The sequence below is a fragment of the Pseudomonas sp. TE24901 genome (assembly GCF_054058375.1).
In genome coordinates, this window is sequence record NZ_JBSSAF010000002.1 from 1 (window position 1) to 112,723 (window position 112,723).

General features: G+C 61.0%; 105 protein-coding genes, 2 tRNA genes, 1 rRNA gene and 2 pseudogenes. 55 read left to right on the plus strand and 55 right to left on the minus strand.

Features of this window, described 5'->3' with window-relative positions:
• The 4 genes from rrf to ACVWVP_RS03675 all read left to right on the plus strand — a co-directional run.
• Positions 1-86, plus strand: a 5S ribosomal RNA gene (gene rrf / locus ACVWVP_RS03660); the annotation flags it as partial.
• 157 nt (positions 87-243) lie between these two features.
• Positions 244-903 carry a paraquat-inducible protein A gene (locus ACVWVP_RS03665; protein ID WP_178919293.1) on the plus strand — a complete coding sequence of 220 codons (660 nt, stop codon included), beginning with the start codon at positions 244-246 and terminating at the stop codon, positions 901-903.
• Positions 890-1,513: a paraquat-inducible protein A gene (locus tag ACVWVP_RS03670; protein ID WP_178919291.1), complete on the plus strand. Its 624-nt coding sequence runs from the start codon at positions 890-892 to the stop codon at positions 1,511-1,513. The genes ACVWVP_RS03665 and ACVWVP_RS03670 overlap by 14 nt, the downstream gene beginning before the upstream one ends.
• Positions 1,506-3,809 carry a PqiB family protein gene (locus ACVWVP_RS03675; protein WP_178919289.1) on the plus strand — a complete coding sequence of 768 codons (2,304 nt, stop codon included), beginning with the start codon at positions 1,506-1,508 and terminating at the stop codon, positions 3,807-3,809. Before ACVWVP_RS03670 ends, ACVWVP_RS03675 begins: the two co-directional genes overlap by 8 nt.
• A gap of 152 nt (positions 3,810-3,961) precedes the next feature.
• Here ACVWVP_RS03675 and mksF read toward each other — a convergent pair whose 3' ends face one another.
• The 3 genes from mksF to mksB are packed head-to-tail and all read right to left on the minus strand — an operon-like array spanning position 3,962 to position 8,773.
• Positions 3,962-6,802, minus strand: a complete 2,841-nt coding sequence (gene mksF, locus ACVWVP_RS03680) for an Mks condensin complex protein MksF (RefSeq protein ID WP_457404492.1) — start codon at positions 6,800-6,802, stop codon at positions 3,962-3,964.
• Positions 6,799-7,506 carry an Mks condensin complex protein MksE gene (gene mksE / locus ACVWVP_RS03685; RefSeq protein ID WP_457404493.1) on the minus strand — a complete coding sequence of 236 codons (708 nt, stop codon included), beginning with the start codon at positions 7,504-7,506 and terminating at the stop codon, positions 6,799-6,801. The genes mksF and mksE overlap by 4 nt, the downstream gene beginning before the upstream one ends.
• On the minus strand, positions 7,496-8,773 hold the full coding sequence (gene mksB / locus ACVWVP_RS03690; protein ID WP_178919285.1) for an Mks condensin complex protein MksB: 1,278 nt from the start codon (positions 8,771-8,773) through the stop codon (positions 7,496-7,498). The genes mksE and mksB overlap by 11 nt, the downstream gene beginning before the upstream one ends.
• Positions 8,774-8,959: 186 nt before the next feature.
• Between mksB and ACVWVP_RS03695 the strand changes: the two genes are divergently transcribed.
• Together ACVWVP_RS03695 and rimI are read left to right on the plus strand one after the other, a co-directional pair.
• Complete coding sequence (locus tag ACVWVP_RS03695; RefSeq protein ID WP_457404763.1) at positions 8,960-9,703, plus strand: energy transducer TonB; 744 nt, start codon at positions 8,960-8,962, stop codon at positions 9,701-9,703.
• Positions 9,696-10,148, plus strand: coding sequence for a ribosomal protein S18-alanine N-acetyltransferase (gene rimI / locus ACVWVP_RS03700; protein ID WP_005784514.1), 453 nt, complete (start codon positions 9,696-9,698; stop codon positions 10,146-10,148). Before ACVWVP_RS03695 ends, rimI begins: the two co-directional genes overlap by 8 nt.
• A 144-nt stretch (positions 10,149-10,292) precedes the next feature.
• Here the strand turns inward: rimI and ACVWVP_RS03705 are convergent, their stop codons facing one another.
• The gene (locus ACVWVP_RS03705; protein ID WP_457404494.1) at positions 10,293-10,697 is read right to left on the minus strand and encodes a serine kinase/phosphatase; all 405 of its coding nucleotides are present in this window, start codon (positions 10,695-10,697) and stop codon (positions 10,293-10,295) included.
• Between the two features lie 154 nt (positions 10,698-10,851).
• Here ACVWVP_RS03705 and can point away from each other — a divergent pair, with 154 nt between their 5' ends.
• Positions 10,852-11,496, plus strand: a complete 645-nt coding sequence (gene can, locus ACVWVP_RS03710; protein ID WP_003188288.1) for a carbonate dehydratase — start codon at positions 10,852-10,854, stop codon at positions 11,494-11,496.
• On the opposite strand, the gene ACVWVP_RS03715 is transcribed toward can, so the two are convergent.
• The 4 genes from ACVWVP_RS03715 to ACVWVP_RS03730 all read right to left on the minus strand — a co-directional run bounded on the left by ACVWVP_RS03715 (position 11,493) and on the right by ACVWVP_RS03730 (position 16,757).
• A complete protein-coding gene (locus tag ACVWVP_RS03715; protein ID WP_457404495.1) occupies positions 11,493-12,002 on the minus strand; it encodes an SET domain-containing protein-lysine N-methyltransferase in 510 nt (169 codons plus the stop codon). The genes can and ACVWVP_RS03715 overlap by 4 nt on opposite strands.
• 147 nt (positions 12,003-12,149) lie before the next feature.
• Positions 12,150-13,319 (minus strand): hypothetical protein, encoded by a 1,170-nt coding sequence (locus ACVWVP_RS03720; RefSeq protein ID WP_259172019.1) that lies wholly within the window; start codon positions 13,317-13,319, stop codon positions 12,150-12,152.
• Between the two features lie 122 nt (positions 13,320-13,441).
• A complete protein-coding gene (gene acpA, locus ACVWVP_RS03725) occupies positions 13,442-15,142 on the minus strand; it encodes an acid phosphatase (RefSeq protein WP_457404496.1) in 1,701 nt (566 codons plus the stop codon).
• 196 nt (positions 15,143-15,338) lie between these two features.
• Positions 15,339-16,757, minus strand: coding sequence for a short-chain fatty acid transporter (locus tag ACVWVP_RS03730; protein WP_259172017.1), 1,419 nt, complete (start codon positions 16,755-16,757; stop codon positions 15,339-15,341).
• A 186-nt stretch (positions 16,758-16,943) separates the two neighbouring features.
• Here ACVWVP_RS03730 and ACVWVP_RS03735 point away from each other — a divergent pair, with 186 nt between their 5' ends.
• A complete protein-coding gene (locus ACVWVP_RS03735) occupies positions 16,944-18,233 on the plus strand; it encodes an MFS transporter (RefSeq protein WP_259172016.1) in 1,290 nt (429 codons plus the stop codon).
• A gap of 3 nt (positions 18,234-18,236) precedes the next feature.
• Here the strand turns inward: ACVWVP_RS03735 and ACVWVP_RS03740 are convergent, their stop codons facing one another.
• Positions 18,237-19,607 (minus strand): GntT/GntP/DsdX family permease, encoded by a 1,371-nt coding sequence (locus ACVWVP_RS03740; RefSeq protein ID WP_176995235.1) that lies wholly within the window; start codon positions 19,605-19,607, stop codon positions 18,237-18,239.
• A 293-nt stretch (positions 19,608-19,900) separates the two neighbouring features.
• Between ACVWVP_RS03740 and ACVWVP_RS03745 the strand changes: the two genes are divergently transcribed.
• From ACVWVP_RS03745 to ACVWVP_RS03760, 4 genes are all read left to right on the plus strand, one after another.
• Entirely contained in the window at positions 19,901-20,806 is a 906-nt protein-coding gene (locus ACVWVP_RS03745; protein WP_178919270.1) for a cation diffusion facilitator family transporter, read from the plus strand.
• 99 nt (positions 20,807-20,905) lie between these two features.
• Entirely contained in the window at positions 20,906-22,126 is a 1,221-nt protein-coding gene (locus ACVWVP_RS03750; protein WP_457404497.1) for a TolC family protein, read from the plus strand.
• A gap of 16 nt (positions 22,127-22,142) precedes the next feature.
• The gene (locus tag ACVWVP_RS03755) at positions 22,143-23,249 is read left to right on the plus strand and encodes an efflux RND transporter periplasmic adaptor subunit (RefSeq protein WP_457404498.1); all 1,107 of its coding nucleotides are present in this window, start codon (positions 22,143-22,145) and stop codon (positions 23,247-23,249) included.
• A gap of 18 nt (positions 23,250-23,267) precedes the next feature.
• Entirely contained in the window at positions 23,268-26,405 is a 3,138-nt protein-coding gene (locus ACVWVP_RS03760) for a CusA/CzcA family heavy metal efflux RND transporter (protein ID WP_457404499.1), read from the plus strand.
• 128 nt (positions 26,406-26,533) lie between these two features.
• On the opposite strand, the gene ACVWVP_RS03765 is transcribed toward ACVWVP_RS03760, so the two are convergent.
• From ACVWVP_RS03765 to ACVWVP_RS03775, 3 genes are all read right to left on the minus strand, one after another.
• The gene (locus tag ACVWVP_RS03765; protein ID WP_259172012.1) at positions 26,534-27,916 is read right to left on the minus strand and encodes a heavy metal sensor histidine kinase; all 1,383 of its coding nucleotides are present in this window, start codon (positions 27,914-27,916) and stop codon (positions 26,534-26,536) included.
• Positions 27,913-28,587 carry a heavy metal response regulator transcription factor gene (locus tag ACVWVP_RS03770; RefSeq protein ID WP_178919263.1) on the minus strand — a complete coding sequence of 225 codons (675 nt, stop codon included), beginning with the start codon at positions 28,585-28,587 and terminating at the stop codon, positions 27,913-27,915. The genes ACVWVP_RS03765 and ACVWVP_RS03770 overlap by 4 nt, the downstream gene beginning before the upstream one ends.
• A gap of 340 nt (positions 28,588-28,927) precedes the next feature.
• A complete protein-coding gene (locus ACVWVP_RS03775) occupies positions 28,928-30,247 on the minus strand; it encodes an OprD family porin (protein ID WP_457404500.1) in 1,320 nt (439 codons plus the stop codon).
• A gap of 225 nt (positions 30,248-30,472) precedes the next feature.
• Between ACVWVP_RS03775 and ACVWVP_RS03780 the strand changes: the two genes are divergently transcribed.
• From ACVWVP_RS03780 to ACVWVP_RS03795, 4 genes and pseudogenes are all read left to right on the plus strand, one after another.
• Positions 30,473-30,805 carry a DUF2790 domain-containing protein gene (locus ACVWVP_RS03780; RefSeq protein ID WP_457404501.1) on the plus strand — a complete coding sequence of 111 codons (333 nt, stop codon included), beginning with the start codon at positions 30,473-30,475 and terminating at the stop codon, positions 30,803-30,805.
• 195 nt (positions 30,806-31,000) lie between these two features.
• Positions 31,001-31,687: pseudogene (locus ACVWVP_RS03785) on the plus strand (PAS domain-containing protein); the annotation flags it as partial.
• 108 nt (positions 31,688-31,795) lie between these two features.
• Positions 31,796-32,227 (plus strand): annotated as a pseudogene (locus tag ACVWVP_RS03790) (methyl-accepting chemotaxis protein); the annotation flags it as partial.
• Positions 32,228-32,280: 53 nt separating this feature from the next.
• Positions 32,281-32,856, plus strand: a complete 576-nt coding sequence (locus tag ACVWVP_RS03795) for a flavin reductase family protein (protein WP_457404502.1) — start codon at positions 32,281-32,283, stop codon at positions 32,854-32,856.
• A gap of 172 nt (positions 32,857-33,028) precedes the next feature.
• Here ACVWVP_RS03795 and ACVWVP_RS03800 read toward each other — a convergent pair whose 3' ends face one another.
• A complete protein-coding gene (locus ACVWVP_RS03800; protein ID WP_259172008.1) occupies positions 33,029-33,838 on the minus strand; it encodes an AraC family transcriptional regulator in 810 nt (269 codons plus the stop codon).
• Between the two features lie 138 nt (positions 33,839-33,976).
• Here ACVWVP_RS03800 and ACVWVP_RS03805 point away from each other — a divergent pair, with 138 nt between their 5' ends.
• Together ACVWVP_RS03805 and ddlA are read left to right on the plus strand one after the other, a co-directional pair.
• The gene (locus ACVWVP_RS03805; protein ID WP_457404503.1) at positions 33,977-34,615 is read left to right on the plus strand and encodes a LysE family transporter; all 639 of its coding nucleotides are present in this window, start codon (positions 33,977-33,979) and stop codon (positions 34,613-34,615) included.
• Between the two features lie 44 nt (positions 34,616-34,659).
• On the plus strand, positions 34,660-35,754 hold the full coding sequence (gene ddlA, locus ACVWVP_RS03810; RefSeq protein WP_178919255.1) for a D-alanine--D-alanine ligase: 1,095 nt from the start codon (positions 34,660-34,662) through the stop codon (positions 35,752-35,754).
• Positions 35,755-35,841: 87 nt separating this feature from the next.
• Here ddlA and ggt read toward each other — a convergent pair whose 3' ends face one another.
• The 5 genes from ggt to ACVWVP_RS03835 form a co-directional block, all read right to left on the minus strand.
• Positions 35,842-37,671, minus strand: a complete 1,830-nt coding sequence (gene ggt, locus ACVWVP_RS03815; protein ID WP_457404504.1) for a gamma-glutamyltransferase — start codon at positions 37,669-37,671, stop codon at positions 35,842-35,844.
• 36 nt (positions 37,672-37,707) lie between these two features.
• The gene (locus ACVWVP_RS03820; RefSeq protein WP_259172006.1) at positions 37,708-38,487 is read right to left on the minus strand and encodes a PhzF family phenazine biosynthesis protein; all 780 of its coding nucleotides are present in this window, start codon (positions 38,485-38,487) and stop codon (positions 37,708-37,710) included.
• Positions 38,488-38,618: 131 nt separating this feature from the next.
• A complete protein-coding gene (locus tag ACVWVP_RS03825) occupies positions 38,619-39,452 on the minus strand; it encodes an EamA family transporter (RefSeq protein WP_178919252.1) in 834 nt (277 codons plus the stop codon).
• Between the two features lie 122 nt (positions 39,453-39,574).
• Positions 39,575-39,651: transfer RNA gene (locus ACVWVP_RS03830), tRNA-Met, on the minus strand.
• 241 nt (positions 39,652-39,892) lie between these two features.
• Positions 39,893-40,444: an RNA polymerase sigma factor gene (locus ACVWVP_RS03835; RefSeq protein ID WP_178919303.1), complete on the minus strand. Its 552-nt coding sequence runs from the start codon at positions 40,442-40,444 to the stop codon at positions 39,893-39,895.
• A gap of 262 nt (positions 40,445-40,706) precedes the next feature.
• Here ACVWVP_RS03835 and sctW point away from each other — a divergent pair, with 262 nt between their 5' ends.
• From sctW to sctU, 11 genes are read left to right on the plus strand one after another with little or no spacing between them, the layout of a single operon-like run.
• Positions 40,707-41,774 (plus strand): type III secretion system gatekeeper subunit SctW, encoded by a 1,068-nt coding sequence (gene sctW, locus ACVWVP_RS03840; RefSeq protein ID WP_178919251.1) that lies wholly within the window; start codon positions 40,707-40,709, stop codon positions 41,772-41,774.
• Entirely contained in the window at positions 41,771-43,864 is a 2,094-nt protein-coding gene (gene sctV, locus ACVWVP_RS03845; RefSeq protein WP_178919250.1) for a type III secretion system export apparatus subunit SctV, read from the plus strand. The genes sctW and sctV overlap by 4 nt, the downstream gene beginning before the upstream one ends.
• A gap of 37 nt (positions 43,865-43,901) precedes the next feature.
• On the plus strand, positions 43,902-44,801 hold the full coding sequence (locus ACVWVP_RS03850; protein ID WP_178919249.1) for an FHA domain-containing protein: 900 nt from the start codon (positions 43,902-43,904) through the stop codon (positions 44,799-44,801).
• The gene (locus ACVWVP_RS03855) at positions 44,798-46,156 is read left to right on the plus strand and encodes a FliI/YscN family ATPase (RefSeq protein ID WP_310522010.1); all 1,359 of its coding nucleotides are present in this window, start codon (positions 44,798-44,800) and stop codon (positions 46,154-46,156) included. The genes ACVWVP_RS03850 and ACVWVP_RS03855 overlap by 4 nt, the downstream gene beginning before the upstream one ends.
• Complete coding sequence (sctO, locus tag ACVWVP_RS03860) at positions 46,143-46,571, plus strand: type III secretion system stalk subunit SctO (RefSeq protein ID WP_178919248.1); 429 nt, start codon at positions 46,143-46,145, stop codon at positions 46,569-46,571. Before ACVWVP_RS03855 ends, sctO begins: the two co-directional genes overlap by 14 nt.
• A complete protein-coding gene (locus ACVWVP_RS03865) occupies positions 46,568-47,026 on the plus strand; it encodes a type III secretion system HrpP C-terminal domain-containing protein (RefSeq protein WP_178919246.1) in 459 nt (152 codons plus the stop codon). Before sctO ends, ACVWVP_RS03865 begins: the two co-directional genes overlap by 4 nt.
• The gene (locus ACVWVP_RS03870; RefSeq protein WP_457404766.1) at positions 47,023-48,036 is read left to right on the plus strand and encodes a FliM/FliN family flagellar motor switch protein; all 1,014 of its coding nucleotides are present in this window, start codon (positions 47,023-47,025) and stop codon (positions 48,034-48,036) included. Before ACVWVP_RS03865 ends, ACVWVP_RS03870 begins: the two co-directional genes overlap by 4 nt.
• Positions 48,033-48,686: a type III secretion system export apparatus subunit SctR gene (gene sctR / locus ACVWVP_RS03875; protein WP_178919242.1), complete on the plus strand. Its 654-nt coding sequence runs from the start codon at positions 48,033-48,035 to the stop codon at positions 48,684-48,686. Before ACVWVP_RS03870 ends, sctR begins: the two co-directional genes overlap by 4 nt.
• Positions 48,687-48,693: 7 nt before the next feature.
• Positions 48,694-48,957 (plus strand): type III secretion system export apparatus subunit SctS, encoded by a 264-nt coding sequence (sctS, locus tag ACVWVP_RS03880; RefSeq protein ID WP_178919240.1) that lies wholly within the window; start codon positions 48,694-48,696, stop codon positions 48,955-48,957.
• A 10-nt stretch (positions 48,958-48,967) separates the two neighbouring features.
• A complete protein-coding gene (gene sctT, locus ACVWVP_RS03885; protein ID WP_178919238.1) occupies positions 48,968-49,756 on the plus strand; it encodes a type III secretion system export apparatus subunit SctT in 789 nt (262 codons plus the stop codon).
• Positions 49,753-50,850 carry a type III secretion system export apparatus subunit SctU gene (sctU, locus tag ACVWVP_RS03890; protein ID WP_178919236.1) on the plus strand — a complete coding sequence of 366 codons (1,098 nt, stop codon included), beginning with the start codon at positions 49,753-49,755 and terminating at the stop codon, positions 50,848-50,850. Before sctT ends, sctU begins: the two co-directional genes overlap by 4 nt.
• A gap of 251 nt (positions 50,851-51,101) precedes the next feature.
• Here the strand turns inward: sctU and hrpT are convergent, their stop codons facing one another.
• The 16 genes from hrpT to ACVWVP_RS03970 form a co-directional block, all read right to left on the minus strand.
• Positions 51,102-51,305 (minus strand): HrpT family type III secretion system protein, encoded by a 204-nt coding sequence (gene hrpT, locus ACVWVP_RS03895; protein WP_178919234.1) that lies wholly within the window; start codon positions 51,303-51,305, stop codon positions 51,102-51,104.
• On the minus strand, positions 51,302-53,440 hold the full coding sequence (sctC, locus tag ACVWVP_RS03900; RefSeq protein ID WP_259172001.1) for a type III secretion system outer membrane ring subunit SctC: 2,139 nt from the start codon (positions 53,438-53,440) through the stop codon (positions 51,302-51,304). Before sctC ends, hrpT begins: the two co-directional genes overlap by 4 nt.
• A 195-nt stretch (positions 53,441-53,635) precedes the next feature.
• Complete coding sequence (locus ACVWVP_RS03905) at positions 53,636-53,851, minus strand: hypothetical protein (RefSeq protein WP_178919232.1); 216 nt, start codon at positions 53,849-53,851, stop codon at positions 53,636-53,638.
• Between the two features lie 55 nt (positions 53,852-53,906).
• Positions 53,907-54,527 carry a type III secretion system stator protein SctL gene (sctL, locus tag ACVWVP_RS03910; RefSeq protein ID WP_178919230.1) on the minus strand — a complete coding sequence of 207 codons (621 nt, stop codon included), beginning with the start codon at positions 54,525-54,527 and terminating at the stop codon, positions 53,907-53,909.
• A 572-nt stretch (positions 54,528-55,099) separates the two neighbouring features.
• The gene (gene sctJ, locus ACVWVP_RS03915; RefSeq protein ID WP_457404505.1) at positions 55,100-55,900 is read right to left on the minus strand and encodes a type III secretion system inner membrane ring lipoprotein SctJ; all 801 of its coding nucleotides are present in this window, start codon (positions 55,898-55,900) and stop codon (positions 55,100-55,102) included.
• Between the two features lie 5 nt (positions 55,901-55,905).
• The gene (locus ACVWVP_RS03920; protein WP_178919227.1) at positions 55,906-56,274 is read right to left on the minus strand and encodes an EscI/YscI/HrpB family type III secretion system inner rod protein; all 369 of its coding nucleotides are present in this window, start codon (positions 56,272-56,274) and stop codon (positions 55,906-55,908) included.
• A gap of 116 nt (positions 56,275-56,390) precedes the next feature.
• Positions 56,391-56,585, minus strand: a complete 195-nt coding sequence (locus ACVWVP_RS03925; RefSeq protein WP_457404506.1) for a hypothetical protein — start codon at positions 56,583-56,585, stop codon at positions 56,391-56,393.
• A gap of 172 nt (positions 56,586-56,757) precedes the next feature.
• Positions 56,758-57,681 carry a sigma 54-interacting transcriptional regulator gene (locus ACVWVP_RS03930; protein ID WP_178919222.1) on the minus strand — a complete coding sequence of 308 codons (924 nt, stop codon included), beginning with the start codon at positions 57,679-57,681 and terminating at the stop codon, positions 56,758-56,760.
• A 319-nt stretch (positions 57,682-58,000) separates the two neighbouring features.
• On the minus strand, positions 58,001-59,101 hold the full coding sequence (gene ychF, locus ACVWVP_RS03935; protein ID WP_178919220.1) for a redox-regulated ATPase YchF: 1,101 nt from the start codon (positions 59,099-59,101) through the stop codon (positions 58,001-58,003).
• 21 nt (positions 59,102-59,122) lie between these two features.
• Entirely contained in the window at positions 59,123-59,707 is a 585-nt protein-coding gene (gene pth, locus ACVWVP_RS03940) for an aminoacyl-tRNA hydrolase (protein WP_010213318.1), read from the minus strand.
• A gap of 167 nt (positions 59,708-59,874) precedes the next feature.
• Complete coding sequence (locus ACVWVP_RS03945) at positions 59,875-60,471, minus strand: 50S ribosomal protein L25/general stress protein Ctc (RefSeq protein ID WP_178919218.1); 597 nt, start codon at positions 60,469-60,471, stop codon at positions 59,875-59,877.
• A gap of 137 nt (positions 60,472-60,608) precedes the next feature.
• Positions 60,609-61,550 (minus strand): ribose-phosphate pyrophosphokinase, encoded by a 942-nt coding sequence (locus ACVWVP_RS03950; RefSeq protein ID WP_003171603.1) that lies wholly within the window; start codon positions 61,548-61,550, stop codon positions 60,609-60,611.
• 46 nt (positions 61,551-61,596) lie between these two features.
• Positions 61,597-61,671, minus strand: a tRNA-Gln gene (locus ACVWVP_RS03955).
• Between the two features lie 37 nt (positions 61,672-61,708).
• Positions 61,709-62,512 (minus strand): 4-(cytidine 5'-diphospho)-2-C-methyl-D-erythritol kinase, encoded by an 804-nt coding sequence (gene ispE, locus ACVWVP_RS03960; protein WP_457404769.1) that lies wholly within the window; start codon positions 62,510-62,512, stop codon positions 61,709-61,711.
• A 49-nt stretch (positions 62,513-62,561) separates the two neighbouring features.
• Complete coding sequence (gene lolB / locus ACVWVP_RS03965) at positions 62,562-63,179, minus strand: lipoprotein insertase outer membrane protein LolB (protein ID WP_178919214.1); 618 nt, start codon at positions 63,177-63,179, stop codon at positions 62,562-62,564.
• A gap of 4 nt (positions 63,180-63,183) precedes the next feature.
• The gene (locus ACVWVP_RS03970) at positions 63,184-64,908 is read right to left on the minus strand and encodes a tetratricopeptide repeat protein (protein WP_457404507.1); all 1,725 of its coding nucleotides are present in this window, start codon (positions 64,906-64,908) and stop codon (positions 63,184-63,186) included.
• A 183-nt stretch (positions 64,909-65,091) separates the two neighbouring features.
• On the opposite strand from ACVWVP_RS03970, the gene hemA reads away from it, so the two are divergent.
• From hemA to ACVWVP_RS04000, 6 genes are all read left to right on the plus strand, one after another.
• On the plus strand, positions 65,092-66,381 hold the full coding sequence (hemA, locus tag ACVWVP_RS03975) for a glutamyl-tRNA reductase (RefSeq protein ID WP_176995193.1): 1,290 nt from the start codon (positions 65,092-65,094) through the stop codon (positions 66,379-66,381).
• Entirely contained in the window at positions 66,378-67,460 is a 1,083-nt protein-coding gene (gene prfA / locus ACVWVP_RS03980; RefSeq protein ID WP_176995192.1) for a peptide chain release factor 1, read from the plus strand. The genes hemA and prfA overlap by 4 nt, the downstream gene beginning before the upstream one ends.
• Positions 67,461-68,291, plus strand: a complete 831-nt coding sequence (gene prmC, locus ACVWVP_RS03985) for a peptide chain release factor N(5)-glutamine methyltransferase (protein ID WP_457404508.1) — start codon at positions 67,461-67,463, stop codon at positions 68,289-68,291.
• Entirely contained in the window at positions 68,285-69,040 is a 756-nt protein-coding gene (locus ACVWVP_RS03990) for a molybdopterin-synthase adenylyltransferase MoeB (protein WP_259171997.1), read from the plus strand. Before prmC ends, ACVWVP_RS03990 begins: the two co-directional genes overlap by 7 nt.
• The gene (gene murI, locus ACVWVP_RS03995; RefSeq protein WP_178919206.1) at positions 69,033-69,827 is read left to right on the plus strand and encodes a glutamate racemase; all 795 of its coding nucleotides are present in this window, start codon (positions 69,033-69,035) and stop codon (positions 69,825-69,827) included. Before ACVWVP_RS03990 ends, murI begins: the two co-directional genes overlap by 8 nt.
• 112 nt (positions 69,828-69,939) lie before the next feature.
• Entirely contained in the window at positions 69,940-70,458 is a 519-nt protein-coding gene (locus ACVWVP_RS04000; RefSeq protein WP_176995188.1) for an acyloxyacyl hydrolase, read from the plus strand.
• Positions 70,459-70,590: 132 nt separating this feature from the next.
• Here ACVWVP_RS04000 and ACVWVP_RS04005 read toward each other — a convergent pair whose 3' ends face one another.
• From ACVWVP_RS04005 to ACVWVP_RS04060, 12 genes are all read right to left on the minus strand, one after another.
• Positions 70,591-70,896, minus strand: coding sequence for a YkgJ family cysteine cluster protein (locus ACVWVP_RS04005; RefSeq protein ID WP_457404509.1), 306 nt, complete (start codon positions 70,894-70,896; stop codon positions 70,591-70,593).
• Positions 70,897-70,950: 54 nt separating this feature from the next.
• Complete coding sequence (locus ACVWVP_RS04010) at positions 70,951-71,442, minus strand: DUF2878 domain-containing protein (RefSeq protein WP_178919202.1); 492 nt, start codon at positions 71,440-71,442, stop codon at positions 70,951-70,953.
• Positions 71,435-72,706, minus strand: coding sequence for an SAM-dependent methyltransferase (locus ACVWVP_RS04015; RefSeq protein ID WP_178919200.1), 1,272 nt, complete (start codon positions 72,704-72,706; stop codon positions 71,435-71,437). The genes ACVWVP_RS04010 and ACVWVP_RS04015 overlap by 8 nt, the downstream gene beginning before the upstream one ends.
• A complete protein-coding gene (locus ACVWVP_RS04020) occupies positions 72,693-73,502 on the minus strand; it encodes a DUF1365 domain-containing protein (RefSeq protein WP_457404510.1) in 810 nt (269 codons plus the stop codon). Before ACVWVP_RS04020 ends, ACVWVP_RS04015 begins: the two co-directional genes overlap by 14 nt.
• Positions 73,499-74,746 (minus strand): NAD(P)/FAD-dependent oxidoreductase, encoded by a 1,248-nt coding sequence (locus ACVWVP_RS04025; RefSeq protein WP_457404511.1) that lies wholly within the window; start codon positions 74,744-74,746, stop codon positions 73,499-73,501. Before ACVWVP_RS04025 ends, ACVWVP_RS04020 begins: the two co-directional genes overlap by 4 nt.
• Positions 74,743-75,525 (minus strand): SDR family NAD(P)-dependent oxidoreductase, encoded by a 783-nt coding sequence (locus ACVWVP_RS04030; protein WP_457404512.1) that lies wholly within the window; start codon positions 75,523-75,525, stop codon positions 74,743-74,745. Before ACVWVP_RS04030 ends, ACVWVP_RS04025 begins: the two co-directional genes overlap by 4 nt.
• Positions 75,522-75,944, minus strand: a complete 423-nt coding sequence (locus ACVWVP_RS04035) for a nuclear transport factor 2 family protein (RefSeq protein WP_178919193.1) — start codon at positions 75,942-75,944, stop codon at positions 75,522-75,524. The genes ACVWVP_RS04030 and ACVWVP_RS04035 overlap by 4 nt, the downstream gene beginning before the upstream one ends.
• Positions 75,937-77,382: a deoxyribodipyrimidine photo-lyase gene (gene phrB / locus ACVWVP_RS04040; protein WP_457404513.1), complete on the minus strand. Its 1,446-nt coding sequence runs from the start codon at positions 77,380-77,382 to the stop codon at positions 75,937-75,939. Before phrB ends, ACVWVP_RS04035 begins: the two co-directional genes overlap by 8 nt.
• Positions 77,383-78,312, minus strand: coding sequence for a MerR family transcriptional regulator (locus ACVWVP_RS04045; RefSeq protein ID WP_259171991.1), 930 nt, complete (start codon positions 78,310-78,312; stop codon positions 77,383-77,385). It abuts the gene before it with no gap.
• A gap of 3 nt (positions 78,313-78,315) precedes the next feature.
• Positions 78,316-79,275, minus strand: a complete 960-nt coding sequence (locus tag ACVWVP_RS04050) for a YbgA family protein (RefSeq protein WP_457404514.1) — start codon at positions 79,273-79,275, stop codon at positions 78,316-78,318.
• A gap of 111 nt (positions 79,276-79,386) precedes the next feature.
• Positions 79,387-79,602 (minus strand): TIGR02450 family Trp-rich protein, encoded by a 216-nt coding sequence (locus tag ACVWVP_RS04055; RefSeq protein WP_457404515.1) that lies wholly within the window; start codon positions 79,600-79,602, stop codon positions 79,387-79,389.
• Positions 79,599-80,585 carry an NAD(P)/FAD-dependent oxidoreductase gene (locus ACVWVP_RS04060; protein ID WP_178919188.1) on the minus strand — a complete coding sequence of 329 codons (987 nt, stop codon included), beginning with the start codon at positions 80,583-80,585 and terminating at the stop codon, positions 79,599-79,601. The genes ACVWVP_RS04055 and ACVWVP_RS04060 overlap by 4 nt, the downstream gene beginning before the upstream one ends.
• 210 nt (positions 80,586-80,795) lie before the next feature.
• Between ACVWVP_RS04060 and ACVWVP_RS04065 the strand changes: the two genes are divergently transcribed.
• Together ACVWVP_RS04065 and hemH are read left to right on the plus strand one after the other, a co-directional pair.
• Positions 80,796-81,695: a TIGR01777 family oxidoreductase gene (locus tag ACVWVP_RS04065; RefSeq protein ID WP_178919187.1), complete on the plus strand. Its 900-nt coding sequence runs from the start codon at positions 80,796-80,798 to the stop codon at positions 81,693-81,695.
• 14 nt (positions 81,696-81,709) lie between these two features.
• Positions 81,710-82,732, plus strand: a complete 1,023-nt coding sequence (gene hemH, locus ACVWVP_RS04070; RefSeq protein WP_457404516.1) for a ferrochelatase — start codon at positions 81,710-81,712, stop codon at positions 82,730-82,732.
• Between the two features lie 140 nt (positions 82,733-82,872).
• Here the strand turns inward: hemH and ACVWVP_RS04075 are convergent, their stop codons facing one another.
• Both ACVWVP_RS04075 and algW read right to left on the minus strand, forming a co-directional pair.
• Positions 82,873-84,966, minus strand: a complete 2,094-nt coding sequence (locus ACVWVP_RS04075) for a TonB-dependent siderophore receptor (protein ID WP_457404517.1) — start codon at positions 84,964-84,966, stop codon at positions 82,873-82,875.
• A 111-nt stretch (positions 84,967-85,077) separates the two neighbouring features.
• On the minus strand, positions 85,078-86,232 hold the full coding sequence (gene algW, locus ACVWVP_RS04080; protein ID WP_178919184.1) for a Do family serine endopeptidase AlgW: 1,155 nt from the start codon (positions 86,230-86,232) through the stop codon (positions 85,078-85,080).
• Positions 86,233-86,334: 102 nt separating this feature from the next.
• Between algW and ACVWVP_RS04085 the strand changes: the two genes are divergently transcribed.
• The 3 genes from ACVWVP_RS04085 to cysN all read left to right on the plus strand — a co-directional run bounded on the left by ACVWVP_RS04085 (position 86,335) and on the right by cysN (position 90,153).
• Positions 86,335-87,093, plus strand: a complete 759-nt coding sequence (locus ACVWVP_RS04085; protein WP_178919182.1) for a Nif3-like dinuclear metal center hexameric protein — start codon at positions 86,335-86,337, stop codon at positions 87,091-87,093.
• A 234-nt stretch (positions 87,094-87,327) separates the two neighbouring features.
• Complete coding sequence (gene cysD, locus ACVWVP_RS04090; protein ID WP_005784641.1) at positions 87,328-88,245, plus strand: sulfate adenylyltransferase subunit CysD; 918 nt, start codon at positions 87,328-87,330, stop codon at positions 88,243-88,245.
• Positions 88,246-88,254: 9 nt separating this feature from the next.
• Entirely contained in the window at positions 88,255-90,153 is a 1,899-nt protein-coding gene (gene cysN / locus ACVWVP_RS04095) for a sulfate adenylyltransferase subunit CysN (protein ID WP_178919180.1), read from the plus strand.
• Between the two features lie 173 nt (positions 90,154-90,326).
• Here the strand turns inward: cysN and ACVWVP_RS04100 are convergent, their stop codons facing one another.
• The 3 genes from ACVWVP_RS04100 to ACVWVP_RS04110 form a co-directional block, all read right to left on the minus strand.
• Positions 90,327-91,226: an acyltransferase gene (locus ACVWVP_RS04100; RefSeq protein ID WP_457404518.1), complete on the minus strand. Its 900-nt coding sequence runs from the start codon at positions 91,224-91,226 to the stop codon at positions 90,327-90,329.
• Positions 91,227-93,326 carry a phosphate acetyltransferase gene (pta, locus tag ACVWVP_RS04105; protein ID WP_176995168.1) on the minus strand — a complete coding sequence of 700 codons (2,100 nt, stop codon included), beginning with the start codon at positions 93,324-93,326 and terminating at the stop codon, positions 91,227-91,229.
• A gap of 79 nt (positions 93,327-93,405) precedes the next feature.
• Positions 93,406-93,696, minus strand: coding sequence for a DUF3565 domain-containing protein (locus ACVWVP_RS04110; RefSeq protein WP_176995259.1), 291 nt, complete (start codon positions 93,694-93,696; stop codon positions 93,406-93,408).
• Here ACVWVP_RS04110 and ACVWVP_RS04115 point away from each other — a divergent pair.
• On the plus strand, positions 93,695-94,180 hold the full coding sequence (locus ACVWVP_RS04115) for an FKBP-type peptidyl-prolyl cis-trans isomerase (RefSeq protein ID WP_003188398.1): 486 nt from the start codon (positions 93,695-93,697) through the stop codon (positions 94,178-94,180). The two genes, ACVWVP_RS04110 and ACVWVP_RS04115, sit on opposite strands and share 2 nt — an antisense overlap.
• Positions 94,181-94,477: 297 nt before the next feature.
• Here the strand turns inward: ACVWVP_RS04115 and rpsT are convergent, their stop codons facing one another.
• On the minus strand, positions 94,478-94,756 hold the full coding sequence (gene rpsT, locus ACVWVP_RS04120; RefSeq protein ID WP_003171647.1) for a 30S ribosomal protein S20: 279 nt from the start codon (positions 94,754-94,756) through the stop codon (positions 94,478-94,480).
• Between the two features lie 254 nt (positions 94,757-95,010).
• On the opposite strand from rpsT, the gene murJ reads away from it, so the two are divergent.
• From murJ to ispH, 6 genes are all read left to right on the plus strand, one after another.
• Positions 95,011-96,549 (plus strand): murein biosynthesis integral membrane protein MurJ, encoded by a 1,539-nt coding sequence (murJ, locus tag ACVWVP_RS04125; protein ID WP_457404519.1) that lies wholly within the window; start codon positions 95,011-95,013, stop codon positions 96,547-96,549.
• Positions 96,550-96,668: 119 nt separating this feature from the next.
• A complete protein-coding gene (ribF, locus tag ACVWVP_RS04130; RefSeq protein WP_178919174.1) occupies positions 96,669-97,607 on the plus strand; it encodes a bifunctional riboflavin kinase/FAD synthetase in 939 nt (312 codons plus the stop codon).
• A 14-nt stretch (positions 97,608-97,621) separates the two neighbouring features.
• Positions 97,622-100,453 carry an isoleucine--tRNA ligase gene (gene ileS, locus ACVWVP_RS04135; protein WP_457404520.1) on the plus strand — a complete coding sequence of 944 codons (2,832 nt, stop codon included), beginning with the start codon at positions 97,622-97,624 and terminating at the stop codon, positions 100,451-100,453.
• Positions 100,446-100,955, plus strand: coding sequence for a signal peptidase II (lspA, locus tag ACVWVP_RS04140; RefSeq protein WP_178919171.1), 510 nt, complete (start codon positions 100,446-100,448; stop codon positions 100,953-100,955). The genes ileS and lspA overlap by 8 nt, the downstream gene beginning before the upstream one ends.
• Before the next feature lie 7 nt (positions 100,956-100,962).
• Positions 100,963-101,400, plus strand: a complete 438-nt coding sequence (gene fkpB / locus ACVWVP_RS04145; RefSeq protein WP_457404772.1) for an FKBP-type peptidyl-prolyl cis-trans isomerase — start codon at positions 100,963-100,965, stop codon at positions 101,398-101,400.
• Positions 101,401-101,585: 185 nt separating this feature from the next.
• A complete protein-coding gene (ispH, locus tag ACVWVP_RS04150) occupies positions 101,586-102,533 on the plus strand; it encodes a 4-hydroxy-3-methylbut-2-enyl diphosphate reductase (protein WP_178919169.1) in 948 nt (315 codons plus the stop codon).
• Here the strand turns inward: ispH and ACVWVP_RS04155 are convergent.
• On the minus strand, positions 102,487-103,068 hold the full coding sequence (locus ACVWVP_RS04155; protein WP_457404521.1) for a GspH/FimT family pseudopilin: 582 nt from the start codon (positions 103,066-103,068) through the stop codon (positions 102,487-102,489). The genes ispH and ACVWVP_RS04155 overlap by 47 nt on opposite strands.
• Before the next feature lie 204 nt (positions 103,069-103,272).
• Between ACVWVP_RS04155 and pilV the strand changes: the two genes are divergently transcribed.
• From pilV to thiO, 5 genes are all read left to right on the plus strand, one after another.
• The gene (gene pilV / locus ACVWVP_RS04160) at positions 103,273-103,758 is read left to right on the plus strand and encodes a type IV pilus modification protein PilV (RefSeq protein WP_457404522.1); all 486 of its coding nucleotides are present in this window, start codon (positions 103,273-103,275) and stop codon (positions 103,756-103,758) included.
• Complete coding sequence (locus ACVWVP_RS04165; protein ID WP_457404523.1) at positions 103,755-104,462, plus strand: PilW family protein; 708 nt, start codon at positions 103,755-103,757, stop codon at positions 104,460-104,462. Before pilV ends, ACVWVP_RS04165 begins: the two co-directional genes overlap by 4 nt.
• A gap of 7 nt (positions 104,463-104,469) precedes the next feature.
• Entirely contained in the window at positions 104,470-105,000 is a 531-nt protein-coding gene (locus ACVWVP_RS04170) for a pilus assembly PilX family protein (RefSeq protein ID WP_259171982.1), read from the plus strand.
• An 11-nt stretch (positions 105,001-105,011) separates the two neighbouring features.
• Positions 105,012-105,413: a type IV pilin protein gene (locus ACVWVP_RS04175; RefSeq protein WP_457404524.1), complete on the plus strand. Its 402-nt coding sequence runs from the start codon at positions 105,012-105,014 to the stop codon at positions 105,411-105,413.
• A gap of 62 nt (positions 105,414-105,475) precedes the next feature.
• The gene (thiO, locus tag ACVWVP_RS04180; RefSeq protein WP_457404525.1) at positions 105,476-106,585 is read left to right on the plus strand and encodes a glycine oxidase ThiO; all 1,110 of its coding nucleotides are present in this window, start codon (positions 105,476-105,478) and stop codon (positions 106,583-106,585) included.
• Here the strand turns inward: thiO and ACVWVP_RS04185 are convergent.
• Positions 106,572-106,805: a PP0621 family protein gene (locus ACVWVP_RS04185; protein WP_457404526.1), complete on the minus strand. Its 234-nt coding sequence runs from the start codon at positions 106,803-106,805 to the stop codon at positions 106,572-106,574. The two genes, thiO and ACVWVP_RS04185, sit on opposite strands and share 14 nt — an antisense overlap.
• A gap of 125 nt (positions 106,806-106,930) precedes the next feature.
• A complete protein-coding gene (locus tag ACVWVP_RS04190; RefSeq protein ID WP_178919153.1) occupies positions 106,931-107,956 on the minus strand; it encodes an outer membrane protein assembly factor BamD in 1,026 nt (341 codons plus the stop codon).
• A gap of 149 nt (positions 107,957-108,105) precedes the next feature.
• Here ACVWVP_RS04190 and rluD point away from each other — a divergent pair, with 149 nt between their 5' ends.
• From rluD to clpB, 3 genes are all read left to right on the plus strand, one after another.
• Positions 108,106-109,068 carry a 23S rRNA pseudouridine(1911/1915/1917) synthase RluD gene (gene rluD / locus ACVWVP_RS04195; RefSeq protein ID WP_105697438.1) on the plus strand — a complete coding sequence of 321 codons (963 nt, stop codon included), beginning with the start codon at positions 108,106-108,108 and terminating at the stop codon, positions 109,066-109,068.
• Entirely contained in the window at positions 109,065-109,790 is a 726-nt protein-coding gene (gene pgeF / locus ACVWVP_RS04200; protein WP_457404527.1) for a peptidoglycan editing factor PgeF, read from the plus strand. The genes rluD and pgeF overlap by 4 nt, the downstream gene beginning before the upstream one ends.
• 130 nt (positions 109,791-109,920) lie before the next feature.
• On the plus strand, positions 109,921-112,485 hold the full coding sequence (gene clpB / locus ACVWVP_RS04205; RefSeq protein WP_178919150.1) for an ATP-dependent chaperone ClpB: 2,565 nt from the start codon (positions 109,921-109,923) through the stop codon (positions 112,483-112,485).
• Positions 112,486-112,723 lie beyond the last annotated feature (238 nt).

Sequence of the window (112,723 nt, forward strand, 5' to 3'; positions counted from 1 at the left end):
GATCCCATCCCGAACTCAGTAGTGAAACGATGCATCGCCGATGGTAGTGTGGGGTTTCCCCATGTGAGAGTAGGTCATCGTCAAGATTAAATTCCGAAACCCCATTTGCGAAAGCAGATGGGGTTTTGTTTTGGGCGGTCGAAAACCGGATCACTCCACATCCCCCGACAAATTTGCACAGTTATTTCTGAACCAGACCACTAGAATAGCCACCTAACCTTTTTTAGAGTCTGAGCCCTACTTATGCCCGATCCGGTTGATGCCCTCGAGGTGTCGGATTTACCACTGGACGACCTGGTGGCATGCCATGAGTGCGATCTGCTGATGCGCAAACCAGCGCTCGCCCTCGGCGAAAAGGCCCAATGCCCGCGATGCGGTTACGAGCTCTACGCCCACCGTCACAACGTCGTTGAGCGCAGCCTCGCGCTGGTGATCGCCGCGTTGCTGTTGTTCATTCCTGCGAACTTTTTACCCATCATGCAGCTCAACTTACTTGGGCAGACGTCCGAGGACACGGTATGGAGCGGCGTCGTCGGTCTGTTCGACACAGGCATGCAAGGTGTCTCCGTCGTGGTATTCCTGTGCAGCATGGGGATCCCCTTGCTCAAGCTGTTGTGCCAATTAGCCGTGTTGCTCAGCATTCGCTGGAACATCGGCCGCAGCTATGGGCTGCTGCTGTACCGCATCTACCACCACATGAAGGATTGGGGGATGTTGGAGGTCTACTTGATGGGCGTGCTGGTGGCGATCGTAAAACTCGCCGACATGGCCGCCATCACGATTGGCCTCGGGCTGGCCTGCTTTGTCAGCCTATTGATGGTTCAGGTGTTGCTTGAGGTGGTGATGTCGCCCCACCAGATCTGGGAAGCCCTGTCAGGAGAGGACGAACATGCGGGCGATTGATGCAGGCATTCTGATTTGTACCGAATGCCACGAGTTGAACAAACAGGACCCCGACAGCGATGAGCAGATCTGCACCCGCTGCGGTGCGTTGATCCATGCCCGCCGTCCCAACAGCCTCACTCGTACCTGGGCGCTGCTGATCACCGCGGCCATCTTGTACATTCCTGCCAACCTGTTACCGATCATGACCATCAACTCGCTCGGTCAGGGTGACCCCAGTACGATCATGGCCGGGGTGATCCAGTTGATGCAGCATGGCATGTTCCCCATCGCTGCCGTGGTGTTCATCGCCAGCATCCTGGTGCCGACCTTCAAGCTGGTGGGCATCGGTCTGCTACTGTTCTCGGTGCAGCGCCATCAACCGCTGTCTGCGCAACAACGTATTGTGATGTACCGTTTTATCGAGTTCATAGGCCGCTGGTCCATGCTGGATATCTTCGTGATCGCCATCCTGGTGGCGGTTGTAAACTTTGGGCGACTTGCCAGTGTCGAGGCCAACCTCGGCGCTGCCGCGTTCGCCAGTGTGGTGATCTTGACGATGCTTGCCGCAGTAACTTTTGATCCCCGACTGATTTGGGATAACACGGAGTCGGACGACGACCATGAGTGATTTGCCAAAAGCTAAAACCCGCCCGGCCTCCAACTGGTCGGCCATTTGGGTCCTGCCCCTGATTGCGTTGATTATCGGCGGCTGGCTGGGATGGCGTGCCTATACCCAGCAGGGCATCGAAATCCAGGTTCGCTTTGAAAGCGGCGAAGGCATCCAGGTCAACAAGACCGAAGTGGTCTACAAAGGCATGCCGGTGGGCAAGGTCAAGGCCTTGGCCCTGGACGACGAGGGCAACAATCGCGGGGTGATTGCCACCATCGAGATGAACAAGGACGTCGAACAATACCTCAAGACCAACACTCGCTTCTGGCTGGTCAAACCGAGCGTCAGCCTCGCCGGTATCACCGGCTTGGAAACCCTGGTCTCAGGTAACTACATCGCCGCCAGCCCTGGCGATGGTGAGCCCACACGCAAATTCAAGGCGCTCTCCGAAGAGCCGCCGTTGTCCGATGCCAAGCCCGGCCTGCACCTGACGATCAAGGCCGACCGCCTCGGCTCCCTGAACCGCGGCAGCCCGGTGTTCTACAAGCAGATCCAGGTTGGCCAGGTCAAAAGCTACCTGCTGTCCGAAGACCAGAGCACCGTCGAGATCAAGGTCTACATCGAGCCGACCTACGCCAGCCTGGTGCGCAAACACACCCGTTTCTGGAACGCCAGCGGCATCAGCATCGACGCCAACCTCTCCGGCGTAAAAGTGCGCAGCGAATCCCTGTCCAGCATTGTCGCCGGCGGCATCGCCTTCGCCACACCGGAAAACCGCAAGGACAGCCCGCCCACCGACCCAAGCCTGCCGTTCCGCCTGTATGAAGACTTCGACGCCGCCGCAGCGGGCATCAAGGTCAAGGTCAAGCTCACCGATTTCGAAGGCCTGCAAGCCGGGCGCACACCGGTGATGTACAAAGGCATCCAGGTCGGTAGCCTGAAAACCCTGAAGATCGACCCGGACCTGTCCAGCGCCAACGCCGAGCTGACGCTCGACCCATTGGCAGAAGACTACCTGGTACAAGACACCCAGTTCTGGGTGGTCAAACCGTCGATCTCCCTGGCCGGCATCACCGGCCTGGAAGCCTTGGTCAAAGGTAACTACATCGCTATCCGCCCCGGCGACAAAGGCAGCGCGCCCCAGCGCGAATTCGTCGCTCGCGCCAAAGCGCCACCGTTGGACCTGCGCTCCCCAGGCCTGCACATGGTGCTGTTCACCGACAATCTCGGCTCCTTGGATGTGGGCAGCCCGATCCTCTACAAACAGGTCAAGGTCGGTTCGGTGCAGAGCTACCAGTTCTCGCGCAAGAACAAGCAACTGGTGATCGGCGTCCACATCGAGAAGGAATACGAAAACCTGGTCAACGGCTCGACGCGTTTCTGGAACGCCAGCGGCGTCACCCTGACCGGTGGCCTCACCGGCGGCATTCAGGTGAAAAGTGAATCCCTGGCCAGCCTGATGGCCGGTGGTATCGCCTTTGAAACCCCAGAGCCGAACGTGCCGTTGAAAAAGCGCATTCCGCGTTTCCGTCTGTTTGCCGACCGCGAAGCGGCCAATCAACATGGCACCCTGGTCACCATCAAGGTCGATCGCGCCGACGGCCTGCGCCCAGGCACACCGATCCGCTTCAAAGGGCTGGATGTGGGCAAGATCGAGAATGTCGACCTGAGTGCCGACATGCAATCGGTCCTGCTCAGCGCGCGCATTACCCAAGTGGCTGATCGCATTGCACGCACGGGCAGCCAGTTCTGGGTGGTCAAGCCTGAGTTGGGCCTGATGAAAACCTCGAACCTGGAAACGTTGGTCACCGGCCAATACATCGAAGTGCAGCCCGCCGTCAAAAACGCCGGGCCGCAAAAAAGCTTCGTGGCGCTGGCCCAACCACCGGAAGCCGTGCACCAGGAAGAAGGCCTGAGCCTGACGCTCAGCGCGGCACGTCGTGGTTCGTTGAAGGAAGGCGTTCCCGTCACCTACCGTGAAGTGACCGTCGGCAAAGTCACCGGTTACGAGTTGGGCCAGACGGCCGACCGCGTGCTGATCCACATCCTGATCGAACCCAAATACGCACCGCTGGTACGCAGTGGCAGCCGTTTCTGGAACACCAGCGGTTTCGGCCTCGACTTCGGCCTGTTCAAAGGCGCAACGGTGCGCACCGAGTCCCTCGAAACCCTGGTGGCCGGTGGCATTGCCTTTGCGACACCAGACGGCGAGCGCATGGGCAACGCTGCACGGCCGCAGCAAACTTTCCCGCTGTTCGATAAGTTCGAGGATGAGTGGCTGACCTGGGCGCCCAAGATCCCACTCGGCAAATAAACCGCGTCGCCTTCATCGCGGGCAAGCCCGGCTCCCACAGTTGGAATGCGTACCTCTGTGGGAGCGGGCTTGCCCGCGAAGAGGCCAGAACAGGCAATAAAAAAGGCCCCTGGATTCTCATCCAGGGGCCTTTCGCATTTCAGCTGAAAAAATCAGACCTCATCCAACTCCGGCTCATCCGCCTGCACATTCACCGTCGCCTTCACCACATCATGACGACGGATGTACTTCCAATCCGCCTCATCGATATAGATCCCGTTCGGCCCGCTACCGCCCTCCAAGTCGATCGCCACCTGCGCCGACACCTGCGGCTTCACACTCGCCAGGATCGGCACAAAGCCCAACTGCAGGCTGGTTTCCAGCAACGCCGCCTGGTTCTTCTCGTCGATGTCCGCCGCTTCATCGAGGTAGTACGGCAGGCGCACGCGCCCCGCCTGGTCGCGGTCCATCAAGTGCAGCAACAAGTACATGTTGGTCAGCGCCTTGATGGTCATGGTGGTGCCGTTGGACGCCGCACCGTCGATGTCGGTATGAATCACCGGCTGGCCGTGCACCTTGGTGATCTCGAACGCCAGTTCGAACAAGTCCTTGAGGCCCAGCTGGTTATGGTTGGCGGCCACCAGGCGAGCCAGGTATTCCTTGGCCTCTTCGTTCTTGTTGTCCTGCTCGGCGCTCTGGCTGAGGTCGAACACCGACAGCGTTTCGCCTTCCTCATACTGGCCGGCACTGTGGATGATCTGGTCGATGTGCTTGAGGGCTTCCTTGTTCGGCGCCAGCACGATGCGGAAGCTCTGCAGGTTGGACACCTGACGCTTGTTGATCTCGCGGTTGAACAACGCCAGTTGGTGCTCAAGGCTGTCGTAGTCGCTGCGGATATTGCGCAGGGTCCGCGCGATATCGGTGACCGCCGCCCGGCGTGCCTTGCCCAGGGTCAGGGCTTCGTCGGTACGGTGCGCATAGGCGTTGATCAGCAGTTGCAGGCGACGCTCAACGTCGTCCTCACTGTCGAACTTGGCCACGCCCTTGAGGCGTACTTGCGCATACAGCGCTTCGATCTGGCCATCAGCGCGCAGCAAGCCTTGCCAACTGTCCTGATAGTCATTGAGCAGCGGCAGCAGGTTGTCCATGGAGTCGTCGACCGGGTCCATGAACGGTGTACCAAACGGCAAGTCAGCCGGTAGCAGCTGACGACGACGCAAGGCGTCATCCAGGGTGCGCTGCTTGGCTTCCATATCGCCAATCTGGCGGCCCACCAGTTGCAGCTTGGCCGACAGTTGCTGGACGCGCTCGGTAAACGCATCACTGGAGCGTTTCAACTCATCCTGGGCCGCTTCCATCTGCGCCAGGTTTTCGAGTTTCTCGCCTTCCTCTGCGCTCAGGGTTTGTGCGCGGCGGAAGTCTTCCAACGCTTTCTGCGCATCCAGCACCTGCTGGTACAGCGCTTCGGTCTGGGTCTTGCTCGCTGCGCGGTCAGCGGCTACCGCCTGCTGGGTCTTGAGCTGCTTGAGTTCTTTTTCCAGGCGCTCCTTCTGGTCACGCAACGCTGCGCGGTCCGCCAGGGCCTGCAATGCCGGTGGCTCGATGTGCGAGATGTCGATGGACAGCCCCGGCACTTCAAAACGTTCACCCTTGAAGCCATCGAGGATCTGCTCCAGGGATTTGACCCAAAGGCCGTCCTCGTCCAGCGTGATGCCATGCTCGCCCAACGGCAGGCTGAACAACGAACTGTTGAACAGGCGCATCAGACGCTCGACGTCCTGCTGTGAGAATTCTTCGCGCAGCTTGGCGTAGCTGTTGTTGTCCGCGTGATCGAGCTGCTGCTTGACCGACTTCAGGCGCTTCTCCAGATCGCGCAAGCGTTCGTCCAAGTCCTCGGCGCTGAACTGCCGCGACTGCGCCAACGCGCCCGCCAGTTCATCGTGAGCATCCTTGGCCGCCAGCAACTGCTGCTCCAGCACCTTCACGTCATCGACCAGTGCAAAGCGATGCTTGAGCACCGACAGCTCGCCCAGCCAACGCTGGATGCCACTGATCTCCCGCTCCAGGCGCATCAGCTCCTGGGTGCCGCCGCGCTGGTCATTCTGCAGCGTGTCCTGCTCGTTACGGTAGTGCTCGGCCTGGATGGTCAGCTCTTCCTTGCGCGCACTGGCGTAGTCCGACCAAGTGCCCAGCAACGAATCCAGCAACGGCGACAGGCGATGCAGTTTGCCGCGCAGGACATCGCGCTGTTTCACCCCATTGGACAGCGCTTCCACCAGCGGCCCGGCGGCCACCAGCGAGTTGTAGTCCTGCTCCATGCGTCGCACATCACGGAAGGCTTCTTCGCACGCGGCGATGTAGTCCACGCTGCCGGAACGCAGGCTGTGTTCGAACGCATCGAGGAACAACTGCTTGAGCTTGGCCGCGGTGATTTCGCGCATGTGCAGCAGGTTGATAAACAGTGCGCGGAAGGTCTTCAGGCTCTGCTCGCTGGTGGAGCGCAGCGGAATCAACGTCAGGTCCAGTGGGATCGACGTGTGGCCACCCACCAGCAACCGGCGCAGTTCATCGGGCTTGAGTTCGTAGGCTTTCAGACCTTCGCGCTCAAGGTTGGTGAACAGCTCCTTCTGGCGCAGGCAGGTGTCGTTCTTCTGGTAGTGCGCCAAATCCAACTTGCCGGCATAGGCAAAGAACTGGTGACCGAAACCGCCGCCCGGACCGCGACCGACCACACCGATCACGTGCGGGCCGTGGGGCAGGGACACTTCCACAAGGATGTAGCTGGTGTCGCTGGCAAAGTAGAACCGGCGCGATTGTTCCAGGGTGTACTTGCCGAAACTCATGTCCGACATGCGTGCCAAAATCGGGAACTGCAAGGCGTTGATCGACGCGGATTTACCCAGGTTGTTCGCGCCATACACCGACAACGGTTCTTCCAGCGGGAACAGGCCCAGGCTGTAACCGGCGGTGTTCAATAGGGCGAAGCGGCGGATGCCGTAGCGTTCCTTACTCATGCGTCGGTCTCCTGTTCTTCGGCAATGGCACGGGCCAGGGCGTCTTCTTCGCTCTCGTCTGCAAAGTCGCTCAGGTCCAGCGGGTCATCGGTTTTCAGCAGTTTTTCATCGCTGTCTTCATCGATGATCACCGGTGCCGGCAACGGCAACACGCTGTGGACGCTGGCCGCGAGGTCGCGGTCCTGCTGCACCGACAGGCACACGTCGAGGAAGCGGTGCATCGGCGGCAGGAAGCGGTACACGCCGTTGTCTTCTCTGGCAAAGCCCAATTGGGTCATCCGGCGCATGATCTTTTCTTCGAGTTCTTCCTGGGTCTGCACTTCGGCCTGGATAAACAGGTCGCGGTACTTCTCCAGCAACGACGGCAACTCATCGCGGCCCAGACTGCCACCGTCGAGCACGGCAATCGGGTCGCGGCCCTGGTCGGCCAGGTGCTCGACGATGATGAAGGTGAACAGCGCCAGGCGTTGCGCGGTCTTGTTCACCTGTGCGGCGGCCACGGCAGTGTCCGGCACGAAATAGTAGAAACCACGGGTGTCGCACACCAGCTCAAAGCCCAGGGCCTTGAACAGCGTGCGGTACTGGTCTTGGAAGTTCGACAGTTGCGCGTACAGCTCTGGGTCGCGGCGGCTGACGTGGTAACCCTTGAACAGCTCGCGAAAGATCGGCGCCAGCTGGGACAGTTCGGAAAGATCAAGATGCATGAGGTGTGCTCGCGGAATTCTCGGTCGCTTCAACAGCGGCCGGGAGCAGGGCGAAGGAGCGCAGGCTGACCTGGTGCTCGTGTGTGTGGTAATCGCGGCGTTCCAGGCGTTCGCGCTTGAAGCGTTTTTCGCGGGACAGGCGCGAGAACCAGTACAGCAATTCGTCAGTGGCGCCGTTCGGTTCCTGCTCCAGCAGCCAGGTCATCAGGTCCGGCATCGGCAGTGCCTCTTCGCAGCGCTCGAGCATTTCCTTGACCGTGCGCGGTGCGCGCTGGGCGTCGCCTTTGTAGGACTTGTGCGCTTTTGGAAACTTTGCCGGTTTCGGTTCGAAGTTCGCCAGCGCGTACACATAAGCCTCCACCTGGCTCGCGCTGCCCAGAAAGGTGCTTTGCGGGCGGGTGAACATCGGCATGGCCGCCTGAGGCACCGCGTCCAGGCCTTTGCGGCGGATGGCCGACAGGGCCAGCGCCGCGCCACGGGTCACGGCGTTGTGGCGGCGTGCCTCTTCACGCAGGGGCAGCAGCAGTTCCCGCGCATGGCGCAAGGTCAGCTGGGCGCTGGTCTGCATTTCGAGAATGCGCGCGTGGGTGCGCAGCAGCATGTCGTCGTCCACCAGATGGCCGAGGCGCTGTTGCTCAGTCAGCAGGCGCAGCAACACGTTCTCCACCTTGCGCACGCCCTGCTCGAAGGCACCGTCGGCGTTCACCAGTTGGATCATCGGTTCGACGTATTCGTCCCAGGTCGCCAGGACCTCGGCGTAACGCTGGCGCAACGGGATCTGCCGGTCGCTGGTCTTGGCCCGGTCGGCCACGGCGGCGAGGGCCTGTTCGTCGTTGGCGAGTTTTTTCAGCACGTCCCGCACGCGCATGTCGAGCAAGCGCAGCTGGCGGGCCAGGTCGTGGCCATCACGGATGTCGAAGGCGTCCTGGATATAACCGGCCAGGCGCTCAAGGTGGCGCAGGTAGGCTTCGATTTCCAGGCACAGGCCAAGCCGGTGCTCCTTGCGAAGATAGGCCAGGAAGTCGTGGATCTGCGCATTGAGCTCGAAACGGTTCGGGCTCTTGGCGACAGGCACCAAGATATCCAGGCGAATCCACACGTCCAGCAGGCTGGTTATGTCCTGTGGCGTGCTATCCAGTTGTTGGGCGGCCAATTGTGCGCGCAGTTCGCCCAGGCTCAAGGTGCCTTGGTCGAAGTGTTCGCACAGTGGCTCAAGTAAGGCCCAGTGTTCGGCGAGGGCGCGCAGGACGCGCTTGGGTTCGATCATGGGAAAGGCCGCTGGTTGGCGATGAAAAGTCGCGATTGTACTGCATCGGGCGGGGGATTTATCCACAGCCGGTCAGTGCGCAGTGGGCGATTGTTGCCGAACAGCGGTAGAATCCCCGCTCTTTAGTTATCCACAAGTGGCCGAGCTGTGCTTATCGAGTCCCGACGTCGCGCTTACTTGACCGCCATGCAGGTGGTCAACTGGCTGCCCCGCACCGAATTGCCGTTTGCCGCGCCGTCGCGGCCCGAGCTGCTGGAAGCGCTTGAGCCCTATGAGGCGCTCGAGGCGTCGGGAGAGGAGGCGGCGCCGGTCGCGGTGGCCAAGCCGCCTGCGCCCGTACGTCCGGTGGCGGAACGCGCCAAGATCGAAGTGCCACGCCCTTCGACGGCGGCCAAGGCGACCGTGGTGGCCGAGGAGGCGGTCCCGGTGGTCAAGGCCCCTGTCGTGCCGCCGCCGCGTTTTGCCCTGCAATTGCTGCGCGCCGGGCGCTGCCTGCTGCTGGTGGAACTGCCCACCGGCGAACGCTTCCAGACCCGCGACCCGGCCTACATGCTGCTCAAGGACATGCTGCGCGCCGCCGGCCTGCCCGACAGCCCGCAAATCGTCGGCGACCCGGTGCGCTGGCCGCTTCTGGTACGCGGCAACATGGACCAGGGCCCCGAGGCAGCACGGGATTTTGTGCAAGGTTTTGTGTCGGCACGCCTGGAGGACGAACCCTGCGTGTGCCTGTGGCTGATCGGCCTGCCTGCCGTGCGCTTTGCCGGCGAGGCCAACGCCGAGTCCTGGTATCGCGAGTTGCAGGTCGAAGGCCTGGGCTCGGTATGGGCCCTGCCGGGCCTGGAACTATTAATGGAAGAGCCACAGCGTAAGGCTGATGTCTGGCAAGCCATGCGCCGGCTGATGGCGCGCTGGAAAACAACCGATGAGTGAGGCTTTATCCTTTCGCCCGATGACCGAGGCTGACCTCGACGCGGTGCTGAAAATCGAATACGCGGCCTTCAGTCACCCCTGGACCCGTGGGATCTTTCTCGATGGGCTGGGCAAATACCAGATCTGGCTGATGTTCGAAGGCGAGCAGCAGGTGGGCCACGGCGTGGTGCAGATCATCCTCGACGAAGCACATTTGCTGAACATCACCGTCAAACCGGAAAACCAGGGCCGTGGCCTTGGCCTGGCGTTGCTGGAACACCTGATGTCGCGTGCCTATGCCGCCAGTGCCCGGGAGTGCTTCCTGGAAGTGCGCGACAGCAATACTGGCGCTTTCCGCCTGTACGAGCGCTACGGTTTCAACGAAATCGGCCGCCGCCGGGATTACTACCCCGCCGTGGGGGGCCGTGAAGACGCGGTCGTCATGGCCTGCACCCTGGTCGATTAACCACACATTTCCAATGTGGACACGGCCTCTGTGGGAGCCGGGCTTGCCCGCGATGACGGTGTTTCATTCACCGCCGCCTTCGCAGCGATGCGGCGATCCGACAAGCCAGCTCCCACAGGGTTCGCTCGACGATAAATCTATGTATCAAGGTTTACCGTCTATCGGGTCGACATCTGCCAATTCCGCCTCATCCAACCCATTCCCGCCGCCAATCTCATCTTCACCGACGATGCTCAAATCCCAGTCTGCCTGGTCACCCTCGCCAGACTCGCGGGCATCCCGTGCACCGTCTTCATGGATCAGCGTTTCCGGGCTCAAATCATCGTCCGTCGGCTCGTGATCATCGGTGGATGCGCCGGTAAGCCCGGCCTCACGCACCCGTTCGTCGGGCAGCCGGTGTTCACGTTCACGCCGAGGGATCTCATCGCCGATTTCTGCTGTGGGTTCTTCTTCATCAAAATCCAGCTCGCGCATCGAACCCATGCGGTCTTCATTGTCATCGATGGGTTCCGGCTGTGTGGCACCGTAGGGACGTCGTGATTCAGTCATGGCCAATCCTCATACTGTGGGGCTTATAGTGTGTGGACAGGCTGCACGGCCCAAAGATTCAAGCGGATTCACGCTTGTTATTCACCGGCAGGGCGTGACCTGGACGTGGGGTTGTCAGTCACAAAACTGCGCATCATTCCTGAGGCTTTCCCTGATGAACGAACTACAAGACCTGCTTGATAACAACGAACGCTGGGCGGACGCGATCAAACAGGAAGATCCCGAATTCTTCGCCAAGCTCGCCCGCCAGCAAACCCCGGAATACCTGTGGATCGGCTGCTCCGACGCCCGCGTACCGGCCAACGAGATCGTCGGCATGCTGCCGGGTGATCTGTTCGTGCACCGCAACGTGGCCAACGTGGTGCTGCACACCGACCTTAACTGCCTGTCGGTGATCCAGTACGCGGTGGACGTGCTCAAGGTCAAACACATTCTCGTCACCGGCCACTACGGCTGCGGCGGCGTACGCGCCTCGATGCAGGACCGCCAGTTCGGCCTGATCGACGGTTGGCTGCGCACCATTCGAGACCTCTACTACGAAAACCGCGATGTGTTGGCCCAGTTGCCGACCGAAGAAGAACGCGTCGACCGCATGTGCGAGCTGAATGTGATTCAGCAAGTGGCCAACGTCGGCCACACCAGCATTGTGCAAAACGCCTGGCACCGTGGGCAGAGCCTGTCGATCCATGGCTGCATCTATGGCATCAAGGACGGTCGCTGGAAGAGCCTGAACACCACCATCAGTGGTTTCGAGCAGTTGCCGCCGCAATATCGCCTGCGCCCGCTGGGCGAAGCTTAAGGCCGGTTCCGTTCGCACCATTGCCTGCCTTCGGCGTTCGGGGCTTCCTCGCTTCCGGTGATCCAGCCCCGGCAGTTCTGCTCGCCGCACTGGCAGGCGAATTGCCGGAACAGCACGTCCTCGGTGGTGGCGTAATCCATGGTCAGTTGTTCGCCGGCCTCGATGTTACGCACGGTCCAGGCTTCCAGGTAATGCAAGTCGAGGAACACGTTCGGATTGCAGGAATGCATGACCAGGCCAGTGAACCAACAGTCGTACAGGTGGATGCGAGGGGATAACCGCAACGTGTGCACGCGTCGCTCGCTCAGTGCATAACCTGAGATCTTGGCGATGCACACGCGACTGTCAACGGCGACACGTGTCCGGATGCCGGTTTGCATGCCATTGGCCATTTGCATCACTTCAAAGTGCTCAGTCGAGGGGTAGCCCTCCCCCAGTAGCAACTTGAAGGGATAAAGGTAAGTGCTCGTGGCTTTTTTAGCCTTGTCCTTGGCTTTAGTGTTCATGACTCTCCTTGTATAGGCTGCATCGACCTGCGGAGAGTGTCTGACTGCCAGTCTTACAGCGAATGGGCGCACTTCAAGACTTGCTCAAGTTACAACCAATTTCTACTGTCAAATCTGGCAGTAGAAATTGGTTTTTTTCTGTGTGTCTTACAGCGCCGGGGCCGTGACGGAAGGGGCTGGCGCGGCGCTTTTCAACTGTTTGAGCTGTGCCTTGACGGTGGGCGTGGCGCATTGGGCATTGGCTCGCTCCGGCGACAGGTTGCGTACCGAGGTGTAGAACAGTTCGCAGGTCTGCTCTTTGCGGGTGACCTGCCAGGTGTTCATGCAGGCCTTGAGCAACACGTTCGGATCGCTCGCCGGTTTCTGCCCCATCCCGGCTTGCCAGCAAGCAGCGCTCAGGTCCTGGCCCATCACCTTCAAGCCGGCCTCATCGGCCTTTTGCTCGTTACCGTCATAGGTGTCCGGGTCGGCCGCGTACCAGATGTAACTGGGGTGGTTGGCGCCCAGCACCGACACGGTTTTGCCCGCTGCCGGGCTGATCTGCGCCAGGCCCAGCACGCCCACGGTCTGGCCATATTGCTGTTTGATCCAGCTGCGCACCGGCGCGCCGAACGCCACCATCGGCAATGAGCCGCCGGGTTGCAGGCTCAACTCCTTGACCATGCGAGTCTGGTAGTCGGTGAAGTAGCTGTAGACGGTTTCCAGGTCCTTGCCGGCGTTGGACGGCGCAGCAATCGGGGCAATGTCGATGATGGTCTGGTACGCCGGCGTTTCGGTGGCCGGGATGCCGTTGTCGGTGAGCAGGGTGGCCCAGCGGTCGGTGGTCGCCGATTCCAGGTAATCCTGGGCCTGGGTCAGCGAATAATCCGGCGGGAAGTGCAGCAGTTCGATGCTTTTGCGGTTTTCCAGGGCCATGCCCAGCGGCAGGAACAGGTACCAGTTATAGGCCCATTTGCCGTCTGTGTTGAGCTTGCTGGCGCCCTGGTAGGCCAGGTCGGCCGTGTTGAGCAGCGTGGTCAGCGGTTGGCCGTAGTTGTCGGGCACGCCGCTGAAGGTGGCCGACACCTGCCCGTCATGGGTCTTCACACTGACTTTGGCCCGGCTGTAGCCGTCCCGTTGGAGGCTCTGGTTCAAATAATGCTCGGCGGTTTGCTCCAGCGTCCACGGGCGGTAGCAGATCACGTTGCAGTTGTTGGGAAAAGCGAACAGCTGGGTCACACGTTGCGTGCTGCCCAGCGGCACTTCGATGTCGGCCTGTACGACCGCACTGGCCATCAGTGCGGCCAGGGTGAAGGACAACCTGGTCGGTTTAAACATTGTCGGTTCCTTGTCAGCGAAAGCCCGTCTGCGCGGGGTGAAAGCCCACGTGCACACAGTAGCGGTTGACCAGGAAAATCGCGTGCTAAATCGCCAGGTGTGTCGCTATTGGATAAGAAAACCTACAGGGTGAACTGCAACGCGTTGGTCAGATCGCCCATCGGTTTCTGGCCACGGGCGGTCATGGCGTCGTCACGCTGCTTGAGGCCGTCCAACGTCTCCAGTTGGAACACACGGGTGATCAGGCGCAGGATCGACGCCGTGTCGTAAACCGTGTGGTCCACCGTACCCTTGCGTGCAAATGGCGACACCACCAGTGCCGGAATCCGCGTACCCGGGCCCCATCGGTCGCCTTTTGGCGGTGCCACATGGTCCCACCAGCCGCCGTTTTCATCGACGGTCACTACCACCACCATGTTTTTCCACTGCGGGCTTTCCTGCAGCACCTTCAAGGCACGGGCGATATGGCGGTCGCCCGAGGCTACGTCGGCATAGCCTGCGTGCATGTTCAGGTTGCCTTGGGGCTTGTAGAACGTGACGGCGGGCAGCTTGCCGGCCTGGGCATCGGCGAAGAACGTGTTGGTGCTCGACTCATCGCCCAAACCACCGTCGCGCAGGCGTTTGTCTCGCTCGGCGCGATTTTCCGGCCCTTGTTTCTTGAAGTAGTTGAACGGCTGGTGGTGGTACTGGAAGTTCGGGATCTTGGGGATACCGCCCGAGTCCTTGAACTGGTCCAGCGTGGCCTGCCAGGCTCCTGCATACCACGCCCAGTCGACGTTCTTTTTCGACAGCTTGTCGCCGATGTGCTCGTGGGTTTGCGGCACCAGCACGTTGGGCAGATCGGGTTTGGAATAATCCGGGTTTTCCGGGTCGCGGATCCAGGTCGGCCAGTAGGGCGGGGCCAGGGTGTTCACGCCGTAGCCGTCCGGGGTCAGCGCGCTGGGGCCGAACTGCGGCGGGCCGGTCATAGCGCTGGCCGGGGATTTGTCCAGAGGCTTGAGACGCGGATCGGTGGGGTCATCACTTTGCAGCGTGGCGATCTGGGCCTTGGCCACCGATTGCGCGGCATTCGGGTAAAACGGTGCCGTGGCGCTGATCAGATACTGGTGGTTGAGGAACGAGCCACCAAACGCGCCCTGGAAGAAGTTATCGCAGAGCACAAATTCCTTGGCCACATCCCACAGGCGCAGGGAATAACGACTCTGGGCGTAATACCCCATCACCAGGCCACCGGAGTCGGCCCAGGCGACAAAGTTGTCGTTCTTGCCGCCGTTGATCTGCATCTGGTTCTGATAGAACACGTGCCACAGGTCGCGGGTCACCAGGCTCAAAGGCAGGTCTTCGGCGTTCGGGCCCTTGAGGGCGAAGGGCGCGTTGGGCAGGTTTTCCTGGAATTGCACTTCGCTGGGGTAGGTCACCCCGTCCACGCTTTGCGGGCCGACTTGCAGCACACCGCCCCAGGCCGGAGGCAGGGTGGTCAGCAGGCTGCCGTCGCGGTCGCGTTGTTGCACGTCGGCCGCAGAAAGGGCGGACAGAGGCTTCTCGACACCGGGGAAGTCAGCAAACAGGTTGTTGAAACTGCGGTTCTCGGCGTAGATCACCACTACGGTTTTCACCTGGTCGTGCAGGGCCTTGTCCAGCTCTTGCGGGGTGAGCGGTCGCGCCACCGGCTTGCCCGGTGCTTCGCTGGTGTTGCCGCACGCACTCAAGGTGGCGCCGACCCCCAGCACTGCCGCGCCTCCCAGGAAACGCCGGCGGCTGGTGTCAACCGGCGCCGGGTCTGCGGAATCGGGGGAAGGGCGGTCTTCGTGCTCATCACTCATTGCTGGGAGTCCTTGCTGGCGAGATGTTGCAAGATATTTCGCAGGACGGTAACAACGCAATGTGACGGAAAGAAGACAACGATTCGAACACCCGCCCTTTGTAGTGAGCGGGCTCGCCCCGCGCGGCGGTGTATCAGATAAGCACAATGCGCCTGACACGCCGTCGCGCGGGGCAAGCCCGCTCACTACAAGGGAGTTATGGCATGACGGGCGGCAAATACTTCAAGGTGGTGCCGAGTGCCCACAAGAGGAACAGCACCAACGGCGTGTGCACCAGCAACTGCACAAACGAGAACCCGATCAGGTCTCGCGCCTTCAACCCCAGCACGCCCAGCAGCGGCAACATATAGAACGGGTTGATCAGGTTCGGCAGCGCCTCGGCAGCGTTGTAGATCTGCACCGCCCAGCCCAAGTGGTATTGCAGGTCATTGGCCACCTGCATCACGTAAGGCGCTTCGATGATCCACTTGCCGCCACCCGACGGGATAAAGAAGCCGAGCACTGCCGAGTACACGCCCATCAACAAGGCATAGGTGTCGTGGGAGGCGATGGACGTGAAGAACAGCGAGATATGGTGCGCCAGGGTCTGGCCGTCGCCGCCCTTGACCACGGTCATCAGCGCCGCAATCGAGCCATACAGCGGGAACTGGATCAGCACGCCCGTGGTGGTCGGCACCGCACGCGCCACGGCATCAAGGAAGCTGCGCGGGCGCCAGTGCAGCAGCGCACCGACCATGATGAACAGGAAGTTGTAGGTGTTGAGCCCCGAGATGGCGCTGATCGCCGGCTTGGTCGAAAACTCGTGGAACAACCAACCTGCCGCCAGCAACGCCAGCAGGATGGTCAGCAACGGGCTGTGTTCCAGCCATTCGCCAGGGCGGGTAGGCGCTTGTACCTTGGGCAGATTGAACGCCGGGTCGACGCCGCAGGCCTTGGCATCACGGGCGCTGTTCGGCCCCGGTGCGGTGGCGTAGGCGATGATCAGCGAGACCACGATGAGTGCCAACAGCAGCACGCCCGATTGCCACAGGAAGATGGTGTCGGTGAACGGGATCACCCCGGTAATCGATAAAATCGACGGTGGCAGGCTGGCCGGGTTGGCCTGCAGTTGCGCGGCTGACGACGACAGTCCCAAGGCCCAAACCGCACCAAGACCCAAGTAGGCAGCGGCACCCGCTGCACGGTAATCCATGCGCAAATCGGTGCGACGGGCCAGCGCACGCACCAGCAAACCACCAAACACCAGGGACAGGCCCCAGTTCAGCAGGGACGCAACCATGGAGATCAACGCCACCCACGCCACGGCCGAGCGGCCGTTCTTGGGGATGCGCGCCAGGCGGTCGATCAGCTTCACCGCAGGCGGGGAGCTGGCGACCACGTAACCGCCGATCACCACAAAGGCCATCTGCATGGTGAACGGGATCAGGCTCCAGAACCCGTCGCCAAATGCCTTGGCGGCTTCGGCCGGCGCAGCGCCCATGCCCAGGGTCGCCACGGCGACAATAATCACGGCGAGGGCGGCGAACACCCAGGAATCTGGAAACCAGCGCTCGGCAAAGTTGGAGCAACGCAGGGCAAATCGGGCATAGCGGCTTTCTTCGATAGCATCGGCCACGAGTCATTCCTCTTGTATTTATTATGGGTGTTGGCAGTTTTACGGCATGTTCCGCTACGGCCATTGATATGGGAATGCAGTTATCTTCATCGATCAATGAGGAAAACAAATATATCTGTCGTGATTGCCATCACTCGGCCCAGCTCATAACCTGCACGCCATTTTGTTTGTCTGCCGAGCCTTGTCATGACTGCCACCTCTTTCCCACGGGCGCAGCGTTTTTCCCGCTCCGACTACAAAACCCTGGGCCTGGCCGCCCTGGGCGGGGCCCTGGAAATCTACGACTTCATCATCTTCGTGTTCTTCGCGCTGACCCTCAGCCAACTGTTCTTCCCGCCGGAAATGCCCGAGTGGCTGCGCCTGCTGCAAAGCTTCGGCATCTTCGTCACCGGCTATCTGGCGCGGCCGCTGGGCGGCATCCTGATGGCGCATTTCGCCGATCACCTGGGGCGCAAACGGGTGTTCAGCCTGAGTATCCTGATGATGGCGCTGCCCTGCCTGCTGATTGGCGTCATGCCAACCTACGCGCAAATCGGCTATTTCGCCCCATTGATCCTGCTGGCGTTGCGTGTGCTGCAAGGGGCCGCCGTGGGCGGTGAAGTGCCGAGCGCCTGGACCTTCGTCGCCGAACACGCGCCGAGAAACCATCGCGGCTACGCCCTGGGCTTCCTGCAAGCCGGCCTGACCTTTGGCTACCTGCTCGGCGCACTGACCGCCACGCTGCTGGCGCAAGTTTTCACCCCGGCCGAAATCCTCGACTATGCCTGGCGCTTCCCCTTCCTGCTCGGCGGCGTGTTCGGCGTGATCGGCGTGTGGCTGCGCCGCTGGCTCAGCGAAACCCCGGTGTTCCTCGACATGCAGGCCCGCCGCCAGGCCGCCGCCGAACTGCCGTTGCGCACCGTATTGCGCGACCACCGCGCCGTGCTGCTGCCGGCAATGATCCTCACCTGTGTGCTCACCTCCGCCGTGGTGGTGCTGGTGGTCATCACCCCGACCATGATGCAGAAAACCTTCGGCATGAGCCCCAGCCACACCTTCGCCTTGAGCGCCTTGGGCATCGTGTTCCTGAACATCGGCTGCGTGCTCGCCGGCCTGCTGGTGGACCGCATCGGCGCCTGGCGCGCGGTGCTGGTCTACAGCCTGCTGCTACCGGTGGGGATTGCCGTGTTGTACGCCAGCCTCATCGCCGGTGGCGTCTGGCTGGGCGCGGCGTATGCCGTGGCGGGCTTGAGTTGCGGGGTGGTGGGCGCGGTGCCGTCGGTGATGGTCGGCCTGTTCCCGGCGCAGGTGCGGGTGTCGGGCATTTCCTTCACCTACAACATTGCCTACGCGCTGTGGGCGAGCACCACGCCGCTGCTGCTGATCGCGCTGATGCCAACCAGCCCGTGGATCTGCGTGGGCTATTGCGTGGTGATGGGGGCGGTGGGCGTGGTGAGTGTGGCGCTGTTTGGCAAGCGCCACACCTTGGCCGCCTAGGACTCAGGTCAAGAAATGCCAGAGCAACAACGTACCGATCAAGCCGACGACTGAAACGATGGTCTGCAACACCGACCACACCCAGATCGTCTGCTTTAACTGCAGGCCGAAATACTCGCGCACCATCCAGAACCCGGCGTCGTTGACGTGGCAGAAGAACACCGAGCCGGCGCCAATCGCCAGGGCCACCAGTGAGCTTTGCGTCGCCGCCAGCCCCGCCATCATCGGCGCGAGGATGCCCGCCGTCGTGGTGGTGGCGACGGTGGCCGAGCCGGTGGCCTGGCGCAAGGCCACGGCGATCAGCCAGGCCAGCAGCAGGTACGGCATGTGCGCGCCTTCGGCGACTTTACTGATGGTCTGGCTGACGCCCGCGTCCAGCAAGGTTTGCTTGAGGCCGCCACCGGCGCCGATGGTCAGCAGCAGCACGGCGATTGGCGCGAGGGCCTTGCGCAGGGTGTTGCCGACTTCGGCACGCGGCATGCCGGCAGCCCAGCCCAGGCAGATCACGGCGGCGATTACGGCCAGGCCGAGGGCGATCAGCGGTTCACCGAGGAACTTCAAGGTCAGCGCCACCGGGCTTTCCGGTGACATGGCGACCTTGGCCAGGGTGCTGCCGAGCATCAGGATCACCGGCAACAAAATAATCAGCAACGACACGCCGAAGCTTGGCTGGCGCGGCGCTTTAGGCGGTGCGCTGAACAGTGCGCCGATGTCGGCGGGTTCATCCACATGCAGGCGCTTGGACAACCAGTTGCCGTAGATCGGGCCGGCCAGGATCACCGCCGGCACCGCCAGGCAGAAACCCAGCAGCATGGTCAGGCCCAAATCGGCATGTAGCGCACCCACCGCAATCAGCGGGCCCGGGTGCGGCGGCATCAGGGCGTGCAGGGTGGTCATGCCGGCCAGCGCCGGGATGGCGATTTTCAGCAGCGGCAGGTTCGATCGCTTAGCCATCACGAAGATGATCGGCACCATCATCACCAGGCCGACTTCGAAGAACAGCGGCAAGCCGATCACCATGGCCACTAGCGCCATGACCCAGGGCAATGACTTGCCCTTGCCCAGGCCGAGCAGGGTGGTGGCGATGCGGTCGGCGGCGCCGGACTCTGCCATCAGGGCGCCGAGCATCGAGCCCAGGGCAATGATGATGCCGGCTTCACCCAGGATCGCGCCGGCACCCTTGCTGAACGCCTTGGCGACTTCTTCCGGTGGCAGCCCGGCGCCGACACCGGCGATGAAGGTGCCAATCAGGATCGACAGGAACGGCGGCAACTTGGTCGCGCTGATCAGTACGATGATGCTGGCAATGGCCAGCAGTACACAAAACATGAGGCGGGTGTCGTGAACCATCCACGCGGCAGTCGATAACTCCAAAACGGGACTCCTTATCGAACAGGTTGGCTAATTTGTTTCTTTTTGTTTCCTGCACGAAAAGCATACCTGATAGAACCGTGGCAGAGCGCCCGTGTGCGATTTTGGTGCGGCAAAAATAACGCCGAGCTGGCGCGTCGATGACAAATCCGCAAGGCATGCCACTTTTTGGCGTCAGGACTCTATCTTTGTAGGAGCCGGCTTGCCGGCGATGCCGCCCGCAAGGTCGACGCAATCCCCAAAACCGTTATCGCCGGCAAGCCGGCGCCTACATAACGAATCAGGAGTACCGCTTCATGAGCGCAGGACACAACCACGCCCAGGTACGCGCCGGCCACGAGCGCAAGTTATGGATGGCCCTGTGCCTGACGGGCAGCTTCATGATCGCTGAAGTGATCGGTGCCTTCGTCACCGGCAGCCTGGCGCTGTTGTCCGACGCGGCGCACATGATGACCGACGCCCTGGCCCTGGCGATTTCCCTGGTGGCCATCCAGGTCGCCAAGCGCCCGGCCGACCGCAAGCGCACCTTCGGCTATGCGCGCTTCGAGATCCTGGCGGCGGCGTTCAATGCGTTGCTGCTGTTCGCCGTGGCGTTCTACATCCTGTATGAGGCCTACCAGCGGCTGCAGGCGCCGGCTGAGATCCAGTCCACCGGCATGCTGGTGATTGCGGTGCTGGGGCTGATCGTCAACCTGATCTCCATGCGCCTGCTCAGCGCTGCCAGTGGCGAGAGCCTCAACGTCAAGGGCGCCTACCTGGAGGTGTGGAGCGACATGCTCGGCTCCATCGGCGTGATCATCGCGGCGGTGGTGATCATGCTCACCGGTTGGGGCTGGGTCGATTCTCTGGTGGCGGCGGCCATTGGTTTCTGGGTGCTGCCACGCACCTGGACGTTGCTCAAGGAAAGCATGAACGTGCTGCTGCAAGGTGTGCCCGATGGCGTGGATATCGATCAGGTCGAGCAGCGCATTCGCAGTGTGCCGGGGGTCAAGGACGTGCACGACTTGCACATCTGGGCCCTGACCAGCGGCAAGAATGTGCTGAGCACGCACCTGGTCGCCGATGCGTCCCAAGGCTCCGAGCAACAGATCCTCAGTCGAGTGACGGAGTTGCTGCACGAACAATTCGATATTTCCCACGCCACCATTCAGGTCGAGGGCGAAGGGTTCCAGCACGATGAGCATGACGAGGTGCATGCCTGACGGATTTGTAATCTTTCCTCCACCGCCGCGATAAGTGCCGAACGCTACAGTGCCCCCGCTGGGAAACCTCAGCAATTTCATGGGCGTGGAACTCTCGTTATGGCACTTTTGCTTAGAACACTGTTGGGGGCGGCGGCCTTGTGGGCAGCCGCCAGTGCCGTCCAGGCACAAACCCTCACCCTCGACTCGGCCCTGCAAACCGCCTTCGCCAACAACCCGGACCTGGCGGCTGCGCAATGGGAAATCGACATCGCCAGGGGCGGTCGCCAGCAAGCGGGGTTGATCCCCAACCCGGTGGTTTCGCTGGATGCCGAAGACACCCGCCGCGACACCCGCACCACCACCCTCAAGCTCAGCCAGACCCTGGAACTGGGCGGCAAGCGTGGCGCGCGTATCGACGTGGCGACCCGGGCCCAGGACGCGGCGGCGCTGACCCTGGAGCAGCGGCGCAACGGCTTGCGCGCCGAGGTGATCGACAGCTATTACAGCGCCCTGCGCGCCCAGGAGCGCCTTGATCTGGCGCAGCGCTCGCTGGCCCTGGCCGAGCGCGGCCTGGTGGTCGCCAATGGGCGTGTGACAGCGGGCAAATCGTCGCCGGTGGAAGCCACCCGCGCTCAGGTGCAACTGTCGGAAATACGCCTGGAGCTGAACCGCGCCGAGGTCGGTCTCTCCGACGCCTATCGTCGCCTGGCCGCCAGCACCGGCAGCGCCGCCATCGACTTCCAGGCTGTTGCGGCGCCCACCCAAGTGGCACCGCAGTTGCCCGCCTCGGCCCAGTTGCTGGCACGCCTGGAACACACCACCGAACTGCGCCTGGCCGAACTGCAGATCCTGCAAAGCGAAGCCAGCGTCGGCCTGGAAAAAGCCCAGCGCATTCCTGACCTCGACCTGTCCATCGGTAGCCAATACGACGCCAGTGTGCGCGAGCGGGTGAACCTGATCGGCGTGTCGATGCCCATTCCGTTGTTCAACCGCAACCAGGGCAGCGTACTCGCGGCGAGCCGTCGTGCCGACCAGGCCCGCGACCTGCGCAACGCCACCGAGCTTCGCCTGCGCACCGAAACCCGCCAGGCCCTGGACCTGTGGCAAACCGCGAACACTGAAGTGCGTGCGTTCAACCAGCAGATCCTGCCCGCCGCGCAACGTGCGGTGGACAGTGCCACCCGTGGCTTCGAGATGGGCAAGTTCAACTTCCTCGACGTGCTCGACGCCCAGCGCACCTTGATCGCAGCCCGCACCCAATACCTCGCGGCCACCGCCCAGGCCACCGACGCCTGGGTGCGCATCGAACGAATCTACGGCGACCTCGCCCGGTTTTGATTTTCTGGAGTCCTCTATGAACCCTAAACATGGCGTGGCGCTTGCCGTCGCCCTCGGCCTGATGCTGTCCGGTTTTGCCAAGGCCGACGAAGAAGAAGGCGCACTTGAACTCACCGAACAGCAGATCCAGGCGGCCGGCATTCAGCTTGCTCAGGCGCAGCCCCGTGCGATCAGCACGATGCTCACGCTGCCCGGCGAAGTGCGTTTCGACGAAGACCGTACCTCGCACATCGTGCCCCGTGCGGCAGGCGTGGTGGAGTCGGTGAAGGTCAATCTTGGCCAGTCGGTAAAGAAGGGCGAGGTGCTGGCAGTGATCGCCAGCCAGCAGATTTCCGACCAACGCAGCGAGTTGGCGGCCAGCGAACGTCGGGTCGAACTGGCCCGCACCACCTTCCAGCGTGAGCGTCAGTTGTGGCAGGACAAAATCTCCGCCGAGCAGGATTACCTGCTGGCGCGCCAGGCCCAGCAGGAAGCCGAAATCGCCCTGAACAATGCGCGCCAGAAGATGAACGCCCTCAGCGGCAGCGCGGTGTTGGTGGGCGGCAATCGCTATGAATTGCGTGCGCCGTTCGCCGGCACCGTGGTGGAAAAACACCTGGGCGTGGGCGAGGTGGTCAGTGAAACCAGCAACGCCTTTACCCTCTCGGACCTGTCTCAGGTGTGGGTCACCTTCGGCGTGTTTCCCAAGGACTTGAACAAGGTGCGTGTCGGCAAACCGGTGACCGTCAGCTCCACGGAAATGGGCACCGAGGTGCAAGGCACCGTGGCCTATGTCGGCAACCTGCTCGGTGAGCAAACCCGCACCGCCACCGTGCGCGTGACCGTGCCCAACCCCGATGACGCCTGGCGCCCCGGCCTGTTTGTGTCGGTACAAGTGGCCACCGACACCTACCAGGCCAAGGTCGCCGTGCCGCAGGCCGCGATCCAGACCGTCGAGGACAAACCCTCGGTGTTCGTGCGCACCCCGGACGGTTTTATCACCCGCCATCTGGAGCTGGGCGTCAGCGAAAACGGCTACGTCGAAGTGCGCCAGGGCCTCGACGCCGGGGCACAGGTGGCCACGGTCGGCAGCTTCATCCTCAAGTCCGAACTGGGCAAAGGCTCGGCCGAACACGCCCATTGATCCTGCGAGTGATTCCCCATGTTTGAACGCCTTATCCAATTTGCCATCGAGCAGCGCATCATCGTGCTGCTGGCGGTGCTATTGATGGCCGGTGTCGGCATCGCCAGCTATCAGAAGTTGCCCATCGACGCGGTGCCCGACATCACCAACGTGCAGGTGCAGATCAACTCCGCAGCGGCCGGTTACTCGCCGCTGGAAACCGAACAGCGCATCACCTTTCCCATCGAAACCGCCATGGCCGGGCTGCCGGGCTTGCAGCAGACCCGTTCGCTGTCGCGCTCCGGGCTGTCCCAGGTTACGGTGATTTTCAAAGACGGCACCGACCTGTTCTTCGCCCGCCAGTTGGTCAACGAGCGCCTGCAAGTGGCCCGCGAGCAGTTGCCCGACGGTATCGAAACCGCCATGGGGCCGGTTTCTACAGGCCTCGGTGAAATTTTCCTGTGGACGGTGGAGGCCAAGGAGGGCGCGCTCAAGGACGACGGCACGCCCTACACCCCGACTGACCTGCGGGTGATCCAGGACTGGATCATCAAGCCGCAACTGCGCAACGTGCCGGGCGTGGCCGAGATCAATACCATCGGCGGTTTCGCCAAGGAGTATCAGATCGCCCCCGACCCCAAGCGCCTGGCGGCCTACAACCTGACCTTGGGCGATCTGGTCACGGCGCTGGAGCGTAACAACGCCAACGTCGGCGCCGGGTATATCGAGCGCAGCGGCGAACAGTTGTTGATTCGGGCACCGGGCCAGGTGGCGTCCGTCGACGACATTGCCAATATCGTGATCACCACCTCGGACGGCACGCCGATTCGTGTGCGTAATGTGGCACAGGTCGACATCGGCCGTGAGTTGCGCACAGGGGCGGCCACCGAAAACGGCCGGGAAGTGGTGCTGGGCACGGTGTTCATGCTGATCGGCGAAAACAGCCGCACGGTGTCCCAGGCGGTGGCGAAAAAACTTGAGGAGGTCAACCGTTCGCTGCCTGAAGGCGTGGTGACGGTCACCGTGTACGACCGCACCCATCTGGTGGAAAAAGCCATCGCCACCGTGAAGAAAAACCTCTTCGAAGGCGCGCTGCTGGTGGTGGCGGTGCTGTTCCTGTTCCTGGGCAACATTCGTGCGGCACTGATCACCGCGATGGTGATTCCGCTGGCGATGTTGTTCACCTTTACCGGGATGTTCACCAACAAAGTCAGCGCCAACCTGATGAGCCTGGGCGCGCTGGACTTCGGCATCATCGTCGACGGCGCGGTGGTGATTGTCGAAAACGCCATTCGCCGCCTGGCCCATGCGCAACAACGTCACGGGCGCTTGCTGACGCGCAGCGAACGCCTGCACGAAGTGTTCGCGGCCGCCAAGGAAGCGCGGCGTGCGCTGATCTTCGGGCAACTGATCATCATGGTGGTGTACCTGCCGATCTTCGCCCTCACCGGCGTGGCCGGGAAGATGTTTCACCCGATGGCGTTCACCGTGGTGATCGCCTTGTTCGGCGCGATGATCTTGTCGGTGACCTTCGTGCCGGCGGCCATTGCGCTGTTCGTCACCGGTAAGGTCAAGGAAGAAGACAACGGGGTGATGCGCACCGCACGTCGCACCTATGCGCCGGTGCTCGACTGGGTGATGGCGCGCCGTCCGCTGGTGTTCGGGTTGGCGGTGTTGACCATCGTGGGTTCGGGCTGGGTCGCCAGTCGCATGGGCAGCGAGTTTATCCCCAGCCTCAGCGAAGGCGACTTCGCCCAGCAAGCCCTGCGCGTACCCGGCACCAGCCTCACGCAATCGGTGCAGATGCAGCAGCAACTGGAAAAAACCTTGATGGCCCAGGTGCCGGAAATCGAGCGGGTGTTTGCGCGCACCGGCACGGCGGAAATCGCCTCGGACCCCATGCCGCCGAACATTTCCGACAGCTACGTGATGCTCAAGCCGAAGGACCAATGGCCGGACCCGAAAAAGTCCCGCGAAGCCCTGATCGCCGATATCCAACGGGCCAGTGCGATTGTGCCAGGCAGTGCGTATGAACTGTCGCAGCCGATCCAGTTGCGCTTCAACGAGCTGATTTCCGGGGTGCGCAGCGATGTGGCGGTGAAGGTATTTGGTGATGACATGGCGGTGCTGAACAAGACGGCTGCCGAGATCGCCGAGACCTTGCAAACCCTCAATGGCGCCTCGGAAGTGAAGGTGGAGCAGACGTCCGGCTTGCCGGTGCTGACCATCAATATCGACCGCGACAAGGCCGCGCGTTTTGGCCTGAACGTGGGCGATGTGCAGGACACCATTGCCGTCGCCGTCGGCGGGCGCCAGGCCGGCACGCTGTACGAAGGCGATCGCCGATTCGACATGGTCGTGCGTTTGTCCGACGCGTTGCGCACCGACATCGATGGTTTGTCGCGGTTGTTGATCCCGGTACCGGCGTTGGCCGGCAATGCCTCGGGGCAATTGGGGTTTATTGCGTTGTCCCAGGTGGCCAGCCTGGACCTGGTGCTCGGCCCCAACCAGATCAGCCGCGAGAACGGCAAGCGCCTGGTGATCGTCAGCGCCAACGTGCGTGGGCGTGACATCGGCTCGTTTGTCGAGGAGGCCGAGGCGGCCATTACCGCGCAAGTTAACGTGCCGGCCGGTTACTGGACCAGCTGGGGCGGCCAGTTCAAACAGTTGAAAGAAGCGTCCGAGCGTTTGCGCATTGTGGTGCCGGTGGCCTTGCTGCTGGTGTTCGGGTTGCTGTTCATGATGTTCAACAACCTCAAGGATGGGTTGCTGGTGTTCACCGGCATTCCGTTCGCGTTAACCGGTGGGGTCATGGCGCTGTGGCTGCGGGACATTCCGCTGTCGATCTCGGCGGGGGTGGGGTTTATCGCGTTGTCCGGCGTGGCGGTGCTCAACGGGCTGGTGATGATTGCGTTTATCCGCAACCTGCGCGAGGAAGGGCGTTCATTGTCGGCGGCGATCCATGAAGGGGCGTTGACACGCTTGCGCCCGGTGCTGATGACGGCACTGGTGGCGTCCCTCGGGTTCATCCCCATGGCGCTGGCCACTGGCACCGGCGCCGAAGTGCAGCGCCCGCTGGCGACGGTGGTGATCGGCGGCATCATCTCTTCCACCTTGCTGACCTTGCTGGTGCTGCCGGCCCTCTACCAATGGGCACATCGCAAAGAGGAGTCATGAAAACACTGTGGACAAAATGTGGGAGCTGGCTTGCCTGCGATGCAGGCACCTCGGTGTCTCCGTTGCAGTGCGGTGATGCTATCGCAGGCAAGCCAGCTCCCACCCGAAGCACAACAGAAGATGCTGATTTACAGGGGGAAGACCAGCCGGAACAACGTGAAGCCTCCAGGCAGGCTGCGCACATCAGCCTGGCCCTGATGCAGGCTCATGATCGACCGCACGATGGCCAGTCCCAGACCGGTGCCGCCTTCGGTGCGTGCACGGCTGCTGTCGACACGGTAGAAGCGCTCGAACAGGTGAGGCAAATGTTGCGCTTCAATCCCCGGGCCCGGGTTGCTCACGGACACTGAAGCGTGGTTGCCATAGGCCTCCACCAACAGCGAAATGTTTGAGCCTTGCGGCGTGTGGCGAATGGCATTGGACAGCAAGTTGGAAAGCGCGCGCTGGATCATCAGGCGGTCGCCCTGCACCTGGGCATCGCCGCTCAAGGTCAGGGTCAACTGCTTGTCCTCGGCGCTCAGGGCGAACAATGCCATCACCCGGTGGGCTTCGTCGGCCAGTGACACGGCGGTGAACGAAGCCCGTGCGGCGGGGTGGCTGACCTGGGCCAGGAACAGCATGTCGGAGACGATGCGCGCCAGGCGCTCCAGCTCTTCGGTGTTGGATTCAAGCACCGCCTTGTATTCCTCAGGCGGTCGCTGGCGCGACAGCGTCACCTGGGCCTTGCCCATCAGGTTGGTCAGGGGCGCACGCAGTTCGTGGGCGAGGTCATCGGAGAATTGCGAGAGCTGCTGCACCCCGGCGTCCAGGCGCTTGAGCATCACGTTGAAACCCTGCGCCAGCTCACCCAGCTCCTGCGGCAAGTTGTCGACGGACAGGCGATGGGTCAGGTCCTGGGTGGTGACCTTGGCCGCGACCTGGCTGAATTGCTTCAACGGCGCCAACCCACGTTGCACCAGCCACCAGGCGCCCATGCCGATCAGGATCAGCAGCATCGGCAAGGCGATCACCGTGGCGCGCAGGTAGGCACTGAGCAAGGCCTGGTCGTCCATGCGGTCCAGGGACAACACCACGCGCACCCGTTCGCCACTGGCCAGGCGCATCAGGCTTGAGGCACTCAGGACTTGGTTGCCGTAGCTGTCTTCCCAATTGAGATAACCGAGGGTGTCGCGATGGGCATAGTCAGTCAGCAACGGCTGCTGAGGCTTGGCTCCGACACTCAGCAACACGCGGTCATCCGGCGCGGTAGCGACGATGGTCAGGTAGAAATTGTCATGACCGATTACCAGGTCCATCAGCGAGTGCGGGCGGCCGCGAATGGCGTCGGTGTCCAGGCCTTGGGCGAGGCTGTGCTGGATCTGCTCCATCTTGCTCTCCAGGCCCTTGCGCGCGAGTTTTTCCAGCTCGTGGCTGAGCGCCACGTAGGCCAGGGTCGCCAACAGCAACACCAGGCCTGCGCCCATCAGGCTCACGGTCAGCCCCAGGCGCATCGACAGGCTGCCGGTCCTCATGGGCGCGCCTCCAACACGTAGCCCACGCCACGGATGGTGTGGATCAGCTTGACCTCGCTCTGGTCGTCCACCTTGGCCCGCAGGCGGCTGATGGAGACCTCCACCACGTTGGTGTCGCAGTCGAAATTCATGTCCCACACCAGCGAGATGATCTGTGTGCGGGTCAGCACTTCACCGGCCTGGCGCATCAACACCTGGAGCAGGGCGAACTCCTTGGTGGTCAGGTCGATGCGCCGGGTACCGCGATAGGCGCGGTGGCGGCGCGGGTCCAGTTCCAGGTCCGACACGCAGAACACTTCGGGCTGCGGGATGTGTTCGCTGCGTCGCAATAAAGTGCGCACCCGCGCGAGCAATTCGGGAAATTCGAAGGGCTTGACCAGGTAGTCGTCGGCGCCCATGTCCAGGCCTTTGATCTTGTCGTCCAGGCGGCCACGGGCGGTGAGCATCATCACGCGCTGGGTGCCGTTGCGGCGCAATTGTTCCAGCACTTGCCAGCCATCCTTGCCGGGCAGGTTGACGTCTAGGATCACCAGTTCGTAAGCGTGCTGCCCGGCCAGGTGCAGGCCGTCGATGCCATTGGTGGCGCAGTCGACCACATAGCCGCTTTCGCTGAGGCCTTGTTGCAGGTAAGCGGCGGTTTTTTGCTCGTCCTCAACCACAAGGATACGCATGGGGATTGACCTTTTTCGCAATGAGAAGGGGGATCCATTTCCTTATGGAGGGTGTTGCCGGGGAGTCGCAGACTCTGAACCGTGAAGTAACTTCAGGGTCAACTGCGACCATCGGTCGCAACTAAAGTGAACAGCCAAAAAAAACGCCCCAGTGGGGCGCTAAAAATCCATCTCTTTCCAAAGGAGCTACACAAAAGCTTCAGAGATGAATGTGCTCGGTGTTGCCAGTTGAGGCCAGTCTACGAAGTTCAACTTAACAAGAAGGTGAGGCCAATATTACAGTTTTGATAACTGGCAATTTGTGAACAGATGTTAGTCAAGCGCGAACGAATGTAATGAATCAGAGAAGGGTCATGGGGTATTCGGCAATCACGCGCACTTCTTCCAAGTCTGACTCGAATGCACTGGAACGCACCGTGGCCTGGCGCAAACGCAGCGACAAGTCTTTCAAGTTGCCACTTTGCACCACGTACTTGGCTTCGATATCACGTTCCCAACGACGTTGATCGGTCAGCGGGTTGCCCGCCCCGTCGCGGCGCATGTACACCGCGTTGGCGTTGCTGTAGTCGGCGCCGGTGCCCTTGCCGTAGCGGGTCATGAACGACAGGCCGGGAATGCCGAACGCCTGCATGTCCAGGTCGTAGCGCACCATCCACGAACGCTCCTTGGGTGAGTTGAAGTCGCTGTACTGGATCGAGTTGTTGAGGAAGATCGAGTCTGACTGGCGCAGGTAATCAAAGTCGTCGTCACCGTTGTTGCGCTGGTGCGACACGGCCACGCTGTGGGCGCCGACCTTCACCCCGACCCTGGCACTCCAGATGCTGTTGTCGAATTCACCCAGCCGCTTCTTTCCCTCATCCACGGCCTTGTAATAGTTGACGTCGCCGAACAGCGAGACGTCTTCGTTCAGCGGGTAGCTGGCGGCGCTCCCCAGGTAATACTGATCCCAGGCGTCCTTGAGGCGGCTGCTGTACAGGCTCAGGCTGAGGTGCTTGTTCACCGTGTAATCGCCGCCGAAATAGCCGATCCAGGGCGAGTCGACCTTGCCTGCATAGAACGTTGCAAAGCCGTTGTTCATGCCACTTTCATTGGGCTGGCTCATGCCGCTCAAACGGCCACCTTGCAGGCTCAGGCCTTCGACGCTGGTGTTTTGCGCGGTCACGCCACGAAAGCTTTCGGGCAATAGGCGCGAGTCGCCGTAGGCCACCACCGGCGTGACTGGGAACACGTCGCCGGCCTTGATCACGGTGTCGAGTACACGCAGTTTTGCGGCGCCGCCGACTTTGCTGTAGCCGGTTTCCGGATGGTCTTCGCTGTCCACCGGCAACACGCCGAACGAACCCTTGCCGCCGCTGCGACCGGTGCCCGAATCGAGCTTGAGGCCGTACAGGGCAAAAGCGTCCAGGCCAAACCCCACCGTGCCTTGGGTAAAGCCCGATTCGAACTTGCCGATCAACCCCTGCGCCCAGGCTTCGGAATAGCCATTGCCGGTAGGGCTGGACTGGCCCTTGCGGTCATCGCGGTTGAAGTGAAAATTGCGCGCCAGCACATTCAGGCTGCTGCCTTCGATAAAGCCTTCGGGCTTGTCTTCCATGGCCACGGCGGCCAGGGGCAATGCGGCAATCAATGAAAAGGGAAGGGTGTAATACACAGTGCTCATGTTGCGCTCCTCGGTAGTGGCAGTGTTCAGCTTCTTATGGAGGTGGGCGTTCTTATTGATCTGGCCCGGGCTGATAGTTGCAAACCGCAGATAACGGCGAAGTGGCACAAACATTACAATTCTGGAAACTAACTTCCATCTAACAAATAAGTAATGTTCTGGTGAACATGTCGTCAGGGTTCGCTGTTTATTCTCGGTACTGAACTTTAAGTCGAGGAACACGTGATGAACTTTTATAAACTTGGCCTGGGTGTACTGGCTGTGGTGTTGTCATTCGGTGCAGTAGCCGAGGGCGGTGGTGATCGCACCTTTGCCTTGATGATGGAGCGCAATGAAAAAGCGATGGCCGACTATGCCAACCGGGTCGGCAAGCCGGTGCCTGAAGTGCAGGCGTACCGCTACGGCATGAAGCTGGACATTGCCAAGGTGGTCAACGTCACGCCGCCGATCCGTTCGTGCAATCCAGTGCCGTCGCGCATGACCTATGAAGACTCCAGCGGCAAGCTCAATACCCTTGAATATCAGGTGATGGGCGTATGCCGAAATAACGGTGGTTAATGGATCCAAAAAATCAGTGGGGTACTGCAAAAAAAGCGCTTCAGAAAATGCCGGCAGCGCCGATGCAGGTCAGATCCTCCTCCCTATTTGACCCATCGGTGCCCCATGTTCAACACCCGTTTGAAGCAGGAGCTGTCGGCTCTTCGCGAAGAATTGTCCAGCTTGCAGCAGGTCAAGGAGAGCCTGGAAAGCGAAATGCTGTGCCTGACGCTGGATGCTGACGGCCGTGTTGAGTGGGCCAATGCCAATTTCCTGCAGGAACTGGCTTACCAATCCGGCAGCATCGTGGGGCGCCCCATCGAAGACCTCGTGCCGGCGCATGTGCGTCAGGACGAATTTCAAAAGCGCTTCAAGAATGCCCTGGTGCGCGGTGAACACTTCGCCGGCACCGTGCGCCTGATGCGTGGCAATGGCCAGGAAGCCTGGCTGCGTTCGATCGTGCAGCCGGTGCGCAGCTCGGATGGGCGCATCAAGCATTTCTCGATCTACTCCAGTGACCTCACCCGCACCATCGAGGCATCGCGCGAGCATGAAAACCTGATCACTGCGCTGGTGCGCTCCACCGCTGTCATCGAGTTCGACCTCGGCGGCCACGTGCTCACCGCCAACGACCGTTTCCTGGGCGGCATGGGTTACAGCCTGGCGCAGATCCAGGGCAAACATCACCGCATGTTCTGCGAACCGGAGGAGTACAACAGCGCCGAGTACCAGCACTTCTGGAAGCGCCTGAATGCCGGAGAGTTCGTGGCGGCGCGCTTCAAGCGTGTGGACAGCCGTGGTAACACCGTGTGGTTGGAAGCCACCTACAACCCGGTCATGGATGCCACCGACCGGTTGTACAAAGTGGTCAAGTTCGCCACCGTGATCACCGACCAGGTCAACCGGGAACAAGCGGTTGCCGAGGCCGCCAATATCGCCTACAGCACGTCGCTGCAAACCGACAACAGCGCCCAGCGCGGCACCACCGTGGTGACCCAGGCGGTGGATGTGATGCGTGACCTGGCCAAGCACATGCAACAGGCGGGCGAAGGGATCGAGGCGCTCAACGACCAATCCCAGGTGATCGGCACCATCGTCAAGACCATCAGCGGCATTGCCGAACAAACCAACCTGCTGGCGCTCAACGCGGCCATCGAAGCGGCCCGCGCCGGCGAGCAGGGGCGCGGTTTTGCGGTGGTGGCCGATGAGGTTCGCCAGTTGGCCTCGCGTACCAGCAAGGCCACCGAGGAGATTGTCGGCGTGGTGCGCCAGAACCAGGACATGGCCCGCGATGCCGTGGCCCTGATGACCGACGGCCGCCTGCAGGCCGAGCAAGGCCTGGCCCTGGCGGCCGAGGCGGGCACCGTGATCGTGGAGATTCAGGACGGTGCGCAGAAGGTGGTCAGCGCCGTGGGGCAATTCGCCAATCAGCTGTCGAGCTGAACGTAGGGCTCAGGTATCGTAGGCTTCTTTCCTGCTTGATGAGCCGACCGTCCATGAGCCCTACCCACCGTCGCCCCGTTCCGCTGTCCAAGGCCTACCGCTTGCTCAACCACGGGCCGACCGTGCTGGTGAGCGCTGCGCACGAGGGCCGGCGCAATATCATGGCCGCTGCCTGGGCCATGCCGCTGGATTTCGAGCCGCCCAAAGTCGCGGTGGTGCTGGATAAGTCCACCTGGACCCGCCAATTGCTCGAAGGCGCCGGTACCTTTGTGCTGCAAGTCCCGTGCGTGGCCCAGGCCGACCTGGTGCAGACGGTCGGCAACACCAACGGCGCCGAGCTCGACAAGTTCGCCGCCTACGGCCTGCAGACCTTCCAGGGTGAACACACCGAAGCACCGCTGCTGGAAGGCTGCGTGGCCTGGCTGGAATGCCGCCTGCTGCCCGAGCCCCACATCCAGCAGACCTATGACTTGTTTCTGGGCGAAGTGGTCGCGGCCTATGCCGACGAGCGCGTGTTCAGCGAGGGGCATTGGCATTTCGAAGGGCAGGACCCGTTGCGTACCTTGCACCACATTGCGGGCGGAAATTTCCTGACCATCGGTGAGCCGATTACCGGCCGCCAGTTGTAGGCCTTACCCCTCGGTGTAAAGCCGGGCCAAAACCAAATGTGGGAGCGGGCTTGCTTGCGCTGGGGTGCGAAGCGCCCCCAAAAAGCCGGCTCCAGCTGCGCTGTCGAGCGGGAGCAAGCTCCCTCGCCACAGCAAGCCCCACGTGTTTTGACCGCGTTTTCAACAGCGGCCCTCAGCGTCCGAGCATTTTTACCCAGCGCGACGGCGGCATGCCGTAGGTGCTGCGAAATTGCCGGGTCATGTGGCTCTGGTCGGTAAAGCCGGCCGTCATCGCCGCATCCACCAACGATTGGCCTTGGGCCAGCAGGCTGCGCACCAGGTCCAGGCGGCGCATGGTCAGGTAGCGGTAGGGACTGGTGCCGAACAGCAGGCGGAAATCCCGCGACAACGCCCAACGGTCGCGGCCGGCGTGGTCGGCCATTTCTTCCAGGGTGATGCTGCGGCCCAGGGCGCTGTGGATAAATTCCCGGGCGCGTTCGGCGGCCACGTAATCGAAGCTCTTGCGACTGACGATCCCCCCCGAGACATTGCTCAGTGCGTGAGCCAGGTCGAACAGGGCGTCCTGTTCCTGCAGCGGGTCGATGGGGTTGTCCAGGTTCTGCAGCAGCACTTCGCTGGCGCGAAACAGCCTGGGGTCGGTGGACAGGCCATTGGGGATGAACGGCAACGGCTTGCCGCCGAGGATCTGCTGGATCAGCGAGGGCTCGACGTAAATCATCCGGTACTTGAAGCCTTCCTCGCTGCCGGCGTGACCGTCGTGGGTTTCATCCGGGTGGAGCACCATGGTCGTGCCGGGCACGCTGTGGACCATGTCGCCGCGATAGTGAAAGCTCTGCACGCCGGACAAGGTCCGCCCGATGGCGTAGGTGTCGTGGCGGTGCGGGTCGAAGGCGAAGCCGGCAAAGTATGCCTCGATGCGGTCCAGGCCACTGGCGTGTGGCGCGCGGTGCAGCCAGTCGAGGGAGCGTGTGGGGTGGCCCATGGTGGCTTGTCACAAAAAAGAGGTGGAAACACGTTAACCCAGTCTGCATTCCTTGTCTGCCGGGGTCTTGTACGATTGTGCAGGGGTGGGGCGGGGCCTATGATCGCGGCACATGTGTTGTGTTGATGGAGCTGCCCCATGGATTTTTTCAAGCTTGCTTACCTGGCCCCACTGGTTTCATTGGGCTTGCTCTGGATCGTTGCCGTCGTCACCCCAGGGCCGAACTTCTTCAATATCGCCCAACTGGCCGCCAACGGCTCGCGCCGCCATGGTGTGGCGGCTTCGGCAGGTGTGGCTTCTGGAACGATCTTGTGGGGGCTGGCAGGGGGCTTGGGGATCAAGTCGCTGTTCACCGCCGCGCCCATGCTGTACCTGGGCTTCAAGATTGTCGGCGGCTGCTACCTGATCTACTTGGGGCTCAAGCTGTTCAAGCGTTCGGCGCCGGCCGCCGGCTCGGATCTGTTGCCGAATGAGCCTCGGCGCTCGATGTTTTCAGCCTGGCGCCTGGGGCTGCTTGGCAACATCTCCAACCCCAAGTCGGCGTTGTTTGTCGCGACGATCTTTGCGTCGACCATGCCGCCCTCACCGTCGCCGATGTTGTTGACCCTGGCGGTGACCGTCATGGCCACCTTGTCGTTCAGTTGGTACTGCGCCGTGGCGTTGGTGTTTTCCAGTGAGCGCATGGCCAACCTCTACAGCCGTTCGCGCAAGTGGCTCGACCGCTTTGCCGGTGGCTGCTACGTGTTGTTCGGCGCACACCTGGTAGCGAGCCGCTGACCTGCCATGGTAAGAAGCCTTACTTTCAACAGTGAGGCAGGGTCATGAGCAAGGTGCGGGTAGGTATTATTTTTGGTGGCCGTTCGGCTGAGCACGAAGTCTCGCTGCAGTCGGCGCGCAACATTGTCGACGCCCTCGACCGCACACGTTTCGAGCCGGTGCTGATCGGTATCGACAAGGCCGGCCACTGGCACCTCAACGACACCTCGAACTTCCTGATCAATCAGGAAAACCCGGCCTTGATCGCCCTCAACCAGTCCAACCGTGAATTGGCGGTGGTGCCCGGCAAGGCCAGCCAGCAGGTGGTGGAAACCACCGGTAACGGCTTGCTCGAACATATCGACGTGATCTTCCCGATCGTCCACGGCACCCTGGGCGAAGACGGTTGCCTGCAAGGCCTGCTGCGCATGGCCGACCTGCCTTTTGTCGGCTCTGATGTGCTGGGCTCGGCGGTGTGCATGGACAAGGACATCAGCAAGCGCCTGCTGCGTGATGCGGGCATTGCCGTCACGCCGTTCATCACCCTGACCCGTGGCAACGCGGCGCGCACGTCCTTTGACAGGGCGGTGGATAAGCTCGGTTTGCCAATGTTCGTCAAACCCGCCAACCAGGGTTCATCGGTAGGCGTGAGCAAAGTCGGCAACGAAACCGAATACCTGGTTGCCGTTGAACTGGCGTTGGGCTTTGATGAAAAAGTGCTGGTGGAGTCGGCCGTGCAGGGCCGTGAAATCGAATGCGCCGTGCTGGGCAACGATAACCCCATCGCCAGTGGCTGCGGCGAGATTGTGGTGAACAGTGGTTTCTATTCCTACGACAGTAAATACATCGACGCCCAGGCCGCCCAGGTGGTGGTGCCGGCGGACATCAGCCAGGAAGCCAGCGAGCGAATCCGCCGCCTGGCCATCGAGGCCTTTGAAGTGCTGGGTTGCTCCGGCCTGGCGCGGGTCGACGTGTTCCTCACCGAAGACGGTGAAGTGCTGATCAACGAAATCAACTCGCTGCCCGGCTTCACCCGCATCAGCATGTACCCCAAGCTGTGGCAGGCAGCGGGGATGAGCTACAGCGAACTGGTCAGCCGGTTGATCGAGCTGGCGCTGGAGCGACATGCGGGGCGCAAGGGCCTGAAGATCAGCCGCTGACCTGATAAAAAACAATCTGCGCGGATGAAACCCAGGCCGCCTTCATCGCTACACGGTTTGATCGACGGTTCCCTGTTGATTAACCCGTCAGTCGCCGACCGCTTCGCCTTCGCGCCGAGGGTCGGCTCCGCCGCTCAGCATTGCCTTGCCCTGGGTATCGCGGGTGCGAACGATGGCCTGTATGCCACTGGTCATGTCGATTTCGCTCAACGCGTGTCCCTTGTCCTTGAGCGCTTGTTTCAACGCTGGGCTGAACAGGCCTTGTTCCAGCTCGGTCGCCCCATTGCGGCTGCCGAAATTGGGCAGGCTGATGGCGGCTTGCGGGTCGAGCTTCCAGTCGAGCATTGCCACCAATGATTTGCTGACGTACTCGATGATCTGCGAACCACCGGGCGAACCTACCGTGGCCAGCAACTCGCCACTCTTGCGGTCGAACACCAGCGTCGGCGCCATGGCCGAACGCGGGCGCTTGCCGGGTTCGACACGGTTGGCCACCGGTTGCCCGTTTTCTTGCGGGATGAAGGAAAAGTCGGTCATCTGGTTGTTGAGCAAAAAGCCCTGGACCATCACATGGGCGCCGAACGCCGCTTCCACCGTGGTGGTCATCGACACGGCCCCGCCCTGGTCATCCACGGCCACCACTTGCGAGGTGGAGATGCGCAGCGGCGAGCGGTCCGGTGCATAGGCCACCTGGACGCCAGCAGGTGTGCCCGGCTTGGCGATGCCCATGCTGCGTTCGCCGATCAGGCTGGCGCGCTGGGCCAGGTAGCTCGGTGCGACGAGACCGGCGACCGGTACGGGCACGAAGTCAGCATCGGCCACGTACAAACCACGGTCGGCGAACGCCAGTCGACCGGCCTCTGCCAGCAGATGAACAGCCTCAGGCGTCGGTTCAAGGCCGGCAGGTGATGGGCTCTTGACTGGCGTCATCGGCGCGATGGCCAAGCGCGGGTCGCGGGCTTCCAGTGCCTGCAAGGTGCCCAGGATTTGCGCGACTGCGATCCCGCCGGAGGACGGCGGCGGCATGCCGCACACCTTCCACTGTTTGTAGTCCGTACATAGTGGTGCGCGTTCCTTGGCGGTGTAGCCCTTGAGGTCCGCCTGGGACAGGCTGCCCGCGTTGCGATGGCCCTGGACCTTGCGCGCGATCTCATCGGCAATCGGCCCGTGGTACAGCGCGTCCGGCCCCTCTTTGGCAATGCGCTTGAACACGGCGGCCAGCGCCGGGTTTTTCAGCAGCGTACCGGTGGCCTTGGGGGTGCCATCGGCGTTCAGGAAATACGCCGCCATGTCGGGCGACTGGGGAATGTAGCGGTCAGCGGCGATCAGCGCGTGCAGGCGCGGGGAAATCGCAAAGCCCTGTTCCGACAAGCGAATCGCCGGCTCAAACAGTTTGGCCCATTGCAGGTGCCCGGTTTTCCTGTGCGCCATTTCCAGCGCGCGCAGTACGCCAGGAGTGCCCACCGAGCGCCCGCCGATCTGTGCCTCGGGGAACGCCATGGGCGTGCCGTCGGCCTTCAGGAACAAGCGCTCTGTCGCCCCGGCTGGCGCGGTTTCGCGACCGTCGTAGGCGTGCACGTTTTTCCCGTCCCACAGCATGATGAACGCGCCACCGCCGATACCGGACGACTGCGGCTCCACCAGGGTCAACACCGCCTGCATCGCGATGGCGGCGTCAATCGCCGAGCCGCCCTGGCGCAACATCTCGCGCCCGGCTTCAGCCGCCAGCGGGTTGGCGGCGGCGGCCATGTGGCGCTCGGCATGGCGGGTGGTGAGGTCGGTGCGATAGCCCGAACCCAGTTCCGGTGCCGGTGGCTGTTCGTTGACTGGGGTATGGCAGGCCACCAGGGTGAGGGCTGCTGCAATGACCGACAACTGCCGGCGGGAAATCGATAACACGCGCTGAACTCCGTTCATTTTGAGAATGATCTGTTGTCCTTGGGGTACTGCTTTTTACAGGTAAATCGTGCCTTGCAGGTAGAGCACGGCATGGCCCGAGATGATCACGCGGTCACCCTGGAGCGCGCAACGCAGTTGACCACGGCGCAGTCCGCCTTGTTCTGCCGTGAGTTGCTGCTTGCCCAGGCGTTCGGCCCAGAAAGGGGCGAGGGAGGTGTGGGCGGAGCCCGTCACCGGGTCTTCATTGACGCCTACGTTCGGACCGAACCAGCGGGAAATGAAATCGAACCGCGCGCTTTTGGCGGTCACGGCGACCCCGCGTTTGGGCAAACCCTTGAGGCGGGCAAAATCCGGCGTCAACGCGGCGACCTGCGCTTCATCGTCAAGCAGCACGATGTAGTCATCGGTGGCGAAGACGTCGGCGTTCTCAATCCCCAGTGCGCTCAACAGGCCGGCCGGTGGTTCACACGGTTGGGGCTGCTTGGCCGGGAAATCCATTGCCAGTTCGTCGCCATTGCGCGTGACCCGAAGCTCGCCGCTGCGGGTGGCAAAGCGCAACACCTCGGGTGCATCCGCCAGTTTGTGGATCAGTACCCAGGCGGCGGCAAGCGTGGCGTGGCCGCACAGGTCCACTTCGACTTCGGGGGTGAACCAGCGCAATTCGTAGACCTCGCCACGGGGCACAAAGAAGGCGGTTTCCGAAAGATTGTTTTCGGCGGCGATGTTCTGCAGCTGTTCGCTAGGCAGCCACTCGGTGAGCGGGCAGACGGCTGCCGGGTTGCCACCAAAGGCGTGGCGGCTGAAGGCGTCGACTTGGTAGATGTCCAGTTGCATCGGGGGCACTCCGTGTGGGGGAGGTGGGACACTAACAGCGGTGGCCTGGAGCGTCGCCGTACAGATGGCGTGTTTTTTTGTGCGCATGAGGTTGCTTCAGGGCCGCTTGTCGAGGCGCGCCCAGCGTGGGCTCAGCCCAGCCGCAATACCATCGCCCCGGCGGCGATGATGCAGGCTGCAATCACGCGCACCCGGGTCAGGTGCTCCTTGAGCACCAGGGCCGAGATCACCACGCCGAACAGGATCGACGTTTCCCGCAAGGCCGAAACGGTGGCGATGGGGGCGGCCGTCATCGCCCAGAGTGCCAGGCCGTAGGACGCCACGGTGCCCAGGCCACCGATCACGCCCTGGCGCCAGTAGCGCACACAGTACTGGCCGAACACCGTGCGCTTTGCAGCCAGTGCCCAGGCCGCGAGGGGGATGCCGGTGAGCAGGAAAATCCACAGCGTGTACGCCGCAGGCGCCCCCGACTTGCGTACGCCCAGGCCGTCGACAAGGGTGTAGCCGGCGATCACGCCGGCGTTGACCAGCGCTAACACCAGCCCTTTGCGCTGGCCGCCCGAGGGCGCGACGGCCATGCTCAAGATGCCGCTGGAGATGATGGCAATGCCAGCCCATGCCGCCACCGACAAGGGCTCCGCCAGCAGCAATACACTCACCGCGGCCACCAGCAACGGCGCGGTGCCCCGCATGATCGGGTAGGTCTGGCTCATGTCGGCAATGCGATAGGTCGAGGCGACCAGGACGAAGTAGAGCACCTGCAAGATCACCGACGCCCCAATGAACGGCCAACTTTCTCGCGCTGGCAAGGGGAGAAAGGGAATCACCGCCAAGGCCATCAGCGACGCGACGGACGTGATCATGCAAGTGGTCAGCAGCTTGTCCCCGCCACCCTTGACCACGGCATTCCAGGTGGCATGCAGCACAGCGCCCAGCATGATGACGGCGAACACATCAAGGCTCATGAATCGGGTTTCCTGTCGGGCTCAAGCCAGCAGCGTGGGGATGGACCGCTGCGAGTATGCCCCAGTACTTTTCTCGAGGCATAAAAAAACGGCCTACCTTTCGGTAAGCCGTTTTTAGTACTTGGTGGCTACACAGGGACTTGAACCCCGGACCCCAGCATTATGAATGCTATGCTCTAACCAACTGAGCTATGTAGCCAAGTGGCGCGCATTATTCGCGTAGAACGACAATGCGTCAAGCGTTTATTTTGAATTTTTATCTACGCTTTCAACTGTTTAACCGAAATCATCATTTGAAGCGACGAGCGGCGGGGGCTGACGGTCTCAACCGTCGAGATGTTCGTGCGTGCTTGGACGCCAGGTGATGCGGGAGCGATCGAGGGGGAGGGCTTCCATTGAGCGGGCATCCTTGCCGCCCAATAGTGGCTGATCAGCCAGGTTTACGGAGACAGCGGGTTGTGGGTGACGCGCTTGAGCTGTTCACGCGCTCGTGACAGACGTGAGCGAACGGTACCAATAGGAATGTCCAACACATCAGCGGTGTCCTGGTAGCTGCCGTCGGTTTCCAGCGAGGCATACAGCGTTTTGCGCATCTCCAGGGGCAGGTGATCAATCGCAATCAGGGTTTTCTCCAGTCGACGATTGATTTCAAACTCCCAGTCCAGGTTTCTATTTTCCTCCTGCCCATGCCAAAGCGCTTCGTCGAACTCACAATGCACGGGTTTGGCATACAGGCGCCGGAAGTGGTTGCGGATCAAATTTTGCGCAATTCCGCACATCCAGGTGCTGAGGGTGGCGTTACCGCTGAAACGCTCGCGGTTACGCCAGGCTTCCAGGTAAGTCAGCTGCAGAAGGTCGTCTGCATCCTCAGGATTGAGCACGCGTTTCTGGATGAAGCGCCGAAGCTTTTTTTGCTGGTCGTCTGTCAGTTGAAGCATGAATTGAGGCGAGCTACCGACGAGGTGCGCTAAAGCTTCAATCGGAATATTCATGATTTTTTCCTCAGGGTAGACACAGTCGAAAGGATGTCGACCGAACCCCTTTTGCATCGCCTGTGCCAAGCGGAAGAAATCACTAACTACTTGATTTTTATATGTAAATATCTTGAATTTAGATGGTTTTGCGCAACGGCTTGCACGAAGCGATCGAGGCTCGTGCAGGTTTTTTCAACCGGGGCGTAATGGTGAATGACGATGGAACCGTTTGGGGGGTGGCTGCCACGAAGGGGGACACTCTTTCAGTACTGGCCTGTCCATGAAAGTCGAATCCAGCAACGACGTCCGAACGATCCAGCATTTGGATCTACCTGTTGTCAGCCCTCCTGCCACGGCGCGTACGCCCGTGAAGGGGGTTGACGAGACGACCCAACTATTCAATCCGGAAGTGGAAGCCCATAGCCGAACGCTGAACCAGCGCGCGTTGGGCGTGCGTGTGCCCCCTGCCGAGAAGCTTGCGCAGTTGTACGAACAATTGGGGCACCCAGCCCAGGCGACCCTGGCGGCCACTTCACGGCGAATCAGGCTGCAATTGCTGCAGCAACCCGGTGTCGACAGGTTGCTCGAAATGACGGGGGGCGATCCGGCACGGGCATTCGTTGTACTCAAGCACGTGGCAGCCCGGGCGGACGCTGAGGTACGTAAGTCTGAAGCCGCCTTGGCGCGTGCCGCCATTACCAAGCTGGAGGTCCGCTTCAAGGGCGAGATCCAGGCCGGCTTGAATATTGCGGCGGCCTTGCAGGCTGTCGGCGTCGACCCAAAGGAGCGCCAGGCACTTCGTACGCTCTATTACGCGAGTGTCGTTACGCGTCAATCGTTAGCCACGATGATGCAGGCACTGTTGGGCATGTATGGGGGGGCGCGTTTCGGCGTTGGGCTCAAGTTGATGCGCAAAGCCCTGGCGGACGATATCGCGGCCATGGTTTCGTCCATGCCAACGCCTATGTTGCGTACGTTGCTGCAGGGGCTACAAAGCTGCGGGCAACTGAGCGGGGTGCTGGCGGGTTGCCAGGCGTTGACTCAGCGACTTTGCATTGAGCATGACGCGGTAGCCCTGCTGCAAGGCCTGCTGGGTTATGCCGGTAGCGGCATTGAGGCGGGTGAAGTCCTGCGGTTGGGGGATGAGTTGGGGGGTGGGCCGTTGGACCGGCAACTGGTGTCCCTCAATGCTCTTTATCCGTTGTTCCAGCAACTGCCCTTGGCCTTGTGGACCGACAGCCGAACCCGTCAAGAGACCCTGCAGGGCTTTCTGGTGGTGATGGATGAGCTGGATCGCATCCACCGTGGCCCCACGCGCTTTGCCGGTGAGCCGAGGCCACTGGCGTGACCGTGTTATCGGTCATTAACACCCTGTTGCTCAAAGTGGCGCAGCGCGCCGAAGTGTTGGGCGCGGTGGTGGTCTTGGCCATCGTTTTTATCTTTATTGTGCCGCTGCCCACATGGCTGGTGGATATTCTGATCGCCCTCAATATCTGCATTTCATGCCTGTTGATTGTATTGGCGCTTTACTTGCCCGGCCCCCTGGCGTTCTCGTCGTTCCCCTCGATCCTGTTGCTGACCACGATGTTTCGACTGGCGCTGTCGATCGCGACCACGCGCCTTATCCTGCTGGAACAGGACGCCGGCGATATCGTTGAAGCCTTTGGCAATTTTGTGGTGGGGGGCAACCTGGCGGTAGGGATGGTGATCTTCCTGATCCTGACGCTGGTCAACTTTCTGGTGATCACCAAAGGCTCGGAGCGGGTCGCTGAAGTGGCGGCGCGTTTCAGCCTGGACGCGATGCCTGGCAAGCAGATGTCCATCGACAGTGACTTGCGCGCAGGCCTGATCGACGGCGCCCAAGCACGAGACAAGCGCGAGCAGCTGTCCCGCGAGAGCCAGTTGTTCGGCGCCATGGACGGCGCCATGAAGTTCGTCAAGGGTGACGCTATTGCTGGTTTGATCATTGTCGTGGTCAACCTGTTGGGCGGTTTTTCTACGGGCATGTTCCAGCACGGCTTGAGCGCTGCAGACTCGATGGCGCTGTATTCGGTACTGACCATCGGTGACGGTTTGATCGCGCAGATTCCGGCGCTGCTGATCTCCTTGACTGCCGGCATGATCATCACCCGTGTGGCGCCGGATGGGCGTAAGGGCGTCAGTAACATGGGCGCTGAAATTGCTCGGCAAATGACCAGCGAACCCAAGAGTTGGGTGATCGCTTCTGTGGGAATGCTCGTCTTCGCCGCAGTGCCCGGCATGCCAACGGGGGTCTTCATGTTCATCTCGGCGATCACCGGTAGCCTCGGTTATTACCTGGTGCGCCAGCGTCAACGGGAAGCCCAGCCTGCCGCTGAAGCGGGCGAAGCGGTGCGTCCTGAGCAGAATGGCAGCGAGGATCTACGCGGGTTCGACCCGTCGCGGCCTTACCTGTTGCAGTTCTCCCCGGCCCTGCGTGGCACGCCTGAAGTGACGGACCTTATCCACGGGATTCGCCAGGCCCGAAATGCGCTGGTGGCCAATATCGGCCTGACACTGCCGCCATTCGAGGTGGAACTCGATGACTCGCTGGCCACCGATGAAATGCGTTTTTGTGTGCATGAAGTCCCGATGGTCAAGGCCTCGGTGGTCAACTATCTGGCTGTTGAGCGCAAGGCACTGAAGGATGAGCCCGCCCACGGCATACCTGGGTTGGCTGAGCGTGACGAACAGGACTGGATCTGGCTGGCGCCTGATGACCCGCTGCTCGAAGACCCGCAAGTGGAGCGCTTCAGCGCGGCGAGCCTGATCATTGAACGCATGAAGCAGGCGATGATGCTCAGTGGGCCACATTTCCTGGGCATCCAGGAGAGCAAAGCGATCCTCAGTTGGCTGGAGCACAACCAGCCGGAATTGGTGCAGGAGCTACAGCGGATCATGCCACTGTCACGTTTTTCGGCGGTGTTGCAGCGCTTGGCCAGTGAAGGCGTGCCCTTGCGCGCGGTACGGCTGATTGTCGAATCGCTGATCGAGTACGGCCAGCATGAGCGCGAACCTGAGGCACTGGCTGATTACGCTCGTATCGCCCTCAAAGCGCAGATCATGCATCAGTACAGTGAAGCTGATGGCCTGCATGCCTGGTTGCTCTCGCCTCAAACTGAAAGCACGTTGCGGGACGCGCTGCGCCAGACCCAGACCGGTGTCTTCTTTGCGCTCGACGATGAGCACAGCGCAGCCATGATCAACCTGCTCAACCAGGCTTTTACCGTTCGGCCCAAATTCAAGAGTGTGATGCTGGTCGCCCAGGACTTGCGCAGCCCGCTGCGGACATTGCTGCTCGAAGAATTCAACTACGTGCCGGTGCTGTCGTTCGCGGAGCTGGGAAGCAGCTCCAAGGTAAAAGTGCTGGGGCGTTTTGACCTTGCTCAGGTTGATTTGGTGCGCGGGGTACAGGCATGAGCCCGTGGGTATTTACTAATCGATCGAGGCACTGGTGATGTTTGAGCTGCGTGTTTTGGACGGTCTGCATCAAGGGGCTGCACTGCCGCTGTTCGGTGAGCAGTGGAGCATCGGTGCCCATGCCGATGCCGACCTGATGCTCAATGATCCTGGTGTTGCACAGCAGCATGCTCGGCTGCTGCTGGTCGGCTCGAACTGGTCGGTACAGGCTGAAGCGGGGCTGTTGCAAGGCGCCGATGGGCAGGTTTTGGCGCAGATTGCGAGCCTGGCACCGAACGCTGTGTTTTGCGTCGGGTGTGTACGGCTCTGTGTCACCCTGGCTGATGAGCCTTGGCCGCAGGCGCCGACCCAGGCTCCGCTGGTGTCAGCTCCTGCCACGGAGCCGACGCCAACCCTCAATTTATCGTCCATTTCCCATCCACAACAAAAGCGCCTGATTACTGTGGTGCTGGTGATAACGGTCATCTTCATTCTGGTGGGCATGGCCTCTACAGGAGAGCCCGAGGCCCAGGCCTCCCTGATGCCGCAGGCCGTCCAGAAACGTGAACTGGCCTCGCCGTTTGAAGTGCGCGAGCAGTTGTTGAAGATGCTGGGCGAGCGTGAGCTGGGCGAGCGCGTTTCCCTCCAAGTCATCAATGGCCAGGTCACGCTCAGTGGGGATGTCTCCCAAGACGATGTGGACCTGGTGGCACGGATGCTCAGCCGTTTTGGAGAGCAGTTCGACAGCGCTGTACCGGTACTCAGTCGTGTACGTGTGCGCGACAGCGCGCTGCCCTTCAAGATCGTTCAGATCGTCGGCGGGCCGAATGGCCATGTGGTTCTGGAAGAGGGTACCCGGTTGTTTGTGGGGGATGAGGTGGAAGGACTGCGCCTGGTGTCGATCGATAACAGCAAAGTGGTATTTGACGGTGCGCAGCGGTATGAGGTGCGCTGGTGAGCCTGGAACTGCAAGCGCGTCTGGAGGCCTGGCAGCAACGCCAATCTCAGTCACTGGCGGCTTTTGCGCCGGTGACGATGCGCGGTCGTATCCAGCGCGTCAACGGCATGCTGCTGCAGTGCCGGCTGCCCCTGGCGCGTATCGGAGACTTGTGCCAGGTCGAGAAAGCCCCGGGTGATTGCATGCTCGCCGAGATCATTGGCTTCGATCAGCAGGATGCGGTGCTCAGCGCCCTGGGCAACCTGGAGGGCGTGCGGGTGGGGGCCAGCGTTGAACGCCTGGGTGTGGCGCATCGGGTACAGGTCAGCGATGCGTTGCTGGGCCAGGTGTTGGACGGTTTCGGCAGGCCCATCACGGGGGAGGGTGCCAGTGCTTTTGTGGAGGCGGACTTGCCTGATACGAGTGCAGTGCTGTGTGAAGCGCCGTTGCCCACTGAGCGTCCGAGGATCCACCGCGCACTGGCTACCGGAGTCCGTTCGATCGATGGTTTGTTGACGTTGGGTGAAGGCCAGCGTGTTGGGCTGTTTGCCGGGGCGGGTTGCGGGAAGACCACCTTACTGGCTGAAATCGCCCGTAACGTTGAGTGCGATGTGATCGTGTTCGGCTTGATCGGCGAGCGGGGCCGCGAGTTGCGTGAGTTTCTAGACCATGAGTTGGATGAGCAACTGCGTGCCAAAGCGGTATTGGTGTGCGCGACCTCCGATCGCTCAAGCATGGAGCGCGCGCGTGCTGCATTTACCGCTACGGCCCTGGCCGAAGGTTTCCGGCGCAAGGGGCAGCGGGTGTTGCTGCTGATCGACTCACTGACCCGTTTTGCCAGGGCCCAGCGTGAAATCGGCCTGGCGGCGGGTGAGCCGTTGGGTCGCGGTGGTCTTCCGCCGTCGGTCTACAGCCTGTTACCCCGTTTGGTGGAGCGCGCCGGGTTGACCCGTGAGGGGGTTATCACGGCGATCTACACGGTACTGATCGAACAGGACTCCATGAACGATCCGGTCGCCGATGAGGTTCGCTCACTGCTGGATGGTCATATCGTGTTGTCTCGCAAGTTGGCCGAGCGTGGGCACTACCCGGCAGTGGACGTGCTGGCGAGCCTGTCGCGAATCTTGAGCAACGTTGTCTCTCCGGCAGATATTCGCGCCGGCACCGCATTGCGCCGCTTGTTGTCGGCTTACCAGCAGATCGAGTTGATGCTCAAGCTGGGGGAGTACCAGCCTGGCACGGATGCCCTGACTGACCTGGCGGTGGACAGCCGCCAGGCGGTCGATGCTTTTCTGCGCCAGGACTTGCGTGAGCCCACGCCCATGGCGAGGACGCTGGAGCACATTCAGGAGCTGACCGCACATGTCCCATTCTGACGTGCTGCTTGGTGATGTGGAGACACTGCGACGCCTGCGCAGGCACCGGGCAGACCGGGCCGAACGCAGCCTGCGTGAGGCGAAGCGAGCCCAGCAAACGCTGCTTGCCCATATAGAACAGGCCAGCGACACGCTTGAAGAAAGCCGGCAGGACGAGGCGCGGGAAAGTGCTCAATTGCTCAGCCACTACCAGGGCCAGGTGATGACGTTGCAGGCCCTGAAGACCTGGGGTGCGCAGGAGCGTGTTTTATCGGCCAATACCCGTCGAGACAAAGCCCGGCTGGAAGCATTGCAAAGCCAGCAGGAAGAAAAGGCCATCCGCGTTGGCAGCGCCCAGAAGCAGGTCACCGAGTGCCTGCGACAGGTTGAAAAACTCCAGGAGCTGTCCCTTTTACTGGCGCAGGAGCCGACGTGAAACAGGTTTCCAATAAACCCACTGAGTACCCACGCCTACGTGGAATACGCGAAGACCGTGAGCCCATCGGCGCCGCTGTCGTGCCCTGGGAGCAAGGGCGATTATTCGCCCGACTGTTCGCGGATATGGACGAGGGTGCAGGGAGGGAGCCGTCGCTATCGAAGGCGAAGTCGAATGCCTCTGCCGCCTTGATTGGCGCCCTCGCAGACCAATTACTCCCTCGTATGCAGATGGGGTCGCAGTGGCCGCTTCAGGCGGTGCTGTACCTGCCCAGGCTTGGGCGGATCAACGCCAGCGTGCGTCGTGAACAAGGCGCTTGGGCCATTGAGCTGGAGCCTGAGCAAGACGCAACGGCACGCTGGCTCAGTGGTGTACGGCAACAATGTGAAAGCCGCTTGGCGGCGGCGTTGGGGCTGCCGGTCAGCCTGCATTTACCTTGCATCAGGTCGACATGATAGTGCCGTCACTGGTGTTGCCTTTGATTAGGAGCGACATCGTTGCTGCTCGCCGTCGATTGGGACGTGGCTTGTGCCTGCCCTTTCAAGTGGCGGGGCAGGGCGGTGAGTTGCGTCTGGAACCCGGGCGCCCGCCCACCGGAGGCGACGTCGTTTGCCTTGAAACCCGGTGTGGTGTGCTCGCGCTTGCGGAGGCCGGGCCGCTGCTCAGCTTGCTGGGCGAATGCCCGGTCACGTTGGCCCAGGCGGGTAACGATTCAAACGACTGGTTTTGGGCGTTATTCCAGCACCACCTCAGCCCGCAGGTACGAACGCTGCTGGGCACCGTGCGACTGCTGGAGGTTGATCGTCCGGTCGGGTTCGGCTGCCAGCTGAGTGTGACCCTGGGAGCATCTCGCGTCGTGGGCTACCTGTGGCTTGCCGCCGAAAGCTTCCTGACGTTATACGCGTCCGGCCCGTGGCGCCCGACTGCAGAGCCGATGACGGCGTCGTTTCAGTTGGCGATTGCCGTAACGCTCGGGCGTTTGCACTTGCCGGTAAGGCAGGCACAAGCGCTGCGCATCGGGGACGTGTTGTTGCTTGAGCAGCATTTTTTTCAGGCCTGCGGGACGGGCTATGTACGCACCGGCAGACGGTGCTTGCGAGGGTGTATTGACGATGCCAAAGGCGCTTTGTGCATGACCCTTACTGCTATCGAGGAGACGTCCGTGGACGACAATTTTACTGCGCCCCACTACTCGGAGCATGAGAAGGATGAGCCGGTGGTAGATGTATTCGGCCATGAGCCTTTCGATGAGTTGAGCATGGCGCTGACGGTACGCTGCGGAGCGCTCAACCTCACCTTGGGTGAGCTGCGTAACCTTGCGCCCGGCGCGGTGCTGGGTATTGCCGGCTACGCCCCGGGCATGGCAGGCCTCTATTATGGCGACCGCCCGATTGCTCAGGGGCAGTTGGTGGAAGTTGATGGGCGCCTGGGGTTGCAGCTGTCCCGCGTGATGTTCGGTCGATGAATATCCAGGGGCTGGACCCCCTCATTCTTGCGGTGTTTCTGGGGGCGCTTACGTTGATGCCCATGCTGCTGATCATCTGCACATCGTTTTTGAAAATTGTCATTGTGCTGATGATTACCCGCAATGCCCTCGGCGTGCAGCAGGTCCCACCGAGCATGGCGATCAATGGCATCGCGCTTGCGGCCACCCTGTTCATCATGGCTCCGGTGGGGTACGAGATTGCTGAAAGCATCAAGGTCTCGCCGCTGGACCTGAGCAATGTGCAAACGTTTTTGCAGACGGGAAGCGAGGCCATCAAACCGCTGCGCGCCTTCATGTTGCGCAATGTGGACCCGGACACGCTGACGCACTTGCTGGAAAACACCGCGCGCCTTTGGCCTGCGCAAATGGCGCAGGACGTGCGGCGCGAGGACTTGATCCTGCTGGTGCCGGCGTTTGTGCTGTCACAACTGCAGGCGGGATTTGAGATCGGTTTCCTGATCTACATCCCCTTCATCGTCATTGATCTGATTGTCTCCAATCTGCTGCTGGCGCTGGGGATGCAAATGGTCTCGCCGATGACCATCTCACTGCCGCTCAAGTTGCTGTTGTTCGTGCTGGTCTCGGGGTGGTCGCGCTTGCTCGACAGCCTGTTCCTTTCCTACCTCTGAGTACCCTATGGAACCGATCGTGCTGTTCAAGCAGGGCATGCTGTTGGTGGTCGTACTGTCGGCGCCGCCGCTGATTGTGGCGGTGGTGGTGGGTGTGCTGACGTCCCTGGTACAGGCGTTGATGCAAATACAGGATCAGACGCTGCCCTTTGGCATCAAGTTGGTTGCCGTGGGTATCACGCTGATCCTGACCGGCCGCTGGATTGGGGTTGAGCTGATCCAGTTGATCAACCTGGCCTTCGACATGATTGGCCGCTCGGCCCTGAACTGAGGCGCTGCCTGTGCTGCTTTATCTTGAGTACCTGCCCAGCCTGATGATCGGTATGTCGCGCATCTACCCTTGTGCCATCTTGGTGGCTGCGTTCTGCTTTCAACATATCCGCGGCATGCTACGGCACACCATTGTGATGGTCATGGCGTTGATGCCAGCGCCGGGTATCCATGCCGTATTGGCGGTCGAGGAATACTCCGCGTTGATGCTCGGTGCGCTGGTGCTGAAAGAGGTGGCTCTGGGCCTTCTCTTGGGAGTGCTGCTGTCGATGCCGTTCTGGATGTTCGAATCGGTGGGAGCGCTGCTCGATAACCAACGTGGAGCCTTGGCGGGGGGGCAGCTCAATCCTTCACTGGGCCCGGATGCGACGCCGATCGGGCACTTGTTCAAGCAGTTGGCGATTTATCTTCTGATCGTCACGCTCGGACTGGGTACGTTGACTCAGGTGATCTGGGACAGCTACCTGATCTGGCCGCCCACCGTGTGGTTTCCGCTGCCGGCACCGAATGGCATGGGTGTATTCGTCGGGTTGCTGGGCGACACCTTCACCCACATGATGCTCTACGCCGCGCCTTTTATCGCGGTGTTGCTGTTGCTGGAATTCGGTATCGCGCTGCTGGGGGTTTACAGCCAGCAGCTACAGGTGAGCACGCTGGCGCCCCCTGTCAAATGCCTGGCGGGTATCGGCATTTTATTGGTGTACTTTGCGTTGTTGCAGGACCTTATCGTCGGGCGCATGAGCCAACTGGGTGACCTCAGGCATTCGCTGGGGTTGCTCTTCAAGGCGTCACTGCCGTGAGTGATTCAGGGGAAAAGAAGCACCCGGCGTCAGCCAAGAAGCTGCGTGATCAACGCAAGAAAGGCCAAGTCGCCCAAAGCCAGGACGTCGGTAAATTGCTGGTGCTGACGTCGATCAGTGAAATCGCGCTGTTCACGGCCGAGAGCAGCCTGCAACGGTTCCAGCAGTTGATGATCTTGCCGATCTCAGACCTGAATCAGCCCTTTGCACGGGCTCTGGAGGAGGTGCTGGTTGAAAGCCTGATTGTGTTTTTCTCGTTCTCTGTATTGATGGCAGGGGTGGCGATTGCTGTGAAGCTCATCAGCAGTTGGATGCAGTTCGGACTGTTGTTTGCGCCAGAGAGCCTCAAGCCCGACTTCAATCGCCTGAACCCGGTCAGCCAGATCAAGCAGATGTTTTCTGCTCAATCGCTGATGAACCTGTTGATGAGTATCGCCAAGGCGTTCCTGATAGGGCTGATTGTGTATGTGGTGGTCTGGCCCTCTTTGGGGGCGTTGATCAACTTGGCCAACAGTGACCTGCAAAGTTACATCCTGGCGTTGATCGTGCTGTTTCGGCACTTGCTGCATGCCTGCCTCGGCTTGTTGTTGATACTGGCGCTTATCGACCTGATGATGGTGAGGTATTTTTTTGCCAAACGCATGCGCATGACCCAGGTCGAGGTCGTCAAAGAGTACAAGGACATGGAGGGCGACCCGCATGTGAAAGGCCAGCGTCGCGCATTGGCCCAGCAATTGGCCCAGGAAGAGCCGAAGGTGAAGCTGCCCAAGCTGGAGGAGGCGGACATGCTGGTGGTCAACCCGACGCACTATGCGGTCGCCCTGTATTACCGCCCTGGTAAAACACCGCTTCCGTTGCTGGTGAGCAAGGGCACGGACGCTGAGGCCCGCAGGCTGATCGATCGTGCCAAGGCCGCTGAGGTGCCGGTGATCCAGTGCATATGGCTAGCGCGCACGATCTATACAAAAGAGTTGGGTGCGAGCATTCCCCGCGAAACCTTGCAGGCGGTGGCGCTGATCTATCGCACCTTGCGTGAGCTGGACGATGAGGCCAAGCGTGAAACGCTGGAAATCCCCGAGCTTGATCAGCGCTGACCTGGGCGCCATTGACATCCTGATAGGTCAAATAGCCATTGAATAAAGGGGCGTTCGAAACGCTGCTCCAATACCCGTTGTAATTGCCCGGTTCGCAAGGCTTCGCGAGAGACGTGCAAGGCCAACCCCGGTCGTTGGCCGGCGTGAGGTGAACACACCGTGATACCGGGCGCGAGTGGCAGGTGAGCGGCCGCGCCGCTCACCCGTTTTTCCAACTTACCTGGCGTTGATGATCGGGCATTGGCGAGCACTCAGCGCTCCAGCGAGATGGTCTGGTAGTCCGCCCGCCCACCACTGGGGCCGGGTTCGACGCGCATCTGTGGCGGCCACCAGATTACCATTTGGTCATGGGTCGATTGTGGACGTGAGCAGGAGTCGCCCTTGCACGTGGGGGTACAGCCGGTGACGAACAACGCTGCGCTGATCAGTGTGATGCACAACAAGCGGCGATTCATGGCTTGGCCTTCTGAGCTGGGGTGATCAAGGAGGGGCGGGGTACGCTGAGGTGTTCGTCCTTCACCACCGGGCGCATCGCGATAAATACTTCGGCTTCCTCACCGGGCTTGAGCCAGGCACGCGGCCAGGCGCTGACTGCCAGGGTCTGCGAGTTGCTGCATTCTTTTTCGTCTATGCGCACATTGCGGTTGAACTGGTTGCGCAGCACCACGACTGCCACGTTGTACTCGGGGCCGGCATACCATTGGCTGCGATTTTCGTTCAGCGCCAGCAATTCGCGTGTGTTGCATAATGTCCGCAGCCCGAGTGGCATTGGCGCCGCTTTGAAGGTCTGGGGGACTTGCCCGCTGACCAGGTGCGCCAGGGTGCTGATGATGTCGTTGCGATTGATCACCGGCTGGTGAGGGCTGTTGCGCCTGGCGAGCGGTGTGAGCGCCGCTTGCAGATCGACTTGGTCGGCCTGGGGCAAATAGCGCGAGGGGTCGGACTGGTCGCCGATGACGCGCGGGGTGATGATAAACAGGCGCTCACGTCGATTGTTCTGTCGTTCGGTCGAGGAAAACAGCGCCTTGCCCAGCAGCGGAATGTCGCCCAGCAGAGGCACCTTGTTCTGCTTGTCGGTGCTTTCGGTGACATGGAATCCACCCACCACCAGCGAGCGTTTTTCAGCCATTACTGCCTGGGTACTGACCTTGCCTCGGCGCACATCCAGTTGGCCTGGCATGGGGTTGGTCTCGTCGAAATTCCCGTCTTCAATATCCACCGCCAAGTGGACCTGGTGACCACCGCGACTGGTGATGACTCGCGGTACGACCTGGAAGCTGGTCCCCACGGTGACCGGCAGAATGGTTGCGTTTTCTCTGCCGGGCGTCAGGTACTGAGTGCGGTTGAAGTCGATGACCGCTGGCTGGTTTTCCAGGGTGAGGACCGAAGGGTTGGAGACCATGGTTGCCAGCCCCTTGGCTTCAAGTGCGCGTATATCCGCGTAGAAGCGATCACGATTTTCAATCGATAACTGCGAGGTGGTGCCAGGAGCCTGGTTGGTGCCGAGGCCACGGAAACGACTGTTCTGGAAGCCCCAGTTCACGCCGAACTCGCGTAATTGCGTGCGCTCGATGTCGAGGATAATGGCATCGATCTCTATCAGCTTGCTTGCGACATCGAGCTGAGCGATCAACTCGCGGTACAGGGCCTGGCGCTCCGGCAAATCGTAGATCAGTACCGCGTTGTTACGCACATCAGCTTCGACGCGAATCCGGCTGGAGGGTGTTGGTGCGCGTGGGGTGAGCGTGCCGCCGGTCTCGAACTGCGCAGGGTTGCTGTTTACGCCAACCATCTGCCCGATCAGTGGGTTGTTCAGCCGGGGAATGTTTGGCGCAAGGGGGGAGGGTTGTGAAGGGGGGCGTTGGCCAAGCCCCGAAAGAGAGGAGGTGGCGCGGGGCTCCAACAACCCGCGTAAAATGCTCGCAACGCCGGGAATGGCATGTTTTTCACCGCGATATTCCACTTGGCGATCCGTCGCGTTGGCGAACTTCAGCGGGTAGCTGAGCACGCTTTGTTTTTCTTCCGGTGAGCGGCGTTGGCTGCTGAAATGCTTGATCTGTTCTATATAGCGCCGCGGGCCGGAGACCAAGACGACGCCGTCTTCGGGGAGTTCGCCCCAGCCGAAGCGGCTGTCGAGCAGGCCAATATCCGTGAGTGCTTTTTTGAGGTCCGCGATGGTTTCGGAAGAGACCTCCAAACGTGCAGATTCCTGTTGATCCAGAGAGCTGATATAGAGCGTGTTGTTGTACAAATACCACTGGAAGCGATGTTCGACCCCCAGTCGATCAAGCAATGATTGCGGGGTGTTGGCGCGAATCTTTCCGTTGACGTTGCCCTCCAGTAGCCCCTCCACTTGCAGTTGCGTACCAAAGGTCTGCGCGAAGTCTTCGAGCACTTCTCGCAGCGGTTTTTGTTGGGCCTCGTAGGCGTAAGCGGTATTTTTCCATTCGGCAGGAATGGCTGCGTAGGTACTGACGACGGGCATCAGCAAGCATGGCAGTGCGACCAGGCACCGCCATCCCGCTCGTTTTGACGATGAGCGCGGTGAATCAAAGCGCAAGCCGGTGTGCTTGGAGGGGGGGTTAAACATGAGGTGTTCTCTTGTTAGTAAGACGGCGAGCGTAGCGAGGTGGGTTTGAGGTTCAGAGCCGGCCGAACAGGGCGCGCGGCAGCGGAGCGCCAGGTATCGCGTTGGTTAAACAGTGTCTGGAGGCAACCGAAGAGCGTGGCCTCATCGCACGCTCCGCGCGGTCTCTGAGCCACTCACCGACCAGCGCTTTCATAGTTACTGGAAACTCTCAAAGGCACTTTTGAGCAGCAAGTGATTCACCCGGTTGTGCTCCAGGTAGGCCATCTGCGTCGTGGCTTTTTTCATGGCCAGTTCGAAGAACTCGGCGTCTGAACCATTGGCTGAGACTTCAGCGATATTCGCTTTGTAGGCCTTGTGGGCGACGTCGCTGTTTCTTAATAGCTGGCGAGATAGATCATTAAAAAAATCCATGGTTTTTCCTTCATGTCGGTGGGTTTGAATGCGCGATAGACCTGTTTGCAAGACGTTATGAAAACGCTGGCTCGCGTACTTTCAGGTCGTAATCCAAGTACTCTTGACTGCTGTTGAAGAACGCTTCGAGCAGGGAGTTCCAACTGATTCGGAAGTCGCCCTCGTCGGTTTGCAGAACGAGTGTCTGAGGCCGGATTGCTTCGTCGGTGTGAAGCTTCCAATACGTGGCATTGCGAAGGCTGAGGCACTGTTCGATCTCTTCAACGTCATGGGGATGACACAGCAGCGTCGCATTGACCTCCTGGACTTGGCTGGCCAGTAGTTGCTTGAGCAAGGCTGCCAGCCTTTGGGGAGGCGCGATGTCGTCAAGCAGGCGACGCATCGCCTGCTGGGTGATGCGGGTCGCATAGTGTTCGAGGCTGTCACACATCGCCTGACGGTCGAGGTCCCACTGCTTGAGTTGGGTATCTGCGCGCTGCCAGACCTGCAGTGAGGCTTCTTGCTGCAGCACTTCACATTTCCTTTCTGCCTGGCTTATCAGTTCGTCGGCCTGGGCACTGGCGTGGCGTAAAATCTGGTTGGCCTGGTCCCAGTCCTTAAGCTCTTCACGGAGGATCAGATTACGTGGCAAACCAGAGGCACCGCTGGGCAACTCAAGAGAGTGTCGGCATAGCATCGGCGTTCTCCTTACACGTTCGAGTCGGGGGGGATGGTGTCGGTTGCCGTTGTCGTCACCCGCCAGACGACGGCTTGCCAGAGTGTGTTCAGTTGGCTGGTTGCTCCCTCGACGGAGAGTTTTTTTTTTCCACTTCTTGCACGTGTCCACGGGGAAAGCGCAATCGCAGGCGCTGCCAGGTGGAGGGCGCTACCCAGCTACAGAGCAATTGCAACGGATCGGCATCGCGCAGTGGCCGCGCAGGAGGCAGGGCCTTGGAAAGTCGTGTGCACCACAACTGATGACTGTCGCTCAAGCCTGACGAGGCTTGCGGATTGAAGATGTCGTGAACCAGTGTCAGCGCCAAATTGAGTTGCTCCGTGGAGGCAAGGGCCAGGCGGAGCACGGTGGTATGAGGCTCCGGAGGCAGGCAGGCGACAACACCCGGGAGCGTGCAGGGGGCCCATCCACCGCTACGATGGAGCGCGTCCATCGCACTATGAACGTCATCTCGCCAGTCTTCGTGGGCGTACTTCCAAGGGAACGCCCACCATTGTGCCCAGGCCAATTGCTCGCTCGCCGACTGATCGATGCTAGGCGTCATGGGCGGCGCCGATTGATTCGCCTGCTACAGGCCTCCCTTGCCGCGCGCGCTGGCGTCGTGCAAACAGGAATGATGCGGCGAGGGTGATGGCCACTAGGCTGAGCAGAAAAAGGGTTACGCTGGTTCGCCAGAACGGGAGGTCATCGTTGGGCACCAGGAAAGGGCCGAAGTAAGCCAGGCGTTGCTGTTCCTGATAGGCAGTGGCTGGCACGAAGATCACGCTTAGTTTTTGCGGGTTGTCCACCGCAGCGGTCATGCCCGGGATGCTGCTCGCGACCATCCTGCGTACGCGGGCGCGGATGTTATCGGGGTCCAGGCGCGGGTCATGTTTGATGAATACCGACGCGGACGCGGGTTGGACCGGCTCACCCGGTGCTACGCGTTCCGGCAGCACCACGTGCACACGCGCAACGATCACACCGTCAATATTGGACAGGGTGGCCTCAAGCTCTTGGGACAGGGCATAGATGTAGCGCGCGCGCTCTTCCAGCGGCGTGGAAATGACCCCTTCCTTGCGAAACGTGTCACCCAGCGTAGTGCGTGCCGCTCGAGGCAACCCGGCGGCTTCCAGCGTGCGTACGGCGCGCCCGATGTCGACGGCATTGACGGCCACGGTGACGCCATCTTTGGCCGGGACTTTCTGCGCGCGAATGTGTTTGTCGGCCAACTCTGCGATGACCTCATTGGCCTCTTGCTCGGAGAGTTGGCGATGAAGTTCGACACGATCGCTGCAGCCACCCAACATCAGTGCAGCCGCCAGGAGTAACGCGACAGGCAGGAAACTGTTCATGGCCATTATTGCAAGTTGCAGATTTTGTCGAGGCACTGAGTGGCCTTGCCCAGGCTTTTTACCAGCAGTTGGGAGGTCAGTACGACGTTGGATAGCTCACGTGGGTATTGCTTGAAATCGTCCGGGTCGGAGCCTTTGTTGGTTGATTTGAGTGCATGCGCAAGACGGCTTTCCAAGGCCTTGACGTGCTGTCCGGCCTCTGCCAGCAGCGAAGGTCCCGCAGGATTGTCTACCCGGGTGGTAGTCGCTCCTGGGCGGTTCAGCGATGAGGTGAAAAAGTCTACGTCTGTATGAGAGGCAGGATGACTTCGTGTGTTAAAGGCTTCTTCGAGGGCGTTGCGTTGCACTGAAAAGTCAAGTTCTTCTATCTTCATGTAAAGCCTGCTATGTCGATACTTGAGGCAGCCTACCTGGAACGGCTGATATCAAAAGTTGCTATTTCAGCGAACAAGAAAGCCTCCCCGATGGACAACACGGGGAGGCGGTTGTGTTATCGAACTTCTTTAGCTGCCGCATATTTGTTGGTGATTTGCTTGGCTTTCAGGCTCAACTCGAAACCCTCTCGAGCAATGGCCTCTGCCTTGTCTAACAGATCATCACTGCTGTTGCCTGTGCCGGGTTTTGTTCCTGGGGCGGACAGGAAATTATTGTTGGTGCTGGGGGGCGTACTGCTTGAAATAGACATAATAAACTCCAACTGCAATGTTTGAAGGGGATACACGTTCGCCGTTAGCCAAGCCCTATTTATGCCTTAGCATGTCAATAACGCCTTGAGCGTGGCCCTAGTTGTGTGGTGTTTAGCAACAAGGCGTTCCAAATGTTTCAGAGGTAGATGTTTCTAAATATTTGTAAGCGCGTTAAGCCAGGGATATATTCAACTGCTTCATTCTGTAGTAAAGCGTGCGCTTGGCCACGCTTAGCTCCACTGCGGCGCTATCCACACAGTAATCGTGGCGTAGCAGCGACTCTTCGATCAGTGCCTTTTCCAGCTGCTGCAGGCGTGCTTTCAGACCCATCACGGATTCCTGCCTGATGTTCAAGGACGTGGAGAGAAGCGGTAAGCCCAGGACGAAGCGTTTGGCCGTCGAACGCAGTTCACGAACGTTGCCCTGCCAGGGATGGCTTAGCAATTGCTGCAGCAGCCCGCTAGGCGGCGGCGGGGCCGAACAGCCGAAGTGGGCAGCTTCTTGCTGGATCATTTCCAGGAACAACGGAATGATGCGCTCACGCCGGTCGCGCAAGGCCGGGAGTTGGATGTTGACGACATTCAGGCGAAAGTACAGGTCGCGCCTGAAGGTGCCTTGTTCGACCATTGTGTGCAACGAGTGTTGGGCCGACGCAATGACACGCATATCGACGGGGATGAAGCGGGTCGAGCCTAGGCGCTCCACGCCGCGGGATTCCAGCACCCGCAATAGCTTGGCTTGCAGAGTCAGCGGCATGCTGTCGATTTCATCAAGGTACAGAGTCCCCAGATGAGCAGCCTCCACAAAACCGGCCCGTGATTGCATCGCACCGGTAAAGGCCCCGCTGTTGACGCCGAACAGCTGGCTTTCCGCAAGGCTTTCGGGGATGGCTGCACAGTTCACAGCAATGAAGCTACCGCGCCGCCCCGACAAATGATGAACCCGTTGTGCCAAGGTGTCCTTGCCGGTACCCGTTTCGCCCATCAAGAGGATGTCAATATTGAGGGTGGCAGTAGTATTGATGGTTTCTTCAATATCAGATCCTTCAATAAAGAGTGGATCTACTGGCGTATCTATTTGAAACGAGGCCGACATCGTGCGGGTGCTCCACTGTCGCTGTCACTTCATTGTTGGCCTGATGCTCTATCAATATCAGCCGATAACGGTAACTTACCAAGTTTCTCGTTGAGGCTGTAAGAGAGGAACGAGAAAGATCCTGTAAGAAAAGTAAGAGTTGTTCCGGGAGAGGCGAGTTGTATATGTAAGGGGGTGCATAAAGGCGCGGAAGAAAACAGGATTAATCTGAAGTGTGAGTCGTAATGGCTGCGATGAAGGTTATTGTCAGGGCGAGCGCCCACAAAAAAGCCGATGCAATGCATCGGCTTTTGTTTGCGGAAAAAACCGCAGAGAGCACTTATACGTTGAAGCGGAAGTGCATGACATCGCCATCTTTAACGACGTATTCCTTGCCTTCCAAACGCCACTTACCGGCTTCCTTGGCGCCGGCTTCACCCTTGTACTGAATGAAGTCGTTGTATGCGATCACTTCGGCACGGATAAAGCCTTTTTCGAAGTCGGTGTGAATCACGCCGGCAGCTTGTGGGGCGGTGGCGCCAACCTTGACGGTCCATGCACGGACTTCTTCCACACCGGCGGTGAAGTAGGTCTGCAGGTTGAGCATTTCGTAACCGGCGCGGATCACACGGTTCAGGCCAGGCTCTTCCAAGCCCAGGGCTTCGAGGAACATATCCTTTTCTTCACCGTCTTCGAGCTCGGCGATTTCCGCTTCGATCTTGTTGCACACCGGCACGACGATCGCGCCTTCTTCGTCGGCGATGGCCTTGACCACATCGAGCAACGGGTTGTTCTCGAAGCCGTCTTCGGCGACGTTGGCGATGTACATCACAGGCTTGGTGGTCAGCAGGTGGAAGCCCTTGATCACGGCCTTCTCATCGGCGCCCATGTTCTTCATCAGGCTGCGTGCAGGCTTGCCTTCAGTGAAGTGCGCGATCAACTGCTCCAGCAGGCCCTTCTGGACCACTGCGTCCTTGTCGCCACCCTTGGCGTTACGCGCGACTTTTTGCAGCTGTTTTTCGCAGCTGTCGAGGTCGGCGAAGATCAGTTCCAGGTCGATGATCTCGATGTCGCGTTTCGGATCGACGCTGTTGGAAACGTGAATCACGTTCTCGTCTTCAAAGCAGCGGACCACGTGAGCGATGGCATCGGTTTCACGGATGTTGGCCAGGAACTTGTTGCCCAGGCCTTCACCTTTCGAGGCGCCGGCGACCAGGCCTGCGATGTCGACGAACTCCATGGTGGTCGGCAGGATGCGCTTTGGATTAACGATAGCCGCCAGGGCGTCCAGGCGTGGATCCGGCATCGGTACGATACCGCTGTTGGGCTCGATGGTGCAGAAGGGGAAGTTCTCCGCCGCAATACCGGACTTGGTCAGGGCGTTGAACAGGGTGGATTTGCCGACGTTGGGCAGGCCGACGATGCCGCAATTGAATCCCATGGTGTTTCCCCTCGGTAAGAGTCAGGCCTTCTGGCTGTGCAGGTTTTTCATCGCGCGGTTCCATTCACCGGCGAAGATATCCGGCAGCACGCCGAGGGCAAAGTCGATGCTGGCATCGAGTTTTTCCTGTTCGGCGCGTGGCGCACGACCCAGGACGAAATTTGAAACCATACTGGCAACGCCTGGGTGGCCAATGCCGAGCCGCAGACGGTAGAAATTATTCTGATTGCCCAACTGCGCGATGATGTCGCGCAGGCCGTTGTGCCCACCGTGCCCGCCGCCGAGCTTGAGCTTGGCAACGCCGGGTGGCAGGTCCAGTTCGTCATGGGCCACCAGGATTTCTTCAGGCTTTATCCGGAAGAATCCCGCAAGCGCCGCTACGGCTTGGCCGCTGCGGTTCATGTAGGTGGTGGGAATCAACAGACGAACATCCTGACCCTGATGCGAGAAGCGTCCGGTCAGGCCAAAATATTTGCGATCAGCTACAAGGTTCACACCTTGCGCGTGGGCAATACGCTCAACAAAAAGGGCCCCCGCGTTATGCCGGGTCTGTTCGTATTCGGCGCCTGGATTTCCCAGGCCAACGATCAGTTTAATGGCAGTCACGACAGGGGCCCTTCCTTTGGAGTTGTGGATAACATCGCCTGACCTTGGTGCGGCGAAAGTGGACAACAGTAGCTCATTTACTCAAGAGTAAACGTCGCGTTATCGCCCGCTTTCTCGCTACGTTCCGGTCCGCGATGTTTCCTCAAGCTCCGGCAATACAGAGTGAATTACTCTGCAGCGCCTTCTTCAGCTTCTGGTGCAACGCGTGGAGCGTGTACGTTGGCAACAGCTTTGTCATCACCGTGAGCCAGTGCAACGAACTCAACGCCTTTAGGTGCTTTGAGGTCGGACAGGTGGATGATGGCGCCAACTTCAGCGGCCGACAGGTCGACTTCGATGAACTCAGGCAGGTCTTTCGGCAGGCAGGTCACTTCGATTTCGTTCACAACGTGAGAAATCTCGCCGCCTTTCTTGACCGGTGCTTCTTCACCGATGAAGTGCACAGGCACGATAGCGGTCAGTTTCTGGCCGGCTACAACGCGAACGAAGTCAGCGTGCATGATGAACTGCTTGGACGGGTGACGCTGCATCGCTTTAACGATGACGTTTTGCTTGGTGCCGTCGACGTTCAGCTCGATAACGTGGCTGTAGGCAGCTTCGTTTTCGAACAGCTTGGCGATTTCCTTGGCCAGGATGGTCACGGACTCAGCAGGCTTGTTGCCACCGTAAACAACGGCTGGGATGTTGGCGGCGTGACGCAGGCGGCGGCTCGCACCTTTCCCCAGGTCAGTACGCGCTTGGGCGTTCAGAATAAAGTCAGTCATTTTGTATCTCCAAAATAGCCATCATCGAGGGGCGTTTGCGACCAGCGCCGTACTCGACATGGGCAAAAAAGCCCCGCCCCAACAGAATGTCGGGGCGGGGCGCTTTTCGTCAGTGGGATGTGCCGAAGGTTTGACCCTTAGCGGAACATCGCGCTGATCGATTCTTCATTGCTGATGCGGCGAACCGCTTCGGCAACAACCGGTGCGATATCCAGTTGACGGATACGCGCACAGGCTTGAGCGGCGGCGGACAACGGGATGGTGTTGGTCACCACCAGTTCGTCCAGCACGGAATTCTCGATGTTCTCGATCGCTCGGCCCGACAGCACAGGGTGTGTGCAGTAGGCGAAGACTTTAGCCGCACCGTGCTCTTTCAAGGCTTTCGCCGCATGGCACAGGGTGCCGGCGGTGTCGACCATGTCATCAACCAGAATACAGGTACGCCCTTCGACATCACCGATGATATGCATCACTTCAGAGTGATTGGCTTTTTCACGGCGTTTGTCGATGATCCCGAGGTCCACGCCCAAGGATTTGGCAACAGCCCGTGCACGCACGACGCCGCCAATGTCCGGGGACACGATCATCAGGTTTTCAAAGCGCTGGTCTTCAATGTCATCCACCAATACCGGGGAGCCGTAGATGTTATCTACCGGAATATCGAAGAACCCCTGGATTTGGTCAGCGTGCAGGTCAACCGTGAGCACACGGTCGATGCCTACCACGGTCAGCATGTCAGCAACGACTTTCGCGCTGATAGCCACACGTGCGGAACGCGGACGGCGATCCTGACGGGCATAACCAAAGTAAGGGATTACAGCTGTGATTCGAGTCGCTGAGGAGCGGCGGAAGGCATCAGCCATCACGACGAGTTCCATCAGGTTATCGTTGGTCGGAGCGCAGGTCGGCTGAATAATGAAGACATCTTTACCGCGGACGTTTTCATTGATCTCGGCTGTAATTTCGCCGTCGGAGAATTTACCGACAGAGATGTCACCGAGAGGGATATGCAGCTGACGTACGACACGCCGAGCCAGATCGGGGTTAGCATTCCCCGTAAAGACCATCATCTTGGACACGCGCAGTACCTAGAGGCTGAGGGTAACCTGGATGAGTATTAGAAAATGGCAGGGGCGGCTGGATTCGAACCAACGCATGGCAGGATCAAAACCTGCTGCCTTACCGCTTGGCGACGCCCCTGTATCTGTTGCAACGAGTGCCTAACACTCGGTTCCTTTTAGAGCAGACTTTGCAGCTTGCGATGCAACATCGAAACGTTGCTTCCCTTTGCTACAAACCCTGTAAGGGTCTCTGTAAGAAGGGCCGAGACTTTATCAGCTTCAGCTTTGCTTGGGAAGCCCCCAAACACACAACTTCCAGTTCCGGTTAATTTTGCTTCGGTAAATTTACCTAACAAATTCAAAGCGTTACGTACCTCTGGATAACGCCTTGCTACAACCGGTAAGCAGTCATTTCGACTGTTTCCCTTGGGAACGGGGCGCACTTTAATGGGAGGAGAGTTACGTGTCAACAGTGGATCTGAAAAAATTTCTGCTGTACTTACAGATACTTGCGGAACAAGCACGACATACCACGGCTCTTCGGGGTATTCAGGGGTGAGTTTCTCCCCGACGCCCTCGGCGAAAGCCGCGTGCCCGCGCACGAAAACCGGGACGTCCGCCCCCAGCGAAAGGCCCAGCGCCGCAAGGCGATCAGGGTCCCAGCCCAGCGTCCACAAATGATTCAGGCCCAGCAAGGTGGTCGCGGCATTTGAGCTGCCGCCACCGATACCGCCGCCCATGGGCAGGATTTTATCGATCCAGATGTCGATACCGAGGGGGCAACCGGATTGCTCCTGAAGTTTTTTTGCCGCCCTCACAATCAGATTGCTGTCGTGAGGCACACCTTCGAATTCGGTGTGCAACTGGATCACGCCGTCGTCGCGTACGGCGAAGGTCAATTCATCGCCATAGTCGAGAAACTGAAAGAGCGTTTGCAACTCGTGGTAGCCATCTTCACGGCGACCCAGAATGTGCAGCATCAAATTGAGTTTTGCGGGGGAGGGCAGGGTCAGGCGTTCTACTGTCACGTTATTGCCCCAGCTTGCGTGGTTGCCAATCCTTGATCACCAGCGTGACGTCAAGGTCGGTGCCGTGCAGCTTGATGCGCTCGGGCAGCCAGTAACCGCTTTGTTCGACGTAGCTCAGATACTCGACCTGCCAGCCATCCTGTTCCAGGGTGGCCAGCCGGCTGTCGCCGTTGAGGCTCAGGCGGCTCTTGCTATCCGGTGCCGGCAAGCCGCGCACCCACCAGACCAGGTGAGACACCGGCAGCTTCCAGCCAATCTGTTCTTCCAGCAGCGCTTCCGGCGAGGCCGCTTCGTAGCGCCCCTGGTTGGCCACTTCAAGGCTCACTTGCCCCGGGCGCCCGGTCAGGCGTGCGGCGCCCCGGCCCAGCGGGCCGGACAGGCGAATGTCGTAGTAGTCCTGGCGTTGCAGCCAGAACAAGGTGCCGCTGCCGGAATCCTTCGGCGCGCGAACCCCAACCTTGCCTTCGATCTGCCAGCCGTCAATGCTGCTGAGCTGGTCCTTGTGCTGTTTCCATTGCGCCGGGTTGCCCTGGCCTTCAACGGATTCACGGCTGCCTATGCCCGCGCAACCGGCGAGCAGGGCGATAAAACTGAAGACTACAACGTGGCGCAAGAACATAAGCTTAAAGGGTCTCGGATCCGGTCAGGCGTTTGATGGTGCCGCGCAGGATGGGGCTTTCGGGTTGTTCCTTGAGGAATTTTTCCCAGATTTGGCGTGCTTCGCGCTGCTTGCCGTTGGCCCACAGCACTTCGCCGAGGTGGGCGGCGACTTCCTGGTCGGGGAAGCGCTCCAGCGCCTGGCGCAGCAAACGTTCGGCTTCATCCAGGTTGCCCAGGCGGTAATTCACCCAGCCGAGGCTGTCGAGCACGGCCGGGTCTTCCGGGTTCAGCTTGTGGGCTTGTTCGATCAGCACCTTGGCTTCGTCGTAGCGCGTCGTGCGATCCGACAGCGTGTACCCCAGGGCGTTGAGCGCCATGGCGTTGTCTGGGTCGCGCTTGATGATCAGGCGCAGGTCTTTTTCCATCTGTGCCAGGTCATTGCGTTTTTCCGCCTGCATGGCGCGGGTATAAAGCAGGTTCAAATCGTCGGGGTATTGCAGCAAGGCTTGTTGCAGCAATTTCCAGGCGCGTTCGCCCTGATTGTTGGCCGATAACGTTTCGGCCTGGATCAGGTACAGCTGGATCGCGTAGTCCGGTTCGGCATCGCGCGCCGCCGCCAGGCGTTTTTCCGCCTCGTCGGTGCGGCCGTTGCTCATCAGGATGTCCGCCTGGCGCAACTGAGCTGGCAGGTAGTCGTTACCCGGGCCGACCTGGGCGTATTCGAGCAAGGCCGCCTGCGGGTCGTTGCGCTCTTCAGCGATACGACCGAGGTTCAGGTGCGCTGAGTCCACATGGCTTTCGCGCTGGATCAACTCTTCCAGATACCCCTTGGCCTCGTCCCACGCCTTGGCTTCCAGGCAGACCAGCGCCAGGGAGTAGCGCAGTTCGTCGTCGTCCGGGTATTGCTGGACCAGGTTGGCGAACTGCACTTTGGCGTCCTCCATGCGGTCCTGCTCGACCAGCGTGCGGGCGTACGTCAGGCGCAGACGCTTGTCATCCGGGTACTTCTTGATGCTTTTTTCCAGCAGCGGAACCGCTTCCTTGCCGCGATTGAGATTCTGCAACAGGCGTGCACGCAGCAGGATCGGCGCGATCTCGCCGTCTTCCGGCGGGTTCTGCTCCAGCAATTTCAGGGCCGCGTCAGCCTCGTCATCCTGTTGCAGCAGCAGCGCCTTGCCGAAAATCAGCTGGCTGTTCTTCGGGTGCTTTTGCAGGAGGCGGTCGAAACTCTTCATCAGGCCATTGCGCGTGTCCTGGTCGGTGTCGGCGGCCGACAGCGCGAGGAAATCGAAATGGGTGTCGCCCTTGCCCTGCAGGACTTTCTCCATATAGACCATGGAGTCGTCATAGCGCCCTGCGCGTGCCAGTTGAACGGCAGCGGCGCGTTGGGCTTCTAGATCGTCCGGCGCGTTTTTCGCCCAGATCAGCGAAGTATCCAGCGCAGCCTGGTCGGCGCCCAGATATTCGGCGATGCGAAACGCGCGCTCCGAAATGCCCGGGTCCTGGGTATTGATGGCCTGGGTCACGTAGTTATCCAGGGCAATATCGAAACGATTGCGCTGGCCGGCGAGTTCCGCGGTCAGCAGGCTGTAGATCGTTTCTTCCTTGAACGAGGAATAAACCTTGGGCTTTTCAGGGGCGGGGGTGCTGTCTTCGACCGGCGGCGTACCGTCCGGCGACACGGGGGCCAAGGCCTGGCAGCCGCTGAGGAAGACAAAAGCAAGGAGCAACGCGGAAGATCTATTCATATAGGAAGAGGACGACTAACCTGCGGTCGGATCATCATGACACAAGCCTTCGGTCAAACATAACCGAGACTCAGCGGATGCCTTTTATAGACACAAGGCATTAGGACAATAGCCTACGGTGGTTGTTCTGAATCATTCGAAGTAGGACAATTGTCGGCTTCCCGACATCATCAGCGATATTGAATGGCCTTCCTCGCACTCGGTATTAACCACAAGACTGCTACCGTAGACGTGCGCGAGCGCGTTGCGTTCACGCCAGAGCAGTTGGTTGAGGCCTTGCAGCAGCTCTGCCGGCTCACCGACAGCCGCGAAGCTGCGATCCTTTCGACCTGCAATCGCAGCGAGCTTTATATAGAGCAGGAACATCTTTCGGCGGATGGGGTGCTGCGCTGGCTGGCCGATTATCACCATTTGAGCCTCGACGACCTGCGCGCCAGCGCTTATGTGCACGAAGAAGATGCGGCAGTTCGTCACATGATGCGCGTCGCCGCAGGGCTCGACTCGCTGGTGCTGGGCGAGCCGCAGATCCTGGGCCAGATGAAATCCGCCTACGCCGTGGCCCGCGAGGCCGGCACCGTGGGGCCGTTGCTGGGCCGTCTGTTCCAGGCCACATTCAATTCCGCCAAGCAGGTGCGCACCGACACCGCCATCGGTGAGAACCCGGTGTCCGTGGCGTTTGCCGCCGTCAGCCTGGCCAAACAGATTTTCAGCGACCTGCAGCGCAGCCAAGCCCTGCTGATCGGCGCCGGTGAAACCATCACCCTGGTCGCCCGTCACCTGCATGACCTGGGCGTAAAGCGCATTGTGGTCGCCAACCGTACACTGGAGCGTGCGAGCATCCTCGCCGAGCAGTTCGGTGCCCATGCGGTGTTGTTGTCGGACATCCCGGCCGAACTGGTGCGCAGCGATATCGTGATCAGCTCCACCGCCAGCCAACTGCCGATCCTGGGCAAAGGCGCGGTGGAAAGTGCGCTGAAGCTGCGCAAGCACAAACCGATCTTCATGGTGGACATCGCCGTTCCCCGGGATATCGAGCCCGAAGTCGGCGAGTTGGACGACGTTTACCTCTACAGCGTCGACGACCTGCACGAAGTGGTCGCCGAAAACCTCAAGAGCCGCCAGGGCGCTGCCCAGGCCGCCGAGGAAATGGTCAGCACCGGCGCCGAAGACTTCATGGTGCGCCTGCGTGAACTGGCGGCGGTGGACGTGCTCAAGGCGTATCGTCAACAGGGCGAACGCCTGCGCGACGAGGAGTTGAGCAAGGCCCAGCGCTTGCTGGCCAACGGCAGCAGCGCCGAAGAGGTGTTGATGCAACTGGCCCGTGGCTTGACCAACAAGTTGCTCCACGCCCCCAGCGTACAGTTGAAAAAGCTTACCGCCGAAGGCCGCCTCGATGCGCTGGCCATGGCCCAGGAACTCTTTGCCCTCGGTGAGGGCGCGTCAGATAGCTCTTCGGATAAAAAACCGCAATGAAAGCGTCACTGCTCAATAAACTGGACGTGCTCCAGGACCGTTTCGAAGAACTGACCGCCTTGCTCGGCGATGGCGAAGTCATTGCCGATCAGACCAAGTTCCGTGCTTATTCCAAGGAATACGCCGAAGTCGAACCGGTTGTCGCCACCTACAAAAACCTGCTCAAAGTGCAGGCCGACCTCGAAGGCGCCCAGGCGCTGCTCAAGGACAGCGACCCGGACATGCGCGAAATGGCCGTGGAAGAAGTCCGCGAGGCCAAGGAAAAACTCGCCGAGCTGGAAGGCGACCTGCAGCGCATGCTGTTGCCCAAGGACCCCAACGACGGGCGCAACGTGTTCCTCGAAATTCGCGCCGGCACCGGTGGCGACGAGGCGGCGATTTTCTCCGGCGACCTGTTCCGCATGTATTCGCGTTACGCCGAGCGTCGTGGCTGGCGCGTGGAAATCCTCTCGGAGAACGAGGGTGAGCACGGCGGCTATAAAGAAGTCATCGCGCGGGTCGAGGGCGACAACGTCTACGGCAAGCTGAAGTTCGAATCCGGCGCACACCGCGTACAGCGTGTCCCGGCGACTGAATCCCAGGGCCGTATCCACACCTCCGCGTGCACCGTGGCCGTATTGCCCGAGCCGGATGAACAGGAAGCCATCGAGATCAACCCGGCCGACTTGCGCATCGACACTTACCGCTCGTCGGGCGCCGGTGGTCAGCACGTGAACAAGACCGACTCCGCCATCCGCATCACCCACTTGCCGTCGGGCATCGTGGTGGAATGCCAGGAAGAACGTTCCCAGCACAAGAACCGTGCGCGGGCGATGTCGTGGCTGTCGGCCAAACTCAACGACCAGCAGACCAGCGCTGCCGCTAATGCGATTGCCAGCGAGCGCAAGTTGCTGGTCGGTTCGGGTGACCGCTCCGAACGCATCCGCACCTACAACTTTGCCCAAGGCCGGGTCACCGACCACCGGGTCAACCTCACCCTTTATTCCCTGGACGAGATCCTCGCCGGTGGCGTCGAAGCGGTGATCGAACCATTGCTCGCCGAATACCAGGCCGACCAACTCGCAGCGATCGGTGAATAAATGACCATCATCGCCAGCCTGTTGCGCGCCGCCGACCTGCCAGACTCGCCTAGCGCGCGCCTGGACGCCGAGTTGTTGCTGGCCGCCGCCCTGGGCAAACCTCGCAGCTACCTGCATACCTGGCCGGAAAAAATCGTCAGCAGCGAAGATGCGTTGACCTTCGCCGGTTACCTGCAGCGCCGCCGTGGCGGTGAGCCGGTGGCCTACATTCTCGGCCAGCAAGGTTTCTGGAAGCTCGACCTGGAAGTCGCGCCACACACCCTGATCCCGCGCCCGGACACTGAATTGCTGGTGGAAGCGGCACTGGAATTGTTGCCGGCCACGCCCACCCACGTTCTTGACCTGGGCACCGGCAGTGGCGCCATCGCCCTGGCCTTGGCCAGCGAGCGTCCGGCCTGGCAGGTGACGGCGGTCGACCGCGTGCTCGAAGCCGTGGCCTTGGCCGAGCGCAACCGCCAGCGCCTGCACCTGAATAACGCGACGGTGCTGAACAGCCATTGGTTCAGTGCCCTGCAAGGCCGCACGTACGACTTGATCATCAGCAACCCGCCGTACATCGCCGCCAACGACCCGCACCTGGTGGCGGGCGATGTGCGCTTTGAGCCGGCCAGCGCACTGGTCGCGGGCCATGACGGCCTGGACGACCTGCGTTTGATCATCGCGCAGTCTCCAGCGCACCTGAATGCCGGTGGCTGGTTGTTGCTCGAACACGGTTATGACCAGGCTGCGGCCGTGCGTGACTTGTTGTCGAGCGAAGGTTTTGAAGAGGTCCACAGCCGTATCGACCTCGGCAACCACGAACGCATTACCTTGGGGCGCCGCCCGTGCTGACCGATCAGGAGCTGTTGCGCTATAGCCGGCAGATCTTGTTGCAGCAGGTCGACATCGATGGCCAGTTGCGCTTGAAAAACGGCCGTGCGCTGATCATCGGCCTCGGCGGCCTGGGCGCACCGGTGGCGTTGTACCTGGCGGCAGCCGGCGTGGGTGAGTTGCACCTGGCGGACTTCGACACCGTCGACCTGACCAACCTGCAGCGCCAGATCATCCATGACACCCACAGCGTGGGGCAGACCAAGGTCGATTCGGCGCTACAGCGCCTGGCGGGCATCAACCCCGAGATCACGCTGGTCGCCCATCGCGCAGCGCTCGACGCTGATTCCCTGGCGGCCGCCGTAACGGCGGTAGACGTGGTGCTTGATTGCAGTGACAACTTCTCCACCCGCGAAGCCGTAAATGCCGCATGTGTGGCGGCCGGTAAACCGTTGGTCAGCGGTGCCGCGATTCGCCTTGAAGGCCAGTTGTCGGTATTTGACCCGCGCCGCGCCGAGAGCCCGTGCTACCACTGTTTATATGGGCACGGCAGCGACACCGAACTGACCTGCAGCGAGGCTGGCGTGGTCGGCCCGCTGGTGGGCGTGGTCGGCAGCCTACAGGCCCTGGAAGCGTTGAAACTGTTGGCCGGGTTTGGCGAGCCGCTGGTAGGCCGCCTGCTGTTGATTGATGCATTGACCACGCGTTTTCGCGAACTGCGGGTCAAGCGCGATCCCGGCTGCAGCGTGTGTGGAGTGCAGCATGGTTAAGGACGCGCCGATCGGTGTGTTCGATTCCGGCATCGGCGGGCTGACGGTGCTCGACGAAATCCAGCAGCTGTTGCCACATGAGTCTCTGTTGTATGTGGCCGACTGCGGGCACATTCCTTATGGCGAGAAAACCCCAGGCTATATTCTTGAGCGCTCGCGATTGGTGGCGGAGTTTTTCCGTGGCCAAGGTGCCAAGGCGTTTGTGATCGCCTGCAACACCGCGACCGTCGCCGCCGTTGCGGATTTGCGCCTCGACTATCCCGACTGGCCGTTGGTGGGCATGGAGCCGGCGGTCAAGCCGGCCGCTGCCGCTACCCGCAGTGGTGTGGTCGGTGTACTGGCTACCACCGGCACCCTGCAAAGCGCCAAGTTCGCCGCGTTGCTCGACCGCTTCGCCACCGACGTGCGGGTGATCACCCAGCCCTGCCCGGGCCTGGTGGAGCTGATTGAAACCGGCGATTTGTGCAGCCCCGCGTTGCGCCAGATGTTGCAGGGGTATGTCGAACCGCTGCTCAGCGCCGGTTGCGACACCATTATCCTTGGCTGCACCCATTACCCCTTCCTCAAGCCGCTGCTGGCCCAGATGCTGCCCCCCAGCGTCATCCTGATCGACACCGGCGCCGCCGTGGCGCGTCAGCTCAAGCGCCTGCTGAGTGAGCGCGACCTGTTGGCCAGTGCAAACCCGCAGCCTGCGCAGTTCTGGACCAGCGGCGACGCCGACCACCTCAGAAATATCCTACCAGCACTATGGAAATCTCCCGGCGTTGTGCGTAGTTTTGGCTCGTGAAAAATTCGTGAAATATCGGGGTTAGAAGCTGAACTTCTGTCTACACGCCAGCTTCTATAGCGAGTTAGCCTGCACAAAACCAAATAACGTCGTTCTCAAAGGATTGTTTCTTATGAAGCGCTTGTTCTGTTTGGCCGCGATTGCGGCCGTAGTGGTGGGACACTCGGTTTCGGCACAGGCCGCCGGCCTTGAATTCGGGGTGGGGAGTACCAGCGATTCAACCATGACCTATCGGTTGGGCTTGACGTCGGATTGGGATAAAAGTTGGTGGCAAAGCGATACAGGACGGCTGACCGGTTACTGGAGCGGCGCCTACACCTACTGGGATGGCGACAAGCGCGCCAGTGTCAGCAGCCTGTCATTCTCGCCGGTGTTTGTGTATGAGTTTGCCGGGGAGAAGGTCAAGCCGTACATCGAGGCGGGGATTGGTGTGGCGGTGTTCTCCCGCACGCGGGTCGAGGACAACAACATCGGCCAGGCCTTCCAGTTCGAAGACCGTCTGGGCTTTGGCCTGCGCTTTGCCGGTGGGCATGAGGTGGGCATTCGCGCCACGCACTATTCCAACGCGGGCATCAGCAGCAACAACGACGGGGTAGAAAGCTACTCGCTGCACTACACCTTGCCGCTGTAAACCCCCGAGCACCACAAACCTATGTGGGAGCTGGCTTGCCGGCGATGCAGGCACCTCGGTGTATCAGTCATACCGAGGTGATGCCATCGCAGGCAAGCCCGCTCCCACATTTGAATATCGCCATATTCGCGATCAGCGGTAAGCGGTGGCAATGCCCTGTCGCTCTTCCAGGCACTCCGGCGCGCCCATCTCGAACTCCCGGCAAATCAGTGGCCGTCGCTCATAGATCGTGCACATCATCGTGTCCCGGTCCAGCGCCGAGCACCAGCCGTCGTCCAGGCGCAGCATCACCTCGCCGCCCCAATCGTCGGTATCGATATAGCGCTCCGGCACGCCGGTGTCGGTGATCAGCATCACTTCCAACTGGCAGCAGCAGGCCGCGCACGTCGAGCAAGTGACGGCGGGTTCGGGGATCTGGAAGTGGGGGATGTCGGTCATAGGCGCGCAGTGTAAGGCAAGCGCGTCATGCGCGTATGAATGCTCTGACGGACGTCAGTGCCCCAACTGCCGCGCAACCCAGTGCAGCACCGGGAACACCACGGCCCACAGCAGCGCGAGGCCGATCAAGGTAGGCGCTGTGCCGTAGCCGAAACTCACACCGGCCAACTGGCTGCCCGCGTAATACGACAAGGGCCCGGCCGCCGCGCCCAACACGCTGGCACGCCACCAGGGGCGTGCGGTCCACGCCAGGCAATGGCGCAAAGTGGTCGCGAGCAATGCCCACAGCAGCACCAGCCAGAATGGAATCAGCGGCCCGGGCAGGCTGAAATGAAACACACCAAAGGTGCGCAACGAGGTGTCGATCACCGTACCGAGCAAGGTCACGGCGAGGATCACTTGGCCTTCCTCAGCCCAGGAACTTGTCCACAGCAAATGAATGGCCAGCGCGGCGAGCCCTACCAGCAGCCAGCGGCTGTCGCCACCGAGTACACAGGCAAACCAGCCGCCTTGGAACAGCGCGGCGTTGACCAGCGGTTTAAGCACTGAAGCGCCCGAGCAAGGGCGGGTTGATCGCCGCAGGCTTGGCCAGCAGCAACTGCGCGGTCCCAATCGTTCGTTCCATGAATCCCCCTTCGCAGTAGCACAGGTAGAACTCCCACAAGCGCAGGAAGTACTCATCGTAGCCCAACTCGGCGAGGCGACCATGGGCGCGGCGAAAGTTCTCGTGCCACAGGCGCAGGGTTCGCGCGTAGTGCAGGCCGAAATCCTCCATGTGCAGCAGGTTCATGTCGGTGTCGCGGCTGACAATGTGCAGCATGTTCTGCACACAGGGCAGCGCGCCACCGGGGAAGATGTAACGCTGAATGAAGTCGACACTGTTCTTGGCCTGCTCGAAGCGCTGTTCCCGAATGGTGATGGCTTGCAGCAACATCAGGCCGTCAGCCTTGAGCAGGTGGGCGCATTGCTTGAAGTAGGTCGGCAGGAAGCGGTGGCCCACGGCCTCGATCATCTCGATGGAGACCAGCTTGTCGTATTGGCCGGTGAGGTCGCGATAGTCCTGCAGCAACAGGGTCACCTGGTCGTTCAGGCCCAGGGTGTCGATGCGTTTTTCGGTGTAGGCAAACTGCTCCTTGGACAAGGTCGTGGTGGTGACCTTGCAGCCATAGTGCTGGGCCGCATACAGCGCCATGCTGCCCCAGCCGGTGCCGATTTCCAGCAAGTGGTCAGTCGGCTTGAGCGCGAGCTTCTGGCAGATGCGTTCCAGTTTGTTCAACTGGGCCTGTTCCAAGGTGTCGTCGGGAGTAAGAAATTGCGCCGCCGAATACATCATCGTCGGGTCGAGGAATTCTTCGAACAGGTCATTGCCCAGGTCGTAGTGGGCGGCAATATTTTTCTGCGAGCCTTTGCGCGTGTTGCGGTTGAGCCAGTGCAGGCCCTGGGTGAACGGGCGAGCCAGTCGTGCCAGGCCGCCCTCCATCGCATCCAGAACATCCAGGTTGCTGACCATCACGCGCACCACGGCGGTGAGGTCCGGGCTGCTCCAGTAGCCGTGGATAAACGCCTCGCCCGCACCGATGGAGCCGTTGGCCGCCACCAGGCCCCATACGGCCGAATCGAGGATCTGGATTTCCCCCAGCAGGTGCGCTTCCCGGGCGCCGAACACTTGGCGTTCGCCGTCTTCGATCACCACCAACTGGCCATGGCGCAACTGGCTGAGTTGGCGCAGCACCGCCTTACGCAGCAGCGCGGTGGTCATGCCGTTGACGTTCAGGCGGTTGGCCTTGACCGATAAGCTAGGGGTTTTCATGGCGGCGATCCTTGGTATACCCGACTGCGGTGCGAGAGGCGCCATCGGCGGCCCGGTGGGAAAAAATCGGTGTGCGTTTGAGCAACAGGCGCAGGGCCTGCCAGTAAATCGCCAGGCACGTCTTGGCGGTCATCCACGGAAAGCGCCACAGGTAGCGGTGCAGGCTGGCGCGGCTCAGGGCTTCTTTTTGCAGGTTCAGGGTGGCGTCGAAGACTTTAAAGTCGCCTTGCCAGTCGGCCATGTGCACGCCGAGCTTGGCAGCGGGCGGGCTGAAACTCATGCGGTATTCCAGCTCACGCGGCAAAAACGGCGACACATGAAAGGCCTTGGCCACGGCAAAATGCTGGTGCTCATCGGCACCCAGCGCCTGGGCGGGCAGCACGTAGTGATAGCGCTCGCGCCAGGGGGTGTTGGTCACTTCACACAAGATCGCAGCCAGTTGTCCGTCGGCCTCGAAACAGTAGAAGAAACTCACAGGGTTAAAAGCCAGGCCCCAACTGCGGGCCTGGGTCAGTAGGCAGATTACGCCCTGGGGCGTACGCCCCAGTGCCTTGCCGACTTCGTGGCGCACGGCATCGGTCAAGCTCATGCCGTGGCGCGTCAATTCACGCAGGTAATCCTGCTGGCGAAAGCCGAAGGGCGCCAGACGGCTCGCGCCGGCCAGGGGCGAGAGCCCGAGCACTTCGTCTTGTTCGCTCAAATCCAGGTACAGCAGGCCAATGCGGTAACGAAACGCGTGGGCCTTGGGCGCGAACCGCCGATGGGCGATCCAGCCGCTGTACAGGGCGCTGTTCACAGGCGCTCTCCAAAGGCTTCGGCCACACGCAAGGCGCTGGTCACGCCGTCTTCGTGGAAACCGTTGGCCCAGTAGGCGCCGCAATAAAAGGTATTGCGCGTGCCGTGCAACTCTTGCCAGCGCGCTTGGGCAGCCACGGCCGCCAGGCTGTATTGCGGGTGTGCGTAGGTGTAGCGGGCCAGGATCTTGAGCGGGTTGATCATTGGCGTCTGGTTGAGGCTGACGCAAAAGGTGGTGGCGCTGTCGATGCCTTGCAGGATGTTCATGTCGTAGGTCACGGCCGCCTGGGTCTGCACGCTGCCGGTCAGCCGGTAATTCCAACTGGCCCAGGCCAGTTTGCGGTCCGGCAGCAGGCGGGTGTCGGTGTGCAGCACCACATCGTTGTCGGCATAAGGCAGGGCACCGAGAATCTCTTGTTCGGCCTGGCTCGGGTCGGCGAGCAGGGCCAGGGCCTGATCGCTGTGGCAGGCAAACACCACCCGATCAAAGGTTTCGCGGCCGGCCGGGCTGTGGATAACCACGCCATCGTCTGTGCGCTCGACGTTATGCACAGGGCAATTGAGGCGCACCTGCTCGCGAAAACTGCGGGTGAGCGGTTCGATATAGCTGCTGGAACCGCCCTCGATCACGCACCACTGTGGCCGGTTGTTCACCGAGAGCAAACCGTGATTCTTGAAGAAGCGCACGAAGAACTGCAAGGGAAACCCCAGCATGTCGGCCAGGGACATCGACCAGATCGCCGCGCCCATCGGCACGATGTAGTGCCGGATAAATCGCGGGCCGTAGCCCCCGGCCTGGAGGTAGTCGCCCAGGGTCATCTCGGCACTGATGCGTTGCTCTTGCAGGTCCAGCGGCGCCTGGCGATTGAAGCGCAAGATGTCGCGCAACATGCCCCAGAACCCCGGAGACAAAATATTGCTGCGCTGGGCGAACAGGCTGTTGAGGTTGTTGCCGTTGTACTCGAAGCCTTCGTTCTGATCGCACACCGAAAAGCTCATCTCGGTGGGTTTGAAGGTCACCCCGATCTGTCCCAACAAGCGAATGAAGTTGGGGTAGGTCCAGTCGTTGAACACGATGAAGCCGGTGTCCACCGCGTAGCTTTTATCCTCCACGGTCACGTTGACCGTGTGGGTATGCCCGCCGATGCGCTCGCCGGCTTCGAACAGCGTGATGTCGTGGTTACGGTTGAGCAGGTAAGCACTGGTCAACCCGGCAATGCCGCTGCCTACAATGGCGATCTTCACAGGTCATCCTTCTGCGGCGGCGGGCTGCGCAGCATGCGTTTGCCGATGATCAGCTGCGCGCGGTTGGGCAGTTTCGACAAGGGCCACAAGGTGGCAATGAACAGCACCGGGAAGGCGATTTCCAACGGGCGTTTTTCCAGCTTGGCAAAGATGTGCCGGGCGGCCTTGCCGGCAGGCCAGCTCAGGGGCATGGGGAAATCATTGCGCTCGGTCAGTGGCGTGTCGACGAAGCCCGGGCTGATCACCGTGACGTCGATGTTCTCCGGCGACAGGCTGATACGCAGCGATTCAAACAGGTAACGCAACCCCGCCTTGGACGCGCCATAGGCTTCGGCACGCGGCATCGGCAGGTAGGTCACGGCGCTGGCAACGCCCACCAGGTGCGGCGTTTGCCCGGCGCGCAACAGGGGCAGCGCGGCTTCGATGCAGTAACTGCTGGCCAGCAGGTTGGTGCGCACCACGTGCTCGATGATCGATGAGTCGAACTGCCGGGCGTCCACGTATTCACAGGTGCCGGCGTTGAGGATCACGGTGTCGAGCGCGCCCCAGGCCGCGCCGATGTGCTCGCCGATTTCGCGGACGGTCTGGCTGTTGGTCAGGTCGCCGGCCACCACCAGCACCTGCCCCGGGTAGCGCTGGGCGAGGGCTTCCAGCGGGCCTATGGTGCGTGAGCTGAGGGCGACATGGGCGCCGCTGTTGAGCAGCTCCACGGCCAGCGCGGCACCGATGCCACTGCTGGCGCCGGTCAGCCAATAACGACGTGGCGGTACACGGCTCATCCCATTCTCCTTTTCAGCCAGCTGACCACACTGCCCAGCACGGGCAAGTGTTCATAGAGCATTGCGCCGGCGTCGAAATAATCGCGATGGCGGTAGACCTTGTCGCGCCACATCAGGTGCGAGCAACCTTCCACTCGGATCACCTTGCCATTGGCCAGGCGCGGGTGACAAAAACTCATTTTCCAGCGCAGGTAGCCTTCGCCTTCGGCCACCTGGTCGAAGCCGTGGAAGTCGAAGCGCAACTGGCTGACGTTGCTGTACAGGTCGGCAAAGTAGCGGTGCATCGCGGGCAGGCCGTGAACTTCATGCAGCGGGTCGGCGAAGGCGATGTCCTTGCTGTACAGGCTGTCGAGCAGGTGCAGGTTGTGCTTGTCCAGCGTGGCAAACGCCTGGGCGAACCGGCGCAGGAAGTCACTCATGTGCACCTCCGACGACTTCACGTGAAGGCAGGCTGCGGAAGGCCGCCAATGCCCGCTCCCGTGATTTCTTCAGGTCGACGATCGCGCGCGGGTAGTCCGCCACGCCGAACAGGCCGCCGACCGCCTCGGGGTTGTGCACTTCCTTTTTATTCAGCGCGGCCAGCTCGGGCAGCCAGCGCTTGATGAACACGCCTTCGCTGTCGAATTTCTCCGACTGGCTCAGCGGGCTGAAGATGCGGAAATAAGGTGCCGAGTCAGTGCCGGTGGACGAACTCCATTGCCAGCCGCCGTTATTCGCCGCCAGGTCGCCGTCGATCAGGTGGCGCATGAAGAAACGCTCGCCTTCGCGCCAGTCGATCAGCAGGTTCTTGGTCAGGAACATCGCCACCACCATGCGCAGGCGGTTATGCATCCAGCCGGTTTCGAGCAACTGGCGCATGGCGGCGTCGATGATTGGCAAGCCGGTACGCGCCTCCTGCCAGGCGGCGAGGTCCTTGGGCGCATTGCGCCAGGCCACGGCTTCGGTCTCGGGGCGGAACGCACGGTGGCGCGACACTCGTGGGTAACCGACAAGGATGTGTTTGTAGAACTCACGCCACAGCAGCTCGTTGATCCAGGTGATGGCGCCCATGTCGCCGCTTTCGAACTCCCCCTGATTGGTTTGCAAGGCGGCATGCAGGCACTGGCGTGGCGACACCACGCCAGCAGCCAGGTACGCCGAAAGCTGGCTGGTGCCGGGCTTGGCCGGGAAGTCGCGTTCGTCCTTGTAGTAGCTGATCTGCTGGTCGGCGAAGGCGTCGAGGCGGCGGCGGGCTTCGTCTTCACCGGCCGGCCAGAGGGCGCGCAAGCTGTCGCTGGGCGGCTCGAAGCCGTCGACGGTTTCAGGGATCGGGTCGCTGTGGATGGCGGTTTTTGCCTGGGCCTTTGGCGTGGCCACCAAGCGTGGCAAAGCGCTGTGCAGGCGGGTGTAGCAGACCTTGCGGAACTGGCTGAACACCTGGAAATAGGTGCCGGTTTTGGTCAAGACGCTGCCGGGTTGGAAAAACAGTTGGTCCAGATAGCTGTGGAACGTCACACCGTCGGCTTCCAGGGTCTTGGCCACGGCGGCATCGCGGCGGCTTTCGTGAATGCCGTATTCCTCGTTGACGTGCACCGATTCCGCCGACAACTCGCGGCACAGTGTGCTCAGCACGCCGGGCGCCTGGTCCCAGGTGGCGCAAGTGCGGATCAACAGCGGAATATTCAGTGCGCCGAGTGCCTGGCTCAGGTGCGTCAGGTTGCGCAGCCAGAAGTCCACTTTGCACGGGGCATCATCGTGGGCCAGCCATTGTCCGGGCGTGATCAGGTACACGGCCGCGATCGGGCCCCGCTGGCTCGCGGCGGCCAGGGCGGTGTTGTCGTGTAGGCGCAGGTCGGTGCGCAGCCAGATCAAATGCATTTAGACGATTCCACGCTGGATCAGTATCTGGTGAGCCGACAACGGGTCTTCGGCCACGAACAATTCAGGGATGTCACGGGTTAATACGGCCAGCTCGGCTTTGTGGATGCATACCGTTGGTCCGGTTATCAGTTTTGGGCAACTCACGCCGCCGAACAGTTTGGCCAGGGCCGACAGGTGCAGGGCTTTGCTCGAATACAGCAGAACCGCACGGGGTTGCAGGTGTTCCACCGCCAGGGCCAACTCGCCCGCCGGTAATGGCCAATCGAAGACTTCCACCGGGCAGTCGGCACTGCTCGCCAGCCAGGCGCTGAGCCACAGGTGTGGCTCCAGGGGCAGGTCCGAATGATTGACCAGCAACAGCGGCGCGCCTTGGAGCTGACGGTTGTTGTGGTAGATGCGTGCGCCGAACTTGCTGCGCAGCCAGGACAAGAAAAACACCCGCTCCATCTGGGCGCCAAACTGGCCCTGCCAGCGTTGTTCCAGTTCCTGGAGCAGCGGCAGCATCAATTGCTCACATAAGGTGCGCGGCGGGTACAGCGCCATGGCCTGGTTGAACGCGTCGTCGACCCGGCGCTCGGCCAGTTCGCTGATGGCGGTCACCAGGTTCTGGCGCAAGGCATGCCATTCGTTTTCGACGGCGTCGGGGTTGGCTTGCGCGGAGTCGATCAGGCCTTTCACCTGGCTGACCGGTACGCCGCGATTGAGCCACGTCAGAATGGTGTGAATACGTTGAACATGCTCGGCGCTGAACAGTCGGTGCCCCTTGGGCGTGCGTTGGGGCACGATCAGCCCGTAGCGGCGCTCCCAGGCGCGCAGGGTCACGGCGTTGACGCCGGTCTGGCGCGCCACTTCGCGGATCGGCAACCAGCCGTCTTCGAGGGCTTTGGCAATGTCTTCGCCGGGTTCGTCTTGCAGGGCAGGTTTCATAGGTTAGATCGCGTTTCGCAGGCTGAGATTTTCCGGATGCGGTTGCAGGTAGGCCTGCTGCGCGATGTAGCGGTCCGGGTGTTGGCGAAAATGGTGTTTGAGCAGGGTCAGCGGCACCACCAGCGGCACGATGCCATGGCGGTACTGGCCGATGACGGTTTGCATTTCCTGCTTGTCGTCGGCGCTGATGGCCTGCTTGAGGTAGCCGCTGATGTGTTGCAGCACGTTGGTGTGAGTGCCGCGGGTGGCGCATTTTTTCAGACCGGTCATCAGGTCGCTGAAATAGCCGTCGGCCAACGCTTCGAGGTGGGTGTCCTTGCTCATGCTGCCCAGCAGGTGGCCGAGGCTTTTGTAGTGCACTGGGCTGTGGGCCATCAGCAAGTATTTGTAGCGCGAATGGAAAGCCAGCAAGCCATGACGGGTCAGGCCGCTGGCGCGCAATTGCTGCCAGCTGGCATATACGAAGACGCGGGTCAGGAAGTTTTCCCGCAGCACCGGGTCATTCAGGCGGCCGTCTTCTTCCACGGGCAGGTTGGGGTGGCGGGCGCAAAAGGCCTGGGCATAAATACCGCGCCCGCCGCCGTCCACCGGGGTGCCGTTGTCGCGATACACCTTGACCCGCTCCAGGCCACAGGACGGCGACTTCTGCATGAAGATGTAGCCGCACAGGTCAGTGTGTTCCGCCGCCATCTGCTGGCCGTAGGCTTCCAGCGGCTGGGTGACGTTGAGGTCACGGTGCACGGTGCCGACGGCTTGGGGTTGGGCAGGATCGCCGACCAGGCGGATCGGCTCGCGGGGGATGCCCAGGCCGATGGCGACTTCGGGGCACAGTGGCACGAAGTCGAAGTAGTCAGCGAGGGTCTGGCTGCACAGCAGGGATTGTTTGTGGCCGCCGTTGAAGCGTACGTTCTCGCCTAGCAGGCAGGCGCTGATGGCGATCTTCGGCTTTCCGATGGTGGACATGGTCAAACCCCTGCTGGATTCCTGTACAAGACAAAAAAATTGTACAACTAAATCTCATCATAGATTTGATGCTGTACAAGTCAAATATTTTGTACAAGTATTTGCGGAGTGTTACTTCCAGCCCATCCACCAGGCTTCGGCATTTTGCAGGGTTTGCCAGGCCAGGCGTTCAGCGCGTCGGGTCATTACGGCTTGCAGCTCGATTTCCAGCACGGTGCCTTCTTCGTCACGAAACAGCTCGGTGACCAGGAAGTGTTTTTCCTTGTTGCGTGGATGGGCTGCCGTCCACTTCGACAGCAGCAATTTGGCCGGGTTGACGCGGTTCATTGCAGGTGTTCGATCAGGCGCCGCGCGGCTTCCTGGCCGCTGAGCCATGCCCCTTCGACCCGGCCCGAGAGGCACCAGTCGCCGCAGACATACAAGCCCAAGTCTGCGTCAGCCAACACGCCGAATTCGTGGCTGCTGGACGGCCGCGCATACAGCCAGCGGTGCGCGAGGCTGAAGGAAGGCGCCGGCATGGCGCTGTGCAGCAGTTCGGCGAAGGCACCGTGCAGGTGTTCAATCACCGCTTCTTTGGGTAAGTCCAGGTGCGCCTTGCTCCAGGCGCTGGTGGCGTGCAGCACCCAAGTGTCCAGGGTGGTGTCACGTCCGGGCTTGCTGCGGTTGCGGGCCAGCCAATCGAGAGGGCTGTCCTGGACGAAGCAGCCTTCCATGGGGGTATCCAGTGGTTTGTCGAACGCCAGGGCAATGGCCCAGGTCGGATCCATCTTCACGCCAGCGGCGGCGCTCGCCAGTTTGGGCGCAGCGGCCAGCAAGGCTGTGGCTTGGGGGGCTGGCGTGGCGATGACCACATGGCTGAAGGGGCCGTGGTTGCCGCCGTCGGCATCCAGCAGGTTCCAGTGGTGGGTGCCCTGGAACACTTCGGTGATACGGCAGCCGAACGCCACCGGCAGGTCATCAAGCAGGGCGCGGGTGATGGCGCTCATGCGGGGCGTGCCGACCCAGCGGATTTGTTCATCGGGGGAGGGGGTGAGTTGGCCGGACTTGAAGTTGTACAGCTGGGGTTTCCATTGCTCGGCCCAACCGTTGCTTTGCCAGCGTTGCACTTCGTTGACGAAGCGCCGGTCGCGGGCGGTGAAGTACTGTGCGCCCATGTCCAAGGCGCCGGCATCGCTGCGCTTGCTGGACATGCGGCCACCACTGCCGCGGCTTTTATCGAAGAGTTGTACAACATGCCCCGCGTCTCGTAACGCTCGGGCGGCTGAGAGACCGGCGATGCCGGTGCCGATGATCGCGATGGGAACAGTCATGGGAGGCCTCGTTTTACCGTTGGGTACAGACTACGCCGACACCAATAGCTGTACAATATTGTTTTTTGGTATAAGTTTTGGCATGCCTGTTCTAACGGTGTGACCTATGGTTAAAGCTGAGGCTTAGCCAACGTTACGCCCGTTTACAAATGATCCCTTTCTATAAAATAGACCAGTGATCGACGGCGAACGTTACATCAGGAGTGTCCCATGCATATTTTGCTGACCGGCGGTACGGGTCTGATCGGCCGCCAACTGTGCCAACGCTGGCTGGCGCAGGGGCATCAACTCACGGTATGGAGCCGTGAGCCGGAGACGGTCGCCAAATGGTGTGGTGCTCAAGTGCTGGGCGTCGGCCGTCTGCAAGAGGTGATCGGCCCGGTGGATGCGGTCATCAACCTGGCGGGTGCGCCGATCGCGGATCGCCCCTGGACCCGCAAGCGCAAGGCGTTGCTGTGGAGCAGCCGCATTAGCCTCACCGAAACCCTGCTGGCGTGGATCGAGGGTTTGGAGCACAAACCCGCCGTGCTGATATCGGGTTCTGCGGTGGGCTGGTACGGCGACGGCGGTGAACGCGAACTGACCGAGGCAAGCGGCCCGGTGCAGGATGACTTCCCCAGCCAGCTGTGTATCGCCTGGGAGGAAACCGCCTTGCGCGCCGAGGCCTTGGGTGTGCGTGTGGTGCTGGTGCGCACCGGCCTGGTGCTGGCGGCGCAGGGCGGCTTTTTGTCGCGGTTGCTGTTGCCGTTCAAGCTGGCGCTGGGCGGGCCGATCGGCGATGGTCGGCAGTGGATGCCGTGGGTGCATATCAAGGATCAAATCGCCCTGATTGATTTTCTTCTGCACAAGAACGACGCCAGCGGTCCTTATAATGCCTGCGCGCCACACCCGGTGCGCAACCGCGAGTTTGCCAAGACCTTGGGCCAGGTGCTGCACCGCCCTGCGTTCATGCCGATGCCGGCGTTTGCGCTGAAGGTCGGGTTGGGCGAGTTGTCCGGGTTGTTGCTGGGCGGCCAGAAAGCGCTCCCCGAACGCTTGCTGGCGGCCGGTTTCACTTTTCAGTTCACAGAGTTGCACGCGGCCCTGGAAGACCTGTCCAGCCGCCTCTAGCCATAGGATGTTGCATGACGGATCACGCGTTATTACTGGTCAACCTGGGTTCACCGGCGTCCACTTCGGTGGCCGATGTGCGCAGCTACCTCAATCAATTCCTGATGGACCCGTACGTGATCGACCTGCCATGGCCGGTACGGCGTTTGCTGGTGTCGCTGATCCTGATCAAGCGCCCCGAGCAGTCGGCCCACGCCTACGCGTCCATCTGGTGGGACGAGGGCTCGCCGCTGGTGGTGCTCAGCCGCCGCCTGCAACAGCAGATGACTTTGCAGTGGAGCCACGGCCCGGTGGAACTGGCGATGCGTTACGGCGAGCCTTCCATTGAAAGCGTGCTGACCCGTCTCGCCACGCAAGGCATTCGAAAGGTCACCCTGGCGCCGCTGTACCCGCAGTTCGCCGACAGCACCGTGACCACGGTGGTGGAGGAAGCCCGCCGCGTGGTGCGTGACAAAAAGCTCGACCTGCAATTTGCCACCCTGCAACCCTTCTACGATCAACCCGAATACCTCGACGCCCTGGTGGCCAGCGCCAGGCCGCATTTGCAGCAGGACTACGACCACCTGCTGTTCAGCTTCCACGGGCTGCCCGAACGGCACCTGCAAAAACTCAACCCGGGGCATTCCTTCGACGGCGCCACCGATTGCTGTGTGGATGCATCGCCCCAAGTGCGTGCCACCTGCTATCGCGGGCAGTGCTTCAGTGTGGCGCGTGACTTTGCGGCGCGCATGGGCTTGCCCGAAGACAAATGGTCGGTGGCTTTCCAGTCGCGCCTGGGTCGGGCCAAGTGGATCGAGCCTTACACCGAGGCCCGCCTGGAAACCCTGGCCCAGCAAGGTGTGAAAAAGCTGCTGGTGATGTGCCCGGCGTTTGTCGCCGATTGCATCGAGACGCTTGAAGAGATCGGCGATCGCGGGCTGGAACAATTCCGCGAGGCGGGAGGCGAGGAGTTGGTGCTGGTGCCGTGCCTCAATGACGACCCGCAGTGGGCGAAAGCGTTGAATGCCTTGTGCGAAAAAGCACCAGTGTCGCTATAGCTGAAGCCAGTGAAGATCAAAATGTGGGAGCGGGCTTGCCCGCGATGGGGGCGTGTCAGTCGATAGATTTGTTGGCTGATGCACCGCTATCGCGGGCAAGCCCGCTCCCACATTAGCCCTCCCACATTTTTTTACCGTGTTTACAGGTTAAGGGTGAGGCTGACGGTCAGGTTGCGCGGTTCGCCCGGGTTGACCCAGTAGCTGCTGTAGGACCGCTCGTAGTACTTCTCATCAAACAGGTTGTTGAGGTTCAGGCCCAGGGTGACGTTCTGCGTCGCCTTATAATGGGCGAGCAAGTCGACGGTGTGGTAAGCCGGTAGCTCAAAGCTTCCGCCTGCTTCGCCGGAGCGATCGCCCACATAGGTAAACGCCGCACCCAAGTCAGAACCGCGCAATGCGCCGTCCTGAAATTCATAGACCCCCAGCAGGCTGCCGCTGCGCTTGGCCACGCCCAGTATCCGGCTGCCGGCTGGAATCGCCTTGTCGCCTTCTGTCACTTCGGCATCGATATAAGCGAACGCGCCGATCACTCGAACAGCGTCTGTCACCTGCCCGGTCATTTGCAGGTCAAACCCTTGGCTGCGTGCTTTGCCCATGGCGCGGTTGAGGTTGGTGGCTGGGTCCAGGGCCAGCACGTTTTCCTTCTCGATATGGAAGGCGGCGAGGGTGGTGCTGAGGCGGTCGTCGAACAGTTCGCTCTTGATCCCCACTTCATAGCCCACGCCTTCTTCGGGTTTGAAGGGTTTTTTGTCGGCGCCCAGTCCGCTGTTGGGTTTGAACGAGGTGGAGGCGTTGGCGAATACGCCGACGTGCGGCGTGAGTTGATACAGCAGGCCCGCGCGCTGGGTGACGGCGTCGTGGGTCTGGTGGCTTTTGGGCGCGCCGGTGAAGTCTTCGATGTGTTGGTCGAAGTGCTCGAAGCGCGCCCCGAGCATGCCGCGCAGGCGGTCGGTGAAGATGATTTGGTCCTGCAGGTTCAGCGCGTGGCTTTTGGTCTGCTCGAAGAAATCGGTGCCCGAGCGCAGGCCGTTGGGTTTGGCCTGGCCGTAGACCGGGTTGTAGAGGTCGATGGCGTAGGGGCTGCCGGCGATGGCGGTCACGCGTTCTTTCTTGCGGTAGTCCTCGTATTCGGTGCCGATCAGCAGCTCGTGTTGCCAGCTGCCAACGTCAAACAGCCCGCGCAGTTCAAGCTGGGTGATGCTGTCGTGCCAACCGGTGGAGCGCTCGCGGTAGCGACGGTTGACGGTATGCCCATCGGCGTTGAGTGCGCGGCTTTCCGATGCGTCACCCCACAGGCTGCCTTGTTTGTAGTGGCTGGCCAGGCGCAGTTTCCAGGCGTCGTTGAGGTGGTGTTCGAGGGCCGCCTGGAGGCGGTTGTTGTGGTTGCGGATGTCGCCATCGTTGGGCTCGCCGAGGAAGGTTCTGCGCGATACCCCGGGGGCGTCGACGATGCCGCGGTCGAAGGTGGAGCGATGGCGCACGAATTCGCTTTCGACGAGCAGGCTGGTGTCCGGGTCCAATTGCCAGCTCAAGGACGGTGCGATGAAGATGCGCTTGGCGCCCACGTGGTCGCGAAAGCTGTGGTTGTCTTCGACCGCCAGGTTCACGCGTGATAGCACTCGGCCCTCGGGGTCCAGGGGCGTGTTCACATCCAGGGCTGTACGATAGCGGTCCCAGCTGCCGGCGCTGGTTTGCAGGGTGGTGAAGGCGTCGGGCTGGGGTTTTTTGGTGACGATGTTCACGGTGCCGCCTGGGTCGCCACGCCCGTACAGGCTGGCGGCCGGGCCTTTGAGTACTTCAATGCGCTCGATATTGGCGGTATCTGGTGTGCTCGGGTAGCCGCGGTTGGCGCTGAAACCGTCCACGTAGAACTCCGAGGTGGTGAAGCCGCGCACGCTGTATTCGTAAAGTGTCAGGCCGCCGAAGTTGTTTTGCTTGGACACGCCGCCAGCAAATTCCAGCGCGCGTTCCACGCTGGTGCTGCCCAGGTCCTTGAGCACAGTGGCGGGAATCACGCTGATGGATTGTGGGATGTCGCGCAGGGCCGTGTCGGTCTTGGTTGCGCTGGCGGAACGGGTGGCGCGATAGCCGTTGACCGGGCCAGTGGCGGACTCGTAAGCGTCAGAGGTGACGCTGATGGTGTCCAGTTCAACGGTGTTGTCTTCGGCGTAGGCGGGGTCGAGCAGCAAACCCAAGGCCAGGCCAGCCAAGGGGGCAAACTTTCGAGACGGCATGATAGAGCGTTCCAATAGCGATATTGAAATAATATAACATGCCTAATGAGAATGAATCGCTTCGAAACATTGCCTTACAGGTGCCCGAAAACGAGCACCTGTTCGCGGGCGTTATTCCTCTTCTTTCACCGGCGCAGGTGGTGGGCGCAGGCCGATTTCGGCCATCAGCTTGATCTCTTTGCCGTTGCGCATGACCTGGATCGCCACCTTGTCGGTCGGTTTGATCCGTGCTACCTGGTTCATCGACTTGCGGCCATCACCGGCCGGCTCGCCATCGATGTTCAGGATCACATCACCCAATTGCAGGCCGGCTTTCTGCGCCGGGCCGTCGCGGAAAATCCCCGCGACCACAATGCCCGGGCGCCCGGTCAGGCCAAACGATTCGGCCAGTTCCTTGGTCAGCGGTTGCACTTCAATCCCCAGCCAGCCGCGAATCACCTGGCCGTGTTCGATGATCGACTTCATCACCTCCATGGCCAGCTTCACCGGGATCGCAAACCCGATGCCTTGTGAACCACCGGACTTGGAGAAAATGGCGGTGTTGATACCGGTCAGGTTGCCATTGGCATCCACCAGTGCACCCCCGGAGTTGCCCGGGTTGATCGCCGCGTCGGTCTGGATGAAGTCTTCGTAGCTGTTGAGCCCCAGCTGGTTACGCCCGGTGGCGCTGATGATGCCCATGGTGACGGTCTGGCCCACACCGAACGGGTTGCCGATCGCCAGCGCCACGTCGCCTACGCGCAACGCTTCGGAGCGGCCGATGGTGATCGACGGCAGGCTCTTGAGATCGATCTTGAGCACGGCGAGATCGGTTTCCGGGTCGCTGCCGACCACGCGGGCCAGGGTTTCGCGGCCATCGCGCAGGGCTACCACGATCTGGTCGGCACCGGTGGTCACGTGGTTGTTGGTGAGGATGTAACCTTCGGGGCTCATGATCACCCCGGAACCCAGGCTGGACTCCATGCGGCGCTGCTTGGGCCCGTTGTCACCGAAATAGCGGCGGAATTGTGGGTCTTCAAACAACGGGTGAGCCGGCTTGTTGATGACCTTGGTGGTGTACAGGTTGACCACGGCGGGGGCAGCGATCACGACGGCGTCCGCGTAGGTCACCGGGCCTTGCACCACGGCGCTGGTCTGCGGGGCCTGTTGCAGGTTCACATCAAGGCTGGGCAAGCCTACAAACTCGGGGAAGCGCTGAATGATCAGCATCGCGATCAGCACGCCAGCCAACAATGGCCATCCAAAAAAACGCAGTGCCTTGAGCATCAAGTAAGTCCTGACAGGTTGCAGGGGGCGGGAGAGCGCCCATAATGTCGCGCATTATACGAGGCTGCGAGCGCCTCGGAACGGGATATTTAGGAGTCTTTTATGGCCGTCCCCCTTAGCACCCTCGTCGAGGAAGCGGACCGCTACCTCGGCAGCGCAAAAATTGCCGATTATTGCCCCAATGGCCTGCAGGTCGAAGGCCGCCCGCAGGTGATGCGCATCGTCAGTGGCGTGACCGCCAGCCAAGCCCTGCTGGACGCGGCCGTCGAAGCCCAGGCTGATCTGATCCTGGTGCACCACGGTTATTTCTGGAAAGGCGAGAACCCCTGCATCACCGGCATGAAGCAGCGCCGTCTGAAGACGCTGCTCAAGCACGACATCAGCCTGCTGGCCTATCACCTGCCGCTGGACCTGCACCCCGACGTCGGCAACAACGTGCAACTGGCCCGCCAGTTGGACATCACCGTCGAAGGCCCGCTGGACCCGGGCAACCCCAAGGTCGTCGGCCTGGTCGGTTCCCTCGCCGAGCCACTGTCACCCCGCGACTTCGCGCGGCGTGTGCAGGACGTCATGGGGCGCGAGCCGCTGCTGATCGAAGGCAGTGAAATGATCCGCCGCGTCGGCTGGTGCACGGGCGGTGGCCAGGGCTATATCGACCAGGCGATTGCAGCAGGCGTCGACCTCTTCATCAGTGGTGAGGCCTCAGAGCAAACCTTTCACAGCGCGCGCGAAAACGACGTCAGTTTCATCGCGGCTGGCCACCACGCCACCGAGCGTTATGGCGTGCAGGCGCTGGGCGATTACCTGGCACGGCGCTTTGCCTTGGAGCATCTGTTCATCGATTGCCCCAACCCCATTTGATCACCCTGTAGGCGCCGGCTTGCCGGCGATGAGGCCCTTGGAGAGTGCATCGATGTATCGGCCGCCATCGCCGGCAAGCCGGCTCCTACAAGGGCTGTGCCCACCGAACGAGGCGGTATATCCATATACCGTTTCGATCTAGTTGGCTCCCTGAATAGAAGCAGGTGCTGTGCTAGCATGCCCCGCTCGAACACGGCCCGCTGGCCGTCCATAAGATCGTTTTCGTGAGTAGCCATGGTCGACAAACTGACGCATCTGAAACAGCTGGAGGCGGAAAGCATCCACATCATCCGCGAGGTCGCCGCCGAGTTCGACAACCCGGTGATGCTCTACTCGATCGGTAAAGACTCCGCCGTGATGCTGCACCTGGCACGCAAGGCCTTTTTCCCGGGCAAGCTGCCGTTCCCGGTGATGCACGTCGACACCCGCTGGAAATTCCAGGAGATGTACAAGTTCCGCGACAAGATGGTCGAAGAGCTGGGCCTGGACCTGATCACCCACGTCAACCCGGACGGCGTGGCGCAGGGCATCAACCCGTTCACCCACGGCAGCGCCAAGCACACCGACATCATGAAGACCGAAGGCCTCAAGCAGGCCTTGGACAAGCATGGTTTCGACGCCGCGTTCGGCGGTGCCCGTCGTGATGAAGAGAAATCCCGTGCCAAAGAGCGCGTGTACTCGTTCCGCGACAGCAAGCACCGCTGGGACCCGAAGAACCAGCGCCCGGAGCTGTGGAACGTCTACAACGGCAACGTCAACAAGGGCGAGTCGATCCGCGTGTTCCCGCTGTCCAACTGGACCGAGCTGGACATCTGGCAGTACATCTACCTGGAAGGCATCCCGATCGTTCCGCTGTACTTCGCCGCCGAGCGTGAAGTGATCGAGAAGAACGGCACGTTGATCATGATCGACGACGACCGCATTCTTGAGCACCTGTCCGACGAAGACAAAGCCCGGATCGTCAAAAAGAAAGTCCGTTTCCGTACCCTTGGCTGCTACCCGTTGACGGGCGCGGTGGAGTCCGAAGCCGAGACGCTGACGGACATCATTCAGGAAATGCTCCTGACGCGAACTTCCGAGCGCCAGGGCCGTGTCATCGACCACGATGGTGCAGGCTCGATGGAAGATAAAAAACGTCAGGGTTATTTCTAAGGGGTTGTCATGTCGCACGTATCTGATTTGATCAGCGAGGACATCCTCGCCTACCTGGGCCAGCACGAGCGCAAAGAGATGTTGCGTTTCCTGACCTGCGGCAACGTCGACGACGGCAAGAGCACCCTGATCGGGCGCCTGCTGCACGACTCCAAGATGATCTACGAAGATCACCTGGAAGCCATCACCCGCGATTCGAAGAAAGTCGGCACCACCGGTGACGACATCGACCTGGCGTTGCTGGTCGACGGCCTGCAAGCCGAGCGCGAGCAGGGCATCACCATCGATGTGGCGTACCGCTACTTCTCTACCGCCAAGCGCAAATTCATCATCGCCGACACTCCCGGCCATGAGCAGTACACCCGCAACATGGCCACCGGTGCGTCCACCTGTGACCTGGCGATCATCCTGATCGACGCCCGCTACGGCGTGCAGACCCAGACTCGTCGCCACAGCTTCATCGCCTCGTTGCTGGGCATCAAGCACATCGTGGTGGCCGTCAACAAGATGGACATCAATGGCTTTGACCAGAACGTGTTCGAGTCGATCAAGGCCGATTACCTGAAGTTTGCCGATGGCATCGCCTTCAAGCCAAGCACCTTGGCCTTCGTGCCGATGTCGGCGCTCAAGGGCGATAACGTGGTGAACAAGAGCGAGCGTTCGCCCTGGTACACCGGCCAGTCGTTGATGGAGATCCTCGAAACCGTCGAGATCGCCAACGACCGCAACTACACCGACCTGCGTTTCCCGGTGCAGTACGTCAACCGTCCGAACCTGAACTTCCGCGGTTTCGCCGGCACCCTGGCCAGCGGCATCGTGCACAAGGGCGACGAAGTGGTGGTGCTGCCGTCGGGCAAGAGCAGCCGCGTCAAATCCATCGTCACCTTTGAAGGTGAGCTGGAACACGCAGGGCCAGGCCAGGCCGTGACCCTGACCATGGAAGACGAGATCGATATCTCCCGTGGCGACCTGTTGGTACACGCCGACAACGTGCCGCAAGTGACTGACGCTTTCGACGCCATGCTGGTGTGGATGGCCGAAGAACCGATGCTGCCGGGCAAGAAATACGACATCAAGCGCGCCACCAGCTACGTGCCGGGCTCCATCACCAGCATCGTGCACCGCGTGGACGTGAACACCCTGGCCGAAGGCCCGGCGAGTTCGCTGCAGCTGAACGAGATTGGCCGGGTCAAGGTCAGCCTCGACGCCGCTATCGCCTTGGACGGTTACGACAGCAACCGCACCACCGGTGCGTTTATCGTCATCGACCGCTTGACCAACGGCACCGTGGCAGCGGGCATGATCATCGCGCCACCGGTCAGCCATGGCGGCGCGGCGCAGCACGGCAAGTTGGCCCATGTAGCCACCGAAGAGCGTGCACTGCGCTTCGGCCAGCAACCGGCCACCGTGTTGTTCAGCGGCCTGTCAGGCGCTGGCAAGAGCACCCTGGCCTATGCCGTTGAGCGCAAGCTGTTCGACATGGGCCGTGCCGTGTTCGTGCTCGATGGCCAGAACCTGCGTCACGACCTGAACAAGGGCTTGCCGCAGGACCGTGCCGGCCGCACCGAGAACTGGCGCCGTGCCGCTCACGTGGCGCGTCAGTTCAACGAAGCGGGCTTGCTCACCCTGGCTGCGTTCGTCGCACCGGATGCCGAAGGCCGCGAACAGGCCAAGGCGCTGATCGGCGGCGACCGTCTGCTCACCGTTTACGTACAAGCGTCGCCGCTGGTGTGCGCCGAGCGTGATCCGCAAGGCCTGTACGCTGCGGGTGGGGATAACATCCCGGGCGAGTCCTTCCCGTATGACGTGCCGTTGAACGCCGATCTGGTGATCGACACCCAGGCCCTGTCGCTGGAAGAGAGCGTCAAGCAGGTGCTGGAGCTGTTGCGCAAGCGCGGCGCGATCTAAGCGTCACGCGCACAAAAAAGCCCGCCACCGATCACTCGGTGGCGGGCTTTTTATATTCTTAAGATTGGGCACGGTCAATGTGGGAGCTGGCTTGCCTGCGATAGCGGTGGGTCAGCTGCACATGTATCAACTGGAAGGCCGCTATCGCAGGCAAGCCAGCTCCCACATTTTGATCACTGTTTGCCTGGGAATTCAGTGTGCAGTCGATCCAACAGCGCATCCTTGTCTTCCCACAGCTTATTGATCCACCCCTGAAACGCCGTCCGATACTCCCCATCCTGCTCATAATTCTTTCCAATGAACGCGGCCGGGATCTGCACCTCTTCAAACTGCACCACCACGTCCTGCACATTCCCGCACAGCAAATCCCAATACCCAGGGCGGCCGGCCGGGTAGTGAATGGTCACGTTGACCAGTGACTTCAACTGCTCACCCATGGCATCCAGCACAAACGCGATACCGCCTGCCTTGGGCTTGAGCAGGTAACGGAACGGCGACTTCTGCTGTGCATGCTTGCCCGTCGTGAACCGCGTACCTTCGGCAAAGTTGAAGATGCCCACCGGGTTGTCGCGAAACTTCGCACAGGTCTTACGGGTGGTTTCCAGGTCCTTGCCTTTCTTCTCCGGGTGCTTTTCCAGGTACGCCTTGGTGTAGCGCTTCATGAATGGAAAGCCCAGTGCCCACCACGCCAGGCCAATCACCGGCACCCAGATCAGTTCCTGCTTGAGGAAGAACTTGAGTGGGCGAACCCGCCGATTGAGCACGTATTGCAACACCATGATGTCCACCCAGCTCTGGTGGTTGCTGGTCACCAGGTACGAGTGCTGGTAATCCAGCCCCTCCAGGCCGGTCACGTGCCAGCGCGTGCGCCGCACCAGGTTCATCCAGCCCTTGTTGTTGGTCACCCAGGCTTCGTGGGTGTGGTTCATCAGCCATTCGCTGAAGCGCTTGGCAAACGGCAAGGCCTTGAACAGCGCGACGATGAACAGGAACGAACACAGCAGGATCGTGTTCAGCGCCAACAATAGCGATGCGATTACCCCGCGCACGGCAGCAGGTAGAAAATCCAGCATTTAGATATCCATAGGTCGGTTGGCGGCTTGGATCGCAGTCAGCGCGATGGTGTACACAATGTCGTCTACCTGGGCGCCGCGTGGCAGGTCGTTGACCGGTTTGCGCAGGCCCTGGAGCATTGGCCCCAGGCTCACGCAATCGGCGCTGCGCTGCACGGCCTTGTGCGTGGTGTTGCCGGTGTTGAGGTCGGGGAACACGAACACCGTGGCCTTGCCGGCGACCTGGCTGTTGGGCGCCAGTTGCCGGGCTACGGTTTCGTTGGCGGCGGCGTCGTATTGCAGCGGGCCGTCGATCAGCAGTGAGCTTTGTTGCTCGTGTGCGAGCAGCGTGGCTTCGCGGACTTTCTCCACTTCTTCGCCACTGGCCGAATCGCCGCTGGAATAGCTGATCATCGCCACGCGCGGGGTGATGCCGAACGCCGCCGCCGAGTCGGCGCTTTGCAAGGCAATCTCTGCCAGCTCGGCGGCGCTTGGGTGCGGGTTCATCACGCAGTCGCCGTACACCAGCACCTGCTCGGGGAACAGCATGAAGAACACCGACGACACCAGCGTGCAGCCCGGCGCCGTCTTGATCAACTGCAGGGCAGGGCGGATGGTGTTGGCAGTGGAATGAATGACGCCGGAGACCAGGCCGTCCACTTCATCCAGGGCGAGCATCATGGTGGCGATCACCACGGTGTCTTCCAGTTGCTGCTCGGCCATCGGCGCGTTGAGGCTCTTGCTCTTGCGCAGGGCCACCATCGGTTCGACGTAGCGCTGGCGGATCAGGTCCGGGTCGAGAATCTCCAGGCCTTCGGGCAATTCGATGCCTTGGGCGCGGGCGACCGCTTCCACATCAGCCGGCTTGGCCAGCAACACGCAGCGGGCGATGCCACGCGCCTGGCAGATCGCGGCGGCTTGCACGGTGAGTGGCTCGCTGCCTTCGGGCAGCACGATACGCTTGTTGGCAGCCTGGGCGCGCTGGATCAACTGGTAGCGGAACACGGCGGGCGACAGGCGCATTTCCCGTGGCGTGCCGCAGCGTTGGTGCAGCCAGCGTGCATCGAGGTGGCTGGCGACGAAGTCGGTGATGATCTCGGCGCGTTCGCGGTCGTCGATGGGGATTTCTTTGTTCAGGCTATTGAGCTGGTTGGCGGTGTCGTAGGAGCCGGTGCTCACCGACAACACTGGCAGCCCGGCCTGGAACGCGCCACGGCACAGGTCCATGATGCGCGGATCGGGCAGGGTGTCGCTGGTCAGTAACAAACCGGCCAGGGGGACGCCGTTGATGGCGGCCAGGCTGACGGCGAGGATGATGTCATCGCGATCGCCGGGGGTTACCACCAAGACGCCGGGTTTGAGCAGCTCCACGGTGTTGCGCATGGTGCGCGCGCAGATGATGATTTTGGTCATGCGCCGGCTTTCGTAGTCGCCGGCGTTGAGGATCTGCGCGCCCATCAGGTCAGCCACGTCGCGGGTGCGTGGGGCGTTGAGTTCGGGTTGGTAGGGGATGCAGCCGAGCAGGCGGAAATCGCCGCTGCGCAGCAATGGCGAGTGTTCTTTCAGGCGGGCCGAGAACACCTCCATGCTTTCGTCGGTGCGCACCTTGTTGAGGATCACACCCAGCACTTTCGGGTCTTTCGGGCCACCAAACAGCTGGGCCTGTAATTCCACGCGCCCGGAGAGTTCGGTGAGCACTTCGTTTTCCGGTGCGGAGACCAGGATCACTTCCGCATCGAGGCTCTTGGCCAGGTGCAGGTTGACCCGCGCCGCATAGCTGGCGCTGCGGGTGGGCACCATGCCTTCGACGATCAGCACGTCCTTGCCCACGGCGGCTTGCTGGTACAGGGTGATGATTTCTTCGAGCAGTTCGTCGAGCTGGCCGTCGCCGAGCATGCGCTCTACGTGCGCCAGGCCCAGCGGCTGCGGCGGTTTGAGGCCGTGGGTGCGCGCCACTAGCTCGGTGGAGCGTTCGGGGCCGGTGTCGCCCGGATGCGGTTGGGCAATCGGCTTGAAGAAGCCGACTTTCAGCCCGGCTCGTTCAAGGGTGCGCACCAGCCCAAGGCTGATGGAGGTCAGACCCACACCAAAATCGGTGGGCGCGATAAAAAAAGTCTGCATGCGAATTCTCTGGAGGTGCATGGCTTCGGTGGCGCCCTATGGCTGAGTGCCTACCGGTGATCAGGCGCCAAGGTTATCGTTATTCGCGTGCTTGCGCACACCAGCCGCACGCAAAGGGCTGACCTATTTTCTCAAGGCGTTGCGCCGGGTCGAGCACCCAGGCGCGGGACTGCCAGGGCGGCTGGTGGCGCAGGTGTTGGGTATGGCCGCAGGACAGCTCGGCCACCCAGTGCTGGTCGTCGTCCAAGTGGAACCCGATGATGAAGGATGCCGTCGATCGGCCCCGTCTGTCCGGGTTCTGTTCGCTTTCGGGCAAATCCTTGTTTAGACTTGTCCGTTCTTCATTCTTATGCAAAAGGTCTCGCCCCATGACGATCGCCGCTAACAAGGCTGTCTCCATCGACTATACCCTGACCAACGACGCTGGTGAGGTCATCGACAGCTCCGCCGGCGGCGCGCCGCTGGTCTACCTGCAAGGCGCAGGTAACATCATCCCAGGCCTGGAAAAGGCACTGGAAGGCAAGAACGTCGGTGATGAGCTGACCGTTGCCGTAGAACCTGAAGATGCCTATGGCGAGTACTCGGCCGAACTGGTCAGCACCCTGAGCCGCAGCATGTTCGAAGGCGTCGACGAACTGGAAGTGGGCATGCAGTTCCACGCTTCCGCGCCGGACGGCCAAATGCAGATCGTCACCATCCGTGACCTGGACGGCGACGACGTGACCGTCGACGGCAACCACCCTCTGGCTGGCCAGCGCTTGAACTTCCAAGTGAAGATCGTTGCCATCCGCGACGCTTCCCAGGAAGAAGTGGCTCACGGCCACGTCCACGGTGAAGGCGGTCACCACCATTGATTGTGGTTTGATCAATCGGTAGCAAAAAGCCCCGACCTGTTCGGGGCTTTTTTTGTGCCTGAGAATGTATGCGGTCAAAAAATGTGGGAGCGGGTTTGCCCGCGATGGCGGTGGGCTAGTAACCCATATCAAGCTGATCCACCGCTATCGCAGGCAAGCCAGCTCCCACACAAGCCTGCTCCCGCGTTTTGATCTGTGTTTCCGAATATGAGGCACAAACAAAAATGCCCCGGACCTTTCGGTACGGGGCATTTCTTAACTGTTACGCAACCTGAGTTGCGTGGCAGTTGTTACCACTTAGGCTGCTGCAGCGACGTTCAGAGCCTTGATGTGGCCATTCAGGCGGCTCTTATGACGAGCGGCCTTGTTCTTGTGGATGATGCCTTTATCGGCCATACGGTCGATAACAGGCACAGCCAGAACGTAAGCAGCTTGAGCTTTTTCAGCGTCTTTGGTGTCGATGGCTTTAACTACATTCTTGATGTAGGTACGAACCATGGAACGCAGGCTGGCGTTGTGGCTGCGACGCTTCTCAGCCTGTTTTGCACGTTTTTTGGCGGAAGGTGTGTTGGCCACCGTCGAGCTCCTCGAAAGACTTTTTAGGAAATAGCAAACAAAATAGGCCGCGAATCATGCCGATGACTTGATGGGTTGTCAAGGGCAGCTGATGCGAACTGCTGAGTGGTCGATCTGAAGAGGCGGGTGATTTATTTCCGGCGCTTGACCTGTAAACTCGCGAGCTTTGGCTCTGTGCTGTTGCAGGCGCGCAGTATCGCATAAGTGGGCGCGTTGTTCGCCTGCTGTTTATCTAATAGGCGCAAACTCTTTCAATGAACCTCCTCAAATCGTTGGCCGCCGTCAGCTCTATCACGATGATCTCCCGGGTATTGGGGTTTGTGCGTGACACTCTGCTGGCGCGTATTTTTGGCGCCAGCATGGCCACGGATGCCTTCTTCATCGCCTTCAAACTGCCCAACCTGTTGCGAAGGATCTTCGCCGAAGGCGCATTTTCCCAGGCCTTCGTGCCGATCCTGGCCGAATACAAGACCCAGCAAGGCGAGGAAGCCACTCGCACCTTTATTGCCTACGTATCGGGCTTGCTGACCCTGGTGTTGATGCTGGTGACTGTCGTCGGCATGCTCGCCGCCCCCTGGGTGATCTGGGCCACGGCCCCCGGATTTGCCAATACCCCGGAAAAATTCGCGCTGACCACCGACCTGCTGCGGGTAACCTTTCCTTATATATTGCTGATCTCACTGTCATCCCTGGCCGGTGCGATCCTCAACACCTGGAACCGCTTCTCGGTGCCGGCGTTCGTGCCGACCCTGTTGAACGTCAGCATGATCATCTTCGCGCTGTTCCTCACGCCGTACTTCGACCCGCCAGTGATGGCCCTGGGCTGGGCCGTATTGGCGGGTGGTCTGGCGCAACTGCTCTACCAACTGCCGCACCTGAAGAAGATCGGCATGCTCGTGCTGCCACGCCTGAACCTCAAGGACTCCGGCGTGTGGCGCGTGATGCGCAACATGCTGCCGGCGATCCTCGGGGTGTCGGTGAGCCAGATTTCGCTGATCATCAACACGGCGTTCGCCTCGCTGCTGGTCTCGGGCTCGGTGTCGTGGATGTACTACGCCGATCGCCTGATGGAGCTGCCGTCCGGCGTATTGGGTGTGGCCCTGGGTACGATTCTGCTGCCGACCCTGTCACGCACCTATGCCAGCAAGGACCGTCAGGAATACTCGCGCATCCTCGATTGGGGCCTGCGCCTGTGCTTTGTGCTGGTGCTGCCATGCTCTCTGGCCCTGGGGATCCTGGCCGAGCCGTTGACCGTCTCGCTGTTCCAATACGGCCAATTCAGCGCGTTTGACGCGTCCATGACCCAGCGTGCACTGATCGCCTATTCCGTTGGTCTGCTCGGCATCATCGTGATCAAGGTGCTGGCGCCGGGCTTCTATGCCCAGCAAAACATCCGTACGCCGGTGAAAATCGCGGTATTCACGTTGATCGTCACCCAACTGCTCAACCTGGTGTTTATCGGTCCGCTGGCCCATGCCGGTCTGGCGTTGGCCATCAGTGCCGGGGCGTGCATCAATGCCGGCCTTCTGTTCTACCAACTGCGCAAGCAGCAGATGTTCCTGCCGCAGCCGGGCTGGGGCATGTTTGCCCTCAAGCTGTTGGTGGCGGTGGCGGCGATGTCGGCGGTATTGCTGGGGTTGATGCACTTCATGCCCGCCTGGGACACAGGCCCTATGCTGGAACGCTTCCTGCGCCTTGGCGTGCTGGTGGTCGCTGGCGTAGTGGTGTACTTCGGGATGTTGCTGCTGCAGGGCTTCCGTCTGCGGGATTTCAATCGCAAGTCCTTGGGGTAGAGACTTTGCCGCGATAAAACGGGTGTTTTATCGATTCAATCCATTTGGCCTGTTCTGTTGCCTGTCGTCCGGGGCCGGGTGTGGTTATAATCGACCACTTTATGAGCAAGAAGCGCGTTATGCAGCTGGTTCGAGGTCTCCACAACCTGCGCCCCCAGCATCGGGGCTGCGTCGCCACTATTGGCAACTTTGACGGTGTTCACCGTGGTCACCAGGCTATCCTGGCGCGGCTGCGTGAGCGGGCGGTCGAGTTGGGCGTGCCCAGCTGCGTGGTGATTTTTGAGCCACAGCCGCGGGAATATTTCAGCCCTGAGACGGCGCCGGCACGCCTGGCTCGTTTGCGGGACAAGCTGCAACTGCTGGCCGAAGAAGGCGTGGACCGCGTCCTCTGCCTGGCTTTCAACCAGCGCCTGCAAAGCCTCAGCGCCGCCGAGTTCGTCGACCGTATCCTGGTGGATGGCCTGGGCGTACAGCACTTGGAGGTCGGCGACGACTTCCGTTTTGGTTGCGACCGCGTCGGTGATTTCGATTTCCTGCAGCACGCTGGCGTCAGCCAGGGTTTTACCGTCGAAGCCGCGCAAACCGTCGAACTGGACGGCCTGCGCGTGAGCAGCACCCAGGTACGTAACGCCCTGGCCGCTGCCGACTTCGCCTTGGCCGAGCGCTTGCTCGGTCGCCCGTTCCGCATTGCCGGACGGGTACTGCACGGCCAGAAGCTGGCGCGCCAACTGGGCACGCCAACCGCCAACGTGCAACTCAAGCGCCGTCGCGTGCCGCTGACCGGGGTTTACCTGGTGAGCGTCGACATCGACGGTCAATCGTGGCCGGGAGTCGCCAACATAGGCGTCAGGCCCACGGTTGCAGGTGATGGCAAGGCCCACCTGGAGGTTCACCTTTTGGATTTTGCCGGTGATCTGTATGACCGGCGTTTGACGGTGGTTTTCCACCAGAAGCTGCGTGAAGAGCAGCGTTTCGCCTCCCTTGAGGCGTTGAAAACGGCGATCAATGCGGATGTCGCCGCCGCCCGTGCACTAGCCGCACCTAGCGCCCATCGCTAATCGAAGAGCCTTAAATGACCGACTATAAAGCCACGCTAAACCTTCCGGACACCGCCTTCCCAATGAAGGCCGGCCTGCCACAGCGCGAACCGCAGATCCTGCAGCGCTGGGACAGTATTGGCCTGTACGGAAAGTTGCGCGAAATTGGCAAGGATCGTCCGAAATTCGTCCTGCACGACGGCCCTCCTTATGCCAACGGCACGATTCACATCGGTCATGCGCTGAACAAAATCCTCAAGGACATGATCCTGCGCTCGAAAACCCTGTCGGGCTTCGATGCGCCGTACGTGCCGGGCTGGGACTGCCACGGCCTGCCGATCGAGCACAAAGTCGAAGTGACCTACGGCAAGAACCTGTGCGCGGATAAAACCCGCGAACTGTGCCGTGCCTACGCCACCGAGCAGATCGAAGGCCAGAAGTCCGAATTCATCCGCCTGGGCGTGCTGGGCGAGTGGGACAACCCGTACAAGACCATGAACTTCAAGAACGAGGCCGGTGAAATCCGTGCCTTGGCCGAAATCGTCAAGGGCGGTTTCGTGTTCAAGGGCCTCAAGCCCGTGAACTGGTGCTTCGACTGCGGTTCGGCCCTGGCCGAAGCGGAAGTCGAGTACGAAGACAAGAAGTCCTCGACCATCGATGTGGCCTTCCCGATCGCCGACGACGCCAAGCTGGCCGAGGCCTTTGGCCTGGCTAGCCTGAGCAAGCCTGCGGCCATCGTGATCTGGACCACCACCCCATGGACCATCCCTGCCAACCAGGCGCTGAACGTGCACCCGGAGTTCACCTACGCCCTGGTGGACGTCGGTGATCGCCTGCTGGTCCTGGCCGAGGAAATGGTTGAAGCCTGCCTGGCCCGTTACGAGCTGCAAGGTTCGGTGATCGCCACCACCACCGGCTCTGCGCTGGAACTGATCAACTTCCGTCACCCGTTCTACGACCGTCTGTCGCCGGTGTACCTGGCTGACTACGTCGAACTGGGTTCGGGTACTGGCATCGTTCACTGCTCGCCCGCCTATGGCGTGGACGACTTCGTGATCTGCAAGAAGTACGGCCTGGTCAACGATGACATCATCAACCCGGTGCAAAGCAACGGCGTGTATGTGCCGTCGCTGGAGTTCTTCGGCGGCCAGTTCATCTTCAAGGCCGACCAGCCGATCATCGAAAAACTGCGTGAAGTCGGTGCGCTGATGCAAACCGCCACCATCCAGCACAGCTATATGCATTGCTGGCGTCACAAGACTCCGCTGATCTACCGCGCGACTGCGCAGTGGTTCATCGGGATGGACAAAGCGCCCACCAGCGGCGACACCCTGCGTGTGCGCTCGCTCAAAGCCATCGAAGACACCAAGTTTGTTCCGGCCTGGGGCCAGGCGCGCCTGCACTCGATGATCGCCAATCGTCCCGACTGGTGCATCTCCCGCCAGCGTAACTGGGGCGTGCCGATCCCGTTCTTCCTGAACAAGGAAAGCGGCGAGCTGCATCCACGTACCGTCGAACTGATGGAAGAAGTGGCCCAGCGCGTTGAGCAGGAAGGCATCGAAGCCTGGTTCAAGCTGGACGCTGCCGAACTGCTGGGCGACGAAGCGCCGCAGTACGACAAGATCAGCGACACCCTCGACGTCTGGTTCGACTCGGGCACCACCCACTGGCACGTCCTGCGCGGCTCGCACCCGATGGGCCACGAGACCGGCCCGCGTGCCGACCTGTACCTGGAAGGCTCGGACCAACACCGTGGCTGGTTCCACTCGTCGTTGCTCACCGGTTGCGCCATCGACAACCACGCACCGTACCGCGAACTGCTGACCCACGGCTTCACCGTCGATGAGACGGGTCGCAAGATGTCCAAGTCGCTGAAGAACGTGATCGAGCCGAAAAAGATCAACGACACCCTGGGCGCCGACATCATGCGGCTGTGGGTAGCGTCGACCGACTACTCGGGCGAGATCGCCGTGTCGGACCAGATCCTGGCCCGCAGCGCCGATGCCTACCGCCGTATCCGCAATACCGCACGCTTCCTGCTGTCGAACCTGACCGGTTTCAACCCGGCCACCGACATCCTGCCGGCCGAGGACATGCTTGCCCTCGACCGTTGGGCCGTCGACCGTACCCTGTTGCTGCAACGCGAACTGCAGGAAAACTACGGCGAATACCGCTTCTGGAACGTGTACTCGAAGATTCACAACTTCTGCGTGCAGGAGCTGGGTGGTTTCTACCTCGACATCATCAAGGACCGCCAGTACACCACCGGCGCCAACAGCAAGGCGCGCCGTTCGGCGCAGACCGCGCTGTTCCACATCTCTGAAGCGCTGGTGCGCTGGATCGCACCGATCCTGGCCTTCACCGCCGACGAACTGTGGGAATACTTGCCGGGCGAGCGCAACGAGTCCGTGATGCTCAACACTTGGTACGAAGGCCTGACCGAACTGCCGGCCGACTTCGAACTGGGCCGCGAGTACTGGGAAGGCGTAATGGCCGTCAAGGTCGCGGTAAACAAGGAGCTGGAAGTGCAGCGTGCGGCCAAGGCCGTCGGTGGCAACCTGCAAGCCGAAGTCACCCTGTTTGCCGAGGAAGGCCTGACCGCCGACCTGGCCAAGCTGAGCAACGAACTGCGCTTCGTACTGATCACTTCGACCGCCAGCCTGGCGCCGTTTGCCCAGGCACCGGCAGACGCCGTGGCCACCGAAGTGCCGGGCCTCAAGCTCAAAGTGGTCAAGTCGGCTTTCGCCAAGTGCGCGCGTTGCTGGCACTGCCGTGAAGACGTCGGCGTGAACCCTGAGCATCCGGAAATCTGCGGCCGTTGCGTCGACAACATCTCGGGTACTGGCGAGGTTCGCCACTATGCCTAAAGCCAGTCGTTTTGGACGTCTGGGTTGGCTCGTACTGAGCGTGCTGGTCCTGGTCATCGACCAGGTCAGCAAGGCTCACTTCGAAGGCGCCTTGCAGATGTACCAGCAGATCGTGGTCATTCCCGACTACTTCAGCTGGACCCTGGCCTACAACACCGGCGCTGCCTTCAGCTTCCTGGCTGACAGCTCCGGCTGGCAGCGCTGGCTGTTCGCCGTGATCGCCGTGGTGGTCAGTGCGGTGCTGGTGGTGTGGCTCAAGCGCCTGGGCCGTGATGACACCTGGCTCGCCATCGCCCTGGCCTTGGTGCTGGGCGGCGCGCTGGGCAACCTGTACGACCGCATTGCCCTGGGCCATGTGATCGACTTCATTCTGGTGCATTGGCAGAACCGCTGGTACTTCCCGGCGTTCAACTTTGCCGACAGCGCCATCACCGTCGGTGCAATCATGCTGGCGTTGGATATGTTCAAAAGCAAGAAAACCGGAGAGACCGTCAATGACTGATCAGGTATTGGCTGAGCAACGCATCGGCCAGAACACGGAAGTCACTTTGCATTTCGCACTGCGCCTGGAAAACGGCGACACGGTCGACAGCACGTTCGACAAGGCCCCGGCGACCTTCAAGGTCGGCGACGGCAACCTGCTACCGGGTTTCGAAGCGGCCCTCTTCGGTTTCAAGGCCGGCGACAAACGTACCCTACAGATCCTGCCGGAAAACGCCTTTGGCCAGCCGAACCCGCAAAACGTGCAGATCATCCCGCGTTCGCAGTTCCAGAACATGGACCTGTCGGAAGGCCTGCTGGTGATCTTCAACGATGCAGCGAACACCGAACTGCCGGGCGTGGTGAAAACCTTCGATGACGCGCAAGTGACCGTCGATTTCAACCACCCGTTGGCCGGTAAAACCTTGACCTTTGACGTTGAAATCATCGACGTTAAAGCGATCTGACTGACGAAACCAGCTCCTGTGGGGGCTGGCCTGTGTAGGAGCCGGCTTGCCGGCGATGCAGACGCCCCGGTGTATAGGTTTCACCGCGGTGATGGTATCGCCGGCAAGCCGGCTCCTACAGGATTCGGCGCTCGCAGGGGCCCGAATTGATCCAACTTCTTGCCCAGCAAGACACGAGGCACAGCATGCAAATCAAACTCGCCAACCCCCGTGGCTTCTGCGCCGGCGTGGACCGGGCGATCGAAATCGTCAACCGCGCCCTGGAAGTCTTCGGGCCGCCGATCTATGTGCGCCATGAAGTCGTCCACAACAAATTCGTGGTCGAAGACCTGCGCGCACGCGGCGCCATCTTTGTCGAAGAGTTGGACCAGGTGCCGGACGACGTGATCGTTATTTTCAGTGCCCACGGCGTTTCCCAGGCGGTGCGTACCGAAGCGGCAGGCCGTGGCCTGAAAGTCTTCGATGCCACCTGCCCATTGGTCACCAAGGTGCACATCGAAGTCGCGCGCTACAGCCGTGATGGCCGCGAGTGCATTCTGATCGGTCACGCCGGCCACCCGGAAGTCGAAGGCACCATGGGCCAGTACGATGCCAGCAATGGCGGCGCTATCTACCTGGTGGAAGACGAAAAAGACGTCGCCAACCTCCAGGTGCATAACCCCGAGCGCCTGGCGTTCGTGACCCAGACCACCTTGTCCATGGACGACACCAGCCGCGTGATCGATGCGCTGCGCAGTCGTTTCCCGGCTATCGGTGGGCCGCGCAAGGACGACATCTGCTACGCCACGCAAAACCGCCAGGACGCGGTCAAGCAACTGGCCAATGAGTGCGACGTGGTCCTGGTGGTGGGTAGCCCCAACAGCTCCAACTCCAACCGCCTGCGTGAGCTGGCTGAACGCATGGCAACACCGGCGTATCTGATCGACGGTGCCGAAGACCTGCAACGCAGCTGGTTCGAGGGTGTCGAGCGTATCGGCATCACCGCCGGCGCCTCGGCGCCGGAAGTGCTGGTGCGTGGTGTCATCCAGCAGTTGCACGCATGGGGCGCCACTGGTGCCGATGAACTGGCCGGGCGCGAAGAGAACATCACCTTTTCCATGCCCAAGGAGCTGCGGGTTCGCTCGCTGCTCTGAGTGCCAGGATGTCGGAGCTGCTCCGGCACAGCGCCTGCTCGGCGGCTTCGCTGCGCAGGCTGATGCGCCCACTGGGTGCCAGCACTACCTGATACAGGCTCTGCGCCTGGTCGGCGGCGCATACGTGCACAGTACCGGCTCGAAACCCGCCGCCTGAAAATACCGGTTCGCCCAGCCCGTTGAAGCGGACCTCGTGCTTGACTGGCCCATTTCCCACGATGGGCACTCGACCATCGTCCTGCTGTTCCAGCAGTACCGGGTTGTCATCGTCCAGTTGCCCGCGCCCGCTGATATCCAGAATGACCCGCCAACCCCGGCTCCAGTCCTCTTCCCGTGCGTGAATGATCACCGCGTGATTGCGTGAAATGGCCTCGGTGCGCGCGTAGCGCAGCCCGGTAGTCAAGGAGTGCGCGGCGCTTTGTCGTTGTTGCGACTCAAGCAAACCTTTGAAACCAGGCACGGCAAGGTGCGCCAGAAGGCCGCTCAGGACCAGGCTGAGCAGCAGTTCGATCAGGGTAAAACCTCGTTGGGTCATGTGCCGTCCCTCCATGGACGCGACGAACGTTAACGTTGCAGAGGTAGGTATAGCCCCGGGTATTGGGGGGTAAGTGATGGCCTTTATGTCCAAAGTATTTCCCTTTGTTCCGGGAGCAGCGCCAGGCAAAAACCGGCGCTAGTCTTGGCCCGCACAGCAGGAATGCCCTGCTTTTTTTGGCCTTCGACATGGATGACGACGGTAATGCTTACCTGCCCGAACCTATTGTTTCCAAGCATTTTGCCCCGGCGCCAAGCCGGCATGACGTTGATCGAGGTGCTCGTGGCGGTGCTGATACTCGCTATCGGCCTGCTGGGGGCTGCGGTCATGCAACTCAATGCGCTCAAGTACACCGACAGCTCAAGGATGACCAGCCAAGCCAGTTTCATCGCCTATGACATGCTGGATCGTATTCGTGCAAATGCGGGGGCCGATTACGCCTGGGGCCAGGACGAGCGTGCTCCGGCGAGCATCGCTGGGGCCAACGTACGTGATGTGGACCTGCACGATTTCGAAGCCAATATCCTCGGCTTTGCCGGCAAAAGTGCAAAAGGTTCGGTAACGATCAGCGCCAATGAAGTGACCGTCAGTATCACTTGGGAGGACAGTCGCGGTACTCACCGCCCTGGAGCACGGGAGACCTTCACCTTGACCAGTCGCATTGGCAGCGAACCGCGGGTGGCGCCATGAGCGGTTCGGCCAGGGGATTCAGCCTGGTGGAGTTGCTGATCGCCCTGGCCGTCGGGCTGGTGATGGTGCTGGGGATAAGCCAGGTGATGATCAGCGCCCGGGCTACCCAGGCCAGCCAGCAGGCGGCCATGGTGCTTCAGGATGATGCGCGGTTTGTCCTGGGCAAGATGGTTCAGGATATTCGACTTGCCGGCATGTTCGGCTGCCTCGCGCCAGCCTTTATCGATAACGTCCCGCCGGCGTTCGATCACCCTGTCAGTTGGAGTGCAGCGGGCGATGCAAGGTCATTGACGGTGGTCACCGCCGATGTCGGGGAGGGCGGTGGCAAGCCCGATTGGACGGTGCTCTCCGACTGTACCGGGACTGCCCAGGCCTATGTCGGGGCGGCGCCAACCCCGGCGCCCGGGCAGATCCGGTTTGCCATGCGCCAGCTGACTTACACCTTTGAGGGCGGACAGTTGAAGGTCAGCACACCTGCGGCGCCGGCCAAGGCGGTGCTGGTGGATAACGTGCTGGCCTTCGACATCAGTTTTGGTCTGGCAGCCAGTCAGGATTCTTTGCCCGTGGTGCGCTATGACGCTAGCCCGGCCGACGAATCGCTGATACGCAGTGTTCGGCTGCTCCTCACGCTGCGAGATCCGACGGGGCGTGTAAAGGATCAAACCTACAGCGTCGTGGCGGCGCTGCGTAACCGGTTGGGGTAGGGCGATCATGAGGGGGAGTGGCGGCTTTTATTCGCGGCAGGCGGGCCTGGTGTTGCTGATCAGCCTGGTGTTTTTACTGTTGTTGTCCCTGGTCGGTTTGTCATCGATGCGGGGGGCGATGTCCCAGCAGAAAATGGCGGGCAGTGCCTGGCACCGCAATCAATCGTTTCAAAGTGCGGAAAGCGGCCTGTGGGTGGGTGAGTCGATTGTCCAGCGGGCAGGGGGCACGTTGCCGCTCTGCCACTCGATCATCACCTGCGCGCCGCCGAGCGAGTCCGTCTCGGTGGTGGGGGCGGGGACGAATCCGGTTTCAGCGGTCTCCTGGGTGGCGGTGAGCGGAGGGCTTTACGGCGTTCAATCGATAGGGGTGGGTGTGGGGCTGGCGCGTTTGCCGCCACTGACGCCTGCTGCGCTGTTCCGCGTGACAGCAGTGGGATTCAGTGGTCAGTCGCGCACGGTGCTGGAGTCGGTGTTTGCCCGTTTCGACGAGGGCGCGAGCCCGCGCTTCAGGCGGGTTTTGTGGCGGCAACTTCAATAAGGAGTGTTTAAATGGGCAAGGATTGCCAAGGGTTTACCCTGTTCGAGTTATTGGTGGCGGTGACGATTATCGCGTTGTTGGCCGCTATCGCTTACCCCGGGTATACCCGCCATGTAAAAAAGGTCTATCGCGCAGAAATCGTTGCGTTGCTCATCGAGCAGACCCATCACCTTGAGCGGTTTTATACGAGAAACGGCACTTTTATTGATGCAAACGGCATCAGTGCAGGTAATGATCGCTATAGAATCGACGCTGTATTGAACCCTCAGGATTTCAACCTGGTAGCCATACCTGTCGCCGATGCTGTCATGGCGGGTGATCCCTGCGCAGCGTTCCAACTGACCAGTACGGGGGAGCGAAGCAACCCTGGCGCAGCATCCGGGCAATCGCGCAAGGCGTGCTGGGGGCAATGATGAGCGTACGGCATGCGTGGGCGCCTGGGGCGCTTTTCCCTTTTTTTCGGCTGGATCAAATGATGGCTAAGCAACAACAAGTGGTGATTGTCGGCGGTGGCGTGATCGGGTTGTTGACGGCGTTCAACCTGGCCAGCCAGGGGCAGGCGGTGGTATTGCTGGAGCGCTGTGGCCTTGGGCAGGAATCGTCATGGGCAGGGGGCGGCATTGTTTCTCCGCTGTATCCGTGGCGCTACAGCCCGGCAGTCACCGCGTTGGCCCATTGGTCCCAGGACTTTTATCCACAGTTGGCGCAACGGCTGTTTGCCGCCACGGGCATTGACCCCGAGGTTCACATCACGGGCCTTTACTGGCTCGACCTGGATGATGAGGCGGATGCCCTGGCGTGGGCAGCCCGTGAAGGCCGGCCATTGAGCAAGGTGGATGTGTCGGAGGCCCATGACGCGGTTCCGGTGCTGGGTGGCGGTTACTCGCAGGCGATCTACATGGCTGACGTCGCTAACGTACGCAACCCGCGCCTGGTCAAATCCCTGAAGGCGGCGCTGTTGGCGCTGCCCGGTGTTACGGTGCATGAGCAGTGCGAAGTGGCGGGTTTTGTCCTGGAAGGCGGCAGGGTAGTGGGGGTGGAAACGGCGACGGGGCCGGTTCTTGGCGATCAGGTCGTGCTGGCGGCAGGGGCCTGGAGTGGCGAGTTGCTGGGCAAGCTGGGCCTGTCGCTGCCCGTTGAGCCGGTCAAGGGCCAGATGATCCTGTATAAGTGCGCTTCGGACTTCCTGTCGAGCATGGTCCTGGCCAAGGGGCGCTACGCGATCCCTCGGCGCGACGGGCATATTCTGATCGGCAGTACGCTGGAGCATGAAGGGTTCGACAAGACCCCGACCGACGTGGCGCTTGAAAGCCTCAAGGCGTCGGCGGTGGAGCTGATTCCCGCGTTGGCGAATGCCGAAGTGGTGGGGCATTGGGCCGGATTGCGTCCTGGCTCGCCCGAAGGCATCCCCTACATCGGCAAAGTGCCCGGTTTCGAAGGGTTATGGCTCAACTGCGGGCATTACCGCAATGGCCTGGTGCTTGCCCCCGCGTCCTGCCAGCTGTTTGCTGATTTGTTGCTGGAGCGTGCGCCAATCATTGATCCGGCGCCTTATGCACCAGAAGGCCGGCTCAGCGCTGGATAGACTTCGGGCCTTGCTCAAGATGCGCCTGGGTGCAGTACCACTCCTGGCGTGAGCTCAGGGCGCGGTCCTGCGGCAGGTGCACGCCGCAGTGGGCGCAGCGCACCATCAGGGCTGCGTTGGGTTCGCTGGCTCTTTGCTGCTTGGCGGCCGGGCTTTTGAATTTGCGCCAGAACCATACCGCGGCAGCAATAACGGCAATCCAGAACAGTAGACGAACCATGATGGGCAGTTTCTCGACAGGGAATGCACCAGTTTAGCCAAGGACGTGGCAGGCGCACAGCGCAATAATGCTTGCCCATTAAAAAGGGAGCCCCTAAGGGCTCCCTTTTGCGTTGCGCCGACGTATCAGTCGAACACACCGAAGGTCATGTAGCTGAACCACGAACGGTCCTCGTTGTTGCCCAGGGCCTGCGGCGTCTCTTCTTCAATCACGTCGCCATTTTCATCATGCGGCTTGAGGTCCGAAGGGATTGCATCCTTGGCGTCCTGGAACTGCTTCATCACGTCCTGGTTGGCGCGGGTTTCGCCCGGCGGCAGCGGTGGACGGGACTCGATCAGGCCCAGGGTGTATTTGCTCAGCCACGAACGGTTGTCCGCTTCGGCAACCTGAGGCACGAATTGACCGTCTTTCAGGCTTGGGTGATCCGGGTAGTTGAGTTTGAGGGTTTCCAGGCTGGTGGCCGCCAGGGCGTCCAGGTGCAGGCGCTGGTAAGCCTCGGTCATCACGGCCAGGCCATCACCCACGGAAGGGGTTTCCTGGAAGTTTTCCACGACATAACGGCCACGGTTGGCGGCAGCGACATAGGCCTGGCGGGTCAGGTAGTAGTGGGCCACGTGGATTTCGTAGGAAGCCAGCAGGTTGCGCAGGTAGATCATGCGCTGCTTGGCGTCTGGCGCGTAGCGGCTGTTCGGGTAGCGGCTGGTCAGCTGGGCGAACTCGTTGTAGGAGTCGCGGGCGGCACCCGGGTCACGCTTGGTCATGTCCAGCGGCAGGAAGCGCGCCAGCAGGCCAACGTCCTGGTCGAACGAGGTCAGGCCCTTCATGTAGTAGGCGTAGTCCACGTTCGGGTGCTGAGGGTGCAGGCGGATAAAACGCTCGGCGGCGGACTTGGCAGCTTCCGGCTCGGCGTTCTTGTAGTTGGCGTAGATCAGCTCGAGCTGGGCCTGGTCGGCGTAGCGCCCGAACGGATAGCGCGACTCCAGGGCCTTCAGCTTGGCTGTGGCGCTGGTGTAGCTATTATTGTCCAAGTCTTTCTGAGCCAGTTGGTACAACTCGACTTCGCTCAGGTTTTCGTCGACGACTTCCTTTGTTGACGAGCAAGCAGCAGTCATGGCGAGGATGGCGATCAGCAGCAGGTGTTTCACTTGCATGGCGGCTTGCGTCCCTATGACGGCCGCTGTCTTGGGCGGGGCCGTCCTGTTATGATGAGCGCCCCGTTGAAAGCCTCGGGGCAAAAGACGCCGTATTTAACCACAAGCGCGCAGCCGAAACCAAAGGCTGTGCCACGCCTAGTCTGAGCATGTCCGATAAAATTGAACTTCGCGCAGAGGTGCCGTCCGAATTGGGCGGCCAACGCCTCGATCAAGTCGCCGCACAATTATTCGCTGAGCACTCGCGCTCGCGCCTTTCCGCCTGGATCAAAGACGGCCGCCTGACTGTGGATGGAGCGGTTATCCGCCCGCGAGACATAGTCCATGGTGGTGCGATTCTTGAGCTGACTGCCGAGCAGGAAGCCCAGGGAGAATGGGTTGCCCAGGACATCGAGCTGGATATCGTCTATGAAGACGACGACATCCTGGTCATCAACAAACCCGCAGGCCTGGTGGTTCACCCGGCAGCCGGGCACGCTGATGGCACCTTGCTCAATGCCCTGTTGCACCACGTGCCGGACATCATCAACGTACCGCGTTGCGGCATCGTGCACCGCCTGGACAAGGACACCACCGGTTTGATGGTGGTGGCCAAGACCATCCAGGCGCAGACGCAGTTGGTCACACAATTGCAGAGCCGCAGCGTCAGCCGGATCTACGAGTGCATCGTGATCGGCGTGGTGGTGGCGGGTGGCAAGATCAATGCCCCGATCGGTCGCCACGGCCAGCAGCGCCAGCGTATGGCGGTGATGGAAGGCGGCAAGCAGGCCGTCAGCCACTACCGCGTGCTCGAACGCTTCCGCTCCCACACTCACGTGCGGGTCAAGCTGGAAACCGGCCGTACCCACCAGATTCGCGTGCACATGGCCCACATCAACTTCCCGCTGGTGGGGGACCCGGCCTACGGTGGCCGCTTCCGTATTCCGCCAGCGGCCAGTGCGACCATGGTTGAATCGCTGAAAAACTTCCCGCGCCAGGCACTGCATGCACGCTTCCTGGAGCTGGACCATCCGACGAGCGGTAAGCGCATGAGCTGGGAATCGCCTTTGCCAGACGATCTGGTCTGGTTGCTGTCGTTGCTCAAGCAGGATCGCGAGGCGTTTATCGGATGAGTGACTGGCTGATTCCTGACTGGCCCGCGCCGGCTCGGGTGAAAGCCTGCGTCACTACCCGTGCGGGCGGCGTCAGCCTGGCGCCGTTCGACAGCCTCAACCTGGGTGATCATGTCGAGGATGACCTTGAGGCTGTCCTTGAGAACCGCCGTCGTCTCAGTGATGCCTTCGATATCCAGCCGGCCTGGCTGCGCCAGGTTCACGGCGTGAACGTGGTCGAGGCAGATCCGGCTCGCACCGTCGAAGCCGATGCCAGTTGGACCAGCACCCCAGGCGTTGCCTGCACATCGATGACTGCCGATTGCCTGCCCGCGTTGTTCTGCAACCGCGCGGGCACCCGCGTAGCGGCGGCTCACGCCGGTTGGCGTGGCCTGGCGGCAGGCGTGCTGGAAGCCGCTTTCGACAGCCTGGAGGCTGAACCCGGCGAAGTGCTGGTCTGGCTCGGCCCGGCCATTGGCCCGCAAGCCTTTGAAGTGGGGCCGGAAGTGCGTGAGGCCTTCATGCAGCAACTGCCGATCACCGCTGAGGCCTTCGTGCCCAGTCGCAACCCCGGCAAGTTCATGGCCGACATCTATCAACTGGCTCGCCTGCGCCTTGCCGCACGCGGCGTCACGGCGGTGTATGGCGGCGGCTTCTGCACCGTGACCGACCCGCGCTTCTTTTCTTACCGCCGCAGCCCTCGCACCGGTCGGTTTGCCTCCCTTGTCTGGCTGGAACGCTAGACTCATCTGATCTGCGTCAACTGTCTGTCGCTTGAAACTCCCAGAATCCACCCCATCTATAAGGGTATCTGGCAGGTTTCTTCATTCAGGATGTTTTATAGCTCCGGCCTGCTCAAAAGGAAGGTGACTAATGCGTATTGATCGTTTAACCAGCAAATTGCAGTTGGCACTGTCTGACTCTCAATCCTTGGCGGTGGGCCTCGACCACCCGGCCATCGAGCCTGCGCACTTGATGCAGGCGCTCCTGGAGCAGCAAGGTGGTTCTATCAAGCCCTTGTTGATGCAGGTGGGCTTCGACGTCAACAGCCTGCGCAAGGAGTTGAGCAAAGAGCTCGACCAACTGCCGAAAATCCAAAATCCGACCGGCGACGTGAATATGTCGCAGGAATTGGCGCGCCTGCTCAACCAGGCCGACCGCCTGGCGCAGCAGAAAGGTGACCAGTTCATTTCCAGCGAACTGGTGCTGCTCGCCGCCATGGACGAGAACAGCAAGCTCGGCAAATTGTTGCTGGGCCAGGGCGTGAGCAAGAAAGCCCTGGAAAATGCCATCAACAACCTGCGTGGCGGCGACGCGGTAAACGACCCTAACCATGAGGAGTCGCGCCAGGCCCTCGACAAATACACCGTCGACCTGACTAAGCGTGCCGAAGAGGGCAAGCTCGACCCGGTGATCGGCCGTGACGATGAAATTCGTCGCACCATCCAGGTACTGCAACGGCGCACCAAGAACAACCCGGTGCTGATCGGTGAGCCAGGCGTGGGTAAAACCGCAATTGCCGAAGGCCTGGCCCAGCGCATCATCAATGGTGAAGTGCCGGACGGCCTTAAAGGCAAGCGCCTGCTGTCCCTGGACATGGGGGCGTTGATCGCGGGTGCCAAGTTCCGTGGTGAGTTCGAAGAGCGGCTCAAATCCCTGCTTAATGAGCTGTCAAAGCAGGAAGGGCAGATCATTCTGTTTATCGACGAGCTGCACACCATGGTCGGCGCCGGTAAAGGCGAAGGCTCCATGGATGCGGGCAACATGCTCAAGCCGGCGCTGGCGCGGGGCGAGTTGCACTGCGTGGGTGCCACGACGCTCAACGAGTACCGTCAGTACATTGAAAAGGATGCGGCCCTTGAGCGTCGCTTCCAGAAAGTGCTGGTGGAAGAGCCGAGCGAAGAAGACACCATCGCGATCCTGCGTGGCCTGAAAGAGCGGTATGAGGTCCACCACAAGGTGGCGATCACCGACGGTGCGATCATTGCGGCGGCCAAATTGAGCCACCGCTACATCACTGACCGTCAGTTGCCCGACAAGGCCATCGACCTGATCGACGAAGCGGCCAGCCGTATCCGCATGGAGATCGACTCCAAGCCGGAAGTGCTCGACCGTCTGGATCGGCGCCTGATTCAACTGAAAGTTGAGTCCCAGGCCCTCAAGAAAGAAGAGGACGAGGCGGCGAAGAAACGCCTGGAAAAACTCCAGGAAGAAATCGTGCGCCTGGAACGTGAGTATTCGGACCTGGAAGAAATCTGGACCTCGGAAAAAGCCGAAGTGCAGGGCTCTGCGCAGATCCAGCAGAAAATCGAGCAGTCCCGCCAGGAGCTGGAAGCCGCACGCCGTAAAGGCGACCTGAACCGCATGGCCGAGTTGCAGTACGGGGTGATCCCGGACCTGGAGCGCAGCCTGCAGATGGTCGACCAGCACGGTCACAGCGAGAACCAACTGCTGCGCAGCAAGGTGACCGAGGAAGAGATCGCCGAAGTCGTCTCGAAGTGGACCGGCATTCCTGTGTCGAAAATGCTTGAAGGCGAGCGCGACAAGCTGCTGAAGATGGAAAGCCTGTTGCACCAACGCGTGATCGGCCAGGAAGAGGCGGTGGTGGCGGTGGCCAACGCGGTGCGGCGTTCCCGGGCCGGCTTGTCCGACCCGAACCGGCCAAGCGGCTCGTTCATGTTCCTCGGCCCGACCGGCGTGGGCAAGACCGAGCTGTGCAAGGCCCTCGCCGAGTTCCTCTTTGATACAGAAGAGGCCATGGTACGGATCGACATGTCCGAATTCATGGAGAAACACTCGGTGGCTCGCCTGATCGGCGCACCACCAGGCTATGTGGGCTATGAAGAGGGCGGTTACCTGACCGAAGCCGTGCGGCGCAAGCCTTACTCGGTGATCTTGCTGGATGAGGTCGAGAAGGCGCATCCGGATGTGTTCAACATCCTGCTGCAAGTGCTGGAAGATGGTCGCCTGACGGACAGCCACGGGCGTACTGTGGACTTTCGCAATACGGTGATCGTGATGACCTCCAACCTGGGCTCCGCGCAGATCCAGGAGCTGGTGGGTGATCGTGAAGGCCAGCGTGCGGCCGTGATGGACGCGCTGACCAGTCACTTCCGTCCGGAATTCATCAACCGGGTCGATGAAGTGGTGATCTTCGAGCCGTTGGCGCGGGATCAGATCGCGGGCATCACCGAGATCCAGCTGGGTCGCCTGCGTGGCCGGCTGGCGGAGCGCGAGCTGGACCTGGTGCTCAGCAGCGAGGCGTTGGACAAGCTGATCGCGGTGGGTTACGACCCGGTGTATGGCGCACGGCCTTTGAAACGTGCGATTCAACGTTGGATCGAAAACCCGCTGGCCCAGTTGATCCTGTCGGGCAGCTTCATGCCGGGCACCAGCGTCGAGGCAACCGTGGAAAACGACGAGATCGTCTTCCACTGAGCCCGGTTTGCAGGCAAATAAGAGAAGGCCCCGCATTGCGGGGCCTTTTTTTTCGATAGGGCGTTGAACTGTAAGGCAAAGGCTTGTAAAGTGCGCCCCGCAGCAACGTCAGCCCACGGGTTTCTTCTCCCCAAGAAGAAATCAGAAACAAGCGCAAATCATTGTCTTAAAAGCAATTTAAAGGGTTGACAGGGGTTTTTAAGATTGTAGAATAGCGCGCCTCAGAGACATGAACGTA

Excerpts from the sequence above, each read along its gene's own strand:
- ggt (WP_457404504.1), bottom strand. The coding sequence starts at position 37,671 with ATGAACGGAGTTCAGCGCGTGTTATCGATTTCCCGCCGGCAGTTGTCG.
- sctO (WP_178919248.1), top strand. The coding sequence starts at position 46,143 with ATGTCCCATTCTGACGTGCTGCTTGGTGATGTGGAGACACTGCGACGC.
- ACVWVP_RS04100 (WP_457404518.1), bottom strand. The coding sequence starts at position 91,226 with ATGCTGGATTTTCTACCTGCTGCCGTGCGCGGGGTAATCGCATCGCTA.
- ACVWVP_RS04065 (WP_178919187.1), top strand. The coding sequence starts at position 80,796 with ATGCATATTTTGCTGACCGGCGGTACGGGTCTGATCGGCCGCCAACTG.
- ACVWVP_RS03825 (WP_178919252.1), bottom strand. The coding sequence starts at position 39,452 with ATGAGCCTTGATGTGTTCGCCGTCATCATGCTGGGCGCTGTGCTGCAT.
- ACVWVP_RS03850 (WP_178919249.1), top strand. The coding sequence starts at position 43,902 with ATGTTTGAGCTGCGTGTTTTGGACGGTCTGCATCAAGGGGCTGCACTG.
- ACVWVP_RS03870 (WP_457404766.1), top strand. The coding sequence starts at position 47,023 with ATGATAGTGCCGTCACTGGTGTTGCCTTTGATTAGGAGCGACATCGTT.
- ribF (WP_178919174.1), top strand. The coding sequence starts at position 96,669 with ATGCAGCTGGTTCGAGGTCTCCACAACCTGCGCCCCCAGCATCGGGGC.
- ACVWVP_RS03715 (WP_457404495.1), bottom strand. The coding sequence starts at position 12,002 with ATGAACACTAAAGCCAAGGACAAGGCTAAAAAAGCCACGAGCACTTAC.
- ACVWVP_RS04175 (WP_457404524.1), top strand. The coding sequence starts at position 105,012 with ATGGGCAAGGATTGCCAAGGGTTTACCCTGTTCGAGTTATTGGTGGCG.
- ACVWVP_RS04050 (WP_457404514.1), bottom strand. The coding sequence starts at position 79,275 with ATGTCCACCATCGGAAAGCCGAAGATCGCCATCAGCGCCTGCCTGCTA.
- hemH (WP_457404516.1), top strand. The coding sequence starts at position 81,710 with ATGACGGATCACGCGTTATTACTGGTCAACCTGGGTTCACCGGCGTCC.
- thiO (WP_457404525.1), top strand. The coding sequence starts at position 105,476 with ATGGCTAAGCAACAACAAGTGGTGATTGTCGGCGGTGGCGTGATCGGG.
- prmC (WP_457404508.1), top strand. The coding sequence starts at position 67,461 with ATGACCATCATCGCCAGCCTGTTGCGCGCCGCCGACCTGCCAGACTCG.
- ACVWVP_RS03720 (WP_259172019.1), bottom strand. The coding sequence starts at position 13,319 with ATGTTTAAACCGACCAGGTTGTCCTTCACCCTGGCCGCACTGATGGCC.
- ACVWVP_RS03920 (WP_178919227.1), bottom strand. The coding sequence starts at position 56,274 with ATGAAGATAGAAGAACTTGACTTTTCAGTGCAACGCAACGCCCTCGAA.
- can (WP_003188288.1), top strand. The coding sequence starts at position 10,852 with ATGAACGAACTACAAGACCTGCTTGATAACAACGAACGCTGGGCGGAC.
- ACVWVP_RS03780 (WP_457404501.1), top strand. The coding sequence starts at position 30,473 with ATGAACTTTTATAAACTTGGCCTGGGTGTACTGGCTGTGGTGTTGTCA.
- murI (WP_178919206.1), top strand. The coding sequence starts at position 69,033 with ATGGTTAAGGACGCGCCGATCGGTGTGTTCGATTCCGGCATCGGCGGG.
- ACVWVP_RS04000 (WP_176995188.1), top strand. The coding sequence starts at position 69,940 with ATGAAGCGCTTGTTCTGTTTGGCCGCGATTGCGGCCGTAGTGGTGGGA.
- mksF (WP_457404492.1), bottom strand. The coding sequence starts at position 6,802 with ATGAGTAAGGAACGCTACGGCATCCGCCGCTTCGCCCTATTGAACACC.
- sctS (WP_178919240.1), top strand. The coding sequence starts at position 48,694 with ATGGAACCGATCGTGCTGTTCAAGCAGGGCATGCTGTTGGTGGTCGTA.
- ispE (WP_457404769.1), bottom strand. The coding sequence starts at position 62,512 with ATGCTGCACATTCTGGGTCGCCGTGAAGATGGCTACCACGAGTTGCAA.
- ACVWVP_RS03735 (WP_259172016.1), top strand. The coding sequence starts at position 16,944 with ATGACTGCCACCTCTTTCCCACGGGCGCAGCGTTTTTCCCGCTCCGAC.
- ACVWVP_RS04075 (WP_457404517.1), bottom strand. The coding sequence starts at position 84,966 with ATGCCGTCTCGAAAGTTTGCCCCCTTGGCTGGCCTGGCCTTGGGTTTG.
- ACVWVP_RS03670 (WP_178919291.1), top strand. The coding sequence starts at position 890 with ATGCGGGCGATTGATGCAGGCATTCTGATTTGTACCGAATGCCACGAG.
- ACVWVP_RS04005 (WP_457404509.1), bottom strand. The coding sequence starts at position 70,896 with ATGACCGACATCCCCCACTTCCAGATCCCCGAACCCGCCGTCACTTGC.
- ACVWVP_RS04055 (WP_457404515.1), bottom strand. The coding sequence starts at position 79,602 with ATGAACCGCGTCAACCCGGCCAAATTGCTGCTGTCGAAGTGGACGGCA.
- ispH (WP_178919169.1), top strand. The coding sequence starts at position 101,586 with ATGCAAATCAAACTCGCCAACCCCCGTGGCTTCTGCGCCGGCGTGGAC.
- ACVWVP_RS04060 (WP_178919188.1), bottom strand. The coding sequence starts at position 80,585 with ATGACTGTTCCCATCGCGATCATCGGCACCGGCATCGCCGGTCTCTCA.
- sctW (WP_178919251.1), top strand. The coding sequence starts at position 40,707 with ATGAAAGTCGAATCCAGCAACGACGTCCGAACGATCCAGCATTTGGAT.
- ACVWVP_RS04110 (WP_176995259.1), bottom strand. The coding sequence starts at position 93,696 with ATGGGGCGAGACCTTTTGCATAAGAATGAAGAACGGACAAGTCTAAAC.
- ACVWVP_RS03805 (WP_457404503.1), top strand. The coding sequence starts at position 33,977 with ATGGATTTTTTCAAGCTTGCTTACCTGGCCCCACTGGTTTCATTGGGC.
- ACVWVP_RS04155 (WP_457404521.1), bottom strand. The coding sequence starts at position 103,068 with ATGACCCAACGAGGTTTTACCCTGATCGAACTGCTGCTCAGCCTGGTC.
- ACVWVP_RS03745 (WP_178919270.1), top strand. The coding sequence starts at position 19,901 with ATGAGCGCAGGACACAACCACGCCCAGGTACGCGCCGGCCACGAGCGC.
- ACVWVP_RS03770 (WP_178919263.1), bottom strand. The coding sequence starts at position 28,587 with ATGCGTATCCTTGTGGTTGAGGACGAGCAAAAAACCGCCGCTTACCTG.
- ACVWVP_RS03750 (WP_457404497.1), top strand. The coding sequence starts at position 20,906 with ATGGCACTTTTGCTTAGAACACTGTTGGGGGCGGCGGCCTTGTGGGCA.
- pta (WP_176995168.1), bottom strand. The coding sequence starts at position 93,326 with ATGCAGACTTTTTTTATCGCGCCCACCGATTTTGGTGTGGGTCTGACC.
- ACVWVP_RS03925 (WP_457404506.1), bottom strand. The coding sequence starts at position 56,585 with ATGTCTATTTCAAGCAGTACGCCCCCCAGCACCAACAATAATTTCCTG.
- ACVWVP_RS03755 (WP_457404498.1), top strand. The coding sequence starts at position 22,143 with ATGAACCCTAAACATGGCGTGGCGCTTGCCGTCGCCCTCGGCCTGATG.
- pilV (WP_457404522.1), top strand. The coding sequence starts at position 103,273 with ATGCTTACCTGCCCGAACCTATTGTTTCCAAGCATTTTGCCCCGGCGC.
- ACVWVP_RS03930 (WP_178919222.1), bottom strand. The coding sequence starts at position 57,681 with ATGTCGGCCTCGTTTCAAATAGATACGCCAGTAGATCCACTCTTTATT.
- ychF (WP_178919220.1), bottom strand. The coding sequence starts at position 59,101 with ATGGGATTCAATTGCGGCATCGTCGGCCTGCCCAACGTCGGCAAATCC.
- ACVWVP_RS03760 (WP_457404499.1), top strand. The coding sequence starts at position 23,268 with ATGTTTGAACGCCTTATCCAATTTGCCATCGAGCAGCGCATCATCGTG.
- ACVWVP_RS03970 (WP_457404507.1), bottom strand. The coding sequence starts at position 64,908 with ATGAATAGATCTTCCGCGTTGCTCCTTGCTTTTGTCTTCCTCAGCGGC.
- ACVWVP_RS04185 (WP_457404526.1), bottom strand. The coding sequence starts at position 106,805 with ATGGTTCGTCTACTGTTCTGGATTGCCGTTATTGCTGCCGCGGTATGG.
- ACVWVP_RS03795 (WP_457404502.1), top strand. The coding sequence starts at position 32,281 with ATGAGCCCTACCCACCGTCGCCCCGTTCCGCTGTCCAAGGCCTACCGC.
- ACVWVP_RS04015 (WP_178919200.1), bottom strand. The coding sequence starts at position 72,706 with ATGAAAACCCCTAGCTTATCGGTCAAGGCCAACCGCCTGAACGTCAAC.
- pgeF (WP_457404527.1), top strand. The coding sequence starts at position 109,065 with ATGAGTGACTGGCTGATTCCTGACTGGCCCGCGCCGGCTCGGGTGAAA.
- phrB (WP_457404513.1), bottom strand. The coding sequence starts at position 77,382 with ATGCATTTGATCTGGCTGCGCACCGACCTGCGCCTACACGACAACACC.
- ACVWVP_RS04085 (WP_178919182.1), top strand. The coding sequence starts at position 86,335 with ATGGCCGTCCCCCTTAGCACCCTCGTCGAGGAAGCGGACCGCTACCTC.
- ACVWVP_RS04190 (WP_178919153.1), bottom strand. The coding sequence starts at position 107,956 with ATGCAAGTGAAACACCTGCTGCTGATCGCCATCCTCGCCATGACTGCT.
- ACVWVP_RS03695 (WP_457404763.1), top strand. The coding sequence starts at position 8,960 with ATGCAGGTGGTCAACTGGCTGCCCCGCACCGAATTGCCGTTTGCCGCG.
- mksE (WP_457404493.1), bottom strand. The coding sequence starts at position 7,506 with ATGCATCTTGATCTTTCCGAACTGTCCCAGCTGGCGCCGATCTTTCGC.
- ileS (WP_457404520.1), top strand. The coding sequence starts at position 97,622 with ATGACCGACTATAAAGCCACGCTAAACCTTCCGGACACCGCCTTCCCA.
- ACVWVP_RS03705 (WP_457404494.1), bottom strand. The coding sequence starts at position 10,697 with ATGACTGAATCACGACGTCCCTACGGTGCCACACAGCCGGAACCCATC.
- ACVWVP_RS03775 (WP_457404500.1), bottom strand. The coding sequence starts at position 30,247 with ATGAGCACTGTGTATTACACCCTTCCCTTTTCATTGATTGCCGCATTG.
- hemA (WP_176995193.1), top strand. The coding sequence starts at position 65,092 with ATGGCCTTCCTCGCACTCGGTATTAACCACAAGACTGCTACCGTAGAC.
- ACVWVP_RS03665 (WP_178919293.1), top strand. The coding sequence starts at position 244 with ATGCCCGATCCGGTTGATGCCCTCGAGGTGTCGGATTTACCACTGGAC.
- ACVWVP_RS03800 (WP_259172008.1), bottom strand. The coding sequence starts at position 33,838 with ATGGGCCACCCCACACGCTCCCTCGACTGGCTGCACCGCGCGCCACAC.
- ACVWVP_RS03945 (WP_178919218.1), bottom strand. The coding sequence starts at position 60,471 with ATGACTGACTTTATTCTGAACGCCCAAGCGCGTACTGACCTGGGGAAA.
- ACVWVP_RS04165 (WP_457404523.1), top strand. The coding sequence starts at position 103,755 with ATGAGCGGTTCGGCCAGGGGATTCAGCCTGGTGGAGTTGCTGATCGCC.
- ACVWVP_RS03820 (WP_259172006.1), bottom strand. The coding sequence starts at position 38,487 with ATGCAACTGGACATCTACCAAGTCGACGCCTTCAGCCGCCACGCCTTT.
- sctJ (WP_457404505.1), bottom strand. The coding sequence starts at position 55,900 with ATGAACAGTTTCCTGCCTGTCGCGTTACTCCTGGCGGCTGCACTGATG.
- mksB (WP_178919285.1), bottom strand. The coding sequence starts at position 8,773 with ATGATCGAACCCAAGCGCGTCCTGCGCGCCCTCGCCGAACACTGGGCC.
- sctL (WP_178919230.1), bottom strand. The coding sequence starts at position 54,527 with ATGCTATGCCGACACTCTCTTGAGTTGCCCAGCGGTGCCTCTGGTTTG.
- ACVWVP_RS03905 (WP_178919232.1), bottom strand. The coding sequence starts at position 53,851 with ATGGATTTTTTTAATGATCTATCTCGCCAGCTATTAAGAAACAGCGAC.
- ACVWVP_RS04030 (WP_457404512.1), bottom strand. The coding sequence starts at position 75,525 with ATGAGCCGTGTACCGCCACGTCGTTATTGGCTGACCGGCGCCAGCAGT.
- cysD (WP_005784641.1), top strand. The coding sequence starts at position 87,328 with ATGGTCGACAAACTGACGCATCTGAAACAGCTGGAGGCGGAAAGCATC.
- hrpT (WP_178919234.1), bottom strand. The coding sequence starts at position 51,305 with ATGAATCGCCGCTTGTTGTGCATCACACTGATCAGCGCAGCGTTGTTC.
- lolB (WP_178919214.1), bottom strand. The coding sequence starts at position 63,179 with ATGTTCTTGCGCCACGTTGTAGTCTTCAGTTTTATCGCCCTGCTCGCC.
- rimI (WP_005784514.1), top strand. The coding sequence starts at position 9,696 with ATGAGTGAGGCTTTATCCTTTCGCCCGATGACCGAGGCTGACCTCGAC.
- sctC (WP_259172001.1), bottom strand. The coding sequence starts at position 53,440 with ATGTTTAACCCCCCCTCCAAGCACACCGGCTTGCGCTTTGATTCACCG.
- lspA (WP_178919171.1), top strand. The coding sequence starts at position 100,446 with ATGCCTAAAGCCAGTCGTTTTGGACGTCTGGGTTGGCTCGTACTGAGC.
- ACVWVP_RS04045 (WP_259171991.1), bottom strand. The coding sequence starts at position 78,312 with ATGAAACCTGCCCTGCAAGACGAACCCGGCGAAGACATTGCCAAAGCC.
- ddlA (WP_178919255.1), top strand. The coding sequence starts at position 34,660 with ATGAGCAAGGTGCGGGTAGGTATTATTTTTGGTGGCCGTTCGGCTGAG.
- algW (WP_178919184.1), bottom strand. The coding sequence starts at position 86,232 with ATGCTCAAGGCACTGCGTTTTTTTGGATGGCCATTGTTGGCTGGCGTG.
- murJ (WP_457404519.1), top strand. The coding sequence starts at position 95,011 with ATGAACCTCCTCAAATCGTTGGCCGCCGTCAGCTCTATCACGATGATC.
- ACVWVP_RS04170 (WP_259171982.1), top strand. The coding sequence starts at position 104,470 with ATGAGGGGGAGTGGCGGCTTTTATTCGCGGCAGGCGGGCCTGGTGTTG.
- ACVWVP_RS04115 (WP_003188398.1), top strand. The coding sequence starts at position 93,695 with ATGACGATCGCCGCTAACAAGGCTGTCTCCATCGACTATACCCTGACC.
- ACVWVP_RS03675 (WP_178919289.1), top strand. The coding sequence starts at position 1,506 with ATGAGTGATTTGCCAAAAGCTAAAACCCGCCCGGCCTCCAACTGGTCG.
- ACVWVP_RS03765 (WP_259172012.1), bottom strand. The coding sequence starts at position 27,916 with ATGAGGACCGGCAGCCTGTCGATGCGCCTGGGGCTGACCGTGAGCCTG.
- ACVWVP_RS04035 (WP_178919193.1), bottom strand. The coding sequence starts at position 75,944 with ATGAGTGACTTCCTGCGCCGGTTCGCCCAGGCGTTTGCCACGCTGGAC.
- rluD (WP_105697438.1), top strand. The coding sequence starts at position 108,106 with ATGTCCGATAAAATTGAACTTCGCGCAGAGGTGCCGTCCGAATTGGGC.
- cysN (WP_178919180.1), top strand. The coding sequence starts at position 88,255 with ATGTCGCACGTATCTGATTTGATCAGCGAGGACATCCTCGCCTACCTG.
- acpA (WP_457404496.1), bottom strand. The coding sequence starts at position 15,142 with ATGAGTGATGAGCACGAAGACCGCCCTTCCCCCGATTCCGCAGACCCG.
- prfA (WP_176995192.1), top strand. The coding sequence starts at position 66,378 with ATGAAAGCGTCACTGCTCAATAAACTGGACGTGCTCCAGGACCGTTTC.
- clpB (WP_178919150.1), top strand. The coding sequence starts at position 109,921 with ATGCGTATTGATCGTTTAACCAGCAAATTGCAGTTGGCACTGTCTGAC.
- ACVWVP_RS03835 (WP_178919303.1), bottom strand. The coding sequence starts at position 40,444 with ATGAATATTCCGATTGAAGCTTTAGCGCACCTCGTCGGTAGCTCGCCT.
- sctR (WP_178919242.1), top strand. The coding sequence starts at position 48,033 with ATGAATATCCAGGGGCTGGACCCCCTCATTCTTGCGGTGTTTCTGGGG.